Source organism: Alcaligenes sp. EGD-AK7 (assembly GCF_000465875.3).
GTDB classification, from domain to species: domain Bacteria; phylum Pseudomonadota; class Gammaproteobacteria; order Burkholderiales; family Burkholderiaceae_B; genus Alcaligenes; species Alcaligenes phenolicus.
The window spans coordinates 687,886-802,816 of the sequence record NZ_AVOG02000001.1; the positions used below are offsets into that span (position 1 = coordinate 687,886).

General features: G+C 55.4%; 111 protein-coding genes, 1 tRNA gene, 1 pseudogene and 3 riboswitches (2 of these 116 running past the window's edge). Of the genes and pseudogenes, 49 read left to right on the top strand and 64 right to left on the bottom strand.

The features are described from left to right. Window positions 1–800, top strand: the 3' portion of a protein-coding gene (locus N879_RS03195) for a sigma-54-dependent Fis family transcriptional regulator (protein ID WP_009454454.1). The gene continues 904 nt to the left of window position 1, outside the view; only the last 800 of its 1,704 coding nucleotides appear in the window; the start codon falls outside the window, past its left edge; its stop codon occupies window positions 798–800. Between the two features lie 76 nt (window positions 801–876). On the opposite strand, the gene N879_RS03200 is transcribed toward N879_RS03195, so the two are convergent. Beyond that, window positions 877–1,239, bottom strand: coding sequence for a hypothetical protein (locus tag N879_RS03200; protein ID WP_021446664.1), 363 nt, complete (start codon window positions 1,237–1,239; stop codon window positions 877–879). A 47-nt stretch (window positions 1,240–1,286) separates the two neighbouring features. Beyond that, window positions 1,287–1,778, bottom strand: a complete 492-nt coding sequence (locus N879_RS03205) for a hypothetical protein (RefSeq protein WP_009454461.1) — start codon at window positions 1,776–1,778, stop codon at window positions 1,287–1,289. Between the two features lie 156 nt (window positions 1,779–1,934). Here N879_RS03205 and N879_RS03210 point away from each other — a divergent pair, with 156 nt between their 5' ends. Next, window positions 1,935–2,213, top strand: coding sequence for a hypothetical protein (locus N879_RS03210; RefSeq protein ID WP_009454468.1), 279 nt, complete (start codon window positions 1,935–1,937; stop codon window positions 2,211–2,213). Between the two features lie 232 nt (window positions 2,214–2,445). Here N879_RS03210 and N879_RS03215 read toward each other — a convergent pair whose 3' ends face one another. From N879_RS03215 to N879_RS03245, 7 genes are all read right to left on the bottom strand, one after another. Further along, entirely contained in the window at window positions 2,446–3,180 is a 735-nt protein-coding gene (locus N879_RS03215; RefSeq protein WP_009454476.1) for an amino acid ABC transporter ATP-binding protein, read from the bottom strand. After that, window positions 3,177–3,875: an amino acid ABC transporter permease gene (locus N879_RS03220; RefSeq protein WP_021446665.1), complete on the bottom strand. Its 699-nt coding sequence runs from the start codon at window positions 3,873–3,875 to the stop codon at window positions 3,177–3,179. Before N879_RS03220 ends, N879_RS03215 begins: the two co-directional genes overlap by 4 nt. After that, window positions 3,875–4,609 (bottom strand): amino acid ABC transporter permease, encoded by a 735-nt coding sequence (locus N879_RS03225; protein WP_009454488.1) that lies wholly within the window; start codon window positions 4,607–4,609, stop codon window positions 3,875–3,877. Before N879_RS03225 ends, N879_RS03220 begins: the two co-directional genes overlap by 1 nt. A 102-nt stretch (window positions 4,610–4,711) precedes the next feature. Next, window positions 4,712–5,521 (bottom strand): ABC transporter substrate-binding protein, encoded by an 810-nt coding sequence (locus tag N879_RS03230; RefSeq protein WP_009454490.1) that lies wholly within the window; start codon window positions 5,519–5,521, stop codon window positions 4,712–4,714. Window positions 5,522–5,691: 170 nt separating this feature from the next. After that, complete coding sequence (locus tag N879_RS03235; RefSeq protein ID WP_009454491.1) at window positions 5,692–6,231, bottom strand: lipocalin family protein; 540 nt, start codon at window positions 6,229–6,231, stop codon at window positions 5,692–5,694. A 125-nt stretch (window positions 6,232–6,356) separates the two neighbouring features. Further along, window positions 6,357–6,776, bottom strand: coding sequence for a GFA family protein (locus N879_RS03240; RefSeq protein ID WP_009454492.1), 420 nt, complete (start codon window positions 6,774–6,776; stop codon window positions 6,357–6,359). Between the two features lie 176 nt (window positions 6,777–6,952). Continuing rightward, complete coding sequence (locus tag N879_RS03245; protein WP_009454493.1) at window positions 6,953–7,438, bottom strand: hypothetical protein; 486 nt, start codon at window positions 7,436–7,438, stop codon at window positions 6,953–6,955. 287 nt (window positions 7,439–7,725) lie between these two features. Between N879_RS03245 and N879_RS03250 the strand changes: the two genes are divergently transcribed. Then, window positions 7,726–8,130, top strand: a complete 405-nt coding sequence (locus tag N879_RS03250; protein WP_009454494.1) for a RidA family protein — start codon at window positions 7,726–7,728, stop codon at window positions 8,128–8,130. A gap of 147 nt (window positions 8,131–8,277) precedes the next feature. Here N879_RS03250 and N879_RS19930 read toward each other — a convergent pair whose 3' ends face one another. After that, window positions 8,278–8,451 (bottom strand): YegP family protein, encoded by a 174-nt coding sequence (locus N879_RS19930; protein ID WP_021446666.1) that lies wholly within the window; start codon window positions 8,449–8,451, stop codon window positions 8,278–8,280. 372 nt (window positions 8,452–8,823) lie between these two features. Here N879_RS19930 and trhA point away from each other — a divergent pair, with 372 nt between their 5' ends. Next, a complete protein-coding gene (gene trhA / locus N879_RS03255; protein WP_009454498.1) occupies window positions 8,824–9,444 on the top strand; it encodes a PAQR family membrane homeostasis protein TrhA in 621 nt (206 codons plus the stop codon). Window positions 9,445–9,980: 536 nt separating this feature from the next. Here trhA and N879_RS03265 read toward each other — a convergent pair. Continuing rightward, window positions 9,981–10,057 (bottom strand) — tRNA-Val (locus N879_RS03265). Window positions 10,058–10,516: 459 nt separating this feature from the next. Here N879_RS03265 and N879_RS03270 point away from each other — a divergent pair. The 6 genes from N879_RS03270 to N879_RS19935 all read left to right on the top strand — a co-directional run bounded on the left by N879_RS03270 (window position 10,517) and on the right by N879_RS19935 (window position 19,005). Next, window positions 10,517–10,933 carry a YkgJ family cysteine cluster protein gene (locus N879_RS03270; protein WP_009454502.1) on the top strand — a complete coding sequence of 139 codons (417 nt, stop codon included), beginning with the start codon at window positions 10,517–10,519 and terminating at the stop codon, window positions 10,931–10,933. A 368-nt stretch (window positions 10,934–11,301) separates the two neighbouring features. Then, window positions 11,302–12,960 (top strand): amidohydrolase, encoded by a 1,659-nt coding sequence (locus N879_RS03275; protein ID WP_009454504.1) that lies wholly within the window; start codon window positions 11,302–11,304, stop codon window positions 12,958–12,960. Between the two features lie 82 nt (window positions 12,961–13,042). Next, entirely contained in the window at window positions 13,043–14,089 is a 1,047-nt protein-coding gene (locus N879_RS03280) for an NADP(H)-dependent aldo-keto reductase (RefSeq protein WP_021446668.1), read from the top strand. Between the two features lie 204 nt (window positions 14,090–14,293). After that, window positions 14,294–15,433: a quinolinate synthase NadA gene (gene nadA, locus N879_RS03285; RefSeq protein WP_009454508.1), complete on the top strand. Its 1,140-nt coding sequence runs from the start codon at window positions 14,294–14,296 to the stop codon at window positions 15,431–15,433. Next, window positions 15,433–17,199: an L-aspartate oxidase gene (nadB, locus tag N879_RS03290; RefSeq protein ID WP_009454511.1), complete on the top strand. Its 1,767-nt coding sequence runs from the start codon at window positions 15,433–15,435 to the stop codon at window positions 17,197–17,199. The genes nadA and nadB overlap by 1 nt, the downstream gene beginning before the upstream one ends. A gap of 223 nt (window positions 17,200–17,422) precedes the next feature. Further along, window positions 17,423–17,510, top strand: a riboswitch (glycine riboswitch). A gap of 4 nt (window positions 17,511–17,514) precedes the next feature. Then, a riboswitch (glycine riboswitch) is annotated at window positions 17,515–17,595 on the top strand. Between the two features lie 48 nt (window positions 17,596–17,643). Next, window positions 17,644–19,005 carry a D-amino acid dehydrogenase gene (locus N879_RS19935; RefSeq protein WP_031232121.1) on the top strand — a complete coding sequence of 454 codons (1,362 nt, stop codon included), beginning with the start codon at window positions 17,644–17,646 and terminating at the stop codon, window positions 19,003–19,005. Here N879_RS19935 and N879_RS20885 read toward each other — a convergent pair. The 3 genes and pseudogenes from N879_RS20885 to N879_RS03305 all read right to left on the bottom strand — a co-directional run. After that, window positions 18,950–21,127 (bottom strand): annotated as a pseudogene (locus tag N879_RS20885) (ATP-dependent DNA helicase); the annotation flags it as partial. The gene N879_RS19935 and the pseudogene N879_RS20885 overlap by 56 nt on opposite strands. Beyond that, complete coding sequence (locus N879_RS03300) at window positions 21,124–22,791, bottom strand: VRR-NUC domain-containing protein (RefSeq protein WP_009454517.1); 1,668 nt, start codon at window positions 22,789–22,791, stop codon at window positions 21,124–21,126. The gene N879_RS03300 and the pseudogene N879_RS20885, both read right to left, overlap by 4 nt. A 39-nt stretch (window positions 22,792–22,830) precedes the next feature. Beyond that, the gene (locus tag N879_RS03305; protein ID WP_009454519.1) at window positions 22,831–23,340 is read right to left on the bottom strand and encodes a MarR family winged helix-turn-helix transcriptional regulator; all 510 of its coding nucleotides are present in this window, start codon (window positions 23,338–23,340) and stop codon (window positions 22,831–22,833) included. Window positions 23,341–23,425: 85 nt separating this feature from the next. Here N879_RS03305 and N879_RS03310 point away from each other — a divergent pair, with 85 nt between their 5' ends. Then, the gene (locus tag N879_RS03310; RefSeq protein ID WP_021446671.1) at window positions 23,426–24,295 is read left to right on the top strand and encodes a DMT family transporter; all 870 of its coding nucleotides are present in this window, start codon (window positions 23,426–23,428) and stop codon (window positions 24,293–24,295) included. A gap of 101 nt (window positions 24,296–24,396) precedes the next feature. Here the strand turns inward: N879_RS03310 and N879_RS03315 are convergent, their stop codons facing one another. Further along, entirely contained in the window at window positions 24,397–25,704 is a 1,308-nt protein-coding gene (locus N879_RS03315) for an aminotransferase class I/II-fold pyridoxal phosphate-dependent enzyme (RefSeq protein WP_021446672.1), read from the bottom strand. Between the two features lie 77 nt (window positions 25,705–25,781). Here N879_RS03315 and N879_RS03320 point away from each other — a divergent pair, with 77 nt between their 5' ends. Then, complete coding sequence (locus tag N879_RS03320; RefSeq protein WP_009454526.1) at window positions 25,782–26,585, top strand: YggS family pyridoxal phosphate-dependent enzyme; 804 nt, start codon at window positions 25,782–25,784, stop codon at window positions 26,583–26,585. Continuing rightward, window positions 26,582–26,851 carry a hypothetical protein gene (locus tag N879_RS03325; protein ID WP_009454527.1) on the top strand — a complete coding sequence of 90 codons (270 nt, stop codon included), beginning with the start codon at window positions 26,582–26,584 and terminating at the stop codon, window positions 26,849–26,851. Before N879_RS03320 ends, N879_RS03325 begins: the two co-directional genes overlap by 4 nt. A gap of 141 nt (window positions 26,852–26,992) precedes the next feature. Here N879_RS03325 and N879_RS03330 read toward each other — a convergent pair whose 3' ends face one another. Both N879_RS03330 and N879_RS03335 read right to left on the bottom strand, forming a co-directional pair. Further along, window positions 26,993–28,309: an MFS transporter gene (locus N879_RS03330; protein ID WP_009454529.1), complete on the bottom strand. Its 1,317-nt coding sequence runs from the start codon at window positions 28,307–28,309 to the stop codon at window positions 26,993–26,995. Between the two features lie 268 nt (window positions 28,310–28,577). Next, window positions 28,578–29,717, bottom strand: coding sequence for an FAD-dependent monooxygenase (locus N879_RS03335; RefSeq protein WP_009454531.1), 1,140 nt, complete (start codon window positions 29,715–29,717; stop codon window positions 28,578–28,580). A 413-nt stretch (window positions 29,718–30,130) separates the two neighbouring features. Here N879_RS03335 and N879_RS03340 point away from each other — a divergent pair, with 413 nt between their 5' ends. The 7 genes from N879_RS03340 (at window position 30,131) to N879_RS03370 (ending at window position 38,238) form a co-directional block, all read left to right on the top strand. Then, window positions 30,131–30,610, top strand: a complete 480-nt coding sequence (locus N879_RS03340; protein WP_009454533.1) for a MarR family winged helix-turn-helix transcriptional regulator — start codon at window positions 30,131–30,133, stop codon at window positions 30,608–30,610. Window positions 30,611–30,689: 79 nt separating this feature from the next. After that, window positions 30,690–31,853: an NnrS family protein gene (locus N879_RS03345; protein WP_009454535.1), complete on the top strand. Its 1,164-nt coding sequence runs from the start codon at window positions 30,690–30,692 to the stop codon at window positions 31,851–31,853. Window positions 31,854–32,020: 167 nt separating this feature from the next. Next, window positions 32,021–33,943 (top strand): PIG-L family deacetylase, encoded by a 1,923-nt coding sequence (locus tag N879_RS03350; RefSeq protein WP_082453572.1) that lies wholly within the window; start codon window positions 32,021–32,023, stop codon window positions 33,941–33,943. A 245-nt stretch (window positions 33,944–34,188) separates the two neighbouring features. Continuing rightward, window positions 34,189–35,622 (top strand): hypothetical protein, encoded by a 1,434-nt coding sequence (locus N879_RS03355; RefSeq protein ID WP_009454537.1) that lies wholly within the window; start codon window positions 34,189–34,191, stop codon window positions 35,620–35,622. 303 nt (window positions 35,623–35,925) lie between these two features. Beyond that, entirely contained in the window at window positions 35,926–36,405 is a 480-nt protein-coding gene (locus tag N879_RS03360) for a hypothetical protein (protein ID WP_021446677.1), read from the top strand. Window positions 36,406–36,458: 53 nt separating this feature from the next. Further along, complete coding sequence (locus N879_RS03365) at window positions 36,459–37,070, top strand: superoxide dismutase (RefSeq protein ID WP_009454542.1); 612 nt, start codon at window positions 36,459–36,461, stop codon at window positions 37,068–37,070. A 232-nt stretch (window positions 37,071–37,302) separates the two neighbouring features. Next, window positions 37,303–38,238, top strand: a complete 936-nt coding sequence (locus N879_RS03370) for a helix-turn-helix domain-containing protein (RefSeq protein ID WP_009454544.1) — start codon at window positions 37,303–37,305, stop codon at window positions 38,236–38,238. 46 nt (window positions 38,239–38,284) lie between these two features. On the opposite strand, the gene N879_RS03375 is transcribed toward N879_RS03370, so the two are convergent. The 12 genes from N879_RS03375 to N879_RS03430 form a co-directional block, all read right to left on the bottom strand. Next, complete coding sequence (locus N879_RS03375; RefSeq protein ID WP_009454546.1) at window positions 38,285–39,394, bottom strand: class II histone deacetylase; 1,110 nt, start codon at window positions 39,392–39,394, stop codon at window positions 38,285–38,287. 200 nt (window positions 39,395–39,594) lie between these two features. Further along, window positions 39,595–40,209: an ABC transporter ATP-binding protein gene (locus N879_RS03380; RefSeq protein ID WP_021446678.1), complete on the bottom strand. Its 615-nt coding sequence runs from the start codon at window positions 40,207–40,209 to the stop codon at window positions 39,595–39,597. Between the two features lie 291 nt (window positions 40,210–40,500). Next, window positions 40,501–41,343 (bottom strand): ZIP family metal transporter, encoded by an 843-nt coding sequence (locus N879_RS03385; protein WP_371477530.1) that lies wholly within the window; start codon window positions 41,341–41,343, stop codon window positions 40,501–40,503. A gap of 365 nt (window positions 41,344–41,708) precedes the next feature. After that, window positions 41,709–43,250 carry a GTPase gene (locus N879_RS03390; protein WP_009454553.1) on the bottom strand — a complete coding sequence of 514 codons (1,542 nt, stop codon included), beginning with the start codon at window positions 43,248–43,250 and terminating at the stop codon, window positions 41,709–41,711. Next, window positions 43,250–44,512 (bottom strand): GTPase, encoded by a 1,263-nt coding sequence (locus N879_RS03395; RefSeq protein ID WP_009454555.1) that lies wholly within the window; start codon window positions 44,510–44,512, stop codon window positions 43,250–43,252. Before N879_RS03395 ends, N879_RS03390 begins: the two co-directional genes overlap by 1 nt. A gap of 17 nt (window positions 44,513–44,529) precedes the next feature. After that, window positions 44,530–45,693 carry a benzoate/H(+) symporter BenE family transporter gene (locus N879_RS03400; RefSeq protein ID WP_009454557.1) on the bottom strand — a complete coding sequence of 388 codons (1,164 nt, stop codon included), beginning with the start codon at window positions 45,691–45,693 and terminating at the stop codon, window positions 44,530–44,532. Between the two features lie 97 nt (window positions 45,694–45,790). Then, window positions 45,791–46,066: a muconolactone Delta-isomerase gene (gene catC, locus N879_RS03405; protein ID WP_009454559.1), complete on the bottom strand. Its 276-nt coding sequence runs from the start codon at window positions 46,064–46,066 to the stop codon at window positions 45,791–45,793. Between the two features lie 33 nt (window positions 46,067–46,099). Further along, on the bottom strand, window positions 46,100–46,903 hold the full coding sequence (pcaD, locus tag N879_RS03410) for a 3-oxoadipate enol-lactonase (RefSeq protein ID WP_009454561.1): 804 nt from the start codon (window positions 46,901–46,903) through the stop codon (window positions 46,100–46,102). Then, a complete protein-coding gene (locus N879_RS03415; protein ID WP_035268747.1) occupies window positions 46,900–47,568 on the bottom strand; it encodes a 3-oxoacid CoA-transferase subunit B in 669 nt (222 codons plus the stop codon). Before N879_RS03415 ends, pcaD begins: the two co-directional genes overlap by 4 nt. A 26-nt stretch (window positions 47,569–47,594) precedes the next feature. Continuing rightward, entirely contained in the window at window positions 47,595–48,290 is a 696-nt protein-coding gene (locus N879_RS03420) for a 3-oxoacid CoA-transferase subunit A (protein ID WP_009454565.1), read from the bottom strand. A gap of 125 nt (window positions 48,291–48,415) precedes the next feature. Then, window positions 48,416–49,351 (bottom strand): catechol 1,2-dioxygenase, encoded by a 936-nt coding sequence (catA, locus tag N879_RS03425; protein ID WP_009454566.1) that lies wholly within the window; start codon window positions 49,349–49,351, stop codon window positions 48,416–48,418. A 68-nt stretch (window positions 49,352–49,419) separates the two neighbouring features. Beyond that, a complete protein-coding gene (locus tag N879_RS03430; protein ID WP_031232131.1) occupies window positions 49,420–50,595 on the bottom strand; it encodes a muconate/chloromuconate family cycloisomerase in 1,176 nt (391 codons plus the stop codon). A gap of 143 nt (window positions 50,596–50,738) precedes the next feature. Here N879_RS03430 and N879_RS03435 point away from each other — a divergent pair, with 143 nt between their 5' ends. The 3 genes from N879_RS03435 to N879_RS03445 all read left to right on the top strand — a co-directional run bounded on the left by N879_RS03435 (window position 50,739) and on the right by N879_RS03445 (window position 53,098). Further along, the gene (locus tag N879_RS03435; RefSeq protein WP_009454570.1) at window positions 50,739–51,611 is read left to right on the top strand and encodes a LysR family transcriptional regulator; all 873 of its coding nucleotides are present in this window, start codon (window positions 50,739–50,741) and stop codon (window positions 51,609–51,611) included. Between the two features lie 107 nt (window positions 51,612–51,718). Next, a complete protein-coding gene (locus N879_RS03440; RefSeq protein WP_009454572.1) occupies window positions 51,719–52,594 on the top strand; it encodes an alpha/beta hydrolase family protein in 876 nt (291 codons plus the stop codon). A gap of 33 nt (window positions 52,595–52,627) precedes the next feature. Beyond that, window positions 52,628–53,098, top strand: coding sequence for a MarR family winged helix-turn-helix transcriptional regulator (locus N879_RS03445; RefSeq protein ID WP_009454574.1), 471 nt, complete (start codon window positions 52,628–52,630; stop codon window positions 53,096–53,098). Between the two features lie 195 nt (window positions 53,099–53,293). Here N879_RS03445 and N879_RS03450 read toward each other — a convergent pair whose 3' ends face one another. Next, window positions 53,294–54,964, bottom strand: a complete 1,671-nt coding sequence (locus tag N879_RS03450; protein WP_009454576.1) for a 2-isopropylmalate synthase — start codon at window positions 54,962–54,964, stop codon at window positions 53,294–53,296. Window positions 54,965–55,249: 285 nt separating this feature from the next. On the opposite strand from N879_RS03450, the gene N879_RS03455 reads away from it, so the two are divergent. After that, on the top strand, window positions 55,250–56,086 hold the full coding sequence (locus N879_RS03455) for an AraC family transcriptional regulator (RefSeq protein WP_009454578.1): 837 nt from the start codon (window positions 55,250–55,252) through the stop codon (window positions 56,084–56,086). 221 nt (window positions 56,087–56,307) lie between these two features. On the opposite strand, the gene N879_RS03460 is transcribed toward N879_RS03455, so the two are convergent. The 4 genes from N879_RS03460 to N879_RS03475 form a co-directional block, all read right to left on the bottom strand. After that, a complete protein-coding gene (locus N879_RS03460) occupies window positions 56,308–56,496 on the bottom strand; it encodes a hypothetical protein (protein ID WP_009454580.1) in 189 nt (62 codons plus the stop codon). After that, window positions 56,489–57,037 (bottom strand): zeta toxin family protein, encoded by a 549-nt coding sequence (locus tag N879_RS03465; RefSeq protein WP_009454582.1) that lies wholly within the window; start codon window positions 57,035–57,037, stop codon window positions 56,489–56,491. The genes N879_RS03460 and N879_RS03465 overlap by 8 nt, the downstream gene beginning before the upstream one ends. Before the next feature lie 197 nt (window positions 57,038–57,234). Beyond that, window positions 57,235–57,432: a YgaP family membrane protein gene (locus N879_RS03470; protein WP_009454584.1), complete on the bottom strand. Its 198-nt coding sequence runs from the start codon at window positions 57,430–57,432 to the stop codon at window positions 57,235–57,237. An 87-nt stretch (window positions 57,433–57,519) separates the two neighbouring features. Beyond that, a complete protein-coding gene (locus N879_RS03475; RefSeq protein ID WP_009454586.1) occupies window positions 57,520–57,831 on the bottom strand; it encodes an ArsR/SmtB family transcription factor in 312 nt (103 codons plus the stop codon). Window positions 57,832–57,950: 119 nt separating this feature from the next. On the opposite strand from N879_RS03475, the gene N879_RS03480 reads away from it, so the two are divergent. Both N879_RS03480 and N879_RS03485 read left to right on the top strand, forming a co-directional pair. Beyond that, on the top strand, window positions 57,951–58,295 hold the full coding sequence (locus N879_RS03480; RefSeq protein WP_009454588.1) for a carboxymuconolactone decarboxylase family protein: 345 nt from the start codon (window positions 57,951–57,953) through the stop codon (window positions 58,293–58,295). Between the two features lie 21 nt (window positions 58,296–58,316). Then, window positions 58,317–58,691, top strand: a complete 375-nt coding sequence (locus N879_RS03485) for a DsrE family protein (protein WP_009454590.1) — start codon at window positions 58,317–58,319, stop codon at window positions 58,689–58,691. 114 nt (window positions 58,692–58,805) lie between these two features. On the opposite strand, the gene N879_RS03490 is transcribed toward N879_RS03485, so the two are convergent. From N879_RS03490 to N879_RS03535, 10 genes are all read right to left on the bottom strand, one after another. Further along, window positions 58,806–59,846 carry a hypothetical protein gene (locus tag N879_RS03490; RefSeq protein WP_021446680.1) on the bottom strand — a complete coding sequence of 347 codons (1,041 nt, stop codon included), beginning with the start codon at window positions 59,844–59,846 and terminating at the stop codon, window positions 58,806–58,808. Between the two features lie 4 nt (window positions 59,847–59,850). Then, a complete protein-coding gene (locus tag N879_RS03495) occupies window positions 59,851–61,041 on the bottom strand; it encodes an MFS transporter (RefSeq protein ID WP_021446681.1) in 1,191 nt (396 codons plus the stop codon). Next, window positions 61,038–62,231: an acyl-CoA dehydrogenase family protein gene (locus N879_RS03500; RefSeq protein WP_021446682.1), complete on the bottom strand. Its 1,194-nt coding sequence runs from the start codon at window positions 62,229–62,231 to the stop codon at window positions 61,038–61,040. Before N879_RS03500 ends, N879_RS03495 begins: the two co-directional genes overlap by 4 nt. Beyond that, window positions 62,228–63,889: an AMP-binding protein gene (locus N879_RS03505; RefSeq protein WP_009454595.1), complete on the bottom strand. Its 1,662-nt coding sequence runs from the start codon at window positions 63,887–63,889 to the stop codon at window positions 62,228–62,230. The genes N879_RS03500 and N879_RS03505 overlap by 4 nt, the downstream gene beginning before the upstream one ends. Beyond that, the gene (locus N879_RS03510) at window positions 63,886–65,703 is read right to left on the bottom strand and encodes a CoA transferase (RefSeq protein ID WP_031232136.1); all 1,818 of its coding nucleotides are present in this window, start codon (window positions 65,701–65,703) and stop codon (window positions 63,886–63,888) included. The genes N879_RS03505 and N879_RS03510 overlap by 4 nt, the downstream gene beginning before the upstream one ends. Window positions 65,704–65,786: 83 nt before the next feature. After that, on the bottom strand, window positions 65,787–66,059 hold the full coding sequence (locus N879_RS03515; RefSeq protein ID WP_009454599.1) for a MoaD/ThiS family protein: 273 nt from the start codon (window positions 66,057–66,059) through the stop codon (window positions 65,787–65,789). A gap of 74 nt (window positions 66,060–66,133) precedes the next feature. Then, window positions 66,134–66,541: a Mov34/MPN/PAD-1 family protein gene (locus N879_RS03520; protein ID WP_009454601.1), complete on the bottom strand. Its 408-nt coding sequence runs from the start codon at window positions 66,539–66,541 to the stop codon at window positions 66,134–66,136. A gap of 19 nt (window positions 66,542–66,560) precedes the next feature. After that, window positions 66,561–67,733, bottom strand: a complete 1,173-nt coding sequence (gene moeB, locus N879_RS03525) for a molybdopterin-synthase adenylyltransferase MoeB (RefSeq protein ID WP_009454603.1) — start codon at window positions 67,731–67,733, stop codon at window positions 66,561–66,563. A 160-nt stretch (window positions 67,734–67,893) separates the two neighbouring features. Further along, window positions 67,894–69,129 carry an MFS transporter gene (locus tag N879_RS03530; RefSeq protein ID WP_009454604.1) on the bottom strand — a complete coding sequence of 412 codons (1,236 nt, stop codon included), beginning with the start codon at window positions 69,127–69,129 and terminating at the stop codon, window positions 67,894–67,896. Window positions 69,130–69,134: 5 nt separating this feature from the next. Next, window positions 69,135–70,169 carry a class I SAM-dependent methyltransferase gene (locus N879_RS03535; protein WP_009454606.1) on the bottom strand — a complete coding sequence of 345 codons (1,035 nt, stop codon included), beginning with the start codon at window positions 70,167–70,169 and terminating at the stop codon, window positions 69,135–69,137. A gap of 175 nt (window positions 70,170–70,344) precedes the next feature. Between N879_RS03535 and N879_RS03540 the strand changes: the two genes are divergently transcribed. From N879_RS03540 to N879_RS03585, 10 genes are all read left to right on the top strand, one after another. Further along, on the top strand, window positions 70,345–71,322 hold the full coding sequence (locus tag N879_RS03540) for a helix-turn-helix domain-containing protein (RefSeq protein WP_021446683.1): 978 nt from the start codon (window positions 70,345–70,347) through the stop codon (window positions 71,320–71,322). A gap of 316 nt (window positions 71,323–71,638) precedes the next feature. Further along, entirely contained in the window at window positions 71,639–74,824 is a 3,186-nt protein-coding gene (locus N879_RS03545; RefSeq protein ID WP_021446684.1) for a TonB-dependent receptor domain-containing protein, read from the top strand. A gap of 64 nt (window positions 74,825–74,888) precedes the next feature. After that, entirely contained in the window at window positions 74,889–75,767 is an 879-nt protein-coding gene (locus N879_RS03550) for a Slam-dependent surface lipoprotein (RefSeq protein WP_009454608.1), read from the top strand. 115 nt (window positions 75,768–75,882) lie between these two features. Beyond that, window positions 75,883–77,370, top strand: coding sequence for a surface lipoprotein assembly modifier (locus N879_RS03555; RefSeq protein ID WP_031232139.1), 1,488 nt, complete (start codon window positions 75,883–75,885; stop codon window positions 77,368–77,370). A gap of 455 nt (window positions 77,371–77,825) precedes the next feature. Next, window positions 77,826–78,428, top strand: coding sequence for an ATP-dependent Clp protease proteolytic subunit (locus N879_RS03560; RefSeq protein ID WP_009454612.1), 603 nt, complete (start codon window positions 77,826–77,828; stop codon window positions 78,426–78,428). Between the two features lie 21 nt (window positions 78,429–78,449). Then, window positions 78,450–79,070, top strand: a complete 621-nt coding sequence (locus tag N879_RS03565; protein ID WP_009454614.1) for a glutathione S-transferase family protein — start codon at window positions 78,450–78,452, stop codon at window positions 79,068–79,070. Window positions 79,071–79,179: 109 nt separating this feature from the next. Then, window positions 79,180–79,587: an NUDIX hydrolase gene (locus tag N879_RS03570; protein WP_009454615.1), complete on the top strand. Its 408-nt coding sequence runs from the start codon at window positions 79,180–79,182 to the stop codon at window positions 79,585–79,587. Between the two features lie 167 nt (window positions 79,588–79,754). Further along, a complete protein-coding gene (locus N879_RS03575) occupies window positions 79,755–80,180 on the top strand; it encodes a DUF2946 family protein (RefSeq protein ID WP_021446685.1) in 426 nt (141 codons plus the stop codon). 51 nt (window positions 80,181–80,231) lie between these two features. Further along, on the top strand, window positions 80,232–80,768 hold the full coding sequence (locus N879_RS03580) for a YcnI family copper-binding membrane protein (RefSeq protein WP_009454619.1): 537 nt from the start codon (window positions 80,232–80,234) through the stop codon (window positions 80,766–80,768). A gap of 47 nt (window positions 80,769–80,815) precedes the next feature. Further along, window positions 80,816–82,426, top strand: coding sequence for a copper resistance CopC/CopD family protein (locus N879_RS03585; RefSeq protein WP_009454621.1), 1,611 nt, complete (start codon window positions 80,816–80,818; stop codon window positions 82,424–82,426). 88 nt (window positions 82,427–82,514) lie between these two features. Here the strand turns inward: N879_RS03585 and N879_RS03590 are convergent, their stop codons facing one another. Further along, complete coding sequence (locus N879_RS03590; RefSeq protein ID WP_031232143.1) at window positions 82,515–82,901, bottom strand: hypothetical protein; 387 nt, start codon at window positions 82,899–82,901, stop codon at window positions 82,515–82,517. 156 nt (window positions 82,902–83,057) lie between these two features. After that, window positions 83,058–83,312 (bottom strand): hypothetical protein, encoded by a 255-nt coding sequence (locus N879_RS03595; RefSeq protein ID WP_009454626.1) that lies wholly within the window; start codon window positions 83,310–83,312, stop codon window positions 83,058–83,060. Window positions 83,313–83,405: 93 nt separating this feature from the next. Here N879_RS03595 and N879_RS03600 point away from each other — a divergent pair, with 93 nt between their 5' ends. Further along, window positions 83,406–84,194 (top strand): AraC family transcriptional regulator, encoded by a 789-nt coding sequence (locus N879_RS03600; protein ID WP_021446687.1) that lies wholly within the window; start codon window positions 83,406–83,408, stop codon window positions 84,192–84,194. Between the two features lie 83 nt (window positions 84,195–84,277). Continuing rightward, complete coding sequence (locus tag N879_RS03605) at window positions 84,278–85,201, top strand: LysR family transcriptional regulator (RefSeq protein ID WP_009454628.1); 924 nt, start codon at window positions 84,278–84,280, stop codon at window positions 85,199–85,201. Between the two features lie 57 nt (window positions 85,202–85,258). On the opposite strand, the gene N879_RS03610 is transcribed toward N879_RS03605, so the two are convergent. Together N879_RS03610 and N879_RS03615 are read right to left on the bottom strand one after the other, a co-directional pair. Beyond that, window positions 85,259–86,191 (bottom strand): NAD(P)H-dependent flavin oxidoreductase, encoded by a 933-nt coding sequence (locus tag N879_RS03610; protein ID WP_009454630.1) that lies wholly within the window; start codon window positions 86,189–86,191, stop codon window positions 85,259–85,261. A 3-nt stretch (window positions 86,192–86,194) separates the two neighbouring features. Then, window positions 86,195–86,740, bottom strand: coding sequence for a cytochrome b (locus tag N879_RS03615; protein ID WP_009454631.1), 546 nt, complete (start codon window positions 86,738–86,740; stop codon window positions 86,195–86,197). A 592-nt stretch (window positions 86,741–87,332) separates the two neighbouring features. Between N879_RS03615 and N879_RS03620 the strand changes: the two genes are divergently transcribed. From N879_RS03620 to N879_RS03655, 8 genes are all read left to right on the top strand, one after another. Next, window positions 87,333–87,710: a bifunctional nitric oxide dioxygenase/dihydropteridine reductase 2 gene (locus tag N879_RS03620; RefSeq protein ID WP_009454632.1), complete on the top strand. Its 378-nt coding sequence runs from the start codon at window positions 87,333–87,335 to the stop codon at window positions 87,708–87,710. 6 nt (window positions 87,711–87,716) lie between these two features. Further along, the gene (locus N879_RS03625; RefSeq protein ID WP_009454633.1) at window positions 87,717–88,106 is read left to right on the top strand and encodes a tautomerase family protein; all 390 of its coding nucleotides are present in this window, start codon (window positions 87,717–87,719) and stop codon (window positions 88,104–88,106) included. A gap of 45 nt (window positions 88,107–88,151) precedes the next feature. Then, window positions 88,152–88,270, top strand: a riboswitch (TPP riboswitch). 44 nt (window positions 88,271–88,314) lie between these two features. Further along, a complete protein-coding gene (locus tag N879_RS03630) occupies window positions 88,315–88,788 on the top strand; it encodes an NUDIX hydrolase (RefSeq protein ID WP_009454635.1) in 474 nt (157 codons plus the stop codon). Further along, window positions 88,785–89,621: a bifunctional hydroxymethylpyrimidine kinase/phosphomethylpyrimidine kinase gene (gene thiD / locus N879_RS03635; protein ID WP_009454637.1), complete on the top strand. Its 837-nt coding sequence runs from the start codon at window positions 88,785–88,787 to the stop codon at window positions 89,619–89,621. The genes N879_RS03630 and thiD overlap by 4 nt, the downstream gene beginning before the upstream one ends. A 314-nt stretch (window positions 89,622–89,935) precedes the next feature. Then, window positions 89,936–90,655, top strand: coding sequence for a response regulator transcription factor (locus N879_RS03640; RefSeq protein ID WP_021446688.1), 720 nt, complete (start codon window positions 89,936–89,938; stop codon window positions 90,653–90,655). Beyond that, entirely contained in the window at window positions 90,648–92,006 is a 1,359-nt protein-coding gene (locus N879_RS03645; RefSeq protein WP_009454641.1) for a sensor histidine kinase, read from the top strand. Before N879_RS03640 ends, N879_RS03645 begins: the two co-directional genes overlap by 8 nt. Before the next feature lie 147 nt (window positions 92,007–92,153). Continuing rightward, window positions 92,154–92,603: a tripartite tricarboxylate transporter TctB family protein gene (locus tag N879_RS03650; RefSeq protein ID WP_009454642.1), complete on the top strand. Its 450-nt coding sequence runs from the start codon at window positions 92,154–92,156 to the stop codon at window positions 92,601–92,603. A gap of 3 nt (window positions 92,604–92,606) precedes the next feature. Beyond that, a complete protein-coding gene (locus N879_RS03655) occupies window positions 92,607–94,127 on the top strand; it encodes a tripartite tricarboxylate transporter permease (RefSeq protein WP_021446689.1) in 1,521 nt (506 codons plus the stop codon). A 107-nt stretch (window positions 94,128–94,234) separates the two neighbouring features. Here N879_RS03655 and N879_RS03660 read toward each other — a convergent pair whose 3' ends face one another. After that, window positions 94,235–95,776, bottom strand: a complete 1,542-nt coding sequence (locus N879_RS03660; RefSeq protein ID WP_009454643.1) for an MFS transporter — start codon at window positions 95,774–95,776, stop codon at window positions 94,235–94,237. Window positions 95,777–95,947: 171 nt separating this feature from the next. On the opposite strand from N879_RS03660, the gene N879_RS03665 reads away from it, so the two are divergent. Beyond that, window positions 95,948–96,829: a LysR substrate-binding domain-containing protein gene (locus tag N879_RS03665; RefSeq protein ID WP_009454645.1), complete on the top strand. Its 882-nt coding sequence runs from the start codon at window positions 95,948–95,950 to the stop codon at window positions 96,827–96,829. A 67-nt stretch (window positions 96,830–96,896) separates the two neighbouring features. On the opposite strand, the gene hisI is transcribed toward N879_RS03665, so the two are convergent. From hisI to N879_RS03705, 8 genes are all read right to left on the bottom strand, one after another. Then, window positions 96,897–97,373 (bottom strand): phosphoribosyl-AMP cyclohydrolase, encoded by a 477-nt coding sequence (gene hisI, locus N879_RS03670; RefSeq protein ID WP_128831583.1) that lies wholly within the window; start codon window positions 97,371–97,373, stop codon window positions 96,897–96,899. A 28-nt stretch (window positions 97,374–97,401) separates the two neighbouring features. Then, on the bottom strand, window positions 97,402–97,860 hold the full coding sequence (gene fur / locus N879_RS03675; protein WP_009454649.1) for a ferric iron uptake transcriptional regulator: 459 nt from the start codon (window positions 97,858–97,860) through the stop codon (window positions 97,402–97,404). Window positions 97,861–97,885: 25 nt separating this feature from the next. Further along, window positions 97,886–99,280 (bottom strand): dihydroorotase, encoded by a 1,395-nt coding sequence (locus N879_RS03680; RefSeq protein WP_009454651.1) that lies wholly within the window; start codon window positions 99,278–99,280, stop codon window positions 97,886–97,888. Beyond that, window positions 99,277–99,834: a SufE family protein gene (locus N879_RS03685; RefSeq protein ID WP_235484231.1), complete on the bottom strand. Its 558-nt coding sequence runs from the start codon at window positions 99,832–99,834 to the stop codon at window positions 99,277–99,279. The genes N879_RS03680 and N879_RS03685 overlap by 4 nt, the downstream gene beginning before the upstream one ends. Beyond that, on the bottom strand, window positions 99,731–100,006 hold the full coding sequence (yidD, locus tag N879_RS19940; protein WP_009454655.1) for a membrane protein insertion efficiency factor YidD: 276 nt from the start codon (window positions 100,004–100,006) through the stop codon (window positions 99,731–99,733). The genes N879_RS03685 and yidD overlap by 104 nt, the downstream gene beginning before the upstream one ends. Window positions 100,007–100,136: 130 nt before the next feature. Beyond that, a complete protein-coding gene (gene folE2, locus N879_RS03695) occupies window positions 100,137–101,078 on the bottom strand; it encodes a GTP cyclohydrolase FolE2 (RefSeq protein WP_009454657.1) in 942 nt (313 codons plus the stop codon). Window positions 101,079–101,141: 63 nt separating this feature from the next. After that, on the bottom strand, window positions 101,142–102,365 hold the full coding sequence (gene zigA / locus N879_RS03700; protein ID WP_009454659.1) for a zinc metallochaperone GTPase ZigA: 1,224 nt from the start codon (window positions 102,363–102,365) through the stop codon (window positions 101,142–101,144). 200 nt (window positions 102,366–102,565) lie between these two features. Beyond that, window positions 102,566–103,267: a helix-turn-helix transcriptional regulator gene (locus N879_RS03705; RefSeq protein ID WP_031232155.1), complete on the bottom strand. Its 702-nt coding sequence runs from the start codon at window positions 103,265–103,267 to the stop codon at window positions 102,566–102,568. A gap of 71 nt (window positions 103,268–103,338) precedes the next feature. On the opposite strand from N879_RS03705, the gene N879_RS03710 reads away from it, so the two are divergent. Further along, window positions 103,339–103,704, top strand: a complete 366-nt coding sequence (locus N879_RS03710; protein WP_009454661.1) for a VOC family protein — start codon at window positions 103,339–103,341, stop codon at window positions 103,702–103,704. A 192-nt stretch (window positions 103,705–103,896) separates the two neighbouring features. Here the strand turns inward: N879_RS03710 and N879_RS03715 are convergent, their stop codons facing one another. The 5 genes from N879_RS03715 to metE form a co-directional block, all read right to left on the bottom strand. Beyond that, window positions 103,897–105,525: an acyl-CoA dehydrogenase family protein gene (locus tag N879_RS03715; protein ID WP_009454662.1), complete on the bottom strand. Its 1,629-nt coding sequence runs from the start codon at window positions 105,523–105,525 to the stop codon at window positions 103,897–103,899. A gap of 21 nt (window positions 105,526–105,546) precedes the next feature. Beyond that, window positions 105,547–106,194, bottom strand: coding sequence for a TetR/AcrR family transcriptional regulator (locus N879_RS03720; protein WP_009454663.1), 648 nt, complete (start codon window positions 106,192–106,194; stop codon window positions 105,547–105,549). A 252-nt stretch (window positions 106,195–106,446) separates the two neighbouring features. Then, entirely contained in the window at window positions 106,447–107,475 is a 1,029-nt protein-coding gene (locus tag N879_RS03725) for a methionine synthase (RefSeq protein WP_009454664.1), read from the bottom strand. Between the two features lie 29 nt (window positions 107,476–107,504). After that, window positions 107,505–108,482, bottom strand: a complete 978-nt coding sequence (locus N879_RS03730) for a DUF1852 domain-containing protein (RefSeq protein WP_009454665.1) — start codon at window positions 108,480–108,482, stop codon at window positions 107,505–107,507. Window positions 108,483–108,722: 240 nt separating this feature from the next. Next, the gene (gene metE / locus N879_RS03735; protein ID WP_009454670.1) at window positions 108,723–111,014 is read right to left on the bottom strand and encodes a 5-methyltetrahydropteroyltriglutamate--homocysteine S-methyltransferase; all 2,292 of its coding nucleotides are present in this window, start codon (window positions 111,012–111,014) and stop codon (window positions 108,723–108,725) included. Window positions 111,015–111,125: 111 nt separating this feature from the next. Here metE and N879_RS03740 point away from each other — a divergent pair, with 111 nt between their 5' ends. Next, the gene (locus tag N879_RS03740; protein WP_021446693.1) at window positions 111,126–112,037 is read left to right on the top strand and encodes a LysR family transcriptional regulator; all 912 of its coding nucleotides are present in this window, start codon (window positions 111,126–111,128) and stop codon (window positions 112,035–112,037) included. Between the two features lie 165 nt (window positions 112,038–112,202). Here N879_RS03740 and N879_RS20740 read toward each other — a convergent pair whose 3' ends face one another. Both N879_RS20740 and N879_RS20945 read right to left on the bottom strand, forming a co-directional pair. Then, window positions 112,203–113,504: a GNAT family N-acetyltransferase gene (locus tag N879_RS20740; RefSeq protein WP_082453574.1), complete on the bottom strand. Its 1,302-nt coding sequence runs from the start codon at window positions 113,502–113,504 to the stop codon at window positions 112,203–112,205. Between the two features lie 731 nt (window positions 113,505–114,235). Then, window positions 114,236–114,931, bottom strand: the 3' end of a protein-coding gene (locus N879_RS20945; protein WP_009454678.1) for an Eco57I restriction-modification methylase domain-containing protein. Its footprint extends 999 nt past the window's final position; only the last 696 of its 1,695 coding nucleotides appear in the window; its start codon lies off the right edge, out of view; it ends in the stop codon at window positions 114,236–114,238.

Here is a 114,931-nt window from a genome sequence, read left to right on the forward strand (position 1 = left end):
TTGAGTCAGAGCTGTTTGGTGTCGAGAAAGGCGCTTATACCGGCGCACATAAATCCCGCCCCGGACGCTTTGAGCGTGCCCAGAGCGGCACCATCTTTCTGGATGAAATCGTGGAGCTATCGCCACGGTCCCAAGCCGCCCTGCTGCGTGTATTGCAAGAACAGGAACTGGAACGCGTGGGTGATGAGAACACTCGCCATATCGACGTGCGCGTGGTGGCGGCCACCAACGAGGATTTGGCCGAAGCCGTACAGAAAGGCACCTTCCGTGCCGACCTGTACTACCGCCTGAATGTCTTTCCCATTCACATTCCGCCGCTGCGCGAGCGTAAAGAAGACATTCCGCTGCTGACCGAATACTTTCTGAACAAATACTCCAGCATGTACAAAAAGCACGTGCTGGGAGTCAGCGACCGCAGCCGTGAATTACTGATGCAATACGACTGGCCAGGCAATATCCGCGAATTTGAAAACATGATCGAACGTGGCGTCATCCTGACCGAGCACAATCACGAAATCGAAACTCACCACCTGTTCCCGCAACAGAAAAGTGCCTTGCAGTATTTGAGCAGTTTGAATACGCAAGGCTTTATGGCGAAAGAGTCCTGTTTCAGCGCAAACCAGACGCAATATCTGGAGAACCTGCTGGAAACGCCCTTCAACCTGGACGACCTGGAAGAACAGATCATCCAGCTGACGCTGAAGAAAACGAACGGGAATATTTCAGAAGCTGCACGACGACTGGGGCTGACACGCCCTGCTTTGGCATACAGGCTGAAGAAGGTAGCGATACCGACATAGGGACACCAGCGCTGCCCAGGCTATCGGCTAAGCCCGACCAAACCTTGCCTCTGCAACAATTTCCCAGTTTTGGCACTTAACCAAAAATATGCTGACCTTGCAGCAACCTGGCACCTATGCCGAAGGCCCCCAGCATGAACAAACCAATCAAAACGGCATAGAGGATACTTAAGGACCAGCCCAGAAGCCGGGCGTCACGCCTTGCACCCATCGATAAGGATCGACAAACCCTGCCGTAATACCTGTTCACCACAAAGATCAGCCAAGAAAAACCGACACCGATACTGGCAAATATATAATTGATTGCCCCATACTGGACTTGTGGATTGGCCAACCCATCAATTAAAAAGATCAGAGCCAGAATAAATACGAGCGAAGAGAGAGCTGTTGCCAGCACAGAGGCCACTTGATGAAACGACGACTCCCACTTAATGCCCATGCCCTCTCCTTACAGCCGCATACATCCTTAACCAAGCCAGACCAGACCTAACTCCCGCTGCATGCCTCGGCCCCCACTTTTTTAACATCACTGTAGCGCCCTTGGCTAGTTTTAACAGTGATACATGTCTGGTTTGAATCGTTCCACCACATGGCAGTTAAACCCTGCACTCTCACTGGCACGTACCCTTCTTTTTTCAACCGCATTTCCCCGCCTGCCGCACGAGCATCTTGCAAGCTAAGCGGATTGAACTCAGAAGAAGGCCTAGAGCTTGGCTCAAACTGCACCAACTCTTGTGCCAGCACTTCAATCACAGGGCCCCGTCTACGAATAACAGCCTCCTGAGCATGTATGACGCTCTCCTTGCCGGTTACTGTCACATCACCCGAAGCTTTCAGCTCATGCGTGCTCAACACGTCAACCTGGTCCGCCTGTATGTGTATCCGTCCTAGTTGAGCACTCTCTTGCATACTTGAAGCGAAGGCTGGTACAGAGGCAAAGGTCAGGCCCAAAACCAAATTAGAAAATAACTTATGCACTGTTTATCCTCGACATTTTCAAAATAACACTTGATTACCCCCAATCCCAAGACTATTTATACTCCAGCAGCCAAACATCAACCGAACACCGTGCTACGCCCAACACTGGCATGATTCACCCCACCTACTACAATGGGGGCTTATATAAGGAGTCTTATGTTGGAATTTCAGCCCCGTGAACGGGCGTATTTATCTGGTATCCGTGCCCTGTCCCAAGATCAGGACGACAATGACGTGTTTGTGGGTATGACCGTAGCCGAGTCCATCTGGTACGCAAACTACGTAGCGCAGTCATACAACGGGGATGTAGCGCGAGGCGATGAGGCCGAAGCACGTTACCTGGCCCTGCATGATCAGCACGAGCAGGCACGCCGTGCCGTACTGGCATCAGAAGCTCTGCTGCAATCGTTCGACACAGCCACTCAGTCATCCTGAGCACATAGCGACACTCTCCAGGCCGGGCAAGCATGTCAGTAGCCCAGTTTCATCAAGCCTGGTTTGCTCGCCCATAAAAGAAGCTCGCCCATTTTTAAACAGGCGGGCTTTTTTTATGGATGCGGACTCCAGCTTCTGCTACGCGCAGCTTGGCTTGGCTTGGCTTGGCTTGGCTTGGCTTGGCTTGGCTTGGCTTGGCAACATCAAACTAGCTGCCGTACAAAGAAACAAGCTACAGCCGCAACTCCTTGGACAAAAAGGTTTGCACCCGCTGCGGCCTGCCATCCAGATGACCAAAGAACACATCCGTGGGCACATCTTCCAGAATCTGACCCTGATCCATGAAAACCATCCGATCCGCCACCTTGCGGGCAAAGCCCATCTCATGGGTCACGCACATCATGGTCATCCCCTCTTCCGCCAAACTAATCATTACGTCCAGCACCTCGTTGACCATTTCCGGGTCCAAGGCCGAGGTAGGCTCATCAAACAGCATGCAGACCGGATCCATGCACAAGGCCCGCGCAATGGCGACACGTTGTTGCTGCCCGCCCGACAAACTGGCTGGATAACGATCCGCCAGCGCTTTCAGGCCCACCCTGTCCAGGTACAGCAAGGCCCGATCATTCGCTTCGTCCCGCTCCCTGCCCAGCACTTTACGCTGCGCCAAGGTCAGATTGGCCAAGACGTTCAGATGTGGAAACAGCTCGAAGTTCTGAAAAACCATCCCGACCCGACTGCGCAAGTCGGACAGATTCGTTGCCGGATCACCGACAGAAATCCCATCCACAACAATCGTGCCCTGCTGAAACGGTTCCAGACCATTGACGGTTTTCAACAAGGTGGACTTGCCCGAGCCCGAAGGCCCGCACACCACCACGACTTCCTGACGGTCCACCTGGGCCGTGCAGTTCTTGAGCACCTGAAACGTGCCATACCACTTGGAAACACTATCGATACGGATCATTTGCCATCCAGTCGCAGATGTTTGTCATAACGTCGAGCCACACGATTCGCAATCAACTCCAGCGTTGCGCAGATCACGTAGTACATCAGCCCGACAAACAAGAAGATTTCAGTGGGGTGCACCATAACCCGGTTGCTGACCTGGGTGGCCACAAAAGACAGTTCCGCCACGCCAATAACGTAGGCCAGCGACGTATCCTTGATCAAGGCAACCCACTGATTAATAAAAGAAGGCAGCATCACCGGCAAAGCTTGCGGCAGGATGATGGACTTCATGATTTGGGCAGTTTTCAGGCCCAGGGCCTTGCCCGCTTGCCATTGCCCCGCCGGCAAGCTGCTGATGCCCGCAAATACCGAGTGCGCCAGATAGGCGCCACCAATCAAGGACAAGGCGCAGACGACGGTAAACAGGCCCGGCACATCCACCTTGAACAGAATGGGCAGCAGAAAATACACCCAGAAAATCAGCATGATGACGGGGATAGCGCGGAAAAAGCCCAGAAACAGCAGCAAAGCGGTATGCGCCACACCACGCGTCAAGACCAGGGCTATACCAAAAGCCAGGCCCAGAACGGCCGACAAGCCTGCTGAAAGCACGCTTAGCAAGAGCGTTAACGCAGCACCGCCCAAAGGGCCATGCGGATACGCCCCCACCAGGAAGTACAGCAAATTGTCATAAATTACGTCGAAGTCCATTACAGCCCACCTCGCACTTGCAGACGGTGGCGTTGTAACCACTGCCCACCCACTTCAACCAGCATGACCAGCAAGACATACAACAGCGTTGCAATCCCAAAGGACTGGAAGGTCTTGAAAGTTTCAGTCTCCACCTGACGAGACGCATAAGACAGCTCTGCCAAGCCAATGGCCATGGTCAACGAGGTGTTCTTGATGACATTCATGTACTGCCCGATCAGCGAGGGAAAGGTATTGCGCAAGGCCTGCGGCATCACCACATAGCGCCAGACCTGCATGGAAGACATGCCCAAGGAGGCTGCTGCGGCCCACTGCCCTTTGCGAACTGCCCGCACACCAGAACGAAATTCTTCTGCAACAAAAGCCGTGGTGTAGATCGTCAAACCTGCAAAAGCGGCCAGCATCTCGAAACTGGGCCAATGCACATCGAACAAGACCAGTTGCAAGACATGCTGGGTGTTCAACCATTGAACCAGCTCCGGCGGCATCAACGCCGAGGCACCGAAATACCAGAAAAACAGTTGCACCAACAAGGGCGTATTACGGAACAGACTCAGGTAAGCACGTACCGGCCAGGCCAGCCAGGCAAACGGCGAGAGCCTGGCAATACACACCAGAAAACCCAAAACAGTTGCAGCGAAGGAGACGACTAAAGAGAGCTGGATCGTGACCCAGAACCCTTGCAGCAACCAACCCACATAGTGGGGTGCCAGCCAGAAATCAGAAGACGGCATAGCAAACACCAAAAAGCAGGATCAAGTGATCCCGCTGTTAAAAACATAAACAGGAAAAGGCCAGCCTGAACATTCAAGGCTGGCTTGCAAGCAAGTGATGACTTACTGTTGCTGACCGATGCGGTACAAGCGCTCCAGCGGTGTTTTGGACTGAGGGCCAAACCAGACGTCATAAATGGCTTGTGCCTTGCCCTGGCTTTCCAGCTCCAGCAAAGTTTCATCCACAAAAGACTTCAGTGCTGTCTCGCCTTTGGGGATACCAATGCCGATCAAGTCCTCGGAAATGCTGAAGGCCGGGATTTCATAGTTTTCCTTGTCCGGCACGTTCGCCAGCAAACCGATCAGCTTGGGACCATCCTGAGTGATGGCCTGCACGTTACCGTTACGCAAAGCGGTGAAGGCGAAGGGCGTATCGTCATAGGCAAGCAGCTTGGCCTGGGGGTATTTTTCACGCAGAACGATCTCATTGACCGTTCCTTTATCCACACCAATACGCAGCGAGTTCAACTGCTCGGGCGAGGACAAGACGCCTTTTTTAGCCAGGAACTGCTGGCCCGATGCAAAGTACGGAATGCTGAAATCTACCTGTTTGGCGCGCTCTTCCGTGATGGTGAAGTTGGCCAAAACCAGATCTACTTTATTGGACGTCAACAGCGGCACACGATTGGCCGGGTTGGTTGGCAAGACTTCCAGCTTCACGCCCAGCTTGTCAGCCAGAGCCTGAGCAAAATCCACATCCAGACCGGTGATCTGGCGGGACTTCTGATCCACAAAACCAAAAGGTGGATTGCTGTCGAAAGACGCTACTTTCAAGACACCCGTTTTCTTGATGTCATCCAGACGATCAGCCTGGGCCACTCCAGCCACCAACGCCAGGGTAAGGGTCGCGGCAATGCTTAAAAACGACTTCATAGTAAAAACATTCCGATAAAAAAATGGCACGTCCGATACATACCGTCGTGCCATTCGACCACAGCCGCAAGCTCTTCAAAACGATCTAATTTCCCCATGCTTATAACTAAAAACGCTAAGAGGATATGCTGTTTTATGCAGGCGCAGAAGCCTCGATCATCGAATGCACGCTACTGCTTGGTGGAAATCACCTTTTGGACCGCAAAGCCTTGGGATGCCGCGTAATCCAGCAAGTCACTGACAAGCTGCGGATCAGCCTGTTTTTGTCGGGACAAGACCCAGAGATATTTTCGATCCGGCGTACCGACCAAAGAATACTGGTAGTCCCCTTCCAGCTTCATGATCCAGTAGTCACCCCACACCATAGGGAACCAGGACAGCCATTTCGGAGCAAAACGCACTTCTAGTATCGCCGGATCAACAGGCTCCACACTCGTCGACAAGCGCCCCTGCCCGATGGCTTCCTTCACCTCACCGTCCGTACCCTGACAACGATTGGTAACGGTAATCGTCTTGTCCGCTTCCATCACGTAATTAGCTTGCACATCTCCGGCACATTCACGCTGAAAGTTATTGGGTAGACGCGCCTGCTCGTACCAGGTGCCCATGTACTTACCCAGGTCTACATCTTCCTGGGTCGCCAGATCGGCATTGGAAGAAGCGCAAGCGACCAATAACGTAGACAGCGACAGGAAAAAAATTCTTTTCATCACGGAGTTCTCCTTATAGATGACCCAAGATCGAGTTTATGGAATCGTCCTTTGATAGTTCGACCAGTCCAGTTTTCAGCAAGCACTGCCCTGGCCCCTGCATATGCATCTGGCCAGTCATAGCATCACGAAAACAGCTTAACCACCTCTTCGCCCGTCATCTCTCGCGTTTTGTTAGCGAATGCGTAGTTGTCAGGCTTGTCATCAATAAAGACCTGCAGCTCGAACGGCCAGCTCGCGCTGTCCTTGAACAAGCCAGCAGAAACAGCATGGAAACCACCGGCCTTGAGCTTGTAAAACAAGTGCGTACCGCATACATCACAGAAACTGCGCTCCGCCCACTCCGAAGAAGCATAGGAACGCACATGCTCCGCGCCTTCAATTACTGGGGCCTCATGGGACTCCAGCGACAAGAAGGGGCCACCGGACCAGCTGCGGCAGATGCCGCAATGGCAAGCGCTGATCGAAGGTTTTTGCTGCTGAAAACTGATCGAGACGGCACCGCACAGACAGTTGCCGTGAATCGTGGATTTATTGTTTGCCATACGAGCCTCTGTAGGTAGATGGATAAGCAATTCTAACGGCTGAATCGTCCCGTAATGGAAATTCGATATGAGGCTTTCCCAAGGCCAGGTGCAACAAAACCTGGGCCCCAGAAACAACATTGCCCGCTACAAAGCGGGCTTATTCGTGCAGTCCGCCATAACGGACCCTTACTCATTTACTGCTGCTTGATGCTCATGTTTTCTTCAAGGCTAATGGTGCAAGACTTCCCTTTGCCAATCGTCCTGATACGGCCTTTAATGGTCACCGTGTCACCCATATTGAACACATTCAGTTGCTCGGTGCGGCGGTTGATCAAGGAAGAAAAGACGATAGGCCCACTGCTGACTCGAACGTCAAACTGTTTGGCACTGCCCCATACTTTTGAGTTCATGCCACTCATGGCCTCAGCCAATGTGTTTTGCTCCATGGCCACCAATTTGCCAGTTACCTCAACGGTTTTCCCACTGTACTTGTTCACAGCACGCGCATGATTGGAACGCATCTCTGAACAAATCTGTGCCGGAGTGTCAGCAATCGGGCCCGCCCCCATCGCTTCATTGACACTGGCAAACGCATCATCAATGCCTTTAGTCATGGAGTTCATCGTTTCACATCCCGCCAAGCCCACTGACAGGGCAGCTATAAATACGATCTTCTTCATTTCCCGCTTCCTTTATTACCAAAAAAAATAAGCGGCGAGTATAGCAGGAAGGGTCGGCCTATTACGGACAAAAAAGCATAAAGCCAGACGATGGACACTTTACATAAAACTTAATTAATTTTGAAGAATTTTTCCTACCTTTTTCCGTTGGAAACCAGGCTCAACACTCCCTTATCAAACCCACAAAAAACCTCCTCAAAGACAAGCCCTTGCTTTCCAGCGTAACGCCCCAAAGTAGGAGTGTGGTGTGTAAATACACCCACTCAACTTTTAATGAATTTATCAAGATGACAAAAAGCGCTATTAATCCCTCCACCGTATTCAATTCCCTGCAATACGGTTTCAGCCAGGGCCTGGTGGTCACTGGCAACCGCCGTGTCATGCTGTCTGGCCAAGTAGGCGTAAATGCTCAGGAGCAAACCGTAGCTGGCGGTATGCGCGAGCAAACAGAAGCCGCCTTGGACAATATTGAACTGGTCCTGGCCGAGGCTGGCGGCAAGATTGATCAGGTAATCATGCTGCGGATTTTTATCCGGGAAGATGCAAGCTCACCACAAGAGCAGGACGAAATAGCCGCTGCGCTGCTGAAACGATTTCCCGTCAATCCACCACCCTCTTCCTGGATCTTGATCAGTGGATTGGCCAAGCCTGAGTGGCTGATCGAGATTGAGGCTGAAGCGATGCTGGATTGATCGCTGCTGTTGAGTCGCCTCCCGTACGGAGTCGACATAAAAAAGACCTCGGATCTTGACGAGGTCTTTGGGCTCCCTTTTCGCTGGGGAGCTTTTTTTATTCATAAGTCTACAAGCTGTGCGTAAAAACTTAAGGAAAGTCTCTGCTTACTCCTCGACAACCGGAGCATCAGCCATCCCTTTTTTCACAGACTCAATACTGTGTTGTGCGCTCTGCTTACTGCTGTAGCCCTCGGAGCTAACGCAAATAATGTTCCCATTCGCGGCCTTGAATCGCCACCGCCATTCACCACTTTTGTCCTTGTAAAGCACAAATTTCATGATGACCCTCTTTAGGTATGAGCGCACGTCGCGCAAACCGTATCCTAAAACTGGAGTTGGTCAGCAGGTATTGGGGTTTACGTGGCAGGCCAACAAGTGACTGAATTGCCATCAAACCACACCTCTTTTACTGACAACGCAAGAGATATGCCATCAAGTCAGGCAAGAACCCAAACAAGGAAAAAAGTGCAACTCATCAGGTTTTGTGTAGTGGACACTTCGACCGGCATTCCTCATCCAAAGCGGCGAACGAATGTCCCGCATTGACCTAACAGAGATCAATACGAGAGCTTGATTTATGCGCTAAGCTTTTCCGACCACGTCGACGGTCTTGCAATCGGCGTGCCGAATGTTCGGAGAGAATAAAGCATCATGTATTACGGTGAACGTTTCAATGCCTGGTCACATCTGATCGGTGCAGTTCTGGCTGTAGGCGGCGTATCCTGGTTAATTGTCATGGCGAGCTTTACCGGGGACCCCTGGCGCATCACCAGCACGGCCATTTACGGCGCCACACTTATCCTGCTGTACCTGATTTCCACCTTGTACCACTGCTTCAAGGGGCGGGCCAAAAACGTCTTCCGCAAGCTGGATCACTTTTCCATCTACCTGTTGATTGCTGGCAGCTACACGCCCTTCTGCCTGGTAACGCTGCGAGGCCCTTGGGGATGGAGTCTGTTCGGCGTGGTCTGGGGTTTGGCACTGATTGGCATTCTTCAAGATATCCGACCACGTTCGCCGGCACGCATACTATCGCTGGTGATCTATGCCGTTATGGGATGGATTGTGTTGCTGGCACTGGGCCCGCTGGCAGACAACCTGGGCTCGGAAGGTTTTTCCTGGCTGGCGGCTGGGGGAGCAATTTATACCGCCGGGATCGTGTTCTTTGTGTTTGACGAGCGCTTCCGACATTGGCACGGCATTTGGCATTTATTTGTACTGGCCGGCAGCGCTGCGCATTTTCTGGCCATCTCCCAGTATGTTGTCATGTAAGACAAAACACCCCGGGCGCGAACACACAAAAAAGCCTCTACCGAGGTTTTTTTGTCGACTGCCATAAGCTCTGTTATATCTGATGAAGTCTTATTACACCTAAAGGTACGGACCTGTGGCGAAGATCTTTTCCTGCTCCTAGAATAAAGCAACGCAACTAGAAGCGAGGCTTGCATGATCACACTAGAGACGGGACTATATCTTCGTGTTCAAGAGCTGAAGGATGGGCCCAAGCCCTCCCCGCTTCAAAGCGGATTCAATATGCAGACTGCTTACCGTGCCCTGGGGATGTTCAACCCGTCAGAGACATCGGATGCCTTCTTTATTTTGGCTAACGACAGGGACGAAATCTGGTTTATCTGTAATCGCCATTTACGGGCCGTTGGGGTCAGCCCTGAGCCTAGAGAGCTTAGACGCGCGCTGGATTCAATATAGGCATTAATAGTGCAGGCTATAGTTGTGGAAAACAAAAAAGCCCCAAAGCATTGATCTTTGGGGCTTTTCTTGGCACAGCTTGGAGCTGTGTGCATGTATTCTGGTAGGCAGTACTGGATTCGAACCAGCGACCTCTACGATGTCAACGTAGCGCTCTAACCAACTGAGCTAACCGCCTGCGGTGAAGAAATGAAATAATAGATCTTCCCTATGGGGCTGTCAATACTATTTTGCGTTTTTCTATAAAAAAGATGATCTTTTTTATATGTCTTAGCTGGAAAAATAGCTCCCCAAGACTGGGAAATCTTGTAATCCATTGATTTATAAGAATTAAACAAAAAACTGACGAATTTCCATAAATTTATGTGCTTCCTGGCAAGGCAGAGCCATGAAACATACAGATACACACAATCTGTCTCCAGCCAGCATCAAGCCACCCCACTGTCGCACGATTTTTCTATTCAAGTTCTTCGGGCAAAAATAAAATAATTGCTTTACGCCTGCAGATCATCAATCTCGTCCGAAACAGATCTGCGGCTGCTACGGGACACCTACGCACATGACTTGCTCTTCTCTCCCGCCCACCCCGACTCCACTACTGGATTTACCCGGCGTTCAGGAAACTACGCTGGAAGCGGTGCTTTATACGCCACCCAATGACGAGATTTTTGATGAAAACCCCTGTTTAAGCTGCGGCGTGTGCTGTTCGCACTTTCGGGTGTCTTTCTATAGTGGTGAGTTAAGTGGCGAGACTGGCGGTACGGTACCGGTCGAGTTGACCACCAAGGTTGGGCCGTTGCGCGCCTGTATGAAAGGAACCGAGCAAGGGGAAGGTCGTTGTATTGCCTTGCGTGGCACCTTGGGCCAGCCTGGGATTCATTGCGCTATTTATCCGGATCGCCCTACTCCCTGTCGTGACTACCAAATCTGGGAACTGGATGGCAGCCCAAATGTGGATTGCCAGCGTTTGCGCAGCAAACACGGTTTGCCTTTACTGCCTACCCGCCCGCTGCCTGCTCCACCCGCCCTGCCGGAGCATGATGAGGCGGCCTGATACCCGTAGCTGAGCCTCTCTCGGAAAGCCTTCACTGCTGATGCGTGAAGGCTTTTTTGTTGGCTACCAATTGACACATAAAGCTTCTTTCACACGTTCAGAGGTATTTTATTGCTTGAATAACTTTGGGCATATTCGTAGATCTCTCATTGTGTTTTTACCTATAGAAACCCCTGCTCCAGAGCTGTAGCCTTGAGGTGTTGGCTATCGCTTTTTTGAACTCTCAAAAACACAAGAAAGCTATATCCAACACCTCAAACATCGTCATAACAATACTGGAGCAAAGAGACATGCCTTTTAGTCGTTCACGTTTAGCAGTTGCCTCATTGGCATGCCTGGCTGGGATCAGTACTATCAGCCCAATAATATTGGCAGCCTCACCTGCGGCCGACCTGCTAGTCGTGAATGGGCGTATTTATACGCAAAACCCGGAACAGGCTTGGGTTGAAGCCATTGCGATACGTGATGGAAAAATTGAAGCCGTGGGCAGTACAGAGCAACTGCAATCCAGACGTGGGGACAAGACTCAGCTGATTGATCTTGGCGGGAAAATGGCTATGCCCGGTATCAATGAAGCACACTCCCATCCTGTATGGGGTGGCTTGAAGCATCTGTTCCAGTGCAACTTCCCTTTCACGGTAACGCCGGATGTATTGGCAAACACCTTGAAAGCCTGCGTGGCGCGTAACGAAACGCTGTGGATTCAGGGAGGCCAATGGGACAGTGATTTCTTCAAGACTCACAAAATTGCTTCGCCGCGCGCATGGCTGGATGCCGTCTCTGGCGACAAGGCTATTGTGTTGACCGACGACACGGGTCACAACGCCTGGGTCAACTCCAAGGCTTTGGGCCTCTTGCAGATTGATGCCAACTTTACGCCTCCTAGCGGCATGACCGTCAAGCACGAGCTTGATAGCCGCGAACCCAACGGGGTTTTAGTCGAGGCCAATAGCTATATCCGTTCTTTTGTACCGGATTGGACGGATGATCAATATCTGAAAGCAGCGCGCTATGCCATCCAGGAGTCCAACCAGTTCGGGATTACGGGTTTAAAGGATGCCGATGCCAGCGAGGCTGTTGTGCGCTCGTATTACAACCTGGCCAAGCAAGAGGGTTTGAATGCCCATATCGCCACCGCCATCCGTATCTCGGGCAAGGACAGCAAGCATGTTTTTGATTTTGCTGAAATTGACCGCATCAGCAAGCAGTATGCCCTCCCTGACCTGAAGACCAACTACGTCAAGATCTATACCGACGGGGTTCCTACCGCGGCACATACAGCCGCCATGCTGGAGCCCTACGCGGATACTCACCAGGATGATCCTCTGTCCTTGGGGGCCTTGGTCGTTCCTGAAAATGAACTGGATCGCGTCGTCTCTCACCTGGATGCAGCCGGTTATGGTTTGAAGATGCATACCGCGGGTGATCGGGCTATTCGCGTGGCGTTGAACGCTATTGAAAAAGCACGCAACGCCAATGGTCCTCAAGGTTTGATGCACGAGCTTGCACACTCGGAGTTTGTAGACGATCAGGACAAACCGCGCTTCAAGGCTCTGAATGTAGCCGCCGACTTTTCTCCCTATATCTGGTACCCCTCCGGTTTGACTGACGCCATCAGCTCGGTAGTGGGTGAGCGCAGCAGGAACATGTTCCAGGCCCGTATGTTGTTGGATCATGACGCCACCATTATTGCCGGCTCGGACTGGCCCTCTGGTGTGAAGGACAACAACCCTTGGCCCGCGATTGAGTCTCTGATGACGCGCGCCAATCCCTTCGGGCAGCGGCAGGGTGAGCAACTGGGCGCTGAACAAGCCTTGAATCTGACCGAAGCACTGCAGATTTTTACGCAAAACGGTGCCAAGGCTTTGGGCCGCGAAACAGAAACGGGGTCTTTGGAAACAGGGAAATCTGCTGATCTGATTGTGCTGGATCGGGACTTATTCAAGATTGAGCCTAGCGAAATCAGCGGCACCAAGGTGTTGATGACTATTTTCCAAGGTCGTCTGGTGTACACAGCTGCACAATAAGCTGCCCGGCAGGCTGGCTAAATACGCTACCATGCACGGTTTGTAGGGCCGCCCGGCCCTGCGCTTTCGGGAGTCGAAGCAAATGAAATACCGCAAGCTGGGCAATACAGACCTGGATGTCAGCCTGATTGGCTTGGGCACCATGACATACGGGGAACAGAACAGCGAGGCCGATGCGCACGCTCAACTGGACCTTGCTTTGGAACTGGGTGTGAATCTGGTGGATACCGCCGAGATGTACCCTGTGCCCCCTATGGCGGCTACGCAAGGTTTGACCGAGCAATATATCGGCACCTGGCTGGCTAAAACCGGCCGCCGCAAGGACATTGTTCTGGCCAGCAAAATTGCTGGCCCCCAACGTGACCCCAAACGCCCTGGTCATATCCGCAATGGCGGTACCAGCCTGGATCGCAAGAATCTGGAACAAGCCCTGCATGACAGCCTGCGTCGACTGCAAACAGACTATCTGGACCTGTATCAACTGCACTGGCCGGATCGCAGCACGGTGACATTTGGGCAGCGCAGCTACCCGTGGAAAGAAGAAGACACTATCCCAATCGAGGAAACCTTGTCGGTACTGGATGACTTTGTGCGTCAAGGCAAGATACGTCACATAGGTGTCTCCAATGAAACGCCTTGGGGTGTTTCGCGATTTCTGGAGCTGTCGCGCTCCCGCTCTCTGCCTTTGATTGCCACGATCCAGAACCCCTACAACCTGCTGAACCGCGTGTTTGAAGAAGGGCTGTCCGAATTCTGCCGTTATGAAGGCCTGGGTCTGCTGGCCTATTCACCTTTGGCGATGGGTGTGTTGACGGGCAAATATGACAACGGAGCTCGTCCCGAGAAAGGACGGCTGACGCTGTACGACCGTTTCACGCGCTACGATGCTCCCCGCGCTCGTGAGGCCGCGTTGGCCTACAACGAACTGGCTCGCGAATACGGTTTGACGCCTACCCAATTGGCCTTGGCCTGGGTAAACCAGCAAGCCTTTACCAGCAGCAACCTGATCGGTGCGACTACGCTGGAACAACTGCGCGAGAACATCGCCAGTGCAGATGTTCAATTAAGTGATGAGTTAATCGCCAAGATCAACGCTATTCATCACCACACCCCGAACCCTGCGCCTTAATTGGCTTTCACCCCGCCTTGGGCACAGGCGTCCAAGGCGGGGCACCCCTCTTTTTTCTTTCCCTACCCTGCTCTTGTGCTTGCAGTGTGCTGTTTTTTTATTTATGCTCAAAAAAAGCATAACAATAGAGACGCGCTTCTTTCGAATCAGAAATTCATATTCCCCATTTTTTTATTCTATTTATGCTCAAAATGAGCATCAAGGATGAACATGATTCAGCATTTCCCCGTGGATGTCTGTCAGCCCGACGCCAAGGACACTTTGAGCCGTCAGATTACCTGGCATGAAGTTCCTTCCAAACTCAATCTGCAAAGCGATAAGGCCGCTTTGAAGCAAGCTCTGGCCAAGCAGTTGAAAGAGCAAGACGCCGTACTGGTGGCCCACTACTACACAGACCCGGATATTCAGGATCTGGCCTTGGAAACCGGGGGCTGCGTGGGTGACTCTTTAGAAATGGCGCGCTTTGGGCAGGAACATGAAGCCAGCACGGTCTTGGTAGCCGGCGTGGGCTTTATGGCTGAATCCGCCAAAATTCTGAGCCCTGAAAAGCGCGTACTGGCCGTGCATGACGAGGCGACGTGTTCTCTGGATCTAGGTTGTGCCCCCGAAGATTTCAAGCAATTCTGTGCTGCGCATCCGGATCGGGAAGTGGTGGTGTATGCCAATACCAGCGCGGCTGTCAAAGCCCAGGCGGATTGGGTGGTGACGTCCTCCATCGCCCTGGACATCGTGCGGCATTTACATGCCCAAGGGAAAAAAATTCTGTGGGCACCGGATCGTCATTTGGGCTCTTATATCCAAAAACAAACCGGCGCAGACATGCTGCTTTGGCAAGGCTCCTGTCTGGTCCATGACGAATTCAAGGCCGATGGCTTGAAAGCCTTGATGAGCGAGCACCCCGATGCCCAGGTGCTGGTGCATCCTGAATCACCCGCTTCTGTTGTTGCGCTGGCGGATGTGGTTGGCTCGACAACGCAGCTACTGCGCGCTGCCATCAATCGTTCTGCCGACACCTTTATCGTCGCCACCGATCAAGGAATCTTGCATGCCATGCGCCAGCAAGCGCCGGGCAAAACCTTTTTGGCCGCCCCTACCGCGGGCGAAAGTGCTACCTGCAAAAGCTGCGCCTTTTGCCCCTGGATGGCCTTGAACAGTCTGGAAGCACTGCATCAACGATTAAGTCAACCAGGCCCTGGCATTCAAGTAGATCCTGACCTGCGTGAAGGCGCCCGACGTTCTTTGCAACGCATGATGGATTTTGCTGCCGCTCAGCAGAACAATTTGCGCGTTAGTGCTGACCTGGCCGAGCACAGTCAGCAGTTCCAGCATGTAGGAGCTGCTTGATGCAATCAGGCTCGACACAGACGGAGGTGTTAATCATCGGTGCGGGGCTGGCTGGCACCAGTCTGGCTCTATCCTTGCCCTCTACCATGAAAGTGACTCTGCTCAGCAGCGCCCCCGCTCCCTGTGGGGCCAGCCCGATGGCCTTGGGAGGTCTGGCCGCCGTACTCAGTGCCCAGGACAGTCTGGAACAACACATTGAAGACACGCTGGAAGCGGGTGCTCGGCACTCGGATAAAGAAGCGGTGCGCGGGATTTTGCAAGCCGCGCCAGAAGCGGTGCATTGGCTACTGAAAAAGCAGGTTCCTCTGGACAGAACGGAAGATGGCCAATTGCACCTGACTCGCGAGGGTGGGCACAGCCAGCGACGCATCGTACACGCGGCCGATGCCAGTGGTTATGCCATCATGCAGGCTCTCCTGCCCCAATTGACTCAAGCCTCTCATATCCAGCAGCGTACAGACTGCCTGGCATTAGACCTGCGCCACAATGAGCAAGGCGCGGTGGCTGGCGTGGATATCTACGACCAGCACAGCCGTCGCTACGAAACTATTTTGGCGGATCATGTCGTGTTGGCAACTGGTGGGCTAGGTAGCCTGTACGCGCACAGCACCAATCCCGACAGCGCCTTGGGAGAAGGCATTGCCCTGGCCTGGCGCGCTGGTGCGGCGATACGCGATCTGGAGTTTGTGCAGTTTCATCCGACCTGCTTGCATGCGGACGGTCCCACCTTCTTGCTAACCGAAGCCTTGCGTGGTGAGGGCGGGCATTTGCTGGACAAGCAAGGTCGCCGCTTCATGCCGGACTACGACGCCAGAGCGGAGCTGGCTCCACGCGATATTGTGTCGCGGGCTATTGCCGCACAGATGCGACAAGAAGGTAGCAGCCATGTCTGGCTGGATGTACGCCATCTTGGTGCGGACACTTTGCAGCAGCATTTCCCGAGAGCATTGGAAGAGGGTTTGCGACGAGGACTGGATTTACGTCAGGACTGGGTGCCGGTAGCGCCTGCCGCGCACTACAGTTGCGGAGGGATTGAAACAGACTTGTCAGGCCGCACGACGGTAGCTGGTTTGAACGCCGTGGGTGAAGTAGCCTGCACAGGTTTGCATGGAGCAAATCGATTGGCCAGCAACTCCTTGCTGGAGTGTGTCGTCATGGGGCGGGCGGCTGCCGAGGCGATTGCTGAAAGCAAGATAACCCAGCGCTCAGCTTTGATCCCTGAGACAGACATTGCAAATACAAGTTCGATGTCACGCTCATGTTCATACAAGAACTCCAATCCAAACTCCAGTTCCAGTTCCAGTTCCAGTTCCAGTTCCAGTTCCAGTTCCCAGGCTAGTGTCGGCCCGAATTGGAGTTTGAGTTTGAACGCTAGTTCGCACTCGACCCCAAACCCAAGACCTTCCCTTATGACTGCGACGGCAGCCAATGCAGTGGAAAACATAATCAACGACAAAGGACGTCACTATGGCAAAAACAATAGCTATAGCAACGGCAACAGTAAAAACCGCAGCCCATCCACAAACAATCCACCCTCCCTGCCCGCCTTGCGCAACTTGATGCAAGAGCATGTCGGCCTGTTGCGCAATCGCCAAGGACTGATGCAAGCCTTGCACACCCTGGACCAGTGGCGCAGGCAAATTAGCCTTCTCCCCCCCAGCCTCGACCAACGGACCCTCAGCCTGCAACTGGACACTGCCTGGCTGCTAACCCAGGCAGCCTTAGACCGACCACACAGTCTGGGTGCGCATTACCGCTTGGACTAAGTCCATAAAGAAACGAGCCCCGCTCCGGAATCAACGAAATATCGGGCGCAAATTAGACGAAAAGTAAGTAATAACTCGGCATTAAGGACGGGCAGTCTCAACAACTTCCCGGGCTTAGCCGACAATCGCATCTATCCATGGAAATCCCCCAAGCGCTGCATGCAGCTCCCGGTTTACCCTGATTGCAAACTTTTGTAAGCACAGCTACTGTAGTCGCGTCACTACAGGCGGTATGAAAGAGACCTGTTCAGTCAGGCGCCGACGGAGCAACCACCCCGGAATCTCTCAGGCAAAAGGATCGTACCAGCCCGACACTCTGGAGAGCGGCGTTTGACGCCCACCGAAGGAGCCCAGCCAGACACACAGGTTGGATAAACTCTCAGGTCACAGGACAGATGGGGTATTGCCACTACTCGGTGGTAATTCACCTGTCAGGAGCCTGTTATGTCGCATATTGCCGTCATTGGCGCCGGTATTTCCGGAATCACCACCGCCTACGCCCTTAGCCTGAAAGGCTATCAAGTTACCGTTATCGACCGCCTGCGCTACCCCGCGATGGAAACCTCCTTCGCCAACGGCGGACAGCTGTCTGCGTGCAACGCCGAAGTCTGGAACAGCCGCAGCACCATTCTCAAGGGCTTGAAGTGGATGATGCGCAAAGACGCCCCACTGCTGTTCAACCCCAAACCAAGCTGGCATAAATACAGCTGGATGGCGCAATTTGTGGGCGCAATTTCCGGTTACGAGCGCAACACCGTGGACACCGTCAAGCTGGCCATCAGCGCCCGCGAGAATCTGTACCAGTGGGCCAAGGACGAAAACATTGATTTCGACCTGGAACAGCGCGGTATTCTGCACATCTACCACACCCCCGGCGGCTTTGAATCTGGCAAGAAAGTCAGCCAACTGCTGCACAAAGGCGGCTTGGAACGCCGCACGGTTACCAACGAAGAAATCCACCAGATCGAACCTGCCTTGCAAGGCACTTACTACGGCGGTTTCTTTACGCCTTCGGACGCCACAGGCGATATTCATAAATACACACGCGGCTTGGCCGATGCCTGCGCCAAGCGCGGCGTGAAGTTCCTGCAAGATACGGAAGTCCTGGGTATTGATTGCGGCCCACCACACCGCATCCAGTTGCGTACCGGTGAAGGCGCTGAAGCCCACACCCATACACTGTCTGTGGATTCCTTGGTAGTTTGCGCTGGCGTGGGTAGCCGTCACTTGGCCCATATGCTGGGCGACTACATCAACATCTACCCGGTCAAAGGCTATTCGATCTCCGTGTACCTGGATACGCCGGAAGCCCAACATGCCGCCCCTTGGGTCAGTTTGCTGGACGAAGAAGCCAAGATTGTGACCAGCCGTCTGGGCAAGGACCGCCTGCGTGTGGCCGGTACGGCGGAATACAACGGCGCCAACAAGGACATTCGCGCCGACCGTATCGCCCCGCTGACCAACTGGACCCGTCGCAACTTCCACGACGCGGCGACCGACCGTGTTGTACCGTGGGCTGGCTTGCGCCCCATGATGCCGGACATGATGCCGCGCGTAAAAGCAGGCAGCCGCCCTGGCGTGTACTACAACACCGGCCACGGTCACCTGGGCTGGACACTGTCAGCCGCCACCGCCCAAATCATTACCGAAGTGATTGCCCAGAACGAGCGTCAGTCCGCACCTGCTCAATTTGCCACCAGTCCGGCAGCAACTGCTGCACCCGCCGCTGCCCATAGCGCTCGTCCAGCAGATACACAAAGCCTTGATCCTGTTCATCGCGAATCACACGACCCGCGGCCTGTGTAATCTTGCGTAGTCCCGGATACAGATAGGTATAGTCATAGGCCCGCCGCTCCCCAAAGAGCCGGGCCATGACTTGTTTGACGGACTCATTAGCCGGATTGAACTGCGGCAAACCCAAGGTGGCAATAAAAGCACCGATCAAGCGTTTACCGGGTAAATCCACCCCTTCTGAAAACGCCCCACCCAGCACCGCTAAACCCACTCCCTTCCCATCCAGCGTGAAGCGGTCCAGAAACTGCGTTCTTTGCAGATCGCTCATGCCCGGTTGCTGATGCCAAAGCGGCATATCCGGCCAGCGCTCCTGCAAGGCCTGACTGACCTGCTGCAGATAATCAAAGCTGCTCAAAAACAAGAGATAGTTGCCCGGCTGCTCCTGATACGCCTGCCCGACAATATCGCAAACGCCGCTCAGGCTCTGGGCCCGGTCGGCATAGCGCGTGGACAGACCGGCATACTGGCGTACCCGTAACTGCTCGGCCCGATAAGGGGACGCCACGTTCAACTCTGCTGTGCTGGGCGGCAGACCCAAGACATCACGATAAAACTGCGAAGGATTCATGGTGCCAGAGAACAACACTACTCCGTGCGCATCGCCATAGCGTTCGGCCAGAAACGGAGCAGGCACGATATTGCGCAAGTTCAGGAGCACGCCATCGCGCTGCGCCAAGATATCGAATAAGGAATGCGAGCCGAACTGTCCGGCCAGGTCCACAAAGTACAGCAGCTCGAAATAGAACTGCAGCAAGGGGCTGTCTTGCGGCATGGGATTCTCGGCCACATAAGCGCCTAAACGGGCCGCCAGATAGTCGCACTGCTCCAGCAAATCCTCCGGGATCTTTTCCAGCCCCCATTGGTCACCGCCTTCCTCAGGTATCAAGTTCTCCATCAAGCGAGTCAAAGGGGCGAAATGACGCTTCAAGGCCGAAGGCGAGGCTTTACGCGCCATGCGCAACTGCACTTGCGAGAAAGACGCGGAATACATGGAACGGGCACGTTCAACCAGATTGTGAGCCTCATCCACCAGAACCGCGCTGCGCCATTGCTGGGCCAGGGTCTGGCTATACAGCACCGCATGCGTGTCGAAAAAGTAGTTGTAGTCGCCCACAATAGCGTCTGCCCAACGCAGCATTTCCTGGCTCAAATAATAGGGGCAGACCTGATGCTCGCTAGCCACTTGTTGCAAGCGCTGGCTAGTCAGCATGGGTTGCTCCAGAGCTTGCTGACGGGCAGCCGGAAGACGGTCGTAAAAACCTTCGGCCAAAGGACAGGACTGACCATGACAGGCCTTATCCGGATGGGGGCACTGCTTGTCACGGGCCACCATTTCCAGCACCCGCCACGCACCCTCGCCTTCCGGGCTTAAGCGCTGCAAGGCGTCCAGCGCCATTTGCCGACCGGAGTTCTTGGCCGTCAGATAAAACAGCTTGTCCAAACCCGCCTCGGGCATGGCCTTCAGGCCTGGAAATACGACGGCCAAGGTTTTGCCAATACCGGTGGGCGCTTGGGCTAAGAGGCACTGTGCGTCACGTTGGGCCCGGAACGCGGCCACGGCTAGCTGTCGCTGACCGGCACGAAATTGTTCATAGGGAAACTGCAACGCTATACAAGCTTGATCGCGCGCCAGCCTGTGTTTTTGCTCCTGCCGCCCCCACTCTACATAAGCGCGGCATTGCTCCTCGAAAAAGGCCCACAGCGCTGCGCGCTCCATATACTCGGAGATGCTGGTCTCTTTGTGCTTGTCCACGTGGTAATACACCACGCTAACCGTCATCCCCGGCAAATCACGCTCCTGGCACAAGATGGCGGCATAGACCTTGGCTTGTGCCTGATGCAGACGTCTATGGTGCTCGGGGATAGCATCAAAGGCCCCACGATAGGTTTTCAGCTCCTCCAGGCAGTTGCTGACAGGATCAAACCCATCGGCTCGACCACGCACCAGCAGTCCTTCCATCTCGTACGACAGGGGCACCTCGACTTCATAGTGCTCGGGGCGACGCAGCTTTAGCTGCTGGTGGCCAAGGATACCTTCCTGTGCTGTGGCCGCAGGCGTAAAGCGCAGGTCCAGATCCCCGCTACGTGCAGTAAATTCGCATAAGGCTCGTACACCTACCGTCCAGGCTTTCATGGTGATTCAGGCCGGGTCACATAGCAAACACGCGCAGGGATGGCATGTTGCTCGAAATAACTTAACCAACGCCGCTGGTTGTCTTGCAAGCGGTCTCCGGGGCCTTTTACCTCAATCAATTCATAGCTTTGCTGAGCCGGCATGAAGCGCACCAAATCCGGCAAACCGGAACGGTTGTCCCGCCAATCCTGCAAGATACGCTTGAACACCAGCTGCAAATGCTGGGCGGGGATGCAATGCAAGGCCTGTTCGATCAAGGATTCATCCAAGGCGGGCCAGATCAGCAAGGGGCACTGTATGCCGCGCTTTTGCTGCCAGCGTTGCCAGATCACGGTTTTATAGTCTGCACCGTCCAGCACACTTAAGGATTGATCAAACAAGTTTTGTCTGCGCGACACAAAGTCCGGGTTACCCCAATCGGCCGGACAGGCTTGATAAGGGTGGAAAAATGCACCGGGCAAGGGAGCGAAAATGGCATCCCAGCTCAACAATCCCAATAAGGCCGGAAACAAGGCGTTTTCTACGTAAAAAACCGGAGCCAAGGGACTATCCCAATGGGCCAACACCTGGGACTCGACCCGATTGCCGTCATCAAACAAAACCAGATCACTACGTTGCGTGCGGCTTGTAGGTTTAGTGGATGGCGGGCTGGGCGGAGCTTCTACCGCCAGTTTTCGACGCAGCCGGGGCAGCATACGCAGCAGCTTCTGGGTTTCACTCTCATTTTCGGGCTGCTCCCACGCCTGACAAAACAAGGGCCAGGCCCCTTGATGCTTGTCCTGACGCTCCAGCACCCGCAATTGACGGTAACGGGCGCCCGGCCAGTTGGTCTGCCCATAGGCCTGCTCGGCCAACGGCCACCAATGTTGGCGCTCGGCTTGTTGACCTAGCTGGAACAGGGTTTTCGCCTTGCGTCGTTGAAGCCAATCACTGTCGGTCTCAACAGCCTGAACAGCGGCAAAGCGTTGGGCCCACAGATCTGGATCGGCCTCGTCTTGCGCATCACGCAGCTCGGACAAGGCTTCATACAGGCGCACGTCCTCATTATGTCGAAACGCCCGACTAGACTGATCCAGAATCACAGTTTCGTATCTATACAAGCCAAGATCGCTGAGCACGAACTCGGACCAGTCCTGGTAATGATTGCCAAAGAACAGCAGTTGCAAACGCTGCGCCCAATGCATGACTTGTGGTGAGAGACGAAGCGTCGGAGCGTGCAGGCCGGGATCTGCACACCACTGCGTAAAAGGCCGGGCCTGTTCGCCCTGCGTCTGGCCAATCCATTCCAGATAGTCTGACTTGCGCCCGGTGGCTGGCAGCTCGCTGAACAAGCGGCGCAGCTCGGGAACGGTATGGACAGCAAACAACGTTTCCAGATCCAGTTCAGGATCGGTTTCTATCAGCCCGCAAGCCGCTAGCTCTTGCACTGCCTCTTCCAAATTTTCGATCTCGGCATAACGCAGCTTGTCGATACGGAACACCGGGCCTTTACGCATCAGCAAGCGTACCAGCAAGGCTTGCGCAGGCTGGGAAGCATGTCCAAAACGATGGCCACATTGGACGTGTTCAGGCTCCAGCAGGTCGGAACTGGCGTGCTGTACCCACTGCAAAACCTGGTGGAAATTGTGCAGATAATAAAAAGGAGGAAGCTCGGGCGGAATCATAAGCAAGCTGTGTATATATCCAGCTAGTTTAGCACTCCTTCAAGCCGGGCGCGACTCCAACAAGCGCATCCAGTCCCGTAACAAGGTATTGAGGTTGTGGCGCTGCGTGGCATCCAGCCCTTCCAACAAATTTTCTTCATTGGCCAAATGATCCACCACGACCGCATCCACACAGGCCAGGCCCGCAGGGCTCAAACGCACCAGAATACGGCGCGCGTCTTCCGGGTCGGCAATGCGTTCGATCAAGCCCTGTTTTTCCAGGCCCTGCAAGCGATGCGTCATGGTGCCGGAGCTGACCATCAAGGTGGAAAACAAGGCGGTAGGCGCCAAGGTATACGGCGGGCCGGAGCGGCGCAGACTGGCAAGCACATCAAACTCGCCCAACTGCAGGCCGTGACGCCTGAAGTTCTCGCTCATTTGTTTTTGGACCAGTTGAAAGCAGCGTGTCATGCGGCCCAGCAAGGCCATGGCGTCCAGGTTCTGCAAGTCTGGCCGCTGCTCGCGCCATTGATTAATGATCAGGTCTACCGCGTCGTGTTCTTCGCTCATGATTTCTCGATTTCGATATTTATCTTGATATTAAGATAAATCATCCCTACACTGGCATTTATCTCGACATCAAGATACTTTCATCATGAACCGACTTTCCCTTTGGCTGGTGACGGCCTTGACCGCACTAGGCCCCGCCATCTGGGGTTCCACTTACATTGTGACCACAGAAATTCTGCCCCCCGACCGCCCTTTTATCGCGGCCTTTTTGCGCTGCTTTCCCGCTGGCGTGATGCTGCTCTTGTGGAGCCGACGCATGCCCGCCCCAGGCGACTGGGGCAAGACCCTGATTCTGGCAGCCTTGAACATCGGGGCATTTCAAGCCTTGCTATTCGTTGCGGCCTACCGTCTGCCGGGTGGATTGGCTGCCGTTGTGGGTGCGGCTCAACCCTTGGTGGTGATTGGCCTGGCCTGGGCTTTGGAAGGCAAACGTCCGGTCACCATGGCCCTGGTCGCCTGCGTGATCGGTATTATCGGCATGGGTATTTTGCTGCTATCGCCAGAGAGCCAATGGGATACCTGGGGCATGATCGCGGCCATTGTCGGGGCCCTGTGCATGGCCTTGGGCACGTACCTGTCGCATCGCTGGCGCAGTGGCATGCCCATTCTGGCCTTCACGGCCTGGCAGTTGATGCTGGGTGGACTGATGCTGGCCCCTCTGGCCTTGTGGCTGGACCCACCGCTGGACAGTTCCTTGAGCGGCGTGCAAATCGGTGGCTATCTCTACCTGTGTCTGGTCGGTGCACTCCTGGCCTATACCCTGTGGTTCCGCGGGATTGCCGTTTTACCCTCTGTGGCCGTGTCTTCGCTGGGTCTGCTTAGCCCTTTGACCGCTGTAATTCTGGGGTGGCTGATTTTGGGTCAGGCCATGACAGGCTCCAGCCTGCTGGGCATTATTCTGGTGATGGGCAGTGTGCTGGCGGTGCAGTGGATCAGCAATCGTCCCGCCAAATAAGCATCTCGCGCCCATAAAAATAGCGCCCCTATTAACTATCTGGATGGGCGCGTAAGAGAGTTCACTATCTTGCTACTCCGCTAGAAGCAGCAAGATAGTGACTAATAGCGTTCTTGCAGAACTTGAGCCAAATCGCTTGCAAAGCGTTGAGCGTCTTTGGCATTCAGATTCGCAAAACTGACACGCAAGCCTTGAGCGGGATTGCTCACCCCAAAGACTTGGCCGGATCGAACCAGCCAGCCACGTGCGGCCAAGCCTGCCAGTACCGGCTCGGCTTCCCGATCCAGCGGAATCCACAGATTGAAGCCTTCCTCGCTATCCCAAAAAGGAATGCCCTGTTTTTTCAGGGCTTGCATCAGATCGGCGCGAGCCTGTACGTAAGCGGCTTGTGCAACACGAGTCTGCGCCTTGATGTCGGCATCGGTCAGCCCATGAACCACCATTTGCTGCAACAGATGGCTGACCCATTGAGCCCCCGAAGCCAGACGTTGCGACAAGCGCTCGCTGGTTTGCAGGTCTGACGCGACCAGAGCCACGCGCAAATCCGGGCCCAGGCCTTTGGACACCGAACGGATCAAGGCCCAGCGCAAATGGTCGGCAGGAATCACATTTCGATAAGGGCTGCTGGCCAGCATCCAGAAGTGGTCGTCAATCATCAGCAACAATTCGGGATACTGCTTCAGAATTTGCTCGATCTGCTTGGCACGGGCACGGCTTAGCGAACATCCCGTAGGGTTGTGCGCACGCGGGGTCAGAATCAAGGCGCGCAGACCATCTTCCAAAGCCGCCTCCAGCGAGGCCGGCACAATCCCTTCACTATCAACAGCAATACCCACTGGCTTGTAGCCCAGCGTATGCACGGAGTTGATGCTGTTCAGGTAGCCGGGATCTTCGATCCCGACCTTATCGCCCGCCAGCAAAAAGGCTTGCAGCAAGCGCTCGATCGCGTCGACTGCGCCGTAACTGACGTGGTAATCGGTATCGGGGGGGGTGTCTTTATGGAACACCTGCTGACATACGGCGCGCAATTCGGGCACCAACGGATCGGCGCCGTACAAAGCCTGGGTTTGACCGCGCACCCCGGCTATCAATTGGGTAGGTGCAGGCAAATAGCCCGGCGCCGGATTGCCACTGGCCAGATCCTGCAAGGCCGAGCTGGCCCCATGCCCTTCCCGCGCCAGCTCCCGGATCGCTTCACGAATCCGTGTACCGCGACGGCCTTGTGCATCGGCCACCCCGGCCGAGACCAGGCGCTTGTATGCCAGGGCAACCGTATTGCGGTTCAAGCCCAGTGTTTGAGCCAGTTCGCGTACCGGCGGCAAAATCTGGCCCGGAGCGATTCGCCCCAGTGCCACTTGCTGTCGGATATCATCGAAAAGTTCCTTCGCATTGCTTCCCTGGATATTCATTTTGACCTATGACATAATAGTTTATGCGCGACCCGCAGGGTCGAGTTTATCTTTTTTTTCTTCCTTACTGGTGCGCCATGTCCGAATCCGCCCCTGATCTACTTCACACCGAGCATTATCCCACCTCCACCAGTGTAGAGGCATTTCGGGAACGCATTGCCCTGGTACAACAACGAATTGATGCCGCCTGTGTGCGCTACGGGCGTGCCGCTGGCGATGTACGTTTGCTCACCGTCAGCAAAACCTTCGGGATTGATCGCATCCGCCTGGCTTACCAGGCTGGTTGCCGATTGCTGGGCGAGAACAAGGTGCAAGAGGCCGAAGGCAAGTACGAAGCCCTGCGCGAAGAACTGCCAGATTTGGAATGGGCTGTTATTGGACACCTGCAAAGCAATAAAGCCAAGTCTGTTGCACGCTTTGCTTCTGAATTTCATGCACTGGACAAGCTCAAGACCGCAGAAGCCCTGGACCGCCGCTTGCAAATTGAAGGCCGCAGTCTGGACGTTTTCGTGCAGGTAAACACCTCCAACGAGGACAGCAAGTTCGGTTTACCCCCGGAAGAAGTCCATGCTTTTGTCCGCGAATTACCACAGTTTTCTGCTTTGAAAGTCAAAGGCCTGATGACCTTGGCCTTGATGGACGCTGACCCGGAACGGGTACGGCCTTGTTTTGCCCTGCTGCGCAATTTGCGCGATCAATTGCGCAATGACATTGCCCACGCGGAAAACATCCGTGAGCTGTCCATGGGTATGTCGGGTGACTATGAAGTCGCTATTTCCGAAGGCTCCACGATTGTGCGCGTTGGACAAGCCATTTTTGGTGCACGCGCCACGCCCAATAACTTTTACTGGCCCGTCTCCGATACGGCAACAACATCATGAATCCACTACGCCTGATCATCCGCCAAAACGGTAAAGAAATCGGACACTTTGAGTCCAGCCCGTGCTGCCCACCCGAGCAGCTGTTTACCGTGGCCCGCCACCTGATGACGCTGCCTGACAGCGAACTGGAACTGCAACAAGCCAAAGGCGAACACCGCATTCTGGATAGCGGCCCGCACGGCATACGTGTTCTAAGCGCACAGGTTTTGTACGAAACTGTTGATTTGCAAGCCTGGTTGCAACAGGGCAGCAAAGTTACTGCCTGAACCTGATTGGTGTTCGGTCACAAGCCTGACACCGTGGTTCGGCAAAGCGGCGTACCCAAGACGCCGCAACCATAAAAAAAACATACCCGGCTAACAGCCGGGTATGTTTTTGTGTTTCAGACGACAGGAGCAAACAGCAACTTAGCGGTTCACCTGTTTGGCTGGCAAGGCGAAAGCCAGCAAGCAGCTCACCATCAAGCTACCGGCAAACAGCCACAGAGCAGCGCTGCCCGAACCTGTCAGATCGGTCACCCAACCAATCAGGGAGTTGCTGACCAGACCGGCGATATTAGCCAAGGAACATGCCAGAGCAAAACCGGTCGCTGCGGCAGTGCCTTTCAAGAACGTCGCTGGCAAGCTGAAGAACACAGGCACAGCACCCATAATCACAGCCGAAGCCACGGTGAAGGCCAGAACGGTCAACCAGGCGTGATGCGCCACAAAGGTACTGGCAACCAGCGCAATTGCACCGATGGTCAGCGGCACGATCAAGTGCCAACGGCGTTCACGGAAGCGGTCCGAGCTGGCACCAATCATCAGCATGCCCACCACACCGGCTATCGATGGAATCGCCGTCATCAGGCCAATCTGGAAAGGATCCTGCACACCCGCCGCACGGATAAAGGACGGCATCCAGAAACTGATGGAGTAGGTGCCCAATAGAATAGAGAAGTCGATCCCGCCCAGCATCCACACTTTCAGGTTGAAGAAACCATCTTTAAAGCTGTGCTTGACGCCCTTGCCTTCGGCATCGTCGGCAGCCAGGTCAGCGGCCAGACGAGATTTTTCGTCATTACTCAGCCATTTCGCAGACTGATAGTTGTTTGGCAAGGCCCAGAAAGTCAGGAAACCGAGCAGCACGCTAGGAATCGCCTCCAGAAGGAACAGCCACTGCCAACCACGCCAACCGTTCATGTGATCAAAGTGACCAATAATCCAGCCGGACAAAGGACCACCAATCACGCTGGACAAAGGCAGGCCAATCATGAACAAGGCAATGATCTTGCCGCGTCGGTACGTAGGAAACCAAAGGGTCAGGTAATACAACACACCAGGCAGGAAACCGGCTTCTGCCGCACCCAGCACAAAACGCAGAATGTAGAACTGCGTCGGCGAGGTGACAAACATGGTCAGGCCAGAGAGCAGACCCCAGGTGATCATGATGCGGGCAATCCACAGCTTGGCACCCACACGTTCCAGAATCAGGTTGCTGGGTACCTCAAACAGGATGTAGCCCAGAAAGAACAGGCCAGCACCCAGACCGTAAGCCGTTTCACTCCACTGCAAATGATCGAGCATCTGCAGCTTGGCAAAACCCACGTTGATGCGGTCCAGATAAGCAGCCAAATAACAAAAGCACAGAAAGGGGATCAGACGCCAGACGATCTTCTTATAGAGATCTCCGTTTCCGTCCCGACCTGCAGGCACAGCCGTGGGACTTTGGATGGATGAATGCACCTTGTATATCTCCAGATAATTATTGGTATGCCTGGTGAACCAGAAAACTGCCTAAGAACAGCGCCTGACAGAACACAGCAGGGCCCTGAACGCGTCCGCATTCCCCCCATTGGGCTGCAGACCGTTTACAGATGAAGAATGATGTATCAACGGTGACTCCCGACTGGACATACCTGCTTTATCTATAAAGGCAGGCCAGACACAGCGGGACCCGATCAGATTGATGCGCTGAGCCCGGATCGCTCCCGGACTCAGCACCGTGCACTGCTTAGCTGGACTTCAGGTCCTGGCCGTACAGGTCGTAGCCGTAAACCCAGGCCGGATCCTCTTGCGTACGCAAGAAGGTATTGGCGTTGGAGACAGACTGAACACGAGTCGCACGCTCTTTGCGGTTGAGCTCGTACAGATCGAAAGCCGTACGGAAATCCGACAAGCCGGTCTCTTGCAAGCAGCGCGTCAACATGGCGGCATCCTCAATCGCCATGCAAGCCCCTTGAGCCATGTGAGGCTTCATGGGGTGACATGCATCGCCCAACATGACCAAACGACCACGGCTCCACAAAGGCAGCGGATTACGGTTACGCAATGGCCACTTGGTAATGCTTTCAGTCGATTTGATCAGATTCTGAACCGTGGAATGATAGCCTTCAAATGCGGCCAGCATCTCTTCTTGCGAGCTGTCTACGTACGCACCCTGGAAATCCCAGGCAGGATGTGGCACGCCAGTCACAAAATAGTATTCATCACGTTTGCCAGTGGTGTAGTACACCATCATGTGACGGTCGTCTGTCCACCATTTCACACAGTCCTCGAACTCGTCGGCAAAGCGGGCCAGGTTTTCGCCACGGATCAGAGCACGGTGTGCCACCCAGCCGCTGTAAATCGGGTCTTCTACACCCAGCAGGGTTTCACGGATCTTGGAGTGGATGCCATCGGCACCAATCACAATGTCAGCCGTTACGCTGGTGCCATCGGCAAATTCCAGCAAAACGTCGTCACCACGGTCCACCAGATTTTGCAAACGCTTGCCAAAGTGCACGGTGCCCGGCTTGATGCTGTCAATTTGCAAAGCGTGCATATCGCCACGGTGCACGGTGATGTACGACGCACCGTATTCTTTCTTGGCAAATTCACCCAAAGGGATACGGGACAGGTAGTCACCCGTTTCGCCATCACGACTGAACCAGAAATCCGGGTGCGAACCCATATCGTCCAGCGCTTTTTCCAGACCCATGCGGCGGAAGATCTTCATCACGTTGGGGCCCACGTGGATACCGGCACCCAAACGCGAGAATTCTGGCGCCTGCTCAAATACTTCTACCTCAAAGCCAGCTTGCTGCAACAGAGTCGCCGCAGCGGCTCCGCCAAGACCGGCCCCTACAATCGCAATCTTGACTGTTTTTTCCATCGTTAGCTCCAAATCACGGCACTCATCAAAAGTGCTCACCACATGTTTTTTAGTAGTGTACACACTAAGTTTAAGCATGAAAACAGGTGATTGAGCTAGGGTTTATACCTACCCAAAGGGGATTTAAACAGCCTATAAAGAAGCTTTAAACAAGCTATTAAAACAACAATATCAACAAGTTAATTAAAAAATCAAAAACAAAAACGAGCCTTGAATATCCATACTTCAAATTTATTTAATTTTCCGATTTAACAGTGTGTAGACTCATTTATTGCGGTGCATACCCTGAAATAACAGATGCTTTAAACGCGAAATAACTGATCTGGATCAGACGTGAACCGGTCCTCGGGAAGGTATACTTGCTCAGTTGTTCTTTAACTGGCCTGCCCATTCCACAACAAGACAGAAAGACTATGCAGCCTACCTCCCCCGTTTCTGAGCCTCAAACCTTGTCCTACGATGTCACCGAACAAATCGGCCACCTGCTGCGCAAGGCGGGCCAGCGGCATACGGCCATCTTTCAGCATTACGTGGGCGACAGCCAACTAACTGCGATTCAGTTCGTGACGCTCTGCGCTCTGCGCGACCATGGACCCAGCTCGCAAACCGAGCTGGTCGAAGCGACCGCGGTCGACCAGGCCACCATACGGGGCATTATTCAGCGCCTGAAATCACGCAACCTGATTGAACTGGCACCGGACAAGGACGACAGACGCAAGGTCATTGTGGAGCTGACCCAGGAAGGGCTGGACCTGCTCGATCGTGTCATCCCTCGCGCCCATACCATCAGCGAACTGACCATGGGCAATCTGAACCCCGCAGAACGCGTGGCCATCGTCTATCTGCTGCGCAAGATGATAGACAGCACCCTGGATATGAGCGACAAAGAATAAGGCTGAACATCACTTGAAGAGACTATGTTTTATTCGGCCTTTAAGATATATTTAAAATACATCTTATAACTGATCTGCCATGACTCCTTTGACCGCCTCCCCCGCCTCTACCCGCCCAGAATGGCGCGCATTCCTGGAACTGGGGTTTCGTCCCCTTTATCTTTTAGCCACGCTTTGGGGCGCTGCCAGCATTGCGCTCTGGCTCTATACGCCCGGATGGCTGGCCAATGCGGCCATCCCTTCCCTGTACTGGCACGCCCATGAAATGCTCTGGGCCTTTATCGGCACCATTGCCGTGGGATTTTTGCTGACTGCCAGCGCCACCTGGACGGGGCAACCCACCTTGCGTGGCCCCTCTTTAGGGGCCTTGTGTCTGATCTGGATTCTGGCGCGCTTCAGCCTGCTACTTCCCCATGGCATGATGGCGGCATTGCTGCTCGATGCCCTCTTTTTTGCCATTGCCGCAGCTGAACTGGGGCGCGTCATCCTGATCGCCCGCAACAAGCGCAATTACGGTATTCCGCTCGCCATGCTGGCTTTGGGTCTTAGCCATGCTCTGTTCATGTACAGCCTGATGCAAGGGCAAGACCCCATGCCCTACTTCTACAGCGGCTTCTGGACCATGGGCTTGATCACCTTGTTGATTGCCCGTCGCATCATCCCTTTCTTTGCCATGCGCGCCTTGCCGGGCCTGAGCCTGCCTGCTCAAACTCGTAGCGGCCATTGGCAAATGGGCTTGAGTGCCATCGCCATTGCCTTGTCGCTAAGCCCCTGGCGTTTGCCTTTAGCCCTGGTTCTGGCCGCTTTGGGCTTGATCGCCTGCTTCCAGTGGGTACGCTGGAAACCCTGGGCCAGCCGCAATACGCCACTGCTGTGGATTCTGTACCTGGGCTATGCCGGTCTGGCACTGGGTCTATTAAGTGCTGCGGCATATGAAGCAGGCTGGATTCTGCGCGCAGCCTGGCCGGTACATATTGTGGGTCTGGCAGGTTTCAGCGTGATGATTATTGGCATGCTGACCCGTACTGCCCTGGGTCATTTAGGCCGCCCCTTGCGTGCTACACCCAAAGTGGTGCTGGGTTACGGTTTCCTGATTGCCGCCTGCGTCTTGCGCTTGCTGGCCCTGATCCCAAGCAGTTGGAGCCTGCCCTTGCTGCATGCGGCTGGCCTATGCTGGATTCTGGCCATGCTCAATTACCTGCATCAGTTTGCCCCCATGTTGATTCGCCCCAGATTGAACTGATCGCAGCGTCGGCGCCACACTTTAAAAAGCAAAGTCCCTGGCACCGTTTATCTTTATTTTCTGCCTGACCGTGCCTGCTTATACTAAGCAGGCACGTTGCTTGCACCCTCTGCAAGCAACGCGGGACGGATCGTTCTGATCCTTGTTTATTCCGCGCTCTCATCCTCATGTATCTCGCCTTTTCGGCTGGTCCTTCCCTGAAACACAGGCTGCTTGGCGGACTGTGTGCTTTGCTCTTGTCGTTTTCTGCCCAGGCCGCCGACGCTTGTCACGGCAGCCGGGATCTGGTCGTCGTGGGCCATATGGATGACGATCTGCTGTTCATGAACCCGGACCTGTCCAGCAATATCCAGGCAGGTGGCTGCATGCAGGTTCTGTATCTGACCGCCAGTGAACGCAAAGGCGGGCTGGAATATATGTACAGCCGCGAGCAAGGTGTGCGCGCCGCCTATGCCTATATGGCCGGGCTGGTCAATGAATGGCAGCAAACCCGCTTGATGGTCGGCAGTGCCTCGATCGCGCAATTTACCTTGCGAGCCCGGCCGGGCATTCAGCTTAGTCATTTGCGTCTGCAAGACCCGTGGCTGGGCCCCGGCTGGGGAAGCCTGACTCCCTTGAGCCGTGCAGAATCCGTACCCGGCCAAACCGTACAAACACTGGATAGTCCTCAACAAACATTGAACCGCGAGCAGCTGGTTCAAACGCTGGCGGCCTTGATACGACTGTATCGGCCTACCAGCGTTCGCTATCTGGATGACACCAATCCCGTGCCTTACACCCAGCTGTGCTGGCGTTGTAGCGGACACGGGCACCCGGACCATATCGCCAGCGCCCGACTGGTTCGGGAAGCCATGCTGGCCGCCCCCGGCAATTACGCGCAAATTGGCTATGTGGACTACCCGATTCAAGAACAGGCCCGCAATCTGACCTTGAATGAAATTCACAGCAAAACCGAGATTTTCCGGCGCTACGCCTGGCATGATCAACACGCCTGCAAAGGCCCCGCTGTGTGCCAGGAACCCGCTGGTCCTGCCGCCGCCTGGGTACAACGTAGTTACTACACCAGCCGTGCCGACTATCCGGCCAGCCTGTTAAGTGACAAGGAAGGCAGGCTCAGCTTTTTCGTCTCGGGTGAACAAAACGACGCCATCAATCAATGGGATGTGCAAGAACAGCGCTGGACCACCCTGGGCGGACGCACAGCGGATGCCTTGAACGCCTTCCAGTATGCAGACGGCAGCCCCGGCCTGTTTGCACGCGATGCAAGCGGGCAAGTCTGGTTCAGCCGTGCCCCCGATGAGGACGACTGGCTCGCCTGGCAAAAAATACCCGGCCCACGCGTACTGCACACACCGATGGTCAGCCGCCGTGACAGCCAGGCCTTGGCCATGGGCACCGATGGCCGCTTTTACTGGAGCGCCGCCCGCCAGCCTGATTACGGCTGGAGTGCCTGGAAAGCCCTCCCTGCACTGGATCAGGCCGCCTACCCCGCCACTCTAAGCCTGGATAAACAGGGACGCACCCATGTCTTTGCCAGCAATCTGCAAGGCCAGCTTTTCCAGACCTCTCAGCAAAATGATTCGAAATGGCAGGCCTGGCAAGCGATTCCGGTCCCTCCCATCAGCGGCGGACTGGCTTCTATCCTGAATGCGCAAGGTCAGATTGAGCTGTATATGCGCGATCGCCAGAGCCAGCACTTGCAGCGCCTGAGCCAAGACAGCCAGCAGCGCTGGTCTCATCCGCAAGATCTGGGTTTGAACTACGTAGGCACGCCCGCTCTTAGCCTGGGCGAAAAAGAACAGGTTGTTGTGGCGATTCAAAAGAGTCCGGGTGGTGCCATTGTGCTGCTTGATCAAGAGCAGGAACAGGAAGTGGACAAGCAATCCGCGTCCCAGCCCGTTCTGTACAAACAAAACGGCACCCTTTACCTGGCCAGTCGTCCGATTGGTCCCGAGCAGCGCTATCGATTACTGGAACGCCGTCACGGCAAATGGGTGCAAGTAGCACTGACCCAGGCTCCACCACCAGGAGGTGGACAGTCCTTTAGCGAGGCCCCTGCCTTCATCAGCCAAGACTATGTGCAGCCTTGAGGAGCGAAGCATCCGCTTAAAACGTAACAAAGTACGCAGGCATGCGCCGGGCTTTCAAGACAAAGCCGGGCCAGGAAACGAATCCAGTTATTGATCCAAGCCCCAACCATAAACCCGGAATCCAGGGCCATATCGTAGTATCTTGTTGCAACAGTGTGCGCTGGCTCTCTCAGCTCCAGTACAATCGCCCGCTAACGGCTGCCGGCTTATCGGTGCCTTACTCTTTTAGCTACTCTTCAGAGATCATGAAGCCAACTACCTTATTTGCAGCCCTGTTGGGCGTCGTCATCGGCGCCGGTGGCGCGATTTATTACGCCAAAAACGTACCCGTACCGGCCAGCGGCCCGGTCAGCAGCGCCCCCAGCAGCATAGGTGCTGCTCAAACCCTGGTATTGGGCCAATCCGTCTCCGGCGAATTGACCAGCAAGAGCTTCTTGAACCTGAGCGATGGCGTACGCAGCAGCCTGTTTGATGTGAAGGCTGAAGCCGGCCAGATCATCAAGATCAGCGTAAGTGGCCCCCTGCGCCCGCAAATCAGCGTGCTGCGCAACGGCGAACTGGTCACTCGTACTCAGCGCTGCGAAGACTGCCCCGATAGCGAAACCAAAGGCCAGGCCACCACACTGGGCTTCAAGGCGGATTTCAACGACACCTACCAAGTGGTTGTCAGCGGCTTCAACACCAGTTCCTACGGTCCGTTCCAGGTCGTCGTCGATACCCTGAAAGCCTACACCGGCGAGCCTTTGACTCAAGACCAGACCATTCATGACTGGGCACTGGGCGGCCAGAAGCGTTACCGCTTGAATATCGACAAGGACGGCTTGTACAGCCTGGCCATGAAGGCCGAGCAAAACAGCATGGACGCCTATCTGAAGCTGATGGATCGTCGCGGCATGGAATTGGCCTCGGACGATGACAGCGGTGGCGGTACCGATGCACGCTTGCAGGTGTACCTGAAAGCCGGTGAGTACATTGTTCAGGCCAGCTCGGCCATGGGCGCACAAAACTTCCAGGGCGGCTTCTCGCTGGAGATCAAGCCCGAAGAAATGACCGGCGAGATCGAGCTGAAAAACGGCGACAGTCTGACTCTGGACGGCGATGGCAAAACCGGTCTGTTCACGGGTGAAACCCAAACCTACAGCTTCACCTTGTCCGAACCCAAACTGGTCACCGTGCAAATGGACGCCCAAGGCTTCCAGGCCACACTGGAAGTAGATTCCACCAGTGCCAACCAATACGGTGATGAAGCCGGCCAACAACGCGTCCGCGGCGTACTGGCTGCAGGCGAACACCAGGTGAAGATTTCTGGCTCCAACCAGGCTGGTCTGTTTGCCCTGTCCGCCTCGGCTGATGAAGTCCCTGCCAATGCCGGCGGCGGAACCATCCGTGTGGGTGAGCCTCGCCAGGCTCTGATGCTGCAAGGCATCACCAGCGACAGCTACCAGTTGACCGTACGTCAACCTGGCAGCTACGTCATTGACATGACCTCGCCTATCTTCGATACCTACCTGGTGCTGCGTAAAGACGGTCAAACCGTTGCTGAAGACGATGATAGCGGCGGCGACATGAACGCACGTCTGGAAGTCCAGCTGGAAGCGGGCGAATACGAAGTCAAAGCCATGTCCTTGGGTAGTTACGACCAGGATATGGAATATGAGCTGTCGGTAAAACGTCGTTAAGACGGTTCAGACAAGCGGAAATCAAGGCTGAAAGCTCCCGGGCTTTCAGCCTTTTTTCTTGTCCTGCAGCCAACTGGGGCTTGATCTGAAACAAGAATATTGACGCTACAGGGTATACACCTAAGCACGCTCACCCTGCCCACAAAGCCGCACTGATATTGGCTTTAAGAAGTGCTCCCCCTCCTTTTTTGCCTGACGTTTGATCTGCTTACGATTTGCTTTTGGGATTACCTTGATAATATAAATGCAAATCATTATCATTAATTTCATTATTGATGCGCTACCTTTTATCAGGAGCAATGCATGCAGACACTCGCCCAACAGTCCCAACACGCTCTTACCCAACGCGACGAACTGGCCTCCTGGCGCAATTTGATCACACAGGGCAACCAGGCCTTTCAATCCCACAATTACACCGATGCCATCACGCACTATCAGCAAGCTCGTGCGTATGTGAAACCGCTGCTGTTTGGCTCTTGCGAAGGGGCCGACGCCACCATTGCCGCCTGGGTCATTGCCCATTTGAATCTGGCCGATGCCTGCGAGCAACTGGGTCAAAGTGACGAACAGGGTCTGCACCTGTGCACAGCTCATGAAACCTTGTGCTGCGCCGCTGCCAATACCCGTCTGGCGGACGACTGGCGCATGGCTGCCTGGCAACACAGCCGCCGCACTTATGCCGAACTGGCCCGCTATGCGCGACGCTACCCCCATCATGTCCCTACCTGCTCTGCCCTGTTCTTAGGGGCGGTCAGCCCGCAGGAACGCTCTTTTTCTCATTAGTTTCATTCTGTCCCCCAGGCGCCACCGGCCTGGGGTTTATCGAGGAGTGCGTCTTGTCTTACACCTTACCTGCCCTGCCTTATGCCTACCATGCTCTGGAGCCGCATATCGACACCCAGACCATGGAGATTCACTACAGCAAACATCATCAGACCTATATCAATAATCTGAATGCGGCACTGGAAGCGGCCAACTTGCCCTACCCGCCTATTGATGAGCTGGTAGCCGGGCTGGACACCTTGCCTGAATCCCTGCGCAATGTCGTGCGCAACAATGGTGGCGGTCATGCCAACCACAGCTTGTTCTGGACCGTCATGACGCCCGATGCCGATAGCACCCTTCCCAACGATCTGGCTTATGCCATAGACCGGGATCTGGGCGGTTTCGAGACATTCAAGGATGCCTTTACCAAAGCGGCGATCTCACGTTTTGGTAGTGGCTGGGCTTGGCTCAGTGTCACCCCGGAAAAGAAGCTGGTGGTAGAGAGCACCGGCAATCAGGACAGCCCACTGATGCACGGCAACACACCCATACTGGGCCTGGACGTGTGGGAACACGCCTACTACCTGAAGTATCAGAATCGTCGGCCTGAATACATTGCGGCCTTTTTCAATGTGATTAATTGGCCCGAAGTGCTGAGACGATACCTGGAAGCCGTTAAATAAAGCGGTTTTACGCCCCGTCAAACCCTGTCGCCTTACTCGGAGACAGGTAGCAACAAGCACTTTAGCTTGTCGCCTTTCCAAGCAACCCTCCACTTTCGGAGGGTTTTGGCTTTAGGGGCACATCCCTACACAGTCCAGCATCCACGCCTGGGTTTGGCCCAATTGCGCAGTGCATCACCAAACGCTATGTTGATTGTTAGCGCCCTTACCACACACATCCCCAGGCCCCCACATGTTGAGTCTCTGCGATCGTATTCAATCCCTACGCTCCCTGTTTCACTTCGATGCGGTGCAGCTTCTGGGCTGTGCACCACAAAGCCGTACGCATCTGGAATTGCATTGTGAAGGCTATAACCTGAACTGTGCCTCTGCCTTGGGGACAGGCTTTCCGCAAATCTATCCACCCGGATTTACGGCGCAAGCCTCTCCCCACGATTTGCTGCCCCCCTCCATTTCCGAGTGCTCGGACACCATGGATCCTCCTTTTCGCAGCACTGCTATCTATACCGATGCTCTGCTGCGTGGTGGATTTCAGGATGGCATGACGGTAGAACTGCAGCGAGGGGATTCCTATCTGGGGATGATTCACTTTTCTTCCCAACAGGCCGGCAGCTTCAATCGCCACGTCCGCACGCTGGCGCTGGGCGCAAAAATCCTGCTGGAAGAGGCCATGCAAAACATGGTCGCGCAAAACGGCATCGTCTTGCATTTGGTGCCACAGGCAGGCAGCCTGATCATGCGTGAAGACATGCTCTCCAATGCCTCCCAATTCAGCCCCGCACTGGCTAAAGCCTTGTCCTTCATGGGCCAGGAGACCTCAACCTTGCAAGCGTTCTGGTTGGAAGGCAAACGAAGCTATCGACTGCAAGCACAGCGTTTTCCCAAGGGGGATGTTCTGGTTCGACTGGTCCCCGCTCCCTTGCCCGCCGCGCTCAGTGCCAAGGAAATGCAAGTACTTGGCTGGCTGGTAACGGGCTATACCGACCGGGAAATTGCGGCCAGTCTGTTTTTAAGCGAACGCACTGTGCATTCGCATGTCACGTCCTTGCTGCGCAAGCTGGGCATTACCAGACGCACAGAAGCCGCTGTTAAAGCGGCTCTGAATCACTGGTATGTGCCGGATGCGCATGGTGCTATCCTGGCTGCCGTGCCCGGACTCTGCCATTAAACGACAAGGTCCGGGGTAGCGTTCAAACCATGAACATCACAGCGTATTAGCGTAGACCGCTCAACAAGCCTGCGGCTTCGTCCACGCAAGCACGTTCCGCATCCAGTAGCGTATCGCCGCCCATCCCGCCCAGAAAGTCCGCGTAAGGATCAGCCAGCGTACGTACACCGGTCAGCTCCTCGATGACAGCCTGACCGCAGAATGGCAAGTAATGCGGGCTGTACCCCCCTTCCTGCACAAAAGCGATACGACCTTCACACACTTCCTCGGCGCAGTCGATAATTTGACGTGCCATCTGACGGAAACCGGAAGCCGTCACCATCATGCGTGCCAGCGGGTCCATCATGCTGGCATCAAAGCCCGAGCCCACGATAATCAGCTGCGGTTTATAGGCGCGCAGCGCAGGCAGTACCACTTTTTCCATGGCATAGAGGTAGGCGGCATTCCCACCGCCAGGAGGCAATGGGATATTCAGGTTGTAGCCCAAGCCTTCGCCCTCGCCGCGCTCAGTCGTAAAACCACTATTGGCCGGGAAGCATAGATGCTGGTGAAGGGAAATGGTCAGAACCGAAGGGTCATTCCACCAGATATCCTGCGTACCATTACCGTGATGCACGTCCCAATCCAGAATCGCGACACGATCCAGGCCCAGTTCTTCGCGAGCGTACGCCGCGGCCACCGAGGTGTTATTAAAAATGCAAAAACCCATCGCACCAGCACGGGGTGCGTGGTGGCCGGGTGGGTTTACCAGTGCGTAGCCATTACTGACTTCACGACTGACCACTTTCTTGACCATCTCAATGGCGCCACCGGCAGAAAGCATGGCAATTTCAAGGCCGCCATTACCCATGGTGGTGATGCCGTCGCCGGTGTCGCCGCCGGTTGGCAAGGCACTCACACGCTTCATGTTTTCCAGATGCTCTGCCGTATGCACACGCAAAATATCCTTGTCGCGTGCAGGCTTGGCCTGGATGCTAGTCAGATGATCAATTTGCCCGGAGGCGCAAACCAGCTCGTGAAAGCGGCGCTTCGTATCGGGATGGGCCAAGTGGTGGCTGATCGGCTGTAAACGGGCACCCAGATTGGCCGAGGCAAGACTGCCCGTCCCCGTATCTACCCAGCCGTAAAGTGTGTTCCAAATATATCCTGTTGCCATGTCGTCTCCTTTCTTTTGGTTTGTTTGGCAGAACCATAGTAGGGATCTGAACGGCGGAAAGAATCCGTAGGATTGCCGAATTTATGGGCTGATCAGGGAACACTCACGGCAAAAGAGGCAGAGGACGCTTGTTTTCCAAAGCGTTCTCTGCCTCTTTCTTCAGGCTGATCGACTTGTAGATAGCGGGCACTGCCCAAGGTCTAAACCAGCTCGGCAATATTGATTATTTCTGCTCCGCAAGCCTCAACCAACTCGGCATCGTAGCTGGCGAACAGCACAACACGGTCTTGCGACCAGATCTGGAACTGCTCCGCCAAAGCGGCACGAGCCTGCGTATCCAGGCCATTGCTGGGGCCATCGGCAATGATCACTGCCGGGTCACCCAAGGCCGCCGCCGTCAGAAATACCTTGCGGCGCGTGCCTGTCGACATCTGCTCAAAGCGCTTGTCCAAGTGTGGCTCCAGCCCTAATCGGCAGGCCAGATCCAGCGCATTGTCATCCACATGGGTGTTCTTTTCTGCGGCGATTTGCGCCAACAGTTCACGGCCCGTCTGGGACGGAAACAGCATGCAGTTGTCGGGTACATAAGCCATACGAGCGCGGGCTTGTCGGGGCGTTTGCATCAGCGAGTGCCCGTCTATCCACACTTCCCCCGCATCCGGTTTGAGCAAGCCTGCAATGATGTTCAGCAAGGTAGATTTGCCGGTACTGTCTTCTTCACAGAGCGCCACGCAGCCAGGCTGAAATGTATGAGTCAGCCCTTTGAAAACGGGGTAATCGCCATAGTTTTTACTGAGATTGTCTATGCGTAGCATGCTGGAAGTCACTGCCAAAGAAGCGCCTGGGCAGACAAAAGATGCTCTGACGAGGCGGGATAAAAAAACAAGTACGGGACTGCCCCGAACAGGGGCCTTAGTATAGGTCTTTATGGGCTGATGTTTGGACTGCTTGCTGTGCTGTGGCCATGCAGGGTTCAGCAGCTATGGAGCAAAAACCTTGTCGGGCACAGCCTTGCCAGGCATTCATGCGCGGGGCTACAGCCAAAACCAAAAAAATAGCCTGAAACAAGACAAGCTTGTTCAGGCTATTTCTCCGCGTGGACTTGCTTATCCCAAGGCCGTATCCAGCAACATCATCAAGACAAAACCGATCATCAAACCGCCGGTTGCAAAGGTTTCATGTCCTTGCCGGTGCGATTCGGGAATGATCTCGTGGCTGATGACAAACAGCATGGCACCCGCTGCAAAGCCCAGACCAAAAGGCAGAAGCACCAGCGAGCTGCTGACGGCCACCGCACCCAGCACCGCCCCTACCGGCTCAACCAAGCCACTGGCCATGCCCAAAACGACGGAGAAAGTACGGCTGTAACCGGCAGCCAGCAAGGCCAGTGCCACCACCAAACCTTCAGGCACGTCCTGAATGGCAATACCCGTAGCCAACGCATTGGCACGCACCCCTTCATTGCCCACATAGCCCACGCCAATGGCCAGACCTTCCGGGAAGTTGTGCAGCGTAATGGCGATCACAAACAGCCAGGTACGGCGCAGCTTGGTGGACGTCGTACTGCCAGGACCTTCACGCCCTTTGATGAAGTGTTCGTGCGGCAGGATGCGATCAAGCAGCATCAAGGCTGCAGCCCCCAACAAGATGGACAGGCCCACGGCGGAGCCCGCGCCCCAGGCACCACCGCCAAACACTTGCTGGTTCTGTGCCGCTTCCAGACCCGGCAGAACCAGCGAGAAAGCACAAGCGGCCAGCATCACCCCCGCCCCAAAGCCATACAGCGTATCTTGCGTACGCTGCGACATGGTTTGAGAAAACATGACGGGCACGGTGCCCAGTGCTGTGGCCAGTGCCGCGATGGAGCCGCCCACCAGGGCCTGCAAGACCACCGGGTGATCTTGTGCGTACAGCCAGAACTGATGACAGAGCGCCCAGACGCCCCCCATGGAGATGATGAGTCCAACCCACAGGCGCAGGTGTTGGCGCCAGTTAGGCGAGCTTCCCTTATTGGGTGAAAAGTAGTGGCTTGTTTTCGGTTTCATAGCCGTGCGCCCCCAGAAAATTACGCAATCCAGGTTTGCCTGATACAGACGCAAAGAGCCGTAAAACGGCTCTTGCAAAGGCATGGATGCTGTACAAACCATCATAGCGACTTCATCTTCGATTTAAAACATAAATATCGAAATGCTAACAATTCTCATTAGCATTTCAACAAATAAGCCACAATCCATGAAATCAGCTTGGGGTTTGACAGCCATCCAGCCTGTTATCTGCGCTTTGCATGGCGATGCAAAACCGAATGAATACTAGCTCAGGCAGTATGCAATTGATGCTTGATTGCCTCCAAAGCCTGGGCCTGTTCAGCCACAGCATTTTCCAATTGAATCAGCTCTTGCTGGAGCTGTTCCAGACTTTGCTCAGCCTGCTCCACGATCTGTTCCGCCAGCTCCTGGGCACTATTCATCACCCCATCACTCAAGCTCATGTACAGACGGTTGTAGTCGATCAACGGCGCTTGCCCTTCCCCCTGCTCCTGGAACACTTCATAGCCAATATGCGCAGGCAGATTCAGTGTCGGCACGTCTGGCTGCATCAACTGGAAATTCGCCAGGATAGTCTGGCTTAACTCCGCAAACGCCTCGCTCAAGTTCTGGCCAAGTTCGGTACGCACAGCGGCAACATCTTGCTGGGCGGCATGTTTTTCCAGTACTTCGGGCAATTGGGGCACCACTCGCCGCCAGGTACCTTCTGTCAGAGCTTGCACGGCTCCTTGCAGTACCAGCGTTTGCTCTTCAATACGCTGACGTAATTGAGCAGCGGCCTGCGCCAGCGTTTGCGTCAAGGGACTTAGAATCACTTCTTCTATATGGTGCAATTGCAGCTCGGCAGGTTTGCGCTGCTTGTATGCCAAGGCAGGCTTCAACAGGTTCTGCACCGCCAGATACAAGCGCTCGAAGCCCGCCTGCTCCAAGCCCTGCTCTTCATCCTGCTGACTGCGCGCCATATGCACAGACAGGGACAAGGCCGGTTTGAGCAAGTCACTGCTCAAGCCCCAATGGTTCAGGGCCTGCGCTGCCCGCGTCATCACGTCCTCTTCCTGCAACTGGCGGTTATCGGCCGTCTTGTTGCAAAGCACTTTGACAATCTCGTCGTCGATCTCATCTTCCTCGATGCGATCGCTGCGGGTAATCACCGGCAGCAAGGGCTTGTTGCGGCGCAATTCCACCAGCAAATCGCCCAACTCCTGTACTTGCCCCGGTGCGCTGGAACTGCTCAACCACAAGAGCGCATCCGTGCTTTCCAGAAACTGCTGTGTCAAAGCAGCGTTATGCGCATTGGCCGAGTGCAAGCCGGGGGTATCCAGCAACACCAGCTTCTCGCCCAGACACACCCCTTGCAAGGCAACCGTGGTTTCTGTTGCCCCTTCCTGGAAACCTTCAGGCATGGGCTGCATCTGCCCATCGGCCAGACGGAAGAAATCCACGCTATGACCCTGACGACGAAAGCGGTCCGCCAGGAAATTACACAAGGAGCTTTTACCGGCATTAAAGGAGCCAAACACCAGCAACATAATGCGATCGCGGAAACGATCCGCCAACTCCTGCGCGGGTGCCAATGCAGACCAGGAAGCCGCCCAGGCCTCTTTTTGTTCCTGCAACTGCTGATTCAGTTGTCGAGCACTGTGCGCCAATGTCCCCTGCTCGGCCAAAGCCGTGCAGGACAAGGCTTGCGCCACGGTCGTCTGGCCCAAATCCGCCAGCCACTGCTCCATCTTGGCAATAGCGGGCTGCATATCCTGACTGGCAGGATTGAGCTGCGCAACCGCCTTGATAAACGTGCTTTCCACCGACATTACGCATGCTCCAATGTGGACAGACCTTCCAAAGCCTGACGCGTTTGCTCAAGCTGATTTTCAGTCGCCTCGATCTGCTTCTCCAAAGCAACACGGCCATCCGAGACTTCAAAATAATGGGTGAAATCCTGAACCAGCTTGTCGCGACCCGCCTGCTCGCAGAAAATACGACGCAGATCATCTCGGTACTTCACCGACACACCCATCACCGCAATCATGACGGTATCCATGCTGCGCACCGAGGTACGTTGGGCCGCTGGCAAGCCTACGGCACCGTATTCCACCAGATGCCCATTGATCGCAATACACGCACGCGAATAGGCAATCTGCAAACGGGCACGCTCTTGCTTGCCTGCCGTCATCTTGAAACCAAACTCGAAGGTATCCGGCACCAGGGAATGATCCACGCCGGGGGCATTGACTACCGGCTCCAGATCCTTCTCGATGCCTTCCAGAATCGTGCGCAGACCGTCCACAAAATCAATGTGCTGCTGCTTTTGCGTCTGCTGCAGGCTATGCAGGCTTTGCTCTTGCGTTTGCTGCAAGGCGTTCAGTTCTTGCGTCAGCTCGGTCAGCAAGGCTTCACGCTCGAACTCGCGGGCTTGCGGCACACGTTTCAAGGCCGCTTCCAAAGAAGCCTGCAAAGCGGGAATTCCGCTTTTCTCCAGCATGCGCTGCTTGCCACCATCACGGCCCTGGCGATAGCGGGTGCTGGACACGGGGTGCAGTGTCACACCGGCACACTGCTGCTGAATCGCGCCCAGCACTTTCTCTTGCTGCTCGTCATCGGCCAACTGGTCAATCTGGCTGATGACCATCAGATTCTGACGCTGGGAGCGTTGATGGTCTGCGGCCAGCTCTTGCAGCAAATTGTTTTCCAGCGCGTCCAGCTCGCCCTCTTTGGCCGCGTGGACGAACAGACGAATATCCGCCTGCAAACCCATGGCTTCACGCGCCAGAGCATCGTCCTGCAAGGCCACGTCTGCGTACAGACCGGGCGCATCCAGCCAGCGCACCCCTTCATGCACATGCTCGGCCAATGCGACAGTTTCACGGCGATCAGCCACATTGAAAACATCACTGCCCATCAACTCATTGAGCAGACGACTTTTGCCGTGATTGTATTTACCGACTACGGTCACCGTTGGCGGCACGTTCAATTGCAAGAGAACGCGCAAACGATCCAGATCCCAGCGGCGCTGTGGCAACACGGCCAACACAGGCTCCAATACTTGATCAAGGGATAGTGCCAACTGATTCATAGTCTCTTCCTTTTGTTTCACTTATGTTTGGACCCAAGCAGGCGATAAGCCACCAAGCCAAACACCACGCCCCAAAATGCAGCGCCCAGTCCAAACAAGCTCATACCTGATGCGGTGGTTAAAAATGTGATGACAGACGGCTCGATATAGCCGCTTTCACTGACCATCACCCGCACATTGGCCACAATGGCCCCTATCAACGCCAGACCCGCCAGGGCTGCAATCAAGGAGGCAGGCAAAGCCGTAAATAAATACACAATCGAGCCGGCAAAGGTGCCGCCCAATAGATAAAACACGCCATTGGCAATACCAGCCACATAGCGCTTGTCGGGATCAGGATGGGCATCCTTGCCCGTACACAAAGCGGCGGTAATGGACGACAGCACAATGGTGATGCCCCCAAAACAGGCCACCAACATCGAGGCCAAACCGGTGCCAGCCAACACGGGGCGCGATGGCGTGGGGTAACCCGCCAACTGCAAGACCGCCATGCCGGGCAGATACTGCCCCGTCAAACTGACCAGCACCAAGGGCAAGGTCAGGCTCAACAAGGTCGCGATATTGAATTCCGGAGTAACCCACACCGGGCGGGCCAGCTCCAGCTCGAACGCTTCCATATGTACTTGCCCGCTGGCCATGGCCATCACAAATCCGGACAAGGCCACCAGCACAATCGCGTAACGCGGCAAAAAACGCTTGCCCAGCAAGTACACCGCCAACATCACCAATACGATGGCGGGCATGTCGCTGCTGGACTTGAACGCCGCCATACCGAACTGGAGCAAAATACCGGCCATCATGCCCGCAGCAATGCCCTTGGGGATGAAGGAAAGAATCTTTTCAAAACCGCCTGTCAGACCAATGACGACGATAATCAAGGCAGCACTAAGATACGCCCCCACCACTTCAGGCATGGTGATGCCTGGAAACAGAGTCAGCAGCAAAGCCGTTCCCGGTGCGGACCAGGCTGTAATGATGGGCAGCTTCAAATACGCGCTCAGGAGCAAACCGCTCAAACCAGCGCCTATGGAAATCGCCCAAATCCAGGAGATCAACTCCGCGTCAGCAATTCGGCCCACTTGTGCGGCCTGAATAAAGATCAGCAAAGGACCGGCATAGGCGATCAACACCGACAAAAATCCGGCCACCCAGACCGACGCCGATCCACTTTTCAATCCCATCGTTTTGTCTCCCCAGTCTTTTTGTTTGAATTCTCAACTTTACTCGGTGCTCAGGCTGCGCTGGGATCGCAGCCTGAGTTTTTTACTGCTGCGTAACTTAAATAGCCGACGGGTGCGTCGCCAAGGGAGTCACGGAAATCTGCATGTAAGGGAACAAGGGCAAGGCGCTGAGCAGATTGTGCAGCTCTTCATTGCTCTCTACATCGAATACGCTGTAGTTGGCGTACTGACCCACCACGCGCCAGATATGCGGCCACTTGCCCGAGCGTTGCAGATCCTGCGAGTAGGCTTTTTCTTCAGCCTTGATACGGGCAGCCTCTTCGGCTGGCAGGGAGTCAGGGATATCAACAATCATGTGAACCAGATAAAGCATGGTGTTCCTTTCTAAAAACAAGCGCTCGGGCACTCAGGCCTGGGCTAAAAAATTCAGTACGGCACGCTCGAAGGCTTCGGGCGCTTCCAGATTGGACAGATGCGAGGCCGGTACGACCGCCACTTTGGAGCCAGGAATATTGGCTTGCATGGCCTGGGCATCGGCCACCGTGGTGACCGGGTCCCATTGGCCAGCGACCAGCAGGGTCGGTGCCGAAATACGGCTGATCTGATCACGCAGATCCGACTCGGCCAAGGCATCGCAGCAGGCGGCGTAACCCAACGGGTCCAGCTTGGCCAGACTGTCCTGCATCGCTTTTACCAGCTCCGGCGATTGCTGGATAAAGGCCTCACCAAACCATCGCGAAGGCGCCGAATCCGCCAAAGTACGCATCTGTGCGGCGCCGCCTTGACGCAAGGCTTCGGCACGCTCCTGCCAGGCTTGAGCAGTACCAATCTTGGCAGCGCTATTACACACGATCAGCGCATTCAAACGCTCCGGGGCATTCACCCCCAACCACAAGCCGGTGTGACCACCCATGGACAGACCACAAAACGCAGCGCGCTCAATATCCAGCGCATCCAGAATCGCCAGCACATCACGCCCCAAATCCTTGAAGCGGTATGGGCCAGGCGTGACCGGACTGCCGCCATGACCACGGGTGTCATAACGGATCAGACGATAGGACTGGGCGAAACCTGCCACCTGCGGGTCCCACATCTCTTGCGTGGTGCCCAGGGAGTTGCTCAGAATCAGGGCCGGGGCCAGCGGATCACCTTCCACGCTGACGCGGAACATGCCCCGCTCGGTATTCAAGGCGCTGGGGCTGACCGTCATTGGCCCTCTCCCTGCTTTGCCGCGGCAATGGGCAAACCAATCATTTCCTCCAGCGCTTCATGCGTCAAACCAGGCACCAGATCAATCAGTTGCAAACCTTCTGGCGTGCAAGCCAGGGTGGCCAAATCGGTATATACGCGCTTCACGCAAGCCAGGCCGGTCAAGGGGTAGCTGCATTGTTCAACCAGCTTGCTGACGCCTTGCTTGGTCAGCACATCCATCATGACCCAGGTTTGCTTGGCACCAATGGCCAGATCCATGGCACCGCCTACGGCGGGAATCGCGCCGGGCTCACCCGTGCTCCAGTTGGCCAGATCGCCGGTTGCCGACACTTGGAAAGCGCCCAGCACACAAATATCCAGATGGCCGCCACGCATCATGCCAAAGCTGTCGGCATGATGGAAAAACGCGCCACCGGGCAGCAGCGTCACCGCTTGCTTGCCCGCATTGATCAAATCGTAATCTTCCTGCCCGGCGGCCGGTGCCGGGCCCATGCCCAGGATACCGTTCTCGCTATGCAGTACCACTTCCACACCAGCGGGCAAATGGTTGGCTACCAGAGTTGGCATGCCAATACCCAGATTCACATAGGCGCCGTCATGGATGTCCTGGGCGACGCGCTGCGCCAATTCGTCTTTACTACGGCGCTGATAATTGAGCGTCATGCTGTCCCCCTTCATGCTCTGTCCGTTCATGCCTTGAACCCACCTGCTTCTGTGCGACTGCGTGGCACCACCACAACGCGACGCACATGAATGCCGGGCGTCACAATGGTTTCGGGGTCCAGTTGACCCAGCTCCGCCAGTTCAAACACACTGGCAATGGTGGTACGAGCTGCGGTCGCCATGACCGGACCAAAGTTGCGCGCCGCCATGCGGTAGGTCAAATTCCCCCAACGGTCCCCCCGCTCGGCCTTGATCAGGGCGACATCTCCATGAATGGGCTCTTCATAGACATGCCAGCGACCATTGATCAAACGTGTTTCCTTGCCCTTGGCCAATTCTGTGCCATAGCCTGTGGGGCAGAAAAAGCCACCGATACCCGCACCGGCGGCGCGCAATCGTTCGGCCAGATTGCCTTGAGGCACCAACTCCAGCTCGATCTTGCCGCTGCGATACAAGTCATCAAATACCCAGGAATCAGCCTGACGGGGGAAGCTGCAAATAATTTTGCGAACCCGGCCTGTTTTAAGCAAAGCCGCCAGCCCCACATCGCCATTACCCGCGTTGTTGTTGACGATAGTCAGATCGCGAGCGCCTTGCTCGATCAGACCGTCGATCAACTCTGTGGGTATGCCAGCCGTTCCAAAACCACCGACCAGAATCGTGGCGCCGTCCTGCACATCATGCAAAGCCTGTGCAACACTGCTTACCTGTTTATCGATCACTCCGTTCTCCGTATAAAGCACTGACGCTACGGATGGGCTTCGCCCTTACGTCAGGCACAGCAAAAACAAGTCAGTCCAGGGCCTGGTTTGACTTGGCAAACACAGGCCCTGGACCGAAGCAAGACTTAGGCAGCCAGACGTGGACGATTCACGATCTGGTTGTCCTTGCCATCGACCAAGGGGGTCAAGGAAATATCAAACACGATCTCTGCAAAAGGACCATCCAGGTTTTCGGCAGCGATGCGGGCAGGATCCGTGTGCTCGGTCAGCGGTGGCACCAGACCATCGCGAGTAGCGTAGGCGAAGTCGTCGTACACCAGCGGATCGCCGTCGATATTGATCTGCGTGGTCAACTTGCGGTGGCCAGGAGCCGTCACAAAGAAGTGAATGTGCGCAGGACGGTTACCGTGACGGCCCAGCTCGTTCAGCAGGCCTTGGGTAGGACCATCCGGTGGACAGCCGTAGCCCTTGGGCACAATGCTCTGGAACTTGTAGCGACCGTTTTCATCGGTAATGATGGTGCGGCGCATATTGAAGGGCTGTTGCTCACCGGTGGGGTCAAAGTGCGAGTAAAAGCCTTTGGTATTGGCGTGCCAGACTTCAACCTGAGCACCCGCAATAGGCTTGCCGTCCGCACCAGCCACGACGCCGTGCATGATCAGGGTTTCGCCAGCGGTATCGGAACCATCATCCAGGCGAACAAAACCTTGCGCCACAGGAGCGCCCGACACGTACAAAGGACCTTCAATGGTGCGTGGCGTACCGTTGTCCAGACCCAGTTCCTTGTCCATGGCGTCCATGCGCATGTCCAGGAAACGGTCAAAGCCCAGACCGGGAGAAAGCAAACCGGCTTCGCTGGCCGTACCCAGACGGTTCAGGTAAGCCACGGCTGCCCAGTACTCGTCGTTGGTGATTTCCAGATCCTCAATGGTCTTGAACAGATCGCTGATGATGCGGTACATGATCTGCTTGACGCGTGGATTGCCACCAGGCTGATCCAGGCCAGAGGCCAAACGCAGGAAGTCTTGTACATCGGGGGTGTCAAAAATTTTAACGCTCATTCTGTGTCTCCTAATATCCTGAAAAAAGTGTTCCAAGCAAAGCCGCTACGACTGGCTTCTTATTGCGCCTAGGCAGCCGAGCCAACACTGACTTGTGTCCTGTCGCGGCGGAAATACTGGACACGATCCTCGTCCAGTACGATACCCAAACCCGGCCCTTGAGGTATCTGTAATTCAAAATTGCTGTAATTCAGTGGCTCTGCCAGGATTTCCTCGGTCAAGAGCAAGGGCCCGAACAGTTCCGTGCCCCACTGCAATTGGTTCACTGTGGCAAACACATGGGCAGCGGCAATCGTGCCGATCGCGCCTTCCAGCATGGTGCCACCATACAACTCAATACCGGCGGCTTCGGCAATCGCTGCTACTTGCAAACCTGCACGCAAACCACCGGACTGTTCAATCTTGATCGCGAACACGTCGGCGGCACCATCACGAGCCAGTGCAAAGGCGGAGGCCGGGCCGGTCAGGGATTCATCGGCCATCAAGGCAATCGGGAAGCGACCTTTCAGATCGGCCAGAGCATCAGCACGACGCACTGGCTGCTCCACCAGCGAGCACCCGGCATCGACAAGGCCAGCCATACCATACTGAGCCTGCAAGGGGCTCCAGGCCATGTTCACATCTACGCGAACATCGGCGCGATCACCCATCGCTTTCTTGATAGCCGCTACATGCGCCACATCGTCCTTTACCGGGCGGCGACCAATCTTGAGTTTGAAAATACGGTGACGAGCCTGCGCCAGCATGCGCTCGGCTTCATCAATATCCTTGGCGGTGTCACCCGAGGCCAGTGTCCAGGCAACAGGTAGGCTGTCGCGCATGCGGCCACCCAGCAGGTGCGAAACCGGCAGACCGGTGCGCTTGCCCAGGGCATCAAACAGCGCGGTTTCTACCGCACTCTTGGCAAAACGGTTATCCTGAATCGCCGTGTTCAAGCGAGCCATCAAAGCCGGCAGGGCGCTGGCATTGGCGCCCAGCAGCAAGGGAGTGAAGTAGGTGTCGATGGCCAGCTTCATACCTTCGGGCGACTCGGCACCGTAGGCCAGACCACCAATGGTCGTGCCCTCGCCTACACCCACCGTACCGTCCGAACAGTACAAGCGCACCAGCATCAAAGTCTGGCCTTGCATGGTCGTCATCGCCAATTGATGAGGACGGATCGTAGGCAGATCCAGCAGCAAAGTCTCCACCCTTTCGATCAGGGCTGGAGCTGCTAATAGTTGAGAAGATCGCGTGTGTTCCATGCCTTGATTGAACACGAAGCAGGCCCGTTATTTCCAAGACTAAATAGGTCTAGTTCTATACCTTTAGAGTATAGTTTCTGATATAAATATTAAAAATCAAGAAACTAAACACCATCAATTCAGCCTAGGTATGGTTTTCCCTTATGGATCTACGTCAGCTCAAATATTTCGTGGCCGTTGCCGAAACCCGCAACTTCACACGGGCTTCGGAGCGCCTGCACATGGCCCAGCCCCCGCTTAGCCGACAGATCCAATTGCTGGAAGAGGAGCTGGGCGTCACACTGTTGCTGCGCAATAACCGCCCCTTGCGGCTGACCGAAGCCGGACGGGTATTTTATGAGCAGGCCTTGCAGATCTTGAGCCGGGTCGATCAACTGGTGCATACGACACGGCAAATCGGACTGCACCAACGACAAACCCTGTCGATAGGCTTTGTGGCATCGACCCTGTACGGCGGCCTGCCCGCTTTGATGCGCAAGCTGCGCCATCAATATCCGGAAGTGGATATGCAAACGGTGGAGCTCACCTCCATGCAGCAGCTGGAGGCCTTGAAGTCCGGGCGAATTGATGTGGGTTTTGGGCGAATACGACTGAATGATGCGTCCGTACAAAGAACGGTGTTGCGGGAAGAACAACTGGCCCTGGCCATTCCCCCCAGCTCGGATCTGGCCGATTCAGACAAGCCTTTGAGCCTGAAAAAAGTGCAAGGCCAGAAGCTGATTGTGTATCCCAAAGAACCCAGACCCAGCTTCGCGGACCATGTTCTGCACCTGCTGCACGATCACAGCGTGCGCCCGGCCGAAGTTTATGAGGCCGGGGAAATTCAAGCGGCCTTGGGATTGGTGGCTGCCGATTCTGGATTGTGCTTGATCCCAACCTCGGCTCGTCTGCGCAACGATCTGCACTACCGCTTGATCGAAGAACCGCAGGCGACTTCACCGATTATCTTGACGCACAGGATGAACGATCAGGCTTGGTATATCGAGGCGATCAAGGGTTTGGTCGCTGAAATGTAAGGTCTGACTGTCGTCACTAACAACCCCCTTCCTCTTTGTTCCCGGATTGACTCACTTCTGAAGCCACTCTAATATCATTAACACGTTAACTAAAATTAGAGACAAGCATGCAACAGGTCACGATTCAGCAGGCTGGAAAAGACCCGATCAGCGCAACCTTATGGCCAGCTCCTGATGCCAAAGCGTCCATCATCATTCACCCCGCCACCGGCGTTCCACAGGATTTCTATCGTCCTTTTGCAGAACATCTGAACAGCCTGGGATTCATTGTTCTGAGCTACGACTACCGGGGTATCGGCCGATCTCGTCAGAAGGATATACGCCAATGCGATGTTTCCATGTCCCACTGGATGCTGGAGGATGCGGTTTACGTCACAGACTGGGTCGCCCATCGTTTTAACGGCTTGCCCATGTTGGCTATCGGTCATAGCGTTGGCGGCCATGCAATTGCTATCTCCCCAGCGACTCGCTCCGTGAAAGCTGCCGTGATGATTGCGTCACATGCGGGGGTTACCGCTTTAATTGAAAAGCCCATGGAGCGCTTTCGGGTGGGGCTGATCATGCGGGTACTTACTCCCGTACTGTGCAGCCTTTACGGCTATATGCCGACCCGGCGTTTGGGCTTTGGCGAGGACCTTCCACGTGGCGTCATGCAGCAATGGAGCCGCTGGACGCAAAAGCCTCATTATTTTTATGACGATCCACAGCTGGATGCCAAAAAACGCGCTAGCCAGGTCGATATTCCCTTGCTGGTTCTGGGTTTTGATGATGACCCCTGGGCCAATCCGCGAGCTATTTCCAGGCTGTTGGAACCACTAGGCAAGGCCCGTATAGAAAGGCATCAAATAGAGCACAAGCAGCTGGGTTTGGCGCATATTGGTCACATGGGCTTCTTTCGTAAACGCAACGCAGAGGCACTTTGGCCTATAGTGGTCGACTGGCTGATCGCACAAAGCGAATCCGGCCCTGCATCGAATTCCTGACGTCTAACCGATATCTATCCAGCCATCGCCACAATGAGCCAGAAATCACAGCCACGTTTTGTCTTTTTGTTGAACCATGCCCACAAGGCTTTGCAGCGCTGGATTCAGAAGCAGCCCTCGGCATGGACAGATATCAGCGCGGCCCAAGTTGGCATGCTGTTCCTGATTCGCTCTCAAGGCTCGGTCACGGTGGGAGAAGCAGCCAGCGCCTTGCAAGTCGCACCGGCTGCGATTACCGGACTGTCCAAACGCATGCAGGCAGCAGGCCTGATTCAACGCCTGACGGACGATGTGGATACACGCAAGATTTGCCTGACGCTGACTCCGGCCGGAGAAGAAGCCAGCATCAAGGCCAAATCAACCTTGCAGGACTTGAATCAGCAACTATCCGACGGCTTTACGGAGGATGAACTGAAGGTGGTGGCACGCTGGTTAAGCCAGGTGGTGAATCTAGACCTGCCCACAGACAAGAATGTTGATCAAAAAGACGAACTGCCTGCTTGATCGCATTTACTTGAATGTAAAGAGTGTCCGTTTTTCGTAAGCCAGGGACGTGAATGCGGTTTTATCCGCTCGCTATGTGAAGTATTCTTCGAGCAGAGTCGCCCCGTGACTCAGAGCCACTTAGCCGTCAAAGGTGGCCCGCGCCGTTGTATTACACACAGAAGCTAGCGCGGCCCACCGCAGCTTGATGGCTGCTTATGCCTCGACCTCCTCAAAACGTACCGCCGCATTCATCACCGCCATCACGCTGGCCGTAATGATATTCGCGTGCTTGCCCACACCAAATTTCGAGCCAGGCACACCGGGCATGACCGCTTCCACAATCGCCATCGCGCAAGCGTCCGCTCCTGAACCCAGGCTGCGCTCCTCGTAACTATCGATACGCAAAGGCAGGTTCAAGGCCGCCACTGTCGCCGCAATCGGGCCATTGCCCGTTCCGGTATAGATTTCAGTCTCGCCATTGGCATTGACGCATTGCAGCTCTATGCCCTGCAGCCCTTGTGCCTCATCGAACAGGCGATGTGCTCGGTAGCTGTTGTTCCCCTGGCGCTGATTGGCTTGCAGATAGGTGGTCTCAAACAGTTCCCAAATCTGCTGGCTGTTCAGCTCCGTTTCGCTGGAATCGGCAATCTGCTGAACAATGGCACTGAACTCCACCTGCATGCGGCGCGGCATCACAATGCCGTAGTCGCGTTGCAGCAGAAAAGCGATGCCTCCTTTGCCGGACTGGCTGTTGACACGCACGATACTGTCGTAGGTGCGGCCCAAATCCTTGGGGTCGACTGGCAGATAAGGTACACGCCAGGGGGCATCTTCTTTCTGCACCGCAAAGCCCTTGGCAATCGCGTCCTGATGGGAACCGGAAAAGGCGGTAAAGACCAGATCGCCCACGTACGGGTGACGTGGGTGAATGGGCAAGGACGTGGCCTCTTCCGCGATACGCGCTACTGCCGAGATGTCAGAGAAATCCAGATTCGGAGAGATACCCTGGGTATACAGATTCAGGGCCAAGGTCACCACATCCAGATTGCCACTGCGCTCGCCATTGCCAAACAGACACCCCTCGACACGCTGTGCGCCGGCCAGCATGGCTTGTTCAGCGCAAGCAACGCCCGTTCCGCGATCATTATGCGGGTGTACCGACAGGACGATATGTTCGCGCCTATCCAAATGGCGATCCATCCATTCAATCTGATCAGCAAAGACGTTCGCTGTCGTCACTTCCACCGTGGTGGGCAAATTGATAATCATGGGCCGCGCTGGACCCGCGTCCCAGGCATCAATAGCCGCATTGCAGACAGCCAGCGACACCTCCAGCTCTGCCATGCAGAACGTTTCAGGTGAGTATTGCAGCACCCACTCCGTTTCCGGGTGCTTGGCCGTCAGACGCTTGAACACCTCCACATGGTGACGCACCATCTCGATGATTTGCGGCACCTCCATCTTGAAGACGATTTCCCGGAAAGCAGGAGCAATCGCATTGTAGAAATGCACAATCACACGACGCGCGCCCGCCACGCTGCGTACCGTGGTTTCGATCAGATCCTCACGCAGTTGGGTGATGACCATAGGCGTGACGTCGTTCGGGATCATGCCCTCGTCAATCAGTTGCCGGACGATATCAAAATCGGTTTGCGAGGCAGACGGAAAACCCACCTCGATTTCCTTGAAGCCAATACGGACCAGCTCTTGAAACAGACGCAATTTACGGTCGCGATTCATGGGTTCGAACAGGGCCTGGTTGCCGTCGCGCAAATCGGTAGACAGCCACACGGGCGCTTGGCTCAGGGTGCGCTGCGGCCACTGGCGATCGGGCAGATTGACGACAGGAAAGGGACGGTATTTGTGGGAAGGATCAGTCAGCATGGGAACCTCGAATATAGGGAATGACATACCTGGCTTCCCTACTCCAAGGAGCTGGCTACAGTCGGGGTCTGGGGAAACCAGGATAGGACCATTCGCACACACAGGCGTACGGACCCCGACCGGATGTCAGGGCTAGTAGGCCTAGCGATAGCAAGTGCAAATGAGTCACGACAGGTTCAATCCCAAAGTGCTTGATGAAGACGATAAAAGCACTTTAGACTGCAAGACACTTGGCCTACTATCAAAAAATAGTCATTTGTTTTATTTTTTTGGACATTCCTGAATATGGGCTACGCATCCCCTGAATGCGGTGGGCGAGCACTGGACTTGTCGCACTCCGATACCTCGCCCTTGCTGGTCAGCGGGGTGATCGAGCATTACCCTGCCGGCCATGAAGTCCCCCGCCATCGCCACCACCGGGGGCATCTTTTGTATGCCACGGAAGGGGTGCTGCTGGTACAGGCCGACACCGGCCAGTGGCTGGTGCCTCCGACCACCGCCGTCTGGTTGCGACCCGGCGTGCCGCATCAGCTCAATGCCACCACCGCCGTGAATGTGCATGGTTTATTTATTGATGAAATTCTGGCCGCACAATTACCGGACCACGATTGCGTGATCCATGTCACACCACTGGTGCGTGAATTGATTGCAGCACTGGTGCGGGTGATTCCGCAAGAGAACCCACCGTTACGAGACGCCTTACTAGGACAGCTATTGATAGAAGAGTTGCGCGTGCTGCATCCCCTGCCTTTTCATTTGCCCTGGCCGCAAGAGGAATTGATGCGACGGATTTGCGAAGACCTGGTGTGCTCGCCAGCCCAGCAAAAAACAATGGATGAGGTAGCGCGGCAATACGCCTTGACGCCGAAAACCTTGCATCGGCGTTTCCTGAAAAGCACGGGGATGAATCTGGGGAAATGGCGGCAACAGATGCGCTTGATGGCCTCGATCCAGTTTCTGCTGCAAGGAAAGTCCATCACGCAGGCGGCGCTGGAAAGTGGCTATGAAAGTTTGAGCGCTTACTCAGTAGCCTTTAAAAAGACCTTTGCTTATCCGCCTTCGGAGTTTCTGGCGACTTTGAGCCAGTACCCTGATAGGGAGCACGATGCGGGCATGGTCTGAAGCCAATCTCGACGACAAGGATGTCTGGCAGATTGGAGTAACTACTTAGTTTGCCAGCCTGCTTTCTGGCTGATCCCATGCGCTATACGGATATTCATGCATCCATCTCAGGCCTGTCTACAAGACCCATCGCCCTCTTGAGCACTTCGCAAAACCAGCTGTTCAGCAGAAACAAAAGTACGACGCGAGCAGGCCAGGACCGCGATAGCAGCCCAGCGTCATCAACTCTTGCAGACCTCCTGCCGCAGTTGCTCTGCCGAGAGCTTGATCATCTTGCCGTTCTCTACCAAGACCACCGAGGTATTGGTTTGCATGGCCACAAAACGTGCCGACTGCGCTGCACGCTCCAAGGCGGCCAACGAAGCCCGCAAGTCCGGGTTTTTTGCTTTGGAAATATCTTCTTTATTCATCTTTCTCTCCCCACTCCAACAGGACTGGCACACTGCCTGCGTTATCGTACAAAACCCAATCATCCACGGTATCCCGATAATGATGCAGGAAGTTCTTCATGCCAGCCGCAAAGCGGCGACGAATGACGGGTTCGGGGATGTTATGGCCCCCCTGACGTACCCGTTCTGCCACCCGCGCGATCGCCATATCCGCGTCGGGCAGACTTAAAAAATACAAGCTGACGCGATAGCCCTGCGCCTGCCATTTTTCAATATGGCGAACATAGCCTTGGCCAGACAAGGTCGTTTCCAGCGCGAAGCTCTCGCCCAGGCGAACCGCTTCTTTCAATTCGTCCAGCATCAAACGACCCGCTTTGATGGCCGCGCTCTCTGGCGCAAAAGGCGACAAACCTGCAGCAATCAGATCTGCATTGATAAAACGCAGCACCTCCGCCTCGGCCGGGAGGAAAGAGCGCGCAAACGTCGTCTTGCCTGCCCCGTTCGGGCCAGCAATGATCAGAATCTTTTTGCTCTTGCCCGTGTCAGCGTTGTTGCCAGACATAAATACACCTAAACAATGTCCACATTGAACAGATTTGTATCATACATTGGCGAAAAGGCCAGCCAAGCGCCTTGCTTTGGCCGCCACGCATCCGCGAGACAAGGCGGGTTTTCAGGCGATAAAAAGGCTCCTTGAGCACAAGGAACCTTTTCAAGGAGCGGGCGGGAATGCCCCGCTACCAGGCCATAGCGACTGATCTATTGACGCTTTTTCAGCGGGCAGGTGCTCAGGCCCAGCATGGGGTACAGCGGGCAAAAACCGACCAGCCCCGTAATCAGAGGAATCAAGCCCAGCCAGCCCCACCAGCCGATGACGTTCGTGACTGCCAGCGCAATCAGCACCACACCCACAACGATACGAGCAATACGATCCAAACCACCTACATTGCTTTTCATGGCAAATCCTTTCAATAAAGAAGCAAGGGGAAAACGGGTCGGGCGATGGCCTGCAGGCGATGCGCCCCGCCCCTGATGCCATCAGGCTCAGGGACAGAAAATATCTTTCAAGGTGCCAATCAAGGTGGCGACATTCGGGTCCTCAATGCGGTAATACAGGGTTTGCGCCTCGCGCCGGTAGCTGACCAAACCTTCCTGGCGCATGCGTGCCAAATGCTGCGACAGGGCCGAGGGGCTTAACGCCACCATCTCGTTCAGTGCTCCCACACTCATCTCGCCTTGCTGAATCAAGAGACACAGAATCACCAGGCGTTTGGGATTGCCCACCGCCTGCAACAAAGCGGCCGCTTGATCAGCGCTCTCTTGCAACAGCTCGATGTCGGATTTGCTTTGGATCATGGTTTATCCAGCTTTTCTTGCGCATTAATTTAGATAGATTTTAATTTAGCATATACTGAATTAATGCAGTCAACAATTTCAGCATTCCTTTGCTTTTGTTAATACGACAGGAGTCATGCATGAGTGAAACTAGCTACAAGCAACTGACCCAAGGCATTTCCAGCAATCTGGCGCAGCTACGTCAGACCCAAGCCGACGTGATGAAAGGGTTTGGAGATCTGGGCAAGGCCGCCATGACAGGCGGCGCCCTCGATGCCAAAACTAAAGAATTGATAGCCTTGGCAATTGGCGTAGCCACCCATTGCGAGGGCTGCATAGGCTTTCATAGCAAGGCCTTGGCGCAGATGGGAGCCAGTCTGGAAGAAGTACATGAAGCCCTGGGGGTTGCGATCTATATGGGCGGTGGTCCATCCGTGATGTACGCGGCCAATGCCGTTGCCGCATTCAATGAATTCAAGTCTTGAACCGAAACAAGGAGAATTGTGATGCCTAAACCCGCTGCTTTTGTATCGACGCTGTTCCATGCCCAGGGCAATCCCGACAAAGTAACTGTGGCCCTGACCATGGCTGTCAATGCGGTTCAGAAGGGACATAGCGCCTGCCTGATTCTGATGGCTGAAGGAGTCGCGCTGGGTGTACCCGGTGCCGCCGACCCCATCAGTATTGGCGCCCCCTTTGAACCGGCAGCAGAGCTGTTGAAGAAATATCTGGAACAAGGTGGACGCGTGGCCGTGTGCAAGTCCTGCATGCTGCATAACGGCCTGAGCGCCGAGCAGATGGACCCACGCTTTGAAATCATTTCCGCGCCGGATGTGATCGACCTGCTGATGGGCGCAACAGGCTCTTTGCAGATTTCCTGATAAGCTGCATCGTCAAATGCAAAGCAGGCCACAACCATTTCTGTGTTTTGGCCTGTTTGTTATCGACACGCCATGCCCATGTTCAGTAAAGCAAGCAACCGACCTGTAAGCGCATCAAGTCGAATGCGCCAGCAAGGCCTCCAGCAAAAAGAAGCTGGCGCAGGCCGATTCCACCAGTTCAGACTGCCCCGGCGCAACTTTGTAAAGATGCCCCACAAAACGCCCTGTTTCACTTAACTCAGGGGTCAGCAAGGCATCCAGATACAAGCGCGATTGCTCGTGCAGCCATTGTTGTTCCGGCAGAATCTGCGACAGCTCATACATAGCCAAAGAAGCAATCGCCCAGGCTGAACGGTCTACCGGACTTAGTGGGGACTCCTGTGTCAAAAAGCCATGCGCAAATCTCCCCCAACGCTCGTGCCAATATCGGCAGGCATTCAGGGCTGCTTGAGCATAGGACTTTCTGTCATACAAGCGCGTTGCGCTTGCCATTCCCAACATGGCCCAGGCCTGCCCTCGTTGCCAGGTTTCAGCGCCCTGCTCGGCCAACACATCGTTCCCGCGTAGCAAGACCGTATCGCGCCAGGCTCCGCTGCGTTTTTGCAGATAACGCAGGCAGGCATCCACATGCCATTGCCCAAACTGACGCGCCACCGGCCCACCCTGCGCATCCAGCACTAAAAGCGTAGGAGCCAGAGCATCCACATTCAACATGTGATTGCCCGCCTCCCCGCCCCCCATCCCGGAACCCAAGGGCCAGAAGCCACTGGAGGCATCAAAGCTGTTCAGCAGAGCTTGTGCAGCCTGATCGACATGGGCTTCGGCCTCTCTATCCCCATGCCAGATGCTGCCCAGGCCGGAGCCATACCAGAACACAAAGCTTCGATTGATGCTGGGCTCTTCCAGCCAAACTTGCAGCTTCTGACACCAGTTCAGCGCCTGCTCCCTATCCTGCTCCTGACCGCTGATCAAGGCGCGTCGCCACCACAAGCCCGCCCAGAAGCCCCCCAACCAGGAGCCACGTCGCGACAAGGTCCATTGCTCGGATGAGGACTGTCTGAACAAGGGAAACTGCTCCCCACATTGCTCTGCAATCTGGTCCATATTCGCAAAAATGGACTCGATGCTGGCTGATCCCAATACCTCTACAGACATTCCATCACTCCCCTTTCGCCATGCGACGAACCTGGTACAAAATCAGGCACAACAAGCTGGCGCATACCAGAATACCCATCAGGAAAGGCCAGGCAGCGGCAAAGCCTTCGGGCGAGCGCAGCAGCACACCAAACAGTGGCGGACCAAAGGCAAAGCCGCCAAAAAACCCGACGGACAACAGCCCTGCGGTACGAGCCGGCGCCCCAAAACGGGCATCCCGCAGCAACATGCTCATGGCAATGGCATTGGTGGCAACCAGGGTCAAGCCAATGGCCAACACCCCGGCTCCCAGGGGCCAGAGCCTGTCCGGTGCAGCCATCATCATCAGCAACAAGGCCACAATCGGGATGACAAACAGAATGCCCAGCAACAAGGTTTCATCCCCAAAGCGGGCAGCAATGGGCGTCAAGAGCACTCGGGACACAATCCCCATTACCCCAAAGCCACTGACCAGCATCCCTATCCAGTACGGCGACACGCCCAGTTGCTGCGCAAATACGCCCAGAAAAGTGATGAAGGACGACAGCACCAGACCCGCGCACAGCTGAATGGCCATTAACAGCCAAAGTTGTTGGCTGGGCCAGGGCAAGCGCCAGGACATGCTGCCGGCTGCGGTGCTGGCTCTGGCTGGCAAAAGCTGCAGGGCAAAGTAGGACAGGCACAGCATGGCAGGTACCCACACCACAAACGCCCCCCGCCACCCCAGTTTGTAGGCCAGGGTGGGTAGGACCAGACCGGCCAGCAAGGCCGAAGCCTGCACGCCGGACTGCTTGATACCAACCAGCCCCGCCTTGCGCTCTGCCGGTACCAACTGGGCAATGGCCTGATTGGTCACCGGGTTGGCCAAGGACTGCGCCAGGCCGCACAAGAGCAAGGCCGTCAGCACACCCCAGAAACCCGGCAACACCGCAATCAGGCTGAAGGACATGGCCACCAGCAGGAACAGCAAAAACAAACCGTGCCGATTGCCCATGCGCTGCACCAAGGCCCCCGCCCACGGCGAAAGCAAGGCAGCCAGCCCAAAAGTGCTGGTGGTCAACCAACCCAGTTGCTCGCGCGAGATGCCCAGATCCTGAATGATTTGCGGGCCCAGGACGCCGATGGCATAGAACACCATCATGGGCATGCCCATCGCCAGAGTCATCAAACTGGCCAGCACCCAGGGTGAACGACTTGCCCGTGTCGATAGCATCATGCGACTGCCTTGTTCATATCTGCCATCTCTTGAGTGGCGTAGTAGGCTTGCAGCAAGTGCTTTCCAACGGTACTGATCAAGGCGTCGTCCGCCCCATCCAGAATATGCGTGGTACGCGCTGCCCGATAGATGCCGGACAAGGGGCTCCAATCGGCCAGCCCTTCGGCCCCCATGATCTGGATGGCGGAATCTGCTGCCGCGCTGACCGCATCCGACGACGCCAGCTTGGCCACATTCACCTCCACCGCATTGGGCAAACCCGCGTCGAACTTGACAGCCGCTTCACGCAGCAAGCAACGGGCCGAGGTAATGGCCCGGTACACCTGATAGACCCGCGCCCGAACCAGTTGCTTGTCCGCCAGACGGGCCAGTTCTCCGCGCTCCGAGTGAATGCGCTCGCACATGATTTCAAAACTGCGTTGCGCCAAGCCCAGCCATTGCACGGATCGCAAAATACGCCCCAGGGCCAGACGCTTTTGCATCAGGGCAATGCCCTGCCCAGCGCTGCCCAGAACATAGTCCTCCGGCACGGTCACATTGTTGAACAGCAGCTCGTTCTGCCCCTGATAACGCCCCAGCAAGGGCAAGGGGCGCACAACTTTAAAGCCTGCCGCATCCGTGGGCACGATCACCATGGACAAGGACTCATTCACGGGGCCGTCCGCGCTGCGCGCCACCACGGTCGCAAAGCTGGCCTGTTGCGCCCGACAAATAAACCACTTGCGGCCATTCACATGCCATTGCCCGTCTTTCAGGCGAGCCTGACATTGCATGGTGGCCGGAATCGAACCAATGCTGTCCGGCTCGGACATGGCGTAGCTGGACACCGCATCCCCCTTGAGCAAGGGCGTCAGAAAGCGCTGTTTGACGCTGGCCGAGCCATGATGGCTCAACATATACGCATCCAGCGTGGCATCTGCCCCGAAAATGCCAGGGCCATATTCAGAGCGTCCTTCCTGTTCGGCCACAGGCAGGTACTCAACCAAACTGGCGATCCGACCACCACGATGCATAGGGTAGAAGCTGCCGAACAAACCCGCCTGTTGAGCGCGGCGTGTCAGATCCAGAGTCAGCTCGCGGGCCAGATTATCCCCCTGGGCCAGAATGCCCTCGTTGGGGATGATCTCGGTATCCACAAACTGCCGCAGCTTGCGGCTCAAGGCCGCGCTGGAGATGGCAAGGTGGCTCATGCTGCTATCCCCGCTGCAGTCTTGGCCCCAGAGCCCAATGCAGCAGCATCAGCGGCCAAGGCGCGCTTGTCGATCTTGCCTGCAGGCGTCAGCGGCAGGCTGCGGTAAAAGCGCAGATACTCCGGCAGCTTGTTCACTTCCAGACCCTGCTCACGCAAGAAGTCGGTAATCTCTTTCAGGGAGAAACGTGGCACGCCTTCACGCACCGTCACGCACAAGCAAATACGCTGGCCCAGATCCGCGTCGGGAACCGGCACGCAAGCCACAGTGACTACATCCGGGTGAGCCATGACCAGGCCTTCAATTTGCACCGGGCTGATGTTCGCGCCACCACGAATAATGATGTCTTTCTTGCGACCTGCCAGCACCAACTGCCCTTGGGCATTGATATAGCCCAGATCGCCCGTTTTCACCCAACCCTGTTCGTCCCGATACTGGGCATCCAGCTCCGGAGCGTTCACATATTGCATGGGGCTCAAGGGACCACGTGCGGTGATTTCGCCTACCTCACCTTGCGGCACTTCGGCACCCTCGTCATCAATCAGGCGGATCTCGCACACCTGCGGATTGGGGGTCCCCACACTGCTCAAGACCACTTCGATGGGATCGTCCAGCGTGTTGTGGCAGTTCACCCCATCGGCTGAGCCGTACAGGCTGATAAAGCCGCACCCAAACGCTTCCACGCAACGGCGTACCGTAGCTTCGTCAATGACTGAACCACCCACAATCAAGCCGCGCAAGCTGGCTTTATCGGCCTTCTCCAGCTCGGGCGCTGCCGCAATACGCTGGAACATGGTGGGCACGCCCAAAATAAAGCTGGGTTTGAAGGCATTGATAGCGGCAATCGCGCTAGGCACATCAAACTTGGGCAAGACCACCAAAGAACCTCCCAACCAGCACAGCACACCGAAGGTGGCCGTAGAGCCAAATGAAGAACCCAGCGGCACCAGATACATGCCCCGGAACTCCACATCATTGGGGGAAATGCGTTGCAGGAATCGGCCACGCCCACCCACCAGCGCATTATGCGAATAGGCCACCAGCTTGGGCTCGGACTCGGTGCCCGAGGACACCAGCAAACGCACTGGCGAATTGGGGGACACCACCGGCAATTCGGACAAGGCCAGGGGTTCGCCCTCGAACAAGGAATCCAAAGTCATCCAGCCCGGACGCGATGGGCCTTGCACAATCAGGACACGCAAGGACAGCAGCGTAGGCCGCAAGGATTCGATCACTTCGCACAAATCAATGCCTGCATATTCATGCGGCACAATCACCGCCCGTGCATCGCAACGACGCACCAGCGACTGAATATCCAGCTTGCCCCGTCCGGGTGGGAAAGGCGCGACAATCGCCCCCAAAGCAGCGGCGGCCAGGTCAATGGCGCAGCACACCCAATGGTTGCTGAGCTGATACGCCACCACGTCGCCCGCCATAATCCCTGCACGACGCAAGCTGCCTGCCAGACGCAGAGCCGCGTCCATCAAGGCGCTATAACTGATATTGCCTTCGGGCGAGAGCACCGCCAGTTTGTCCGGATGAGCCTGAGCTTTTTCCGCAAACAGCGTAAAGACCGGCTTGTTCGGGTAGGTACCGTCCTCTATCCAGCGTTGGCGCAATGACGCAGGGACCAGATCGATGATGCCAGCGTGATTCATAAAAACCTCCAGGGAGAATTAACAGACGAATAGCCCTTGTCATGGAAATGAGACGTCAGACGTGGATCAGCACGCAGTTGCGCCAGATTGCTATGGACGCGGCGGGCCGGTATGCCCAGCACATCCAGTTGCGTTTCCAGGCTACGGGCAGACTGGGACAGAAGACGATCCGGCAAGACCGTCCAGACAGCATCGGGCCACACATTCAGCCACCCGGCCAGGGCATGCAGATGCGTTTGATCCTGGCAGTCGATGACGATGAAGCCCTCGCCCGTCTGGAACACCGCCGACACACCAGTTTTACTGATGGGAGAAACGGCCTGGGCCAGATGATCGGCCGTGGCCAACAAAGAGCTGTCTACCCGCAAGCCCGACCCGCTCAGGCCCCGGCGCAGCAAGGCGGCACTGATACCCAGCGCGGCCATCACCCCGCCCAGCACATCCAGCACCGTAAACAACGACCCGCCCCGTGCATCCGAGGTTTGAGAAATGGTGTGAGCAATACCCGACCAGGCTTGCACCGTGAAGTCCGTCCCCGGCGCGTCCACTTGCTCCTGACCCCAACCGCCCGCATAGGCGTAGACCAGATCCGGGCGCACCGCGTGCAAGTCCTGGGCATCCAGTTGCAGCTCGGCCGCCTTGCCCGGCGCCCAGTTATGCAGAAACACATCGGACTCGCTCACCAGCTCGTAAATGGCCTGGCGGCCTTGAGCCGATTTGATGTCCACTTCCTGCACCGTCTTGAATTGATTAAGCGCATCAAAGCGCACCGAGCAGCCATCCACGCACGGTGGCATGGCACGCAAGGGATCACCACCGGGCGGTTCCAGACGAATCACTTCAGCCCCCAGCAGCGCCAGCAAGTGACCGGCAATAGGCCCTTGAATCCGACGGCAGGACTCCACCACCCGCAAACCACGCAGGGGCAAATCGGCCTTGGACGGCAAGGTGCTCAGTGAGCCGGGCGCGGCATGAATCTGATGCTGCCACAGACCGGCCAAGGCCGCGTAATCACTATCGCTCTGGCGTTGAGCCGGTGTACGTACCGGCAAGATGGCCATGCCGGTCTGCAAGGCCAGTTCCTGCAAACGGGCAAAGTTCAGGGCTTGCAGACTGCTTAAACATGCCGCTGGCATAGGGCACACCGCCTTGGCATAGCGCAGCAAAAACGCTTTCCAGGCCTGACCAGCCAGATCGGCCGGTACGCCCACTGCTTCCCAAAAAGCGCGCCAGGGTCGCGGGTCCAAGGTTTCCAGTTCAAAGACCACGCCGTCTTGCGAAACAAAGGGAGGCCGTAAGCCGGGATCGTAACTACCCGCCAATAACTGTTCGGGATCTTGAGCCGCCGTTGCCCCGGCCAGATACTGCCCGATACTGAGCAGGCCGCAGCCCAAGGGCGAAACCGACACCGTAGAGAAACGCCCGCCGCGCAATTGGCCCAAGGCCGCCGCCAAGGTCGCTTGCAGGGTCATGGCTGAACTGAGCACGGCCAGATAATCCAGGCCCAGCGTGCCCGACAGGCCACTGGAGCGTCCATGCACGGACAAGATACCGCTGGCAGCCTGCATGCTCAGCTCGCTGATCGCGGCTTGCGTCATGCCGCCCGCCTCGGTTTCCAGATGCGTGCTAATCGTTCCAAAATCAGGCGAATACAGGCTGAATGCTGCTTCGTCTTGATGGCCTGCGGATTGTCCTTGTTCAGATAAACCCAGCAATCGAGCCTGACGGCTCAAGGCAGCAGGCAAGCCCGGCCAATACGGGGGCTGTGAGCCCATCTGCCAACGTAATCCGCAGCCATGTAGTAATTCAGACATAGTTCCAAACCAGAGTGATGCGCACGCCAAGTGCTGATTGCAGAAACCAGCACTTGCACCATGAAAATCCAGACCAGATGGTCTTAGCCCCCTGCTACGGCAGGCAGTACGGTCAGGCTGTCACCAGCACGAGTAGTGGTTTTCAGGCCATCACTGAAACGGATGTCCTCTTCGTTCACGTAAATATTCACGAAACGGTGCAGGTCTTCGCCGCTCATCAGGCGCGCCTTGATGCCGGGAAACTGGCCTTCAAGATGCTCGATCACTTCGCCTACCGAAGCGCCCTGGGCCTGGACTTTCTTCTCGCCGTTCGTCAGTGGACGCAGCAAGGTCGGAATAGAGACTGAAATGGACATGCTTAAAACTCCTTTGAAATAGTGGTTTCCAACAGCCGGGACACACGCTCCCCTTGGGGGAGCGACGCTGCTCCCTAGACAATCACGATGGTTTCTTCGGTCACACCGCCGTCGATAATCCGGAAGGATCGAACCGGCACGGTGGCCTGATCCCAGGTGGACACGATCAAGTAATGCAGTTCGGGATGGCCCGCAAAATCAATGTCATCCTTGCTCGGGAAAGCCTGGCTGGCGGTATGAGAGTGATAGATCACGCAACACTCCTGATCGTCCTCATCCAGACGGCGGTAGACCTGAAATTGCTCACGCGAATCGAACTGATAAAACACCTCCGAGGCCGCCCGGTTTTGCATGGGCAGCACACGCTCGGCCACCAGTGAACCCTCCTTGGCGGCGATCAGTCCGCATGCCTCGATGGGGTGATCCTGCTTGGCATGATTCAGAACTTGCTCTAGAGCAGAGCGACGAATCTGCAAGGCCATAATGTGCTTCCTCCCGAACTTAGTAAGACGCCAATTCGGGAGCGACCTGCTCCACCCAAGCCAGCACGCCGCCTTCCAGATTGCGCACCTTGGGGGCCTTCAACTTGATCAGCTCTTCGCACACGGTCCTGGAACGCGCACCGGAGCGGCACGAAATCACCAGATCCGCATTCGGTCCAAAGGCAGCCAGAATCTCGGCGGCGACGGTGGGCGATTTGGGCATCAGAATCGCGCCAGGAATATTCACGATTTCCCATTCATTGGGATCGCGCACGTCCACCAGGACAGGGGCCTGCTCTTGGTCCAGCAGCTCTTTCAGCTCCAGCACAGTCATGACAGGCACGGGGATGGCCATGGCATCAGCCGGTGGATTCAGGCCGCAGAAAGTTTGGTAATCGCCCAGCTCGGTCACGGGCTTGCGATTGGGCAGGCGGCGGATGGGCAGTTCGCGGTAGCACATATCCAGTGCGTCATAAGCGATCAGGCGGCCGATCAAAGGATCGCCAATGCCGGTAATCAGCTTGATGGCTTCGGTGGACATGATGGAGGCAATCGAGGCGCACAAGACACCAAACACACCGCCCTGCGCGCAAGACGGAGCCAGCTCGGGCGGTGGGGGCTCGGGGTACAGGTCGCGGTAGTTCAAACCTATGCCACCGGGCGCGTTTTCCCAAAACACCGAGACCTGGCCTTCAAAGCGGAAGATCGAACCCCAGACATAGGGTTTATCGGCCAGCATGCACGCATCATTGACCAGATAGCGGGTCGCAAAGTTGTCGGTGCCGTCCAGAATCAGGTCGTAGCGCGAGAACAGCTCGACCGCCATGTCCGGTTCCAATCTGTCGGTATAAGTTTCTACCTTGATGTGGGGGTTAAGCTTGTGAATCGCACGCTTGGCGCTTTCCACTTTCAGCTCGTCAATGCTGTCTACGGTGTGAATGATCTGGCGCTGCAAATTGGATTCATCCACCCGGTCAAAGTCGATGATGCCCAGTGTGCCCACCCCGGCTGCGGCCAAGTACAGCAAGGTGGGCGAACCCAGCCCCCCTGCCCCGATAACCAGCACTTTGGCATTTTTGATGCGGCGCTGGCCTTCCATGCCCACATTGGGAATCAAGAGGTGACGGCTATAACGGTTAACCTCTTCGCGGCTCAAAGGCTCACCGGGCTCAACTAATGGGGGCAAGGTCATAATGACTCCTGGTTAAATACACATGAATACGAACAAGACTTATTCTCAAATATGACTGAAAATGACACAATAGCCTTTGGGTTCTAATTTCTATGCGAAACGGAGCAAAAACGATGAACGCCAGCGCAACCTGCACACGCTGGCGTTTTCAGACCCTGACTTACTGGCTACGCAGCAAAACTTCGGTGCTGGCACCGACGCTGTGGCGAACGCGCCAAGCCAGTACAAAGGCGAACAGAACACCCAAGGTGAGCACGCCCAGCATGACAACCTGACCGAAACGGTCCAGCACGATGCCGGCGACAATGGGAACGGCCATACGGGCCAAGGTGAAGATGGTCGACTGCAAACCGTAGTCCGATGCATTGCGCTGTCTACGGGTAAAGAACATGGTCAGCCCAAAAAGCAATGCCGACACAGCCCCCATGCTGGCCGCAATCAACAGGGCGCTGCTGATCAGCCACACCGGCCCCAGCTTGGCCCAGACGGAAACCATCAACAGAATCAGAGACAGCAAGGCCGCCAGCAGATAAATCGGAATGGCACGCGCGGCACCCAGAAATGACGCCAAACGTCCGCCAATCAGGCTGAACACGGCACCGGTAATGCCACCGGCAATCCCGACCGTCCAGGCCACCTCTTCCAAAGGCATGCCCTGGTCCAGCATCAAGGGTTTCAAGTAGAACCAGACAGCGCCAATAAAGGGGAAGCTGGTCAGTAGCAGGCTGGTCCATTGCCTGGCCCCTTCCTGCCCGAAGAAGCTGACCCAATCGGCAACAAAACCGGGTGGTGCCTGCTCGGTCTCAGCCGCTTGCAAACCGGCTTTGGAACGCAAGAAGACAAAGGGCAAACAACCAATCACCAGCCCCAGGCCCATCAAGGCAAACGGTGCCTGCCAACCCCAACGGGCCTGCACCAGCACCATCACCCCCGCCCCGACGATCGCGCCCAGAAATAAGGCGGCAGAACGAATACTGCCTGCACGCAACTGCTCGTCACGCGGCAGGTATTGCACCGCCAAGGCATTCAAGGGGATATCCATCCAGGTCGCCACAATGCTGATGGCAAAGGTCAGGGCAAACAGCAGGGTCCGCTGATCAATCAGATTCTCGCGGCCTATGCCTACATACAAAGCCAGCAACAAGACCGCCATCAACCACAGCCAATGCACAAAATGTCCGCCACCCAGGCGGACACGCTGTACCGGCATGGCCAGCACCAGCTTGAAAATGGCGGGCAAGGCCGCCAGCTGGAACAAGCCTATCTCGGTGCCGGACCAGCCATGCTGTCGCATCACCAGGGGCATACCCAGCATCAGGTAAATACTGGGGACGGCCAGCACCAGATTCATCCAGCCAAACAGCAGCTGCGCCCCCCATGCTTTCCACGTCTTCATTCTCATCACCCTTTGCACGCCTTGCGCGCAATCAATGCAGTGACGGGCGCAACCGGAAAGCGCACCTCATCAAACTGCTGAACATCATCAAATCCGGCTTGTTCCAGCAACTGGGCCAACTGCCCTTCCGGCAGCACATGGCGGCCTTGCATGCGCATATGCAGGTAGTAATGCAAAATCCGTTTGGCCTTGCTGACCTCGGTATGCACTTCGGCGTGACAGCACACCAGCACCCCACCGGGGCGCAGCGCGCGATACAGACGGGCCAGCAAAGCAGGAATATCCGGTACAAAATGCAGCACGGAAGAGCACCAGATCAGGTCATAATCCGCCCCGAAATCGTCCACCAGCAGATCACCGGCCAAGGTGCTGATACGCGCTTCCAGACCGGCATCAAGAATTTTTTGCTGGGCGACGGCCGCCGCCGCTTCGTACTCGAACACCACGGCATTCAAGTCCCGCTGCTGTTGCGCCAAGGCGATGGTTACCAGTCCTGGCCCACCGCCCAAATCCAGCAAACGTTGCGCCTGCCAGAACTCCGGCACGGCTCCAAAAATTTCACAGGCCACCTCGGCCGTCACCGCCGTTTGTTCCTGAGCAATTTGCGAGCGCGCCGCTGCTGCCCAGCCTTGCTGAATCAATGCCGGATCCGCTGGAGGCGATTTGCCATTACGCAGCAGCTCATCGAGCTGATTGCCCACCTGACGCAAGACGCCATGCCGAAACAGCAAGGCATCGCCACAATATTGCGCCGAACCCGGATTCAGATAACGTGCCGTTTGCGGCAGGCTGCGATAGCGTCGCGGACAGGTCCACTGACACTCCAGCAGCTCCAGACTCCACAACAACTCCAATAGGTAGGCGGTGTTGTCGACGTCCCACTTGAGCACAAGCGCAAGTTCCTCAGCAGCGATAAACTTATCCAGATGCGCAAACACGCCATACCCCAAAGCCAGGTTCAAGGCATCTGCACTTAAACCCGCCAATTGCGCGTCCCAACAGGCTTGCAGAGCATGCGACTCCAGCAATTGCTCCGACAAAACGACTTCTCCTAGCGATCGATCCAGCACTGTTTTTTACCTCCGTGAATTTCACAATGGCCCTTCCCTCTGCCATCACAGCTAGAAATGATATATATTTAATGAGAATTATTTGCATTAAGATCTATGCTGAACGGAGCAATTCATATGCGAGGCGCTTTTAGCAGGAGAAATGATGAACACGCGCAAATTTGGCTATCGCTTAACCACGGATGAACCCAGGTCATGCCGCGCTCTGAGCGATGGCCGAGTCCGGCTGCAACTACCCGAAGAACTGGGCCACTGCTATTCCGAATGCGTGGAACTGGAACAAGGGTTCTTGTTGGGCCGCTTGCACTATCACCCCAGCCGATCGCTGGTTGAAGAGAGCAACGGCCCCCATGCGGGCCGTGTCATTGTGGTTACGGTGGGTCTGCAAGGACAGTCGGCCTATCAGGGTCGGGAGAGCTCAGATCTGCTGTTCAAGGCAGGCCATACCACGGTGACGGCTTTTCGATCCCTGCGGGGGGAACGCCACTATCAAGAGGACCAATCCGTATCGCAATTACGGCTGGTCATCAGCGAGGCGGCCTTGAACAAATACGTGGGCCCGGAACGCGCCACCCAGTTGATGGATTGCGTGGGACTGCACCGTCTGTCCTTTCATGCCAGCAGCCAGGCCACCATGGCCCATGCGGCGGCACTGGCACGCTATATGCAGCCGTGCACCCCGGAGCAGCCCATTCATCACCACAGACTGAATCTGCAAATCCATGCACTCAGCTTGCTGGCCGAGCAGTTCAACCGCCTGGCCCCACCCGACGCCCCCAACAGCGCCCCGCTGTCGGTGGATGATATTCAACGGGTCGAGCGAGCACGCGATTTGCTCAGCTCGCAACTGGACCAGCAAATCACGGTGGAGTATCTGGCCACGACGGTAGGCATTAACGAGCACAAACTTAAAGAAGGTTTTCGCTATCTGTACGACAACACGCCTATCGGCCTGCTGCTTGAACTGCGTATGCGCAAAGCCTATACCTTGCTGGAGTCCGGCCAACAAGTGGCCCAGGCCGCCTGGCAAGTCGGCTACAAATACCCCAATAATTTTTCCGTCGCCTTTACGCGCTACTTTGGCCGCTCACCCAAATCCATTTTTGGCAACAAGCGCGCCTAAACCTTTGTATTTCCGCTGTTTTCGGCCTCTGCATTCATAGAGGCCCACCCTTCTTTCAGGCCGCCCCCTGCGGCCCTCTCCCTGAAAAGTTCCCCTCCTGCTTTGACAAATTCCTGCAGTTGCCGCGGATTTCCGGTCCTGCATAGGAATTGCTCCGTCCTGCATATCAATCTAAGTGATAATTATTCTCATTAATGTGAATAATATCCCCGTGCCTTTCCTCACCTTTTGAGACAAGGGGTGAGCCTGGCCAGCAAACGGGAAGTACTTCCCCACGACAGATTGTTATTTTTCGCACGGAGCCCTGGTTCGTTTTATGTCCGCTACCCTTTCACCCTACACAAAAAAACACGCGCTCAAGCCGCTGGTGTATGCCTTGATTCTGGCCTCCTGGGCCGGGCAGACACAAGCCCAGAGCGTGGGCAGCGCCCCACCCTTCTCCCGTCAGGACGAGCGCCAGGACGATACGGACAGAGCCACTCGCCTGGACACCATTACCGTCGTACGTGAAACCCGCGATGAGGCCGGCAAGGCCGATGTCTTCGAGAAAGACGTCTCCAATGTGTACGCGGGCAAGGAAGAAATCGAGCTGTACAAGGGCAGCTCCGTGGGGGATTTGTTCAAGGGCCTGAACGGGGTGTATGCGGGGGATTCGCGCAATAGTGGCGCACTGGACCCGAACATTCGCGGCATTCAGGGTGAAGGTCGCATTCCACTGACGATTGACGGAACAGAACAGGCCACATCGGTCTGGCTGGGTCCGGCCGGGGTCGCCAACCGCAACTATGTTGATCCCAATATGATCAGCAGCATTCTGGTGGAAAAAGGCGTGTCGGCAACGTCGGGAGCCAGCGGGATTGGCGGATCGGTGCAGATCCGCACGCTGCAGGTGGAGGATATTGTCAAACCGGGCGAGACCTTCGGGATTGAATTGAAGGCGGAGACAGCGACGAATTCGACCAAGCCGAATGAACGGGCTTTTGGGATTTTCGGAAAGGACTATCGCGATATTCCAGGGGCGGTCTTTGATAGAGGAGGCAGCAACGGCGTTGTTCTACCTGACCACATTTCTCCAGACCGTATGCCGAAAGTCGGGAATAGCGGCAAGAACTTCAATTTTGAAGACCACTCCTACCGCCTGGCCATCGCCACACAACAAGAAAATTTTGATCTGCTAGCCGCATACAGCTACCGCAGTCGCGGCAACTATTACAGCGGTAAGAAAGGTAGTGACAAGTACGAGAACGACACCTGGCAAGAGGACGCAAATAGCGACTACAACCCGTCGTACTCCTTCCCCAGAGTGAGCTACATCGCCAAGTACTACCGTCCTGGTGAGGAAGTTCTGAACACATCCAGCGAACTGGAAACCACGCTGCTGAAAGGCACGTTGCGCCTACCTCACGATCAAGCCATTGATATGAGCTACATGCGCAGCAACCATACCTTTGGCGAAAACGTGCCATGGAACGTGGTCTGGGCAATCCATGCCCTGGATGGCTATGGTGAAAAAAATATCCTCCAAACCGAAAACCCGTATAGCAAGGTCAAACAAGACACCTGGAACCTGAACTACTCCTGGAATCCCGAAGGCAGTCGTTTCATCAACTTGAAGGCCGGAGCCTGGATTACCCAAAGCGATAGTGAGCGTCATCAGAATGGCGACATCATTTACGGGATCCAAGGCCAGGGCTTGAACAACGGACGCGATGGTGACTGGGACAACTACACAAATTGCCATGTCCTGGGCACAAACGGCTCTGAATGCGCTTGGGTACCTCCTACCGCCCCAGAAAAGCTGCCCAATACAGATGGGCGGTTCAACATCATCCCCAGAGCTTTGCAAATTACCGACCATAGGCGTAGTGGGCTGAACCTTAGCAACGCCATGACTTTACACCCAACTCTGGATCTAAGCTTATCGGCTGATTTCACACGAGAAAAGCTCAAGCAGCATGACGCTTCGGAGAAGCTCGAGAATCTGAACGAACTGACCTGGGGTGTGAACCACATGGGGCCTCGATCAGGCACCCGGCAGCAATGGAATTTTGGTTTTAACTTCGACTGGCGGCCTGTGGACTGGCTTCAGGTGAATGCTGGTGCACGCTATAGCGACTACTGGTCGTACGACGACAAGCTGGCCGAGATGCGTAGCCAGCAACATAAGGACTGGGCTATTCAGCCTGCCCTGAAAGGCTATAACTACCAGGTTCAGCGCTTAATGAGCAACCAGGAAGTTGCGGATTACGAACGCCAAATCATTGAAAGAGAACTCCCGCTGTACAAGCAATATGAAGAAGACTGGCAGTTCATTTCCGATTTAGATCCGAGCATGCTGGAGGCCGTTTTCGGGCATACAAGCAAAAAATCATTTGAAGAAATGCTAGGCGATTCATTTCATAAAGGAAAAATTAACGGCTATCGCTATACCAAAGAAACGGTTTTTGTTCCCTCTGGCGAAAGTCACAAAGGTTTTACTGCCAATAACCCCTTTACCAATGGCGAAATTGACTCAACAGAGCAAGTCACCGATGCGCAGGGGCAAAAGGGCACAGTAGACAAATACATTGCCTCGGTAAGCAATCGCAAACCTGTTTACCAAGACGAATCTGAAATACCCAATAAATGGGAAGAACCTAAAAAACAAAAAGACCATGCTTGGGTTCCTCACATCGGGCTGACAGCCTTCATTACAGACGATATTCGTCTTTATGCCCGTTACAACGAATTTGTACGTTTTCCAAGCCTGTTCGAGTCCTCCATGGCCTTGGCTGGTGGCAGCAAGCGCTCGACCGGGGCAGCTACTCGTCCTGAACACGCCTACAACTGGGAAATCGGCTATGTCCACAATCTGAGCAGCTACTTCCCAAGCCTGGACTATGCAGACCTCAAGATCAACTACTTCAATAACCGGATCAAAGACTATATAGACCGGGACTGGGACTTCAATACCGTGCAGTTTGCCGAGAAGAAAATGTCAGGTATTGAACTGCAAGCTCGCGTAGACAGCGGCAAATACTTTGCCAACTTTGGCGGAACCTACCGCTTAAAGCAGCAGCTATGCGATGCCGACTACGCCCAGACGTTTATGCCCATCCCCGGAGCCGCAGGAAGCGACAACATTCCTGCCTGCGTTGATGGCGGCTTCCCTCGCACCTTTGCCAGAACCAGTCTGCAACCGCAGTACTCCCTGAACCTGGATGTCGGTGCACGCTTGCTGGAAAAGAAACTACTGCTCGGAGCACGTGCGGTGTATCACAGCGCCGCAAAAAACAAAGATGAAGGGCATTTTGGTGGCCTTGGCTGGGCATTTAACAGAACGAACTACTGGAACCCCATTTTGGTCTTCGATGCCTACGCCAGCTATCAGGTACAGAAAAACCTGAATGTGGACGTGGCAATCAGCAATCTAACTAATCAGTACTACCTGGACCCCATGGCCCGCACTTCTATGCCGGCCCCCGGACGAACGGTGCGCGTCGGTATGACAGCACGTTTTTAAGTAAATCGGTTTTTTTGGTCGTTTTCGTAAAAACGCCCTTTTTCTTCACTTAATGGAGTTCGTAATGAAAGCAAGTCTGAATGTACAAAAACTGGCTATTGTTTCGGCTTTCCTGCTGGCCTCCGCCAGCAGCTTCGCTGCCCCCGTAGCTGGTGGTTCCTCGAAAGCATTCGTAGTGGCGGATAAGCCGTCCACAATGATGGCTCAGGGCGAAGCTGGTATCTCCATGCCAGGTACTGACCCTTATGACGCCACCAAACAATCGGGTGTGGTGAGCTTCAAAAGCGGTCCTCTTTGGCAAACGAATCAAGTGCTGGGTGGTGCTGATGGCAATGGATATATTCAAATGCCCTTGGGAACAAACATTGCTGAAACATGGCGCCATACCATCACCAGCGGTGTAGGAGCAGGCACTCAAATTTACGCCTATCGCCAACTGAACAATCCTCTGCCGGGCTACCCCCACTTCGGTGGCGAAGTAGTTGCCAAGGTTTCCGGCCAAGAAGTGTATTTTGGTGAGTGGGCTCCCCGCATAGCCGGTACACCTCCAGCAAGCAGCACGGATCTGAACCTGAGCCATGCTGACCGCACTGTGTTCTACACCGGCGAAAACCCAACTACAGCCATGCCTAACCTGGTCAATGCCAAGTACGACGTTGTAGGTGTCAACCAATACAACCCCGGCACCCAGGCTGGTATCTCCAAAGGCATCCTGACCGCCAACTACGGTGGTGGTACAGGTACTCTGGCTGGTCTGGTTGGCACTGTTTTGTTTAATGGCACAACCATTGCTTCCGATGGCTCTTTCGCTAAAAACTTTAGCGGTAGTACAGCCAAAATTGAGGGCCAATTCTACGGCGCAGCCGCTGACGCCTTGGCCGGGATTTACTACAACCCAGCCAACGGCGCCAATGACATGGCCTTCGGCGGTGCCAAGCAGTAATCCGCCTCTGACAACACGCTAGTGTTGCCATAAGAAAAAGGGGATCGACAAGCTCGATCCCCTTTCTCTCCGGACCCTGCGTCCATCTCCCCTTTTTCTTGCAAGGTTTCCATTCATGCATGGGCGAGCCCTTCCCCTTTTGTGCCTGTTGCTGGCCATGGCATCCAGCGCGGTGCAAGCCAACGACGACGATACGCGCCGACTTCTGAATCAAATCGACCGCAATCTGAACGAACGCGAACGCTCCCATTTAGTGGAAGAAACCCCGCCTGATGTGGACCCATCGGCCCTGATCACCATCAACGGCACAACTTATAGCGTCGATGCCACACTGACCGATCTGGAACCGGCCATTTATGTCGCCATCAATCTGCAACAGTGGGCCAAGGTGGATCAGTTTGTAGAAAAATATCAGGAGCTGCCCGGCCACAACCCTGCCCTGGTGCTGATGGCTCAAGGAGTGGTGGCCCGTAGCAAGGACAATCACAGCCTGGCGATCAGCAAGCTGCGCCAGGCTCAGGAAAGCGATCCCACTATGATGCGCGCCAAGCTGGAGCTGGCCCGCGTACTGTTCGAGGACTATCAATCCAGCGAAGCGAAAGAACTGTTCAGCCAGATTTCCTCTGCCGGTATTCCTGATGAAGTACGGCCCGTAATTGAAGGCTTCCAGGGTGCCTTGCAGGACCGCAATGCCTGGCACGGTTCCGCCTCGATTGGCTTGGGCTACAACAGCAATATCAACAAAGAAAACGGCCAGCAAGACACCTTCTTTACCTGCTATTTCTTTGGGTGCTTTCCGTCAGTGCGCAAGATGCCGGACCCGGTCAAATCCACCGCCATGGTCTACGACCTGACCTTGAACCGGCGTTTCCAGCTAAGCGGCAACCACAACCTACTACTGCGCGGCCTGAGCTACGGCAATCTTTACGACAAGCATAAGGAAGCCGAGCCCAAGGACATTTATTACAGCGACAACACCAGCATTATTTACGCGGGCTACAACTATCAGGACGCTAAAAACGATCTGTCGATTACGCCCTTGTTCGAGAACAATTACACCAACCGTCGCACCAGCTATCAGTCCTGGGGCGGGCGCGTGGACTGGAAGCACAATCTTAGCGACAGGCTGCAAGTAGGCGTGAATGCCCAGCACAAGAGCCTGTCCTACAAAGGCGATTTACGGCAGTACTTTGAAGAAGTCAAAGAGAACCAGATAGGCTTGTACGGCTCGTATCTGATTGATGCCAAAACCGTGGTCTACGGGGGCCTGAATTACACCCGTAATCTGCAGTCTCAGCAAACCGCGCAAAGCCGCAGCTATATGGCAAACTTGGGAATTTACAGGGCCTTTGATGCGGGTTTCAATATCAACGCCACGGCACTATACCGGCAGACCCGACACGATGCCGAGGACTTGTTCCTGGGCGGGCTGCGCAAGGACCGTCAGCAGATTTATATCCTGAACGTAGGCATGCCGCGCTTTGCGTTCCAAGGCATTACGCCCAATTTGTATGTGAAACACACTTTCAACAACAGCAATATCGACTGGGCTTTCAAATACAAGCAAACCGAAGTCGCGCTGAAGCTGGAAAAGCGTTTTTAAGCAAGGACTTCTTCGACCTTGGCGGCTGATCGGGTGCCGTCCCTTTTTAGCATCAAGCGCCTGAAGCAACAGGTATCTTTTTTAGTGACAGGGAGCGTCGTGCCACTGTTGAAGGAAGCGTTTTCAATGAGGTATCGGGGTTCTGTGGCAGGTCTCAAGGCCCAGCGGCAGCGTGTAGATCAGCCCTTCCCGTGATGCTGCTCCAGGAGACAGGACGATAAGGTCTTATTCCCTGGATCAAACACTTAACAAGCATGAGACTATGATGAACTTGCGGGGCAGACCGCCCTGCATTTGCTTTGTCTGCTTGCGTTGCGCCCTATTGCGCCCCCAGCGCGGACAAAAAAAACCACAAAAATTGCCAAGTGAAAGCCCGGTTGACCATCAGTCGGGATATAGTCGAGCAATCGATTTTCCTTAGCAGACAGAATACTTATCCCTTGGAGTCTTTCCCCATGCTTGGCCAAGAAAAAGAAACTCGCTCTGATACCAGCCCTCAAGACAGCGCCTTTCTGGAAGAAAAAGCCTTCCGCGCCCGTACTGTGCTGGTCTTTGGCACCATCACGGATAAGCTCGCCTCGGAAACCGTGCGCAAGCTGCTGGCGCTAGATGCCGAATCCACCGCCCCTATCACCATGATCGTGTCCTCGCCGGGTGGTCACCTGGAATCGGGCGATGCCATCCATGATGTGGTGCGTTTTATTTCCTCGCCCGTCACCATGGTGGGTACCGGCTGGGTGGGCAGTGCTGCTACCCACCTGTTCCTGGGTGCCGCCCGCGAGCGTCGTGTGTGCCTGCCTCAAACCCGTTTTCTGATTCACCAACCCAGCGGTGGCGCCGGTGGTCAGGCCAGCGATATGGCCATTCAAGCCCAGGAAATCATGAAAGCGCGTGAACGTATCGCCCAGGTGATTGCCCGTGAAACCGGCCAGCCTATCGAGCGTGTGCGTGACGATATCGAGCGCGACAAATGGATGAGTGCCGAGGAAGCCATTGAATACGGCCTGATCTCACGCATTATCGAACGCCGTGACGAACTGCTGCCTGCCAGCAAATAATGACCACTTGAGGGCCCCATCATGCTGACTATTCTTGGCAGAGAATCCTCCATCAATGTACGCAAAGTCATGTGGACCTGCGCGGAGCTGAATCTGGAATTTGAGCGGCAGGATTGGGGCATAGGCTTCAAGGACGTCAACACGGACGAATTCCGTGCGCTGAACCCCAACGCAAAAATCCCCGTCCTGCTGGATGGGGAACGTGTGCTGTGGGAATCCCATACCATTGTGCGTTATCTGGCCAACCGCCAGGCACCGACGGCCTTGTATCCGCAAGATGCCTGGCAAAGAGCCAAGGTGGATCAGTGGCTGGACTGGCAGGCCTCCGAGCTGAACCCGACCTGGACATATGCGTTCTGGAGTTTGGTGCGTCAATCGCCCAAGCATCAGGACGCCGCACAGGTTCAGGCATCCTTGGCTGCCTGGACCCAGGTAATGGGAATTTTGGAAAGACACTTGGCGCAGACCCAGGCCTATGCCGCCGGAACGGAATTCACCCTGGCCGATATCATTCTGGGCCTGTCCATTCACCGCTGGCTGAATACGCCGTTTGATCGCCCGGTACTCAAGGCAGTCGAAGACTACTACCACCGCCTGGCCGCGCGGCCTGCCTTTATAAAGCAATGTGCCGGTTTCCCTTAAGCGGTACTTTGCCTTAGCTGACCAAAGCCGCCCACTATGTTCGCGGCTTTTTTATGTGTCATTGACGCTCGGGGCCACTTGACGCCGTTTAAAAACTAGAGATGTAGACATGGACGAAACCATACGAGTTGGCTGCGGTGCAGTCATTATGCAAAACGACAAAATCCTGCTGCTCAAGCGTGTGCGTGCACCAGAAGCTGAGCACTGGGGGATACCGGGCGGCAAAGTGGACTGGCTGGAAACCCTGGAGCAAGCCGTTACACGGGAGATTATGGAAGAAGTGGGTTTGCGTCTGGAGAGTCTGGAGCTACTGGTCAATGTGAACCAGATTGATGCCGACAAGGGCGAGCACTGGGTGGCGCCAGTTTATTTGGTCAAATCCTTCACCGGCCAGGCCGTGGTGCAGGAGCCTGAGAAGCACAGCGGCATGGACTGGTTTACATTGGATCAACTGCCAGAACCCTTGACGGTGGCGACCCAGGTGGCGGTGGCTGCAATCAAGAAACGTAGGGAGTGAAACTGCCAAGTCAGAAGCAGCACTAATACCAAGGTGGGCGGCAGGATCAGGAACAAAGACAAAGATAAACCAGCCAGATCAAGATCAAGATCCACGTGTAGTTTGGTGCCAGATAACTGGCGAATGCCTCATCAGTCGGCCCCCACTTTTGTAATATACTTTTCCGCATGCGCGCCCTGGGTCCCCGTTTCGTTTCCCGCGAAATCCGAGTTTGGCAACTTCTGTTTTGCCTGGCTCTGCTGGCCTACGTCTGTCGCGCCATCATCCCGGCAGGCTACATGCCTACCCGCTCAGAACAAGACAATGGCTTTGCCATTACCTTCTGTACGGCTGGCAATGCTGCCAATACGCTCTGGATTGGTCTGGTCGGCCAGGATGGCCAGGCGGATTCCGATACGCATCACAATCAACAGGACTGCCCCTTTGGTATCGCGGCCTCCCCCGCCTTGTTACCGACCCTGGATGCGCCTGTTCTGATCAGCCTGATCAGGTACCGGCCGGTTTTGTTAGCCCAGAGCAATCAAACCCTGCCACCGCTGCCGGCACAAGGCCCTCCTTTAGGTTCACGCGCCCCGCCTTTATTCCTCGCTTGATGTGTTCCCGTCCTTTGACGGTTTCTCTTTTTTATCTAGCCGAGGTTTTCAATGTCGATTTCTTCTACGTCTTTCCGTGCCACTCTGGGCATGGCTGCCGTGCTGTTCGCGTCTTCCGCTGTGGCACACGTTTCCCTGCAAACCAAGCAAGCCCCGGTGGGCAGCAGCTACAAGGCGGTTCTGTCCGTGCCGCATGGTTGCAAAGGCTCTGCCACCACCAAAATTCGTGTCCGTATTCCTGAAGGTGTGGTCGGTGTAAAGCCACAGCCCAAAGCAGGCTGGACCCTGGAAACAGTAAAAGGTGACTACAAGCAGGCCTACACGCGTTGGGGTGCCAAAGTCAGCTCCGGTGTTCAGGAAGTGGTCTGGACTGGCGGCCCTTTGCAGGACGAGCACTATGACGAGTTCGTGTTCATCAGCTACCTGGCCGATGAGCTCAAGCCCAATAGCACGCTCTACTTCCCGGTTGTTCAGGAATGCGAACAAGGCGTGGAGCGCTGGGTTGATCAGGCAGCTCCGGGCACCAAGGAAGCGGCTGACCATTCCGACGCCCCTGCTCCTGCGCTGCAACTCTTGCCCAAGCCTTAAACACCCAGGCGGCTGATGCCTTTGGGCATCAGCCTGAAGGAGATCTTATGCAAACGCAGACCCTGCGTAGGCAGGCAGCTTGCCACCCACTGCTCGTGCTACTGCTTGCCTTGCCGTTGCTGGCCTGGGCGCCGGTGCTGTATGCCCATGCCTCCTTGGTCGCCAGCAAACCCGATAGCGGCACGGTGCTGGCCCAGGCTCCCAGTACAGCCAGCCTGAGCTTCAATGAGACCGTATCGCCCTTGCTGATGAAGTTGATTCGTCCCGATGGTTCCTCCAAGGAGCTGGAGGACGTTCTGACACAAGACCAGCGACTGGAACTGGCCTTGCCGCCCATGGAAACCGAAGGCACGTATGGGCTGAGCTGGCGGGTTATTTCTGCTGACGGCCATCCCGTAGGCGGAACACTGACATTTTCCATTGGGGCGCTCAGCTCAAATCTGGTGGACAGCACCCACAGCAATCCCCTCAGAAATGGACTGATCTGGCTGGCCCGACTTCTGGGCTATGTGGGCCTGTTTACAGGGATAGCTTGGGTGGTCTACCGCGCTCTGGGTCCAGCATCAAACCCGCAAAGTCATATCGCACCGCGAATGCTGGCTTTAGGTGCCGTCGCCTTATTGCTGAACCTGGGCCTGGTCGGTGTCGATGCGCTGGATTTGCCGCTGTCCGCCCTGTTCAGCACATCGGCCTGGAAAACGGCGGCATCCACCTCGATGGGCTTGGCCGTGCCGCTGGGCTGGGTCGCCCTAGCCTGTGCCGCCCTTTCCTGGAATGCAAGAAACGCCACTAGTAAGAAATGGCTGGCTGCTTTGGCGCTGATTCTTCTGGGAGCTTCCCTGGCGTCCAGCGGACATGCCAGCACAGCAGATCCCGTCTGGCTATCTCGGCCCAGTGTCTGGCTGCATGTCGTGGCGCTGACACTGTGGATTGGTTCCTTCCTGCCTTTGGTTCATGCACTTCAGCATGCTCAGGAATCCCGCTTGCTGACGCTGTTCTCGCGCTGGATTCCCGCTGTCCTGCTGGTTCTGGTCCTGAGCGGAGCCGCGCTGATCTACGTGCAATTCGGTCAACTCGCTTCGCTATGGGAAAGCCGATATGGACAAGTGCTCAGTGCCAAGCTGATTCTGGTCCTGCTCTTGCTGGGTTTGGGAGCCTACAACCGCTATCGTCTGACTCAAGCCGTCTTGCAACAGCGTAGCGATGCCCGACAGGCTCTGCGACGTGTGGTTCGTCTGGAATATGTGTTGGCGGTGCTGATCCTGGCCGTGGCCGCATTATGGCGCTTCACCCCGCCCCCGCGCGCCCTGGCCCAACTAGTTCCACCCAGCGTTTCCAGCCATATTCATACCGAAGCCGGTATGGCGGATCTGTTGTACATCCCGGCCTCCACCCAGCACCCGGCCATTCTGACCGTCTCTTTATACGAGCCGGATTTCAGTCCCCTGAAGGCTCAAGAAGTGGAGGTGATTTTCAGCAACCCGCAAGCCGGGGTGGAGTCCATTACCTTTCCGGCGGAACTCACGCGGCAGGATCAATGGGAAGTGAGTAATGTCGAGCTGCCGCATCTGGCCAGCTGGGATATTCGTATTCAGGTGCTGATTTCAGACTTTGAACGCATACACCTGGATAGCACGCTGGATTTGCAAGCCAACTAAAGCGCACACAAAAACAGGCCGCGTCACACGGCCTGTGGTCCCTCTTTTGATCGGATACCCTCTTTCTGGCAGCCATGCCGCCCGCAATTTAACGGGCCAGTAACCGACTGGCCTCAAGCCTCGCTTCGCCTTCATCAACGACAAAGCTGAATTGCAGGCCCAGCACCCGGCCCAAGGTCTGCTGTGCCAGGCGTGCTGCAGCAGGAATGGCCCGCCCCTTGCTGATCACTACCATGCCAGCGCACAAATCCTTCAAGCGCTGCTTGTTCTGCTTGAAGAACAAGGCGCGTTGCTTGCGATCCTCGTGGCTTTCCTCATGGGCATGGTCCCCACCGCCCAACCTGTCAGTCAGCAAGACAAAGCGTTGGCCCCGATTCAACAAGGCCTCCAATTGATCCTGCGCCTGTTGCGGCGTTTGCTGCGAGCTGTGTTCTCTTAGAAACACCAATGGAAACTGCGTGTCATCAACTTGCATAAGCGGCTCCTTGCCATCAATAAAGACAGCCAACATCGAAGCGGCGCACACCCAGATGCGGAGGGCTTCCGAAAGCATGCATCAAGCCGCTAGGTAAATACAGCCAAGCGGTATCGCGCAACAAATACGGTCGAACCGTTGCGCCTTCACCTCTCATCACAGTCTGGACTCCACAAAATCGCGCAGTTGGGGATCTCGAATCTCCAAGGCATCAAACAAGCCTAGTGCTTTCAGAGCCGGCAAGGCCGCCACAATATCGTTCAAGGCGCGCTGGCGTTGAGCGTCGCTGACATCAGGCTGACGCAAGGCGGCAGCATTAGCCAGAAACGCGCCTACCGTGCCTTTGCGAATGGTGGTGCCATCAATCTGAACTTCACTGGCGTGATCGGGAAGAATGTCATGGGCTTGCATGTGTCACTCCTTTATTCATCAAGGTTTTCAGTGTAAGCAGAAAGGTTTTGGCAGCTGTACACTATATCGGTCAATAGATAACAAAATTACGCCATGCCTGAACGCAAGATTGGTTTGCATGATTTTCTGAACTTTCCCGAGCACCCCGTCCTGTTCGCCGTCACCGGCAACCATGACTCGGAGCTGTCCTCGCGCCCCCATCAACACGCTCGCGGGCAGTTGTTCGGCTCCCTGCGCGGCCTGCTGTCCGTTGGAGTGGAGGACGCCGTTTGGGTAGTACCCGCCATCCATGCCGTCTGGCTGCCGCCGCACGTCCTGCACTCGGGCCAATCGCATGGCCCTTTTCATGGCTGGAGCGTCTATATAGACGAAGCAGCCTGCGCCGATCTGCCTTCCCAGGCCTGCACCTTGCGCACTTCCGGCCTGCTGCGTGAAGCCGTGCTGCGCGCCTGCTCCTGGGATTTGATTCCCGCCGCGCCCTTGCCCCAAGCCCAGGCTCATATTGCCTCCGTCATCCTGGATGAAATCCGCAGTCTGCCCATCGAACCTTTTGGGCTCCCGCTCCCCCAGGACCCGCGTTTACAACGCATTGCCCGCGCCCTGATTGCCGACCCCAGCAACAATCAGGGCATGGAACATTGGGCCGACTGGGCGGCGGTCAGCCTGCGCACGTTAAGCCGCCGTTTCGTGACAGAAACCGGCTTTAACTTCACCGCCTGGCGTCAACGCGCCCGCCTGATGCGCTCCCTGGAAATGCTGGCAGCCGGTGACCCTGTCGCCACCATTGCCTACGATCTGGGGTATTCCAGCCCCAGTGCCTTTATCAGCCTGTTCAGACGCAGCTTTGGTCACACCCCGGCGAACTACCGCAATCAACTGTAAGCCCCCCCCAAAGCGCTTTACGACTCATCAAGAATGCTATAAAGTGATTGATTAGAAATCCACACATCACTTTCAGAAATGGAATGGCCGAGATGGAAATGCGTCAATTACAGATTTTTTGTGCGGTTGCCGAGCATGGCAGCTTTACTGCCGCTGCCCAGAAGGTGCACACCGTGCAATCGAACGTCACCATGCGCATCAAAGAACTGGAGGCCGAACTGGAACAGCCATTGTTCATACGCCAGAAAAGTGGTGTGGTGCTGACTCCGGCTGGCCATACCTTTCTGGCCTACGCCCGCCGTATCTTGCAACTGACCGAAGAAAGCCGTGCCGCCCTGCAAGACACTGGCACTCCCAGCGGTCTGCTGCGTCTGGGCTCCATGGAGACCACGGCCGCCATCCGTCTGCCCCAGGTTCTGACCCAATACCGCGAACGCTACCCCCAGGTTCAGTTGTCCTTGCAAACCGGCACCACGGCCGAGCTGATCAACGCCATTGAGACCCACCAGCTCGATGGTGCGTTTGTCGGTGGCTTTCATCAAAACGCCGCCCTGACTCAAGAAGAAGTGTTTGAAGAAGAACTGGTGCTGGTCAGCAGCAAGGCGGTGGAATCCCTGCCTGCCCTGATTGAAAAAATTCCCCAACAAACCGTACTGGTCTTTAGAACCGGCTGCTTTTACCGCTCTACGCTGGAACACTGGTTTTATCAGGCTGGGCTGGTGCCCAACCAGATCATGGAAATGGGCACACTGGACGGCATTCTGTCCTGCGTAGCCTCGGGCATGGGCATTACCCTGCTGCCCAAAGCGGTCGCCCAGAACAGCAGCTTGCGCCTGCCCGTGCAATGCCACGAACTGCCGCCTGACCTTGCGCGGGTAAAAACCGTGTTTATCCGTCGTGCCGACGCGAATCCTGGCTCGGCCCTGCGCAGCTTTGTGGCCCTGGCTCAAGCGCAGTTCGCCCAATTACCCAAACTGGATCAAGGCGAAGCCGCACTGTTGAGTTGACCGGTCAGCCTGTGGGTCTGTCCAGCCGCTCCGCACAGGCTATGCCGCAGTAAAGCGTCAGTACAAGCCCAAGGCCAGCTCCTCGACCCGCTCTGCCGCAGGCACAATGCTGTGGATCTTGCCCACGCCCTGACCGGCATACAAAGACAGTTTCCTGGCCATTCTGTCCTTATCAATTGCCCGCGCCCCACCCCCGACCAGACGCAGCACATTCCACTTGTCACGGTTGGGAATCACGCGATGCGGTGTGCCATAAGTCCAGCCAAAGGAATAGCCAGTGCGATATTCCGTATCATCCGTGCTGGCTTCCAGAATCTTTTGCTTGTAGAGCGGATGCGCGTTGGACTCCTCGCTGGCCAGAAAGGCCGTGCCCACCAATACGCCGGAAGCCCCCAGGCTCATGGCCGCCCTGACATCCTGGCGGGTCGTAATCCCGCCTGCCGCCAGTACGGGACGACCTTGCGCACAGTCCAGAATCGCTGGTAGCAAAGACATCAGGCCAATCGTGCCGCGATTCAGATGGCCACCACCCTCACTGCCTTGGGCCACGATAATGTCGGCCCCATGCGCAATCGCTTTACGAGCCAGAGCCACCGTGCCGGTTTGCACCATCACAATCATGCCGGCGTCTTTGGCGCGGGGAATCATGTCGGCGGAATAGTCCTCGGCATAGAACAGCGACAGGATGCGAGGCCGCTCCTGCAAGATCACTTGAAACTGGGCCTCGAACACCTCCGGGCCACCAAACTGCGGCACCACATTCACCCCGAAAGGCTGGTCCGTCAGCGCCCTGGTTTCCCGCAGCCACTTACGCAGCATCAAGGGAGCCAGACGCAAGCCACCCAGCACACCCATCCCACCCGCGTTCGCTACCGCCGCCACCAATTGCGGCCCGGAAATCGCAGCCATGCCCGCCAGAAAAATCGGGTACTGCACTCCGCACATATCCGTAATGACATTGCCCGCAAAGTCTCGATTTGCTTCGCTCATGATTTACAACTCCACCTGTTTGCCCAAGATGCGACGCAAGGCCAGATTCTTCAGTACAAAATGATTCTTGAATGCCCCGAAAAGGTGCAAGGCCAGCCCTGCCAAAAAGGCTGTGGCGCCAATATTGAACAGCACATCAACCACGGCTTTGACCTGCTCATTCGGGCTGATCACGGTCGGTAACGCCAGGCCACCGGGCAACTCCACCGCCACGCCAGCCGCCGCACGGGATAGCCAGACGGCGACGGGCAGCAGCACCATCGCCAAGGCCAGGGCTGTCGCCACGGAGCGGGCCACTATTACTTCCACCGGGTTGGGCGAGCCCACCGGCAAGGGGTGAAAAGAAGTCACCCGCGCCCAGAAGCGGTAGATGGAAATCAGGAACAGCAGCGTCCCCAGCAGATTTTGCAGCTGCACCAATCGCACATCGCCGGGGCTTTGGGCCAGGGCCACCCCCAAGCCCAGAATGGAAAACAGCAAGGCCGCTACAAGCCAGTGCAGCACAATAGTGATGGGCGAGAACCTGAGTCCGTTGTCTCGCAATTGCATGATTAGCTCCTTGAAAAGGTCACCGGGGGGCAAGTCCTCTACAGTGCAATACCGAGAGTGATACGTCGTGAGCCACTTGCCCAACAGGTACAAGCGGCCAGTGTCGGCAGTCACCTTGTCGCCTGCAGGCCTGGGCCTGTGTCACAGTGGCCTCAGAGCCTTGGCTGTGCCAAGAACCGTCGTTTAGAAGCCCTGACGATAGGCGCAGCAACAGATCAAGTAAAATGATGAATACTGATTAATAAAATCTTTTTTAGTGATTGATAAACAGAAAGTTCTTCTCAGAACGCCAAGCGACAGGCGTGCAACCTTCATCATCAAGCCATCCAAGGGCAACAAGTAACACCCGCTGATCGTTCGCAAGAAACCGCAGGCTCATCCAGGCCTCGCCTACATGAATCGCTTTTTTATCATTATTAGTGATTCATATAATCATTATTCATCATTTTACTTGATCCAATCAGTCTTCTATCTTCCCTATCGATAGCCCTGCTATCCCGCCCTCAAACCAGGAGACTGAAACCATGACTCGCCCAGCTGTCTATCTTGAACACTGTAAAAAAAGCCACGTCTTGCCCGGCTTTTGAATCTTATGGTGACGGACGCTCAACGCGACATCATCAGGACCGCTGCCCCGCTGCTGGCAAGCGGCGACAAAGCCCTGACCACCTATTTTTATGAATTGATACTGCGCGACTCCCCACCGACGAGCCCCTTGGTCAGCCAGATCGCCAACAATCACCTCGCTCTACAGATCCAGCCCGAGCATGACCCAATGATGAGCACTTGCCAGCTGCAGGCCATACGCGAAGAGCTGATCGCGAGGATGACAGGCAACGAGCTCATAGATGGATGGGTCGCAGCGTATCAACAGTTGTCGAATTTGCTAATCGAAGCCGAACGTCTGATTTACGACGATATGGCTATCAGTTCCAGCGGCCTTGCAGACCGCAGTCCCAATCAAGAATGAACCATCATGCCATTACTGAAATTTGATCTGATCCAAGGCCGCAACGACAAAGAGCTGCGCCTGCTGCTGGACACCGCGCATCAAGCCATGGTGCAAGCCTTTGATGTTCCCGCCAGCGACCGCTACCAGTGCGTGACCCAGCACCGTCCCGGCGAGCTGATACTGGAAGACACCGGCCTGGGCTATCCGCGTAGCGACAAGGTGGTACTGCTGCACATCGTGTCCCGCCCCCGCAGCGAGAGTCAGAAAGTCCAGTTCTACCGCTTGCTGGCAGAACGGCTGGAACAGAACTGTGGCGTGTCGCCCAATGACCTGATCATCGCTCTGGTAGAAAACAGCGATGCAGACTGGTCCTTCGGGCGTGGGCGGGCGCAGTTTTTGACGGGGGAGTTATAGGCTAAAGACAGGTATACTCGCCCAGACCGTTTTTACAGAAACGGTCTTTTCACCGAGGGGAGCCTGGCGAGCAGGCTGAGAAACTGCCCGAGCAGATTGCACCGCAGTGACCCGTTGAACCTGATCCGGGTCATGCCGGCGAAGGGACGGGTCTGTACCTGCTCGCCGCTTGCTGCCGGATGGCTATCCTTGACTAGGAGTTGCTATCTTGTCTTCTGACCACTCTCCCTCCCCCATCGGCCCGGTTGCCGCCACCCTGGCTGCCGTCATCCATCAAGACCGGATTTTGCTGATACGCCGCGCCAATCGCCCCGATGCAGGACGCTGGGCCTTTCCGGGTGGCAAGATTCGCGCGGGCGAAACCATCATGGCGGCGGCCCATCGGGAACTGACCGAAGAAACCGGCGTACAAGGCCAGGCCATGCAGCTCTTTGATGCGCTGGATGTATTTGACCGCGAACCCAGCGCCAGACCTTTGGCCTATTCGCATTTCATTCTGATTGCCGTGCTGTTTCGCTGGCAGCAAGGTGAGCCGCAAGCAGGCGATGACGCTCTGGACGCGCGCTGGTTCAGCAATGCGGAACTGGACAGTCTGGATGTGGCACACAGCTTTGATGTAGTACGAGTTGCCCGTCGGGCACTGGCATTGGCTACCACTCAAGATCAAGCAGGCCAAGCATGATTCCCAATGTCTTGAGTATTGCGGGCACGGACCCGACCAGCGGTGCCGGTATTCAGGCTGATCTGAAAGCCATGTATGCCTTGGGCGCTTATGGCATGAGCGTGATTACCGCCGTGGTCGCGCAAAACACCCAGGGTGTGCGGTGTTTTGTGGCGCTGGAGCCGGACTTTGTGGCGGACCAGTTGGATGCGGTGTTTGAGGATGTGCGCGTGGATGCCATCAAGATCGGCATGATCGCCAATGCAGGGATTGCGGAAGCAATTGCAGACCGCCTGCACCATCACGGTCTGGACTGCCCGATTGTGCTGGACCCGGTCATGGTCGCTAAAAGCGGGGATCGTTTGCTCAGCCCCGAAGCCGTGTCCGTCGTGCGCGACAGGCTGCTGCCCATGTGTACCCTGCTTACCCCCAACTTGCCCGAAGCGGGCGATCTGCTGCACAAACCGGAACCCGCCTCACTGCAAGAGATGCACAGCCCCTTAAGCGAACTGTGCTTGCTGGGCCCTGAGTGGGTGCTGTTAAAGGGCGGCCATCTGGACGGCCCGGACAGTGTGGATTTGCTGCAAGGCCAAGGGCAAAGCCATGTTTTTCAGTCGCCACGCATTCCGACACGCAACACGCATGGCACGGGCTGTTCGCTGTCCTCCGCCATTGCTGCTCTGCTACCGGGCCGCAGCGTACCGACCGCGGTAGGCTTGGCCAAGGAATACTTGAATGGCGCTTTGGCCGCGGCTGACCAATTGCGGATTGGCTTGGGGCAAGGTCCGGTCCATCACTTCCATGCTTTGTGGTCACCTGCAGAGAGTAAGGCGACCTCCCCAATCCAGGAATAGAGCCCACCTTGTATTGGGCCTCATAGCGCCACCCGCATTTTTTAGCCAATGGACAAACATCCCAGACAATTTCCGGCGCATTTCCGGATTTCCAGCCCGACAGCCCTGAGATTTTTATTAGAATAATGTGCTGACTAATTACTCCTATAATTCAGAGCACATGACAGTATTAACAGGATGAATCAATATTTATATTTCCTGACATCAAACATTACCGTTTTGTCATGTTCGCCTCTTAGTCGGGATCAGCCTTTTTGATCAATCCATTTCTGGAATGGATGAGTCTGCCACTTCATAAATCTCCGAGAAGCCAAATGTGGAATTGCTTACTGATTGAAGACGACCGGGAAAATTCCCGGTATTTAGTGAATGGCTTATCCGAGCTGGGCTATTCGGTGGTGACCAGTCATGACGGCGTTTCCGGTTTGGAAAATGCCATGAAAGACGTATGGGATGTGATTATCCTGGATCGCATGCTACCCAATAATGTCGATGGCCTGTCCATTCTTTTTACTTTGCGATCTTTAGGTAAAAAAGTCCCTGTACTGGTATTAAGTGCCTTATCCGGCGTAGACGACAAAGTTGATGGTTTGAAAGCCGGTGGCGATGATTATTTAATCAAGCCCTTTTCCTTTCAGGAATTGGCCGCCCGCTTGCATGCCCTGATACGCCGCAGCAGTGACAATGCAGAAATCAAGAATCTGCAGGTGGATGATCTGGTCATGAATATCCGCAACCAGAAAATCTCCCGTGGCGACGAGGTGCTGGAGCTGCAGCCTCGCGAAATCAAGCTGCTGTCCTACCTGCTGATGAACAGCCACAAGATCGTTACCCGCACCATGCTGCTGGAAGTGGTCTGGGGCTACAACTTCGACCCGCAATCCAATGTGATTGATGTGCTGGTCAGTCGTTTGCGGCGCAAGGTGGACAAGGAAGGCGCCACGCCCCTGATCCATACCGTGCGTGGCCGTGGCTATGTACTTAGCGACAAGGACAGCATCGACGGTTTCAAGCTAAAGCGCTGCGATGATTGATTTCATCAAACGCCTGTGGGAGTCCACCTCCTTCCGGCTGACCTTGAACTACAGCATCCTGGCCATCTTCACCACGCTCTTTTTAATCGGCTTCTTCTACGTTCAGGTGTTTGGAGCCTTGCGCGATGAGCACCTGCGGCAAATCAACGTCGCCGTACAGCGTCTTAGCATTGCCTACGAAGTCGGCGGGCGCGAAGAGATCCTGCGCATGATCGAGCTAACCCTCTCGGACCGGATTGATTCGGGCCAGGAAATCTATCTGCTGCTGGACGAATTCAATCACACCCTGGTGGGCAATATCAGCGAGATCCCCGGCCTGAACAACCTGCCAGAACGACAAGTGGTGGAAGTGCAGATCAAGCATATCGACGCGCTATCCGAAGGCAATGTCCGCGTCACCAAACTGTCCGGCGGAGAAACCCTGGTGGTCGGCCACGAGCTGGGCACCTTGATCGAGCTGCGTGCAATGCTTAGCCGCATCATCGTCACCTCCATGATCCTGGCCTTGATGCTGGTAATTCTGGGCGCCTATGTCTTTAGCAATGAGCTGAAATACCGCGTGGGCCGCATCCGCCTGCTGACGGAACAGGTAGGCGCGGGCGACATTTCCAAGCGCATCACCTCCGAGAGCGAGGACGTTTTTGGCCTGATCCACCACGACATCAACCGCATGCTGGACAAGATCGAGAGCCTGATGCAAGGCGCACGGCATATCTCCGATACCGTGGCCCACAATATCCGCACCCCGCTCACCCGCATCGTTGGCAAGCTGCGTGAAACCCAGAACCTGCCAGGTGTCCCGCCCCATGTCCGGGAGGCACAACAAGACGCGATTGAAGAAGTAGAGAACCTGAGCGTGCTGCTGGGCAAGCTACTACAAATTGCCGAGCTGAATGCCGGTGTGCAAAGACAGAACTTCAAGGCCTGCAATCTGGAAGTGATTGCCGAAGACGTTCTGGACTTGTACAGCTTTTTCGCTGAAGAAAAGGGCGTCACGCTGCAGAAAAAGAAAATCGACAGAGTCATTATTAATGGCGACAGCAATTTATTAGCCAGTGCTTTAGCCAATCTGGTGGATAACGCTGTTAAATACGCCCATTCCCATGCCAGCGTTGAAATTAAAAAACGCTTTGACAATAAAATCTCCATCATTGTGGAAGATGATGGCCCGGGATTACCAGAAAGCGAATATGAAAACGTAGGCAAGTATTTTTATAGATTCAATAATGATAGTGAAGGATTTGGATTGGGATTAACCAGCGTTGCCGCCATTATTGAATTGCACCGGGGCGAGCTGATTTTCTCCAAAGGAATATCCGGCTTGAAAGTCACCATTGTGCTTCCTGCTTAAGCCTTACCAAACCATTCAAACATGACCAAAAGGTAATGAAACTGTCACCCTAAGCCCTCTCCTGCTCCGCTAAGCTAGCCTCATTTTTAATCGCTCTTTTTCAGGGTTTATAAAAATCATGCTTGCTTTAGGGGAATGAGGAGATTCATGAGCAGACAAAAATATTATTCAGCCGGCCTGATGGTGGGAGTAGGCGTATTTACCGTCCTGATGGGACAGAAATACTCCTTGGGCACCATGGCCCGCATGGGACCGGGCTACTTCCCGTTTCTGCTGGGCATCGTGATGATTGTGCTGGGCGCTCTGTACCTGTTTGTAGAGACCGCCGCGCACGACGATGAGCAGGAGGAGGACTACGGCCCGCCGCAATGGCGTGGCTGGATGGCGATTGTGGGTGGCATCATCGCCTTCATTATTCTGGGTCGCTACGGCGGACTGGTTCCCGCCACCTTTGCCCTGGTGTTCATCTCTGCCATGGGCGACAAGGAACATTCCTGGCTCACCGCCCTGCTGCTGTCCATTTTCGTGACGCTGCTGGGTGTGGTTATTTTCTCCTGGGGGCTGGAGCTGCAATTCCCCCTGTTCACTTTGGGCTAAGCCATGGAAATTCTATCTAACCTGATGCACGGCTTTAGCGTTGCCTTTCAACTGGACAACCTGATGTGGGCCGTGTTTGGCGTGTTCATGGGGAACCTGATCGGGGTGCTGCCCGGCATGGGTGTGCTGGCAGCCATCTCCATCCTGCTGCCCCTGACCTACGCCATGACCCCGACCGCCGCCCTGATTATGTTGGCCGGTATTTACTATGGCTCCCAGTACGGTGGCGGTATTACTTCCATCATGCTGAATCTGCCCGGTACCGCCTCGCACGCGGTGGCGTGTCTGGACGGCAACCCCATGGCCCGCAACGGCAAGGCCGGATCGGCTCTGTTCATGTTGATGTTGTCCTCCTTTTTTGGGGCCACCATTGGCATTCTGGCCATGATTCTGTTCTCGCCCGCGCTGGTCGATATTGCCTTCAAATTCGGCCCGGCTGAATACTTTTCCATGATGATGCTGGGCCTGCTGGCCGGCGCCACACTGGCCAAAGGTTCTGCCATCAAGGGCGTGGCCATGGTCGTCATGGGTTTGATCTTTGGCGTGGTCGGTACGGATGTGAACAGTGGTGTATCGCGCTTTGATTTCAATATTCCGGAACTGCAGGACGGCTTGCAGATTGTGGCGCTGGCCATGGGCCTGTTCGGTATTGCGGACTTTCTCAAGAACATCAACCGGATCAATAGCGGCCACACCAAGGCCATTGGTAAAGTCTCCACCCGTTCCCTGCGTCCGGAAAAAGGCGATATCAAGCAATCCAAAGGCGCTCTGGTGCGCGGTACTGCGATTGGTGCGGCTTTCGGGATTCTGCCCGGCACTGGCCCGACCATTGCGTCTTTCATTGCCTACGCCACGGAAAAGAAAGTTGCCAAGAACCCCGAGCGCTTTGGACGTGGTGCGATTGAGGGCATTGCTTCGCCCGAAGCCGCCACCAGTGCCTCTACCCAGACCAGCTTCATTCCTACCCTGAGCCTGGGCATTCCCGGCGACCCGGTCATGGCCTTGATGCTGGGCGCGCTGATCATTCACGGCATCCAGCCTGGCCCGCAAATGGTGGTCGAGCACGCCGATATGTTCTGGGGCCTGATCGCCAGTTTCTGGGTGGGCAACATCCTGCTGCTGGTGTTGAACCTGCCCTTGATCGGCATGTGGGTGCGCCTGCTGTCCGTGCCCTTCAAGTACCTGTACCCCGCGGCCCTGTTCTTTGTGTGCGTGGGTGTCTATAGCACCAACAACAACCTGTTCGATGTGAATATCGTGCTGCTGTTTGGGGTGCTGGGTTACTTCTTCATGCGCCTGCGCTTTGAGGCGGCCCCCTTGCTGCTGGGCTTTGTCTTGGGACCGATGGTAGAAGAAAACTTCCGCCGCGCCCTGCTGCTCTCGCGTGGTGACCCCATGATCTTCCTGGAGCGCCCGATCAGCATGGTCTTTATTATTGCGTGCATCTTGCTGATGCTGGGACTGAGCTACTCGTTCTGGCGCTCGAATAGCCAGAAGAAGCTGGGAGCCCTGGCCAAGGCTTGAAACTCTGACACCCACTAGTCATGGGGGATAGGCTAAACGCAATGCTTTTACCGCAGCATCCATAAGAAAAAGCCGGGCTCATTTGCCCGGCTTTTTTGTGCCTGCCCCTATCCAGGACTGCAACACGCCTGTGCACTCTTCCTGGCGGAACCAAACACCAGATGACTTAAGGCCGCCAAAGCAAAGGCAGTTAGCGCACCGTACACCATGACCCAGCCAAAACCGGCAATCAAGGCCGCATGAACCGCCTCGACAGGATCGGCGGCATTCGCCAGCAAGGCGCTGCTTTGCGACACGATATTGATGTCGCCAGAGGCTACTTTTTCAGCCAGATGACGCAGTTCGCCATCAACAGCAATACCCAGGCGAGCACGCAGATCACTCATGATGCCTTGCACCAGAACAAAGCCCATCACGGCAATATTGAAGGCCAGGGAGATCATGCGGGCACTGGTATCCGCCCCCGACGCCATACCGGCGCGTTCAGCCGACACCGAGGCGGTAATTACATTGGTGGTCGTAGTATTGGCCATGCCCAGACCAATCCCGGCCAGCACACAGCCTGGCAGAATCAGCCTGCCCGGTTGGTCGGAAACACTGCCTATCTTCATCACTACAAAGCCCAGGCCAATCAAGAACAGACCTAGCGTAATGACTCCACCCGGCTGCCAACGCTGTGCCAGACGCTCGGCAAACGGAGGCACAAACAAGGTCGGCAAGGTGTACGCCAACAAGGCCAGGCCAGTTTGCACACTGTCATACCCCAGCCCCACATGAAAGTAGATGGGCAAATAGATGATGAAGGGCCAGAAGCTGAAGTTCTGCCCCATCGAGCCCAACAAAGCACCGGAGAAACTGCGGATACGAAATACGGAGAACTCCAGCATGGGCCTAACACTGCGCTGCTCCACGATTACAAAGGCAATCAGGCTAAGGACGGACAGGGTAATAATGCTCAAGGCTGGCAGGCTGGCAAAGCCCAGCACCGGCCCCTGAGTGACAAACAGCACCAGGCAAAACACGGCCAAGGACAAGGTGGCAATACCGGCTACGTCCAAAGTGCTGGCGCCCGGATCACGCGACTCCTGTACGCCAGCGCGCGCCAGCAGCAAGGTAATAATGGCCAGTACGGCGTGAATCAAAAACACCCATTCCCAGCTGGCCAGAGTCAGAATCAGGCCACCCACAATCGGCCCAAAACCCAGCCCGGCACCAAAGACCACACCCCACCACGCAAAGGCCTTGCCACGCTGTTGTCCGTCCCGAAACTGGTTCGACAAAATCGCGATCTGGCAGATCAGCATCATGGCAGCGCTCAAGCCTTGCAGAAAACGTGCGCCAATCAGAACAGCTGCACTTTCCGTCAGTCCGCACACCAGGGAAGTGATCCCGAACGCCACAATCCCGATCGTAAAAATGCGCTTGCGGCCGTAGCGATCCGCCAAAGTGCCTACCCCCATCAGAATGGTCGTCATGGCAATGGTGTAGGCTGCCATCACCCATTGCAGTTGCCGGAAACTGGCCCCCATGACCTGTTCTATGGTGGATAAAATCGGCGGCACGCTGGAGATCTCCAGGCCCAGCATCAAGGCTGACAAGCACACGGCAGCCAAGGCGTAGCGGCCCTGACTCGAGATAGAGGGAGTCATCGTTATCTTTCCAAAAAGTCGTCAATACACGTCGCCGTCCCGGCGAGCCAAAGTGCGGATACCAAAACCCAAAAGCTCGGGACCGCTCAGTCAGGAGAGATAGTAGGGACGGGCCAGCCATTCATCAATGCTATGATCGGGCATATCAGAAACAACAAATATGGATAGATCATGAGCCGCCCTGTTCTGGATGTGGAATCCGTACAAGCTTTTGTGAGCATTGCCGAGTTCCAAAGCTTTACCAAAGCCGCAGAAGCCTTGGGCACCACACAAGGCGCGATCAGCGTGAAGCTGAAACGCCTGGAAGAGCGCCTGGGTTACAAGCTGATCGAACGCACTCCAAGGCTGGTACGGCTGTCTGCTCAAGGTACGGTTTTCATTAATCCCGCACGGGAATTCATTGCTGCACACGACCGCGCCAGAGCCGCCCTGCTCTGCGATTGCCGCCGCTTTCGTTTGGGAATTGCCCAGCACGTTGCCGGGCCGGAAGTCCCTACTTTGTTGTCCCGTTTGAATGAACGAGACCCTGCACTGACGATTGAAGTTCGCCTGGAAAGCTCGCATCGCTTGCTGGAAGATTTTGACAAGGGAGAGCTGGATGCCGTCATCGTGCGCCAGGAGGATCATCGCCGTGACGGAGAGGACCTGGGGCCTGAACACTTTGCCTGGTTTGCGGCACCCTGCTTTCATCAGCAAGAAGGCAAACCTTTACGGCTGGCCGCCCTGGCTCCCTGCTGTGGCGTGCGGGATATTGCGACACACGCGTTAAGCACTGCCGGGATTGAGTGGAATGAAGTGTTTGTGGGCGGTGGCCATGCGGCCGTGATGGCAGCGGTCTCTGCCGGTTTGGCGGTCGCGGCATTTTCATGCCGCCTGGCGCCACCAGATGCAATTGATGTGGGCCAACGTCTGGGACTGCCAGCCCTGCCCCCTTCCCGGATTGTGTTGCACTCAACGCTGACCGATCAACGCTCGCGGGAAGCCTTGCGGACCTTGGCAGCGGCTTATCGGGAGCATCGCTCTACCCGACTGACGGGGGTTGCATCGTCCTGATCAGCACAGGTTCAGGCGGCCAGAAGTAAACGTGAAGTTCGCCCAGCCCCGCCAGCATGAGCACCCTTTAAAGCACAGTGGGATTGGGCGCATCCCCATACACGTCTTTGGGATCAAAGGTCTTGGCGGACTCCACAAAGACCAGATCCTGACCCTTGCTATGCTCGACACCAACCGGCACCTGTCTGTAGAAACAGGAGTGATAGCCTACGTGGCAACTGGCCCCGGAACCGGCTACCCGCACACGTAACCACACCGCATCCTGGTCGTCGTCGATACGCATTTCCTCTACCGTCTGCACCAGTCCACTGCTGGCACCTTTATGCCAGAGCATTTGACGCGAGCGACTCCAGTAATGGGCTTCACCGGTCTGTATGGTCTTTTCCAGGGCTTCCCGGTTCATGTAACCCAGCATCAAGACCTCGCCATTGTTAGCGTCTGTCGTGATGCAGGCAATCAGGCCCTGTTCGTCAAATTTGGGGGCCAGTTCGTGGCCCTCCTCCACCTGCTCTACCGAGATTCGGCGGTTTATTTGTACTGCCATATTGTCAGCAGATCTTGTGTCTTGTCCTTTAGCCTTCATGTTTTCTCCTTGTCATCATGGGTTCCGGGCGATATTCACAATCCGGATTCAGGCAGCGTCCGTACACCACATGACCATGTTCCATAACCTGAAAGCCCCGCTCCTGAGCAATCATTTTTTGCTGCTGCTCGATCGTCTGATCATGAAACTCCTGCACACGCCCGCAGTCCGTGCAAATCAGGTGATCATGGTGTTCGCCATCGTCCAGCTCATACAGCGCCCGGCCGGATTCGAAATAAACCTGCTTTAGCAAGCCTGCCTGTTGCAGCTGGGTCAGCACCCGGTAGACAGTCGCCAGGCCAATCTCACTGCCTTGCCGGATCAGTTGGCGATACACATCGTCTGCCGTCAAATGACGAATGCCGGGGGCCTGGAATATCTCAAGAATCTGGATACGAGCCGTCGTCACCTTCAGGCCTCGCTCTTTAAGCTCTTTTGAATCCGTCACGACGTACTCCTTGCTGAATGGGCGGTTAAGGGACTTCCAGAAAACGCAGCGGCCTGCCTTGCGCCTGCCCTTCCAGGACTTCATCACGAACAACACAATGGCCGCGCACAATGGTGTGAATCGGCCAGCCCACCACTGGCATGCCGTCGTAGGGAGACCAGCCGCTGACGCTGGCAATCCAGTCATTGCGGACGCGGCGGCGTGCCTTCAAATCCACAATACTGAAATCCGCATCAAAACCCAGGGCTATGCGCCCCTTGCCTTCCAGTCCAAAAACCCGGGCAGGTCCGGCACTGGTCAAATCCACCAGTCGCTGCAAACTCAGGCGGCCTGCGTGTACATGGTTCAACATCACGGGCAGCAAGGTTTGCACGCCAGTCATGCCACTGGGTGAGGCGGGATAGGCTTGAGACTTTTCCTGCAAGGTATGAGGTGCATGATCGCTGCCAATGACATCCACCACGCCCGAACGAATCGCCTGCCACAGCGCGTCTTGATGAACCTGCCCGCGCACCGGGGGATTCATTTGCGCCAGGCTGCCCAGACGCTCATAGCAGTCGGGGGCTTGCAGGCTGAGATGGTGCGGGGTGACTTCCACCGTTACGCGATCTTTGTGCGCGGCCAGAAACTGCATTTCCTCTGCGGTAGACACATGCAACACGTGCAATCGGCGCTTCACCTCTGCCGCCAGACGAACAATGCGTTGGCTTGCCTTCAAGGCACTTTCCACATCACGCCAAACCGGGTGTTGGCGCACGTCGCCACTATCCAGGGCGATATATTTGCGTTCACGCAGTCTGGTCTCATCCTCGGCGTGTACTGCCAGCCGTCTGCGACCATGACGCAAGATGCGACGCAGCACGTCGTCCTCATCCGCTAATAGGTCTCCAAAGGAGCTGCCCATAAAGACCTTGATGCCTGCGCAACCTGGGAGCTGTTCCAGTTCCTGCAAGGAATCGGCATTCAAGGCAGAACCACCGATATAAAAGGCGTGATCACACCAGCTTCGGCCTTGAGCAGCATCCAGCTTGGCTTGCAAATCGGCAGCACCCAAGGTCAAGGGATAGGTGTTGGGCATTTCAAAAACCGCCGTCACGCCGCCCAGGACTGCGCCCCGTGTACCCGCTTCCAGATTCTCTTTGTGCTCCAGCCCCGGCTCTCGGAAATGCACCTGACTGTCTATCACCCCCGGCAAAACATGCAGGCCATTAAGGTCCAGCACACAGTCTGCACTCCAGCCGGGCAACAAATCACCAAGAGCCGTAATCCGGCCTTGCGCACAGGCGATGTCGAGACGCTCGGCCCCGTTAGGAGTCATTACCGTAGCGCCACAGAGCAGCAAATCGGCATGACGCAAAGTATGCTGCCTGGCGGTTTCTGCAGCCTCAGAGGTAGAGGCCTTCGGGATTACTGGCGTCATGGTTTTACCTTTGAGGCTTCTACATCCAGAGCGTCTTGTGCCGTCAAACGAATCCGCTCCATCATGTGAAACAGACCATTGGCGCGATTCGGTGACAAGTGCTGCTCCAGTTCAATTGCCCGTAAAAAGTCAGGGGGATGGGACAGGATTTCTTGCGGCAAACGCCCCGAGTACACCTGCATCAATAAAGCCAACAAGCCGGTGACGATGGCGGAATCACTACGGGCCTGAAAAAACAACTTGTGATCACGCAATTCAGACACCATCCAGACCTGTGCCTGACAGCCATGCAAACGGTTCGTCTCGGTACGCCATTCGTCCGGGAAGTCCGGCAAGGAGCGCCCCAGATCAATCAAATATTCGTAGCGGGCCATCCAGTTCCCCAGGAACTGGAAACTCTCCACAATGGCTTGCTGGGCTTGAACTATGGACTCTTCTGGTGCTGCATCCTTACCCACGGTCTTCTCCTGCTTGCTTGAGCGATTGCCTACCCCGATCATCAAGAGCTGGAACAGGGTCATGCCCGCCCGGATGCCAAGGGTGACAACGAACAAGGCGCCGTGCAGCCAGCCAAGTTCCTTTGAGGGGGCCATGCGCCTGCAAAGCCTGAATCGCATACTGGGAGCAAGTTGGATAAAAGCGGCAACGTGGCCCCAGCAATGGGCTAATAAAAAGCTGATAGCCGCGAACAAGCAGGACCAGAACAGAGACAAGAACGGTTTTCATCGCAGCTCCCAAGCACGGGAGCGACATACCCGCTCAAATGGACATATCGTGAGCTTGCTTGGCTGCGCCAATAGCAAGAAAGTTTGACTCGTGGAGTGTGTCTGGCATGGAACAGCAAGGACTAGAACATTCATGGCGCCACGCCCCCGCTCAGTCGCAGAAAAGGCATCCCTTCCGATACAGGAGTTTTGAACGCCACTGCATCATGGGGATGCAGACTCTCCAGATGTCGGACCTGAACACCAGGATTCTGATAGCCCCCCAAGGCCGCTTCTATACGACGCGCCGCGTCTTCCACAAACATCAGGTTCTGACCATTCAAGGCGGCAAAGGCTTGCTCGTCTGCTCGTTTAACGGCGGTTTGCAAGGGTGTTGCCAATGACTCTTCAATGCGATCAATCAGCGTCAAAAACCCAAAATCCTCACTGTCTTCCGATACTTGGATGTGAACCAGAGCCTGACTACGCTGACTATGTGGAGTGGCCAGACTGGCGTGCTTGTGCAACCAGGCAGCTACCTCATCTGCATGCAAGACAGGCTGCTTTCCAAAGGCCTGCATAAAGCCCTGTTCAATCAACTGCCGAGCCAGCGCAGCCGAACAAGGACAGGTCGATGAATAAGCTATCTGAACCTGCACCTTGCATATAAAGATACCGTCCAAAAGTCTGGCCTCCAGCGCGACGGGATAGGATTTCCAGCCGGCCAGACCCTGCGTGACCAAGGCAGGCCGTCGCACCAATAAATCAAAGCGAAAACACAGTCGTGCACTGCGCGTTCCACAGTCCTGCTGGCTATCCACCATGCCTTGCAAAAGACGCCGCAGCCCTAACGGTGACAAGGACTGTTCTGGCGGCAAGTCATTCAGCAAGCGGTACAGCCTGGACATATGTATCCCTTTTACATGTGCCAAGGGCAAATCAACCTGAGCATCCACCCGCGCATGGAGCTGCTGCTTATAGCCTCGTTCAAGCACGGTAATGGGCAGGTCGACTCCCTCCATACCCACCCAGGAAAGCGGAGTCAGGCCATGGGAGGAATCATTCAAAGCCGGGTCGGGAAGTACAACAGTCATACTCAACATCCAATCAAAAGGCCTTGCTCACGCTGGCAAAGACCTGGCAAGACCTCAACGCTATCAAGGCCAGTCTGAAAACGGATTCGTCCATGTTGTCCAGGTGCTGGGGCCGCTGGCCATTTCTTCATCGCTTAACAGGCAGGCATCGAAACGGGCGCGCAGTGCTTCCTCGTCCATATCCATGCCAATCAGAACCAGCTCCTGACGCGCATCCCCTACTCGTTCGTCCCATTTTTCCTTGATCAGCGCTACCGCTTCGGGATCCTCCGGCCAGCGTTCAGGCGGCATGGACGCCCACCAGTAACCCGCCACGTGATAGCGAGCCACCGCGCCAGCCTGTGACCAGGAGCCCGCCAGAGTCGGGAAGTTCGCCAACCAGAAAAAGCCTTTGGAGCGCACCACCCCAGGCCATTCGCTTTCGACCAGTTCCTTGAAACGCTGCGGGTGGAATGGACGGCGGGCGCGGTAAACAAAATTGCCTATGCCGTACTCTTCGGTTTCCGGGGTATGAGTGCCACGCAATTCCTGCAGCCAGCCTGGGGCCTTGGAAGCCTCTTCAAAATCGAACAAGCCGGTGTTCAGAACGCGGTCCAAGGGCACCTGGCCGAACTCGGCTGTTTCAATACGAGCACGGGGATTCAGACTGTTCAGAATGGCCATCAGGTGCTCGCGTTCTGGCTCGCTGATCAAATCAATCTTGTTCAGAACCAGCACATCACAGAACTCGATCTGCTCAATTAACAGGTCCACAACGGTACGCGCATCTTCTTCACCCAAAGATTCGCCACGGGACTGGATGCTGTCTTGCGAGCTGTAATCGCGCAGAAAGTTAAAGGCGTCCACTACCGTGACCATAGTGTCCAAGCGCGCGACTTCACCCAGGCAGCGGCCGTCCTCGCCCTCAAAGGTGAACGTTTCAGCCACGGGCAGTGGCTCTGAAATGCCGGTGGATTCAATGACCAACTGATCAAAACGCCCTTCCTTGGCCAGACGGTCCACCTCCAACAACAAGTCCTCGCGCAAGGTGCAGCAAATACAGCCGTTGCTCATTTCCACCAGCTTTTCATCGGTGCGCGATAGCTCGGCACCACCGTCACGAACCAAAGCGGCATCAATATTGACCTCGCTCATATCGTTCACGATAACGGCCACGCGGCGGCCTTCGCGATTGTTCAGGATGTGGTTCAGCAAAGTCGTCTTGCCCGCACCCAGAAAACCGGACAAAACCGTTACGGGAATGCGGGCTGCGGGATCGACTGGCGTGTTATCGAGGTTCATCGTCATTTCTCTTCTTCCTTGAGGCATCAATGGGCAGTTCCTTGCAGAGGACTTCTGTCAATTTTGAGATGTTATAACATAACAATAATTGGCAAAGAAAAAACCCTCTTGCAAGGAGGGCTTGACGATCAGGACAGAGAAACCGGTTTTCACAAAGCAAGGTCACAGGAATCAGGTGTCAGGTGTCAGGTGTCAGGTGTCAGGTGTCAGGTGTCAGGCACGTAGCGTAGCTCTGTTTGTGTTGCCCGCCACTGCTTGAACAAGTCAGCCCGATGCCGGGGATAAGACTCCTCCAGACAGACCAAGCGCTGTATCCTGTCCGTCCGGAAATGCCGGAAGTCCCCTTTCAATTCGCACCAGCCCACCAGAATCCGGAAGTGCTGAAAGTAGCCCAAGGAAAAAGGCCAGATCACTCTCTCCGACTCCTGGCCTGCCCCGTCTATATAAGTGATGCGCAGCTTGCGCTGCAAACGAATCGCTGTACGCGCAATGCCGAGATCAACAAGCTCAGCATCCTGAATCACTCTAGGCCCAACCCGTAAAGCGGTGCTGTCCAGGCTGTCTCTCAAGCTATCGGGCAAGACCGCAGAGATCTTGGCCATGGCATCGCCAGCCGCTTTGGTCAGCGGCTCGTCCGCAAACTTTTCTACCCAGCGAAAACCCAGTATCAAGGCCTCCAGCTCTGCTTGAGAAAACATCAAGGGTGGCAGCATGAAACTAGGTCGCAGCACATAACCGACTCCCGGCTCCCCTTCTATATCGGCACCTTGCGCCTGCAAGGAAGCAATGTCCCTATACAAGGTCCGAATGCTGACACCCAACTCTTGGGCCAGCCGCGCACCACTCACCGGGCGCTTGTGTCGGCGTAGCACTTGTAAAAGGGAAAGAAGTCGTTCTGCTCGGGCCATGCCAGATACTGCCATTTTTTGGCAGCATGGTCACCCATAATGATCTGCTCAATCACCTTGTTGGAGCGATCATGAATCACCCAAACCTTTTGCTGCTCTATGTCCAAGACCCCGCCGCCAGCAGCCTTTTCTATGAGAAGCTGCTTCAAAAAGCGCCCGCTGAATCCTTCCCCACCTATGTCGCGTTTGAACTGAACAAGGACCTGACCCTGGGTTTGTGGTCTACCCAGGCAGCCAGCTTTGTATCATCCGGAACTGGGCATCGCTCCGAGCTTTCTTTTTTAGTGGACGATGATGCGGCTGTTGATCAGCTGTATCAAAACTGGGTGACTGCGGGTATCACCATAGAGCAAGAGCCCATGACAGCCGTTTTTGGGCGCACATTCGTTGCACTGGACCCGGATGGACACCGATTAAGAGTCTGCACAGCAGCGTAAGACTGACGCTGCATTACTTGCAAAGCCGTCGGACTTCAAAGAACAAGGGCTATCCCGGACTTGATCCAGATAGCCCCTGCTCACTCCAGGATCTACAAACAGCACAAATCAATCTGTCACCATCGCTCTGCGCATAATTTTCTGCGCGACTGACGAAGATGCCATCACTCCCAAAGTACCGTAATGCGCTCCTCAAGCCCCCACTTCCCCGCCGCTACGCGTACTTAAAAACACATCCGCCACTTCTTGAGAGCTATAGCGCAGCAGCTCGGCCGCCTGCAAGACGCGGGCGACGGCTTCGGTCATGGGGCGGGCCAGGAACTCATCCTCGATTGCCGCCCGAACCAAACGCTCAGTGTGCTGTACCAGTGCATCGAATCGCTTGTCTTGCCCGGCCAAGGGTCTGATTTCATTGAAAACCGCCTCCACCGTAAGCGGATCTCTGATCATGGCGCGCCGCACATCCATGCACATCATATTCGCCGTCCCTTCCCAAACGCTGTTCAAGGGGGCCTCTCGATACACACGGGCCATGGGATTTTCTTCAATAAAGCCATTGCCGCCGTGACATTGCAAAGCCTCATTCGCAATGGAGGGGGCGCGCGAGCAATTGAAGTACTTAGCCGCAGGCGTGGCCACCCGAGCCAGCAGCCTTTCGTGGTCACTGCTTTGCATCAGGTCAGTGGCCTTGGCCACGCGCAAGGACATCAAGGTTGCCGCTTCCACTTCTACCGCCATATCCGCCAGCACATTGCTCATCATGGGCCGATCGGCAATGGAGGTTCCAAAAGCCTTGCGTGATGTCGTGTGACGCAGGGCCAAGGTCAGCGCCTGTCGCATCAAACCCGCCGAGCCAATCGCAAAATCCAGACGTGTCAAATGCGAGTGCGACAGAATTTCCCGAATACCGCGCCCTTCTTCCCCAACCCGAATTGCCAGCGTGCCCGCATACTCCACTTCACTGGACGCGTTGGAACGATTGCCCGCCTTGTCCTTCAGGCGTTGTACAAAAAAGCGGTTATAGCTGCCGTCCGGCAAGGTACGGGGCAAGAAGAAACAAGTAACACCGCCATTGACTTTAGCCAGCGTAAAAAAGCCATCAGACTGCGGCACTGAACAAAACCACTTATGCCCCGTCAGCTCATACCAATGCGCCGTAGCGCCGTGATAATCCGCGCTATGGGAGAAGCGCGCAGTAGTCTGCGTCTCGCGCAGATCTGATCCGCCCTGCTTTTCTGTCATCGCATAGCCAATGACCACCGAGGGCTTGTCCCCCACTTCGCGACGACTGTATTCGTAGCGCGTCCCTTTGAGTTTGTCCGCCCAGATCGCCAAAGCAGGTTCAGCCTCGAAACCGGCATACGCCGCATACGCCATGCCGGTCGGGCAGCCCGTACCATGCTCCACCTGATTCCACAGATAGGACAAGACCGCACGAGCGAAGTGGCCGTTTTTCTCTTGCGTACGCCAGCTTAAATTCGGCACCTCGTGCTGCCAGGCCAGGGTCATCAATTCATGCCAGCTGGGGTGAAATTCCAGCCAATCAATCCGGTTGCCGAAGCGATCATGCGTTTTAAGTTCAGGGATATGACGGTTCGCCAAACGGGCCAACTCCTGAACATTTTCATCACCAGCCACCGCCCCCAAAGCCTGACAACGCAATTCGGCCCACGGGGCTTCGCGGCGAATGGCCTCAGTTAAAACCTGATCACCCGTAAAAGCATTGAAACCACTGGCGGGCTGAGCCTGATTCAAAACCTGATGCGTGCTGTAACGATCCTCGGGCGCATTCAAAATGCTGGGGGGAAGCGCTTGGTTCATGGTTGTCTCCAAACTGTTTTTCTAAGGCGTGGCAGAAAGGATTGCCACACTGGCGCACGCCATCTGGGCAATCTGGTCAGCCAGCGCAGCCACTTGGCGCTGGTAACTGTCCGTGCCATCGTGCTGCTGACGGCTTAAAGGAGAAAGCGGGCCAATCAGCCCTTCCATGAAACCGCCCACAATGACGGTAGCCGCAATATCGGGCTGCACATCCTGGCGCATTTCCTGGGCATCTTGCCCCATGGAAACAATGGAGTGAATGACCTGGCTGATCGCGGCGCGATACACCAGACGAGCCGCGTCGATTTCCTTATCGCATGGCTCGGCAATCAAGGCATACGCCAGACGAGGATTACGCATGGCGCGTTTTACGAATGTTGAGACTGCGGCATGCAGGCGCAACATGGAGGCTCCGTCAGCCTGCGCAATGTCTGTGAGTACATCCACCTCCCGCTGAGACACCTGCGACAGCACTTGCGCGAACAACTCGGCCTTGGACGGGAAGTAGCGATAGACCGTCCCAGTGGCCATACCCGCCGCAGCCGCCACACTGGCCACCTGGGCTTCCTGCCAGCCACCTTCACTGACCAAAACACGAGCGGCTTCCAGGATACGGCTACGATTGTCTTGCAGACGAGCTTCAACGGCGGGGGTTTGACGATAGGCCATAAAGAAGTGAACCTCGATTCATTACATGAGTGAATCCTAGTTCATTTCTTTATGGTGGACAAGAATTTCTTTAAGCAGAGGTGTCAAAATACTCGCCTACTGGCATTGCAGGCGGCTTGGGAGCATCTGTTATTTAAAGCAACACAATCAGCAGCCCCAATAAAACTGCCCCCAGCAACAGCGATGGCAAAGCCATCAATACTGTTTGCTGGGGGCAGTCTGAAACTCGCTAGCGCGAAGGTATCAAACCAATCAGGCCGACAGTTCCTTGCGAACGATTTCAGCACCGGCGCTCAGGGCGTGCAGCTTGCCACGAGCCACGGCGCGTGGCAAAGGTGCCATCCCGCAGTTGGTGGAGGGGTACAGCTTGTCAGCGTCCACAAACTTCAGCGCCTTGCGCAGTGTGTTGGCCACTTCGTCAGCGGTTTCAATCACGTTGGTGGCCACGTCAATGGCGCCAACCATCACTTTCTTGCCACGGATCAGTTCGATCAAATCCATAGGAACGTGGGAGTTCTGGCATTCCAGCGAAATGATGTCGATCTTGGATTGCTGCAGCTTCGGGAAGGACTCTTCGTACTGACGCCATTCCGAACCCAGGGTCTTTTTCCAGTCCGTGTTGGCCTTGATGCCGTAACCGTAGCAAATGTGCACGGCGGTTTCGCACTTCAGACCTTCAATGGCACGTTCCAGCGTAGCAATACCCCAGTCATTCACTTCGTCAAAGAACACGTTGAAAGCAGGTTCGTCAAACTGGATGATATCCACGCCTGCGGCTTCCAGCTCTTTGGCTTCCTGGTTCAGGATCTTGGCAAATTCCCAAGCCAATTTCTCACGGCTCTTGTAGTGGTTGTCATACAGCGTATCGATCATGGTCATGGGGCCAGGCAGCGCCCATTTGATCGGCTGCGAGGTTTGCTGGCGCAGGAACTTGGCATCATCCACAAACACGGACTTGGGGCGATTGACAGCGCCGACAACGCTTGGAACGCTGGCATCGTAACGGTCACGAATACGCACGGTCTCACGCTTTTCAAAGTCCACGCCTTCCAGATGTTCGATGAAGGTAGTGACAAAGTGCTGGCGGGTTTGCTCGCCGTCGCTAATCAGATCGATACCGGCGTGCAATTGTTCTTGCAAGGACAAGCGCAGTGCATCTTTCTTGCCTTCGACCAGGTCCTCACCTTCCAGTCTCCAGGGCGACCACAGTTTCTCGGGTTCAGCAAGCCAGGAGGGTTTAGGCAAACTGCCAGCGGTGGAGGTGGGTAGCAATTTTTTCATAATTAAATAACCTTGTTGTTTTTGATGAATCAAAGCGCGTAACTGGCTGCCCATTGATCAAGAATAACTTTGTATGGCTTGATAAAACTTTCTTCGGTAAACCGGCCCTGCTCAACCGCCAGACGGCTACGTTCTTCACGATCGTAGACAATTTGCGTAACCGAATGATCCGCATTTTTCAGGCTAGGCTGATAGCGCATTCCTGCTGCCGAATTGGCATTGTAAATCTCGGGGCGGTAGATTTTCTGGAATGTCTCCATCGTGCTGATGGTACTGATCAATTCCAGATTCGTGTAGTCACTGAGCAAATCACCACGGAAGTAAAAGGCCAAAGGCGCCACGCTATTTGGGGGCATGAAATAACGAACCTGCAAACCCATTTTCGCGAAGTACTCATCGGTCGGCGAGAACTCGTTTTGCTGGTATTCAACGCCCAATACGGGATGCTGATTACCTGTACGGTGGTAGACCTTGCTGCTGGATACGCTCAGGCAAATCACGGGGGATTTGTTGAAGTTTTCCTGATACAGCGTGGAGTTCACAAAAGCCTTGAACAATTTGCCATGCAAATCACCAAAGCCTTCCGGGGCGCTGAAACCATTTTTGTTCTTGTTGTGCTCCAGCAGAACCACACTGAAATCGTAGTCACGCACATACGAAGAGAAGTTGTTACCCACAATCCCTTCAATACGCTTGTTTTCTTTCCGATCAACGATACTGGTTTTCAGAATTTCGATGGTCGGAAACGTAGAACCATTGCCTTCAACATCAATATCAACAGAGACAATATCCAGTTCAACTGAATAACGGTCCCCATTCGGGTTGTCCCAATGCGCCAAACTATTGAAGCGATTGTCGATCATCTTCAGAGTATTGCGCAGGTTTTGCTGACGGCTTTCACCACGGGCCAAATTGGCAAAGTTAGTGGTGATACGTGTGTTATTGGCTGGACGGTAGTTTTCATCAAAACGGATGCTTCTGATGCTGAACGCGAATTCTTTATTCATTTTTATGTATGCCCTAATTTCTGATTTCAATCTCGAATTTATTTTCGAGCCAAGTCATTGATCTTGAAAAATAAATTCATCTTATTTATGTACACTCTGTGCTGATTGTCTGAGCTGCTTCGGGGGGCTGCACTGCTTGCTCTCTTCTTCCTGGTAAAGCCAGAAAACAGGCTTGAATCAGCCTCAAAAAAGTCCCGACATTTGGCCGGGACTTTCCGCCAAACTCAGCTCCTGATCTGATCAGGCACCTGCCCGCAAAACTTTCGCTGCGGCCACCATATTGGTCAAAGCGGGAATCACCTCAGCCCATTGACGTGTCTTCAAACCGCAGTCGGGGTTCACCCACAAACGTTCTGCTGGCACGCGCTCGGCGGCTTTTTTCATCAAATTCACAATGTGCTGCTCGGTCGGAATATTGGGCGAGTGAATGTCGTACACACCAGGGCCGATCTCGTTGGGGTACTGGAAGTTCTCGAAGGCTTCCAGCAATTCCATGTCCGAGCGGCTGGTTTCAATGGTGATCACGTCCGCATCCATATCGGCAATGGAAGAAATGATGTCGTTGAATTCCGAGTAACACATATGTGTGTGGATTTGCGTCTCATCGCCCACGCCGTTGGCGGTGATGCGGAAGCTTTCCACGGCCCAGTCCAGGTAGCTTTGCCATTGCGATTTACGCAGAGGCAAACCTTCACGCAAGGCGGCTTCGTCAATCTGAATCACATGCACACCGGCCTTTTCCAGATCCAGCACTTCTTCGCGAATGGCCAGCGCCAGTTGCAGGCAAGAAGCCGAGCGAGGCTGGTCATCACGCACAAAGGACCAGTTCAAGATCGTCACGGGGCCGGTCAACATGCCCTTCATGGGTTTTTGAGTCAACGACTGGGCGTAGGTGATCCATTCCACCGTCATGGCTTGAGGACGGCTGATGTCACCAAACAGGATGGGTGGTTTCACGCAGCGCGAACCGTAGGACTGCACCCAACCGAACTGGCTGAATGCGTAGCCGTCCAACTGCTCACCAAAGTATTCGACCATGTCGTTACGCTCGGCTTCGCCGTGCACCAACACGTCCAGACCCAGTTTCTCCTGCTCACGCACGCTGCGCTCAATCTCGGCACGCATTGCGGCCTGATAGCTGTTTTCGTCCAGACGACCGGCCTTGAACTCGCTACGAGCACGACGGATTTCTGCCGTTTGTGGGAAAGAACCAATCGTGGTGGTGGGGAATGCGGGCAGTTTCAGGAATTCAGCTTGCTTGGAAGCACGCTGTTCGTAAACACTCTTGCGCTTGCCCAGCTCGGCCGAGATGCGCGCCACCGCTGCTTTCACAGCAGGATTATTCACACGGGGCGAGTTGCGACGGGCAGTCAAAGCGGCCAGATTCTCGGCCAGTTCTGCCTTGACGGCCTCACGACCTTGGCTCAAGGCTTTACCCAATACACGCAGTTCATCCAGCTTTTGCAAAGCAAAGGCTAACCAGGACTTCACATCAGCATCCAGCTTTTGTTCGCTGTCCAGATCAACCGGCACGTGCAGCAGCGAGCAGGAAGGAGCAATCCACAAACGTTCATCCAGTTGCTTGGCGATGGGCTCAACCCAGTCCAGCACGGCGGTCAAATCTGTTTTCCAGATATTGCGACCATTGATCACGCCCAGGGACAAGACCTTGTCGTCACCCAAAAGCTTGAGCAGTGCATCCACACCATCACGATCATTGATAGCATCCACATGCAAACCGGCAACAGGCAAGCTGGCGGCCAAAGCAGCATTTTCCAGCAACTGACCAAAGTAAGTGGCTACCAGCAACTTCACGCCAGTAGCTTTCAGTTGCTGATAAGCGGTCTTGAACGCTTGCTGCCAATCGGCATCCAGCTCGGTAACCAGAATAGGCTCGTCAATCTGCACCCACTCAACGCCGGCTTTAGCCAGCGTCTCCAGCAATTGGACATACACGGGCAGCAAGCGATCCAGCAGAGCCAGCTTGTTGGATTCATCCTTGGCCTTGCCCAATGCCAGATAAGTCACGGGGCCAATAATCACAGGCTTGGCCTTCACGCCTTGAGCCTTGGCTTCAGCCAGCTGCTCCAGCAAACGCGAAGCGTCCAGCTTGAACTGGGTGTCAGCCGTAAATTCGGGGACGATGTAGTGATAGTTAGTGTCGAACCATTTGGTCATTTCACCAGCCGCCACACCACCGCAGCAAGCGCTGTGATCTTCCAGACCTTTGGCCGAACGACCCCGTGCTACGCGGAAATAGTTATCCAGCTCGTCACCATGAAAGCCCTGTACACGCTCGGGCAGGTTACCCAGCAAGAAGCTGGCATCCAGCACCTGATCGTAAAAAGAGAAATCTCCAACGGGCACCAGATCCAGACCCGCCTGGTTTTCCCAGTGACGCTGACGCAGTTGTGCGCCCAGAGCCTTGAGTTCGTCACGCGAAGACTCGCCCTTCCAGTAAGACTCCAAGGCGAACTTCAGTTCCCGTTTGGCGCCAATGCGCGGAAAGCCAAGATTATGAATCGTCGTCATGTGCTGCTCTCTAAAGGCCAGTGGATGAATGAATGACTTGCATTGTAGGAAGCCATATCAATGAAGTAAAATGGTCTTATCTCACCAACCCATGAATATCATTCACGTATCATGTTAGAGCGCATCCACCTGGCCGTTGTGCAGCAAGTTGACAAGCAAGGGTCCCTGACCGCCGCCGCTGCCGTGCTGCACGTTACCCAATCTGCCCTTAGCCACACCATGCGGAAACTGGAGCAGCAACTGGGCACAGAAATCTGGCGTCGCGAAGGCCGTAGCCTGCAACTGACTCAAGCCGGGCAGTATCTACTGGCTGTTGCCAACCGCGTCCTGCCGCAGCTGGATCTGGCAGAAGAACGCCTGGGCCAGTTCGCCCAAGGCGAGCGAGGATCGCTGCGCATCGGTATGGAATGCCACCCCTGCTATCAATGGCTGCTTAAGATCGTCTCGCCGTACCTTAGCGCTTGGCCAGACGTGGATGTGGACGTGAAGCAGAAATTCCAGTTCGGCGGGATCGGTGCGCTATTTGGGTATGAAATTGATCTGTTGGTCACCCCCGACCCGCTTTACAAACCCGGCCTGAAGTTCGAGCCCGTATTCGACTACGAGCAGGTGCTGGTAGTGAACAAGGCCCATGCCCTGGCGAATGTGGACTACGCCAAGCCTAAAGACCTGGACAGGGAAATACTGATTTCCTATCCGGTGGACATAGACCGGCTGGATATCTACAACCAGTTTCTGCTGCCTGCTGGTATCGCCCCCCGACGGCATAAAACGATTGAGACGACGGACATCATGATGCAGATGGTTGCCAGTGGCCGTGGCGTAGCGGCGCTGCCGCGATGGCTGGTGGAAGAGTATGCGGAGAAGCTGGATGTGGTGCCGGTGAGGTTGGGTAAGCACGGCATCGCCAAGCAGATTTTTCTGGGGATGAGGGAGACGGAGACGGTAATTGATTATCTGCAGGCGTTTATGCAGCTAGCTCGGGGGTCTGGGCCGGGTGGACTGCAGTATGCAAACAAGTAGCACATTCCTGATGGCACATTAAAAGCAATGTCCTTCTGAAAAGGCAGCTTTACCTCTGGTGGTGGCGCCCCTCCGCAAAACCCACCGTTCTCAACAACAAGGTACTTTCTTCACATTCCTGATAACGACAAACTGTTCAAAACCCAGTCACACAAGCATCCGCTCTCAACAATCAGGGTCAAGAACGCCTTCAACATACGCGAGCACCTCTGCTTCATTCTCCGGATGATAATTCATAGGCAGACAATCCTGCCGAAGATCCATATAGAGACGAATAGCGTTGCGCAACGCCGTGCCGCAGGCTTTAACTGAATGGCTACCCACAGTCGCTGCCATAGCCGTCGCCAAGTCTGGGGCAATCGCTTCGATACGCCGTACGCCCCTCTGATCAGCTCCGACACGACGCATTGCAAGGGGGCCAAGAACTTGGCCCCGCAAAAAGGCGAGCATATCGATTACTTCAAATAACTCGCCACGCCCGAGCTTGGCCGCCGCGTAGTGCACCCACACCCAGAACCTTTCCTCGAACCATTCTGCGCCCTTATTAGGCCAACTGACCGAGCCTTGTGAAAGACGCGCTGCAAGAATCTCGTCCGACTCCCAAAGAATAATAGGGTTCTCGATCCGCTGGTCAAGATCGTCAATAGTCACAAACTTGAGGTCAACGTGCAGGACAGGCTTGCCATAAAGACAAATCAGGAGCCGAGGCTCTCCCACGTGTTCCCCCGTGAAGGCGTACAGCAGATTGCCAAGCGTATCCGCAAACTGGCGCATGCTGGCGAGCACATCGGTGTAGGCTTCATCACGCACAACAAGGATCAGATCGAGATCAGAATATGCATCCGTGTTCCCGGTGATCGACGAGCCACCGGCAAGCAATCCGATAAAACGACCATCCGCCGCCACGGCATTGATTACGCCTGCAGCGAAGTCTTGCAAGGATGCTTGGGGGAGCATTTTCCGGGAAGGTATCATCCGTTCTTCCAGATTGAAAATTAAGGCCATCAGGATTTCGTCACGATACTCAGGGCCATTTTTCAAAGCACGTGGCTCAACGCCGTACCCCCTGAAGCCATGCTTTTCGTAAAGCCTGAGAGCACCCAGATTTCCTTCCACGACCGTTAACATAATCTGCTCAACATGGTCGCGGCCATAGTCTATTACAGCCCGTAGCAGCCTGCCGGCGATTCCTTGAGAGCGTTGCTCAGGCTCCACGAATACGCCGGACAAATGCCCTTTGTGCGCATCCTTTGGCCCGTCTTCCTGTTTAAAAACCGACAACCCCACGATCTTGCCATCGACATAGGCACCAAATGCCACGACATCGTTAAGCCGCTCAAGGAACGTTTCCGTCGTCTTCTTGACCTCGCACTCGTAAACCGAGCCAAACATGTCCGGCGCCTTCAACAAGGCTGCCAATCGGATGGCGCGAAAATCCTCCACATCAGCCGCCCCAAGCTGACGAATCTAAACTTTACTGACAGAACTCAATTTCAATCCTTGTTTATCCGCACGAAAACTCACATACCCAATCAGATCTTACAGCCTGCCACCATCGTTAAGCTATGCGGTCTAACGGTACGAGCAGTGACTCGCACTTGCTAGCGATTTCCCCTCCCCCTGTCATAGCCCCGTGATTTTTGGCTCCGGCGATGATTGGGAAATCACATGAGTTCGACCAGGACTGACAGAGTCCTTCAACGTAAAGACTGAGGAGTCGGCGCCTTGCGGGTGTGGCATCGTAGCGGCGGTACTGCGCAGGAAAAAGAATACCGTGTAGCGTGTCTCCCAGTTCAAAGGCTGGCAGGTGAAGAAAAGCACCACTAGGAACCACAGATCAAGAGCTTGAAAGAGGCCAAACGAACGCTGATAGCACCTTGGAGCACGTCCTGCCGCCCGTTTCAACAACTTAAGGCTGAGCCTCCGAACGGTTGCTGCTTAGATTGGCCGATAGGTCGTTTTTTCACAGTGATAGTTCCGTAAGGTTTTTGCACAAAAAAGCCCGCAATTACGCGGGCTTTTCTGCTTTCTATGCCTTGAGTTGCCTGGCTATGCCAGACGCGGGATCACTCCCACTCGATCATCAATAGATAACAAACTTACTTGTATTTCAATAATTTAATCCGCCCAATCAAGACAATGCCATGAAAAATACCATGCTTAGTTTTTTATCTTGAAATAGCTCGCTCTTCACGACTCTACCGGTTTCGAACTATGGCTTCGGACACGGTTTCACCCTCCCGTAGTCCGTAGAGCTCATAAGCATTGGTCGTCGAGATAAACGCCGGTAGGTCGGCACTTGGGCCGTTTCCGTCCAGGAAGACGGGTTCAAACAGCTCCACTTGCTGCCCGTGAGGAGCCAGTTGAGGTAGGCGATCAATCAGATCGTCAACGCTGACGTTTCGAAGCTCCCTCGGCTCCATCTTATGCAGCCCGCCGCCATAGACGCGACCATTACCGAGAAGTTCTTCAGGGGTAATGGCGTTGAGAAACTCCCAGATGGTTCGTTTCAGCTCCGGATCACGGTCAAGAATGCGCGCCAGGCTCGGCTTCGGATAAAGAAGTAGGTATGTATTGCAAGCCGTCGCGCACGAGTGATTGAGGAAAAAGCGGAAGGGGCGTTTACCCTCTTTCTGCCTGCCCATGTAGGTGCAGAGGAAAGGCGCTGCGGGCCGTTTTTCCTGCGCATACCAAGGTGAACGTGACTTGCACAGGTAGCCGCCCGAGACGGGTTTTTCGCCGATTTTCCCAGTATCGAGATAGGCTTTCAGGGTCGGATAGCGATGAGCGATTTCATCTTCGGAAAGACGAGTATTGAGTAAGAAAAGCTGCTTGTCCAGGATCGGAGTGCCATCCGCATCGGCCAGTATCTCGTCGCTGGGAAGATAACGAGT

Bases quoted from the DNA above. Each gene is read 5' to 3' on its own strand.
- N879_RS03200 (WP_021446664.1), bottom strand. From the start codon at position 1,239: ATGGGCATTAAGTGGGAGTCGTCGTTTCATCAAGTGGCCTCTGTGCTG.
- N879_RS03210 (WP_009454468.1), top strand. From the start codon at position 1,935: ATGTTGGAATTTCAGCCCCGTGAACGGGCGTATTTATCTGGTATCCGT.
- N879_RS03215 (WP_009454476.1), bottom strand. From the start codon at position 3,180: ATGATCCGTATCGATAGTGTTTCCAAGTGGTATGGCACGTTTCAGGTG.
- N879_RS03220 (WP_021446665.1), bottom strand. From the start codon at position 3,875: ATGGACTTCGACGTAATTTATGACAATTTGCTGTACTTCCTGGTGGGG.
- N879_RS03225 (WP_009454488.1), bottom strand. From the start codon at position 4,609: ATGCCGTCTTCTGATTTCTGGCTGGCACCCCACTATGTGGGTTGGTTG.
- N879_RS03230 (WP_009454490.1), bottom strand. From the start codon at position 5,521: ATGAAGTCGTTTTTAAGCATTGCCGCGACCCTTACCCTGGCGTTGGTG.
- N879_RS03235 (WP_009454491.1), bottom strand. From the start codon at position 6,231: ATGAAAAGAATTTTTTTCCTGTCGCTGTCTACGTTATTGGTCGCTTGC.
- N879_RS03240 (WP_009454492.1), bottom strand. From the start codon at position 6,776: ATGGCAAACAATAAATCCACGATTCACGGCAACTGTCTGTGCGGTGCC.
- N879_RS03245 (WP_009454493.1), bottom strand. From the start codon at position 7,438: ATGAAGAAGATCGTATTTATAGCTGCCCTGTCAGTGGGCTTGGCGGGA.
- N879_RS03250 (WP_009454494.1), top strand. From the start codon at position 7,726: ATGACAAAAAGCGCTATTAATCCCTCCACCGTATTCAATTCCCTGCAA.
- N879_RS19930 (WP_021446666.1), bottom strand. From the start codon at position 8,451: ATGAAATTTGTGCTTTACAAGGACAAAAGTGGTGAATGGCGGTGGCGA.
- trhA (WP_009454498.1), top strand. From the start codon at position 8,824: ATGTATTACGGTGAACGTTTCAATGCCTGGTCACATCTGATCGGTGCA.
- N879_RS03280 (WP_021446668.1), top strand. From the start codon at position 13,043: ATGAAATACCGCAAGCTGGGCAATACAGACCTGGATGTCAGCCTGATT.
- nadA (WP_009454508.1), top strand. From the start codon at position 14,294: ATGAACATGATTCAGCATTTCCCCGTGGATGTCTGTCAGCCCGACGCC.
- nadB (WP_009454511.1), top strand. From the start codon at position 15,433: ATGCAATCAGGCTCGACACAGACGGAGGTGTTAATCATCGGTGCGGGG.
- N879_RS19935 (WP_031232121.1), top strand. From the start codon at position 17,644: ATGTCGCATATTGCCGTCATTGGCGCCGGTATTTCCGGAATCACCACC.
- N879_RS03300 (WP_009454517.1), bottom strand. From the start codon at position 22,791: ATGATTCCGCCCGAGCTTCCTCCTTTTTATTATCTGCACAATTTCCAC.
- N879_RS03305 (WP_009454519.1), bottom strand. From the start codon at position 23,340: ATGAGCGAAGAACACGACGCGGTAGACCTGATCATTAATCAATGGCGC.
- N879_RS03310 (WP_021446671.1), top strand. From the start codon at position 23,426: ATGAACCGACTTTCCCTTTGGCTGGTGACGGCCTTGACCGCACTAGGC.
- N879_RS03315 (WP_021446672.1), bottom strand. From the start codon at position 25,704: ATGAATATCCAGGGAAGCAATGCGAAGGAACTTTTCGATGATATCCGA.
- N879_RS03320 (WP_009454526.1), top strand. From the start codon at position 25,782: ATGTCCGAATCCGCCCCTGATCTACTTCACACCGAGCATTATCCCACC.
- N879_RS03325 (WP_009454527.1), top strand. From the start codon at position 26,582: ATGAATCCACTACGCCTGATCATCCGCCAAAACGGTAAAGAAATCGGA.
- N879_RS03335 (WP_009454531.1), bottom strand. From the start codon at position 29,717: ATGGAAAAAACAGTCAAGATTGCGATTGTAGGGGCCGGTCTTGGCGGA.
- N879_RS03340 (WP_009454533.1), top strand. From the start codon at position 30,131: ATGCAGCCTACCTCCCCCGTTTCTGAGCCTCAAACCTTGTCCTACGAT.
- N879_RS03345 (WP_009454535.1), top strand. From the start codon at position 30,690: ATGACTCCTTTGACCGCCTCCCCCGCCTCTACCCGCCCAGAATGGCGC.
- N879_RS03350 (WP_082453572.1), top strand. From the start codon at position 32,021: ATGTATCTCGCCTTTTCGGCTGGTCCTTCCCTGAAACACAGGCTGCTT.
- N879_RS03355 (WP_009454537.1), top strand. From the start codon at position 34,189: ATGAAGCCAACTACCTTATTTGCAGCCCTGTTGGGCGTCGTCATCGGC.
- N879_RS03360 (WP_021446677.1), top strand. From the start codon at position 35,926: ATGCAGACACTCGCCCAACAGTCCCAACACGCTCTTACCCAACGCGAC.
- N879_RS03370 (WP_009454544.1), top strand. From the start codon at position 37,303: ATGTTGAGTCTCTGCGATCGTATTCAATCCCTACGCTCCCTGTTTCAC.
- N879_RS03375 (WP_009454546.1), bottom strand. From the start codon at position 39,394: ATGGCAACAGGATATATTTGGAACACACTTTACGGCTGGGTAGATACG.
- N879_RS03380 (WP_021446678.1), bottom strand. From the start codon at position 40,209: ATGCTACGCATAGACAATCTCAGTAAAAACTATGGCGATTACCCCGTT.
- N879_RS03385 (WP_371477530.1), bottom strand. From the start codon at position 41,343: ATGGGGGGCGTCTGGGCGCTCTGTCATCAGTTCTGGCTGTACGCACAA.
- N879_RS03390 (WP_009454553.1), bottom strand. From the start codon at position 43,250: ATGTCGGTGGAAAGCACGTTTATCAAGGCGGTTGCGCAGCTCAATCCT.
- N879_RS03395 (WP_009454555.1), bottom strand. From the start codon at position 44,512: ATGAATCAGTTGGCACTATCCCTTGATCAAGTATTGGAGCCTGTGTTG.
- N879_RS03400 (WP_009454557.1), bottom strand. From the start codon at position 45,693: ATGGGATTGAAAAGTGGATCGGCGTCGGTCTGGGTGGCCGGATTTTTG.
- catC (WP_009454559.1), bottom strand. From the start codon at position 46,066: ATGCTTTATCTGGTTCACATGATTGTTGATATCCCTGACTCCCTGCCA.
- pcaD (WP_009454561.1), bottom strand. From the start codon at position 46,903: ATGACGGTCAGCCCCAGCGCCTTGAATACCGAGCGGGGCATGTTCCGC.
- N879_RS03415 (WP_035268747.1), bottom strand. From the start codon at position 47,568: ATGACGCTCAATTATCAGCGCCGTAGTAAAGACGAATTGGCGCAGCGC.
- catA (WP_009454566.1), bottom strand. From the start codon at position 49,351: ATGAGCGTTAAAATTTTTGACACCCCCGATGTACAAGACTTCCTGCGT.
- N879_RS03430 (WP_031232131.1), bottom strand. From the start codon at position 50,595: ATGGAACACACGCGATCTTCTCAACTATTAGCAGCTCCAGCCCTGATC.
- N879_RS03435 (WP_009454570.1), top strand. From the start codon at position 50,739: ATGGATCTACGTCAGCTCAAATATTTCGTGGCCGTTGCCGAAACCCGC.
- N879_RS03440 (WP_009454572.1), top strand. From the start codon at position 51,719: ATGCAACAGGTCACGATTCAGCAGGCTGGAAAAGACCCGATCAGCGCA.
- N879_RS03445 (WP_009454574.1), top strand. From the start codon at position 52,628: ATGAGCCAGAAATCACAGCCACGTTTTGTCTTTTTGTTGAACCATGCC.
- N879_RS03450 (WP_009454576.1), bottom strand. From the start codon at position 54,964: ATGCTGACTGATCCTTCCCACAAATACCGTCCCTTTCCTGTCGTCAAT.
- N879_RS03455 (WP_009454578.1), top strand. From the start codon at position 55,250: ATGGGCTACGCATCCCCTGAATGCGGTGGGCGAGCACTGGACTTGTCG.
- N879_RS03460 (WP_009454580.1), bottom strand. From the start codon at position 56,496: ATGAATAAAGAAGATATTTCCAAAGCAAAAAACCCGGACTTGCGGGCT.
- N879_RS03465 (WP_009454582.1), bottom strand. From the start codon at position 57,037: ATGTCTGGCAACAACGCTGACACGGGCAAGAGCAAAAAGATTCTGATC.
- N879_RS03470 (WP_009454584.1), bottom strand. From the start codon at position 57,432: ATGAAAAGCAATGTAGGTGGTTTGGATCGTATTGCTCGTATCGTTGTG.
- N879_RS03475 (WP_009454586.1), bottom strand. From the start codon at position 57,831: ATGATCCAAAGCAAATCCGACATCGAGCTGTTGCAAGAGAGCGCTGAT.
- N879_RS03480 (WP_009454588.1), top strand. From the start codon at position 57,951: ATGAGTGAAACTAGCTACAAGCAACTGACCCAAGGCATTTCCAGCAAT.
- N879_RS03485 (WP_009454590.1), top strand. From the start codon at position 58,317: ATGCCTAAACCCGCTGCTTTTGTATCGACGCTGTTCCATGCCCAGGGC.
- N879_RS03490 (WP_021446680.1), bottom strand. From the start codon at position 59,846: ATGTCTGTAGAGGTATTGGGATCAGCCAGCATCGAGTCCATTTTTGCG.
- N879_RS03495 (WP_021446681.1), bottom strand. From the start codon at position 61,041: ATGATGCTATCGACACGGGCAAGTCGTTCACCCTGGGTGCTGGCCAGT.
- N879_RS03500 (WP_021446682.1), bottom strand. From the start codon at position 62,231: ATGAGCCACCTTGCCATCTCCAGCGCGGCCTTGAGCCGCAAGCTGCGG.
- N879_RS03505 (WP_009454595.1), bottom strand. From the start codon at position 63,889: ATGAATCACGCTGGCATCATCGATCTGGTCCCTGCGTCATTGCGCCAA.
- N879_RS03510 (WP_031232136.1), bottom strand. From the start codon at position 65,703: ATGTCTGAATTACTACATGGCTGCGGATTACGTTGGCAGATGGGCTCA.
- N879_RS03515 (WP_009454599.1), bottom strand. From the start codon at position 66,059: ATGTCCATTTCAGTCTCTATTCCGACCTTGCTGCGTCCACTGACGAAC.
- N879_RS03520 (WP_009454601.1), bottom strand. From the start codon at position 66,541: ATGGCCTTGCAGATTCGTCGCTCTGCTCTAGAGCAAGTTCTGAATCAT.
- moeB (WP_009454603.1), bottom strand. From the start codon at position 67,733: ATGACCTTGCCCCCATTAGTTGAGCCCGGTGAGCCTTTGAGCCGCGAA.
- N879_RS03530 (WP_009454604.1), bottom strand. From the start codon at position 69,129: ATGAAGACGTGGAAAGCATGGGGGGCGCAGCTGCTGTTTGGCTGGATG.
- N879_RS03540 (WP_021446683.1), top strand. From the start codon at position 70,345: ATGAACACGCGCAAATTTGGCTATCGCTTAACCACGGATGAACCCAGG.
- N879_RS03545 (WP_021446684.1), top strand. From the start codon at position 71,639: ATGTCCGCTACCCTTTCACCCTACACAAAAAAACACGCGCTCAAGCCG.
- N879_RS03550 (WP_009454608.1), top strand. From the start codon at position 74,889: ATGAAAGCAAGTCTGAATGTACAAAAACTGGCTATTGTTTCGGCTTTC.
- N879_RS03555 (WP_031232139.1), top strand. From the start codon at position 75,883: ATGCATGGGCGAGCCCTTCCCCTTTTGTGCCTGTTGCTGGCCATGGCA.
- N879_RS03560 (WP_009454612.1), top strand. From the start codon at position 77,826: ATGCTTGGCCAAGAAAAAGAAACTCGCTCTGATACCAGCCCTCAAGAC.
- N879_RS03565 (WP_009454614.1), top strand. From the start codon at position 78,450: ATGCTGACTATTCTTGGCAGAGAATCCTCCATCAATGTACGCAAAGTC.
- N879_RS03570 (WP_009454615.1), top strand. From the start codon at position 79,180: ATGGACGAAACCATACGAGTTGGCTGCGGTGCAGTCATTATGCAAAAC.
- N879_RS03575 (WP_021446685.1), top strand. From the start codon at position 79,755: ATGCGCGCCCTGGGTCCCCGTTTCGTTTCCCGCGAAATCCGAGTTTGG.
- N879_RS03580 (WP_009454619.1), top strand. From the start codon at position 80,232: ATGTCGATTTCTTCTACGTCTTTCCGTGCCACTCTGGGCATGGCTGCC.
- N879_RS03585 (WP_009454621.1), top strand. From the start codon at position 80,816: ATGCAAACGCAGACCCTGCGTAGGCAGGCAGCTTGCCACCCACTGCTC.
- N879_RS03590 (WP_031232143.1), bottom strand. From the start codon at position 82,901: ATGCAAGTTGATGACACGCAGTTTCCATTGGTGTTTCTAAGAGAACAC.
- N879_RS03595 (WP_009454626.1), bottom strand. From the start codon at position 83,312: ATGCAAGCCCATGACATTCTTCCCGATCACGCCAGTGAAGTTCAGATT.
- N879_RS03600 (WP_021446687.1), top strand. From the start codon at position 83,406: ATGCCTGAACGCAAGATTGGTTTGCATGATTTTCTGAACTTTCCCGAG.
- N879_RS03605 (WP_009454628.1), top strand. From the start codon at position 84,278: ATGGCCGAGATGGAAATGCGTCAATTACAGATTTTTTGTGCGGTTGCC.
- N879_RS03610 (WP_009454630.1), bottom strand. From the start codon at position 86,191: ATGAGCGAAGCAAATCGAGACTTTGCGGGCAATGTCATTACGGATATG.
- N879_RS03615 (WP_009454631.1), bottom strand. From the start codon at position 86,740: ATGCAATTGCGAGACAACGGACTCAGGTTCTCGCCCATCACTATTGTG.
- N879_RS03620 (WP_009454632.1), top strand. From the start codon at position 87,333: ATGGTGACGGACGCTCAACGCGACATCATCAGGACCGCTGCCCCGCTG.
- N879_RS03625 (WP_009454633.1), top strand. From the start codon at position 87,717: ATGCCATTACTGAAATTTGATCTGATCCAAGGCCGCAACGACAAAGAG.
- thiD (WP_009454637.1), top strand. From the start codon at position 88,785: ATGATTCCCAATGTCTTGAGTATTGCGGGCACGGACCCGACCAGCGGT.
- N879_RS03640 (WP_021446688.1), top strand. From the start codon at position 89,936: ATGTGGAATTGCTTACTGATTGAAGACGACCGGGAAAATTCCCGGTAT.
- N879_RS03645 (WP_009454641.1), top strand. From the start codon at position 90,648: ATGATTGATTTCATCAAACGCCTGTGGGAGTCCACCTCCTTCCGGCTG.
- N879_RS03650 (WP_009454642.1), top strand. From the start codon at position 92,154: ATGAGCAGACAAAAATATTATTCAGCCGGCCTGATGGTGGGAGTAGGC.
- N879_RS03655 (WP_021446689.1), top strand. From the start codon at position 92,607: ATGGAAATTCTATCTAACCTGATGCACGGCTTTAGCGTTGCCTTTCAA.
- N879_RS03660 (WP_009454643.1), bottom strand. From the start codon at position 95,776: ATGACTCCCTCTATCTCGAGTCAGGGCCGCTACGCCTTGGCTGCCGTG.
- N879_RS03665 (WP_009454645.1), top strand. From the start codon at position 95,948: ATGAGCCGCCCTGTTCTGGATGTGGAATCCGTACAAGCTTTTGTGAGC.
- hisI (WP_128831583.1), bottom strand. From the start codon at position 97,373: ATGGCAGTACAAATAAACCGCCGAATCTCGGTAGAGCAGGTGGAGGAG.
- N879_RS03680 (WP_009454651.1), bottom strand. From the start codon at position 99,280: ATGACGCCAGTAATCCCGAAGGCCTCTACCTCTGAGGCTGCAGAAACC.
- yidD (WP_009454655.1), bottom strand. From the start codon at position 100,006: ATGAAAACCGTTCTTGTCTCTGTTCTGGTCCTGCTTGTTCGCGGCTAT.
- folE2 (WP_009454657.1), bottom strand. From the start codon at position 101,078: ATGACTGTTGTACTTCCCGACCCGGCTTTGAATGATTCCTCCCATGGC.
- zigA (WP_009454659.1), bottom strand. From the start codon at position 102,365: ATGACGATGAACCTCGATAACACGCCAGTCGATCCCGCAGCCCGCATT.
- N879_RS03705 (WP_031232155.1), bottom strand. From the start codon at position 103,267: ATGGCCCGAGCAGAACGACTTCTTTCCCTTTTACAAGTGCTACGCCGA.
- N879_RS03710 (WP_009454661.1), top strand. From the start codon at position 103,339: ATGAATCACCCAAACCTTTTGCTGCTCTATGTCCAAGACCCCGCCGCC.
- N879_RS03715 (WP_009454662.1), bottom strand. From the start codon at position 105,525: ATGAACCAAGCGCTTCCCCCCAGCATTTTGAATGCGCCCGAGGATCGT.
- N879_RS03720 (WP_009454663.1), bottom strand. From the start codon at position 106,194: ATGGCCTATCGTCAAACCCCCGCCGTTGAAGCTCGTCTGCAAGACAAT.
- N879_RS03725 (WP_009454664.1), bottom strand. From the start codon at position 107,475: ATGAAAAAATTGCTACCCACCTCCACCGCTGGCAGTTTGCCTAAACCC.
- N879_RS03730 (WP_009454665.1), bottom strand. From the start codon at position 108,482: ATGAATAAAGAATTCGCGTTCAGCATCAGAAGCATCCGTTTTGATGAA.
- metE (WP_009454670.1), bottom strand. From the start codon at position 111,014: ATGACGACGATTCATAATCTTGGCTTTCCGCGCATTGGCGCCAAACGG.
- N879_RS03740 (WP_021446693.1), top strand. From the start codon at position 111,126: ATGTTAGAGCGCATCCACCTGGCCGTTGTGCAGCAAGTTGACAAGCAA.